At 72.4% G+C, this 113015-nt stretch carries 104 protein-coding genes and 1 pseudogene (1 of these 105 running past the window's edge); 74 read left to right on the top strand and 31 right to left on the bottom strand.

Features of this window, described 5'->3' with window-relative positions; all coding sequences use genetic code 11:
- The first annotated feature begins 202 nt into the window (after positions 1 to 202).
- The 3 genes from AB0O11_RS13775 to AB0O11_RS13765 all read left to right on the top strand — a co-directional run bounded on the left by AB0O11_RS13775 (position 203) and on the right by AB0O11_RS13765 (position 3182).
- On the top strand, positions 203 to 1534 hold the full coding sequence (locus AB0O11_RS13775) for a M20/M25/M40 family metallo-hydrolase (protein ID WP_363385472.1): 1332 nt from the start codon (positions 203 to 205) through the stop codon (positions 1532 to 1534).
- A 258-nt stretch (positions 1535 to 1792) separates the two neighbouring features.
- The gene (locus AB0O11_RS13770; protein ID WP_363385523.1) at positions 1793 to 2029 is read left to right on the top strand and encodes a chaplin; all 237 of its coding nucleotides are present in this window, start codon (positions 1793 to 1795) and stop codon (positions 2027 to 2029) included.
- A 328-nt stretch (positions 2030 to 2357) separates the two neighbouring features.
- Entirely contained in the window at positions 2358 to 3182 is an 825-nt protein-coding gene (locus AB0O11_RS13765) for a chaplin (RefSeq protein WP_363385470.1), read from the top strand.
- A gap of 151 nt (positions 3183 to 3333) precedes the next feature.
- Here the strand turns inward: AB0O11_RS13765 and AB0O11_RS13760 are convergent, their stop codons facing one another.
- Entirely contained in the window at positions 3334 to 3543 is a 210-nt protein-coding gene (locus tag AB0O11_RS13760) for a DUF5703 family protein (RefSeq protein WP_224285495.1), read from the bottom strand.
- Positions 3544 to 3905: 362 nt separating this feature from the next.
- Between AB0O11_RS13760 and AB0O11_RS13755 the strand changes: the two genes are divergently transcribed.
- Entirely contained in the window at positions 3906 to 4511 is a 606-nt protein-coding gene (locus tag AB0O11_RS13755) for a hypothetical protein (RefSeq protein ID WP_363385467.1), read from the top strand.
- Positions 4512 to 4613: 102 nt separating this feature from the next.
- Here the strand turns inward: AB0O11_RS13755 and AB0O11_RS13750 are convergent, their stop codons facing one another.
- The gene (locus tag AB0O11_RS13750; RefSeq protein WP_363385464.1) at positions 4614 to 6707 is read right to left on the bottom strand and encodes a helix-hairpin-helix domain-containing protein; all 2094 of its coding nucleotides are present in this window, start codon (positions 6705 to 6707) and stop codon (positions 4614 to 4616) included.
- 59 nt (positions 6708 to 6766) lie between these two features.
- Positions 6767 to 7747 carry an aldo/keto reductase gene (locus tag AB0O11_RS13745; protein ID WP_363385461.1) on the bottom strand — a complete coding sequence of 327 codons (981 nt, stop codon included), beginning with the start codon at positions 7745 to 7747 and terminating at the stop codon, positions 6767 to 6769.
- A 252-nt stretch (positions 7748 to 7999) separates the two neighbouring features.
- On the opposite strand from AB0O11_RS13745, the gene AB0O11_RS13740 reads away from it, so the two are divergent.
- Positions 8000 to 9046, top strand: coding sequence for an LLM class F420-dependent oxidoreductase (locus AB0O11_RS13740; RefSeq protein WP_363385459.1), 1047 nt, complete (start codon positions 8000 to 8002; stop codon positions 9044 to 9046).
- A gap of 25 nt (positions 9047 to 9071) precedes the next feature.
- Here the strand turns inward: AB0O11_RS13740 and AB0O11_RS13735 are convergent, their stop codons facing one another.
- Complete coding sequence (locus AB0O11_RS13735; protein ID WP_363385456.1) at positions 9072 to 10052, bottom strand: magnesium and cobalt transport protein CorA; 981 nt, start codon at positions 10050 to 10052, stop codon at positions 9072 to 9074.
- Positions 10053 to 10199: 147 nt separating this feature from the next.
- Here AB0O11_RS13735 and AB0O11_RS13730 point away from each other — a divergent pair, with 147 nt between their 5' ends.
- From AB0O11_RS13730 to mshC, 6 genes are all read left to right on the top strand, one after another.
- Entirely contained in the window at positions 10200 to 10892 is a 693-nt protein-coding gene (locus AB0O11_RS13730; protein ID WP_363385453.1) for a histidine phosphatase family protein, read from the top strand.
- A 184-nt stretch (positions 10893 to 11076) separates the two neighbouring features.
- Complete coding sequence (locus tag AB0O11_RS13725) at positions 11077 to 11643, top strand: DUF3090 domain-containing protein (RefSeq protein ID WP_363385521.1); 567 nt, start codon at positions 11077 to 11079, stop codon at positions 11641 to 11643.
- Positions 11644 to 11687: 44 nt separating this feature from the next.
- Positions 11688 to 12485, top strand: coding sequence for an SCO1664 family protein (locus AB0O11_RS13720; protein WP_363385518.1), 798 nt, complete (start codon positions 11688 to 11690; stop codon positions 12483 to 12485).
- Between the two features lie 147 nt (positions 12486 to 12632).
- On the top strand, positions 12633 to 13562 hold the full coding sequence (locus AB0O11_RS13715; RefSeq protein ID WP_363385450.1) for an AraC family transcriptional regulator: 930 nt from the start codon (positions 12633 to 12635) through the stop codon (positions 13560 to 13562).
- A 124-nt stretch (positions 13563 to 13686) separates the two neighbouring features.
- Positions 13687 to 14517: a carbohydrate-binding protein gene (locus AB0O11_RS13710; protein ID WP_363385448.1), complete on the top strand. Its 831-nt coding sequence runs from the start codon at positions 13687 to 13689 to the stop codon at positions 14515 to 14517.
- Between the two features lie 230 nt (positions 14518 to 14747).
- Complete coding sequence (gene mshC / locus AB0O11_RS13705; RefSeq protein ID WP_363385445.1) at positions 14748 to 15977, top strand: cysteine--1-D-myo-inosityl 2-amino-2-deoxy-alpha-D-glucopyranoside ligase; 1230 nt, start codon at positions 14748 to 14750, stop codon at positions 15975 to 15977.
- A gap of 65 nt (positions 15978 to 16042) precedes the next feature.
- Here the strand turns inward: mshC and AB0O11_RS13700 are convergent, their stop codons facing one another.
- Together AB0O11_RS13700 and AB0O11_RS13695 are read right to left on the bottom strand one after the other, a co-directional pair.
- Positions 16043 to 16996 (bottom strand): PAC2 family protein, encoded by a 954-nt coding sequence (locus AB0O11_RS13700; RefSeq protein ID WP_363385442.1) that lies wholly within the window; start codon positions 16994 to 16996, stop codon positions 16043 to 16045.
- Between the two features lie 393 nt (positions 16997 to 17389).
- Positions 17390 to 18484, bottom strand: a complete 1095-nt coding sequence (locus AB0O11_RS13695) for a hypothetical protein (protein ID WP_363385439.1) — start codon at positions 18482 to 18484, stop codon at positions 17390 to 17392.
- Between the two features lie 143 nt (positions 18485 to 18627).
- Here AB0O11_RS13695 and metH point away from each other — a divergent pair, with 143 nt between their 5' ends.
- The 3 genes from metH (at position 18628) to AB0O11_RS13680 (ending at position 24810) form a co-directional block, all read left to right on the top strand.
- The gene (metH, locus tag AB0O11_RS13690) at positions 18628 to 22140 is read left to right on the top strand and encodes a methionine synthase (protein ID WP_363385436.1); all 3513 of its coding nucleotides are present in this window, start codon (positions 18628 to 18630) and stop codon (positions 22138 to 22140) included.
- Between the two features lie 139 nt (positions 22141 to 22279).
- Entirely contained in the window at positions 22280 to 22984 is a 705-nt protein-coding gene (locus AB0O11_RS13685; RefSeq protein ID WP_363385434.1) for an HAD family phosphatase, read from the top strand.
- A 221-nt stretch (positions 22985 to 23205) separates the two neighbouring features.
- A complete protein-coding gene (locus tag AB0O11_RS13680) occupies positions 23206 to 24810 on the top strand; it encodes an ABC transporter substrate-binding protein (protein ID WP_363385432.1) in 1605 nt (534 codons plus the stop codon).
- A gap of 99 nt (positions 24811 to 24909) precedes the next feature.
- Here AB0O11_RS13680 and AB0O11_RS13675 read toward each other — a convergent pair whose 3' ends face one another.
- Together AB0O11_RS13675 and AB0O11_RS13670 are read right to left on the bottom strand one after the other, a co-directional pair.
- The gene (locus AB0O11_RS13675) at positions 24910 to 25581 is read right to left on the bottom strand and encodes a response regulator transcription factor (RefSeq protein ID WP_188299078.1); all 672 of its coding nucleotides are present in this window, start codon (positions 25579 to 25581) and stop codon (positions 24910 to 24912) included.
- The gene (locus AB0O11_RS13670) at positions 25582 to 26481 is read right to left on the bottom strand and encodes a RecB family exonuclease (protein WP_363385429.1); all 900 of its coding nucleotides are present in this window, start codon (positions 26479 to 26481) and stop codon (positions 25582 to 25584) included.
- Between the two features lie 167 nt (positions 26482 to 26648).
- On the opposite strand from AB0O11_RS13670, the gene AB0O11_RS13665 reads away from it, so the two are divergent.
- The 3 genes from AB0O11_RS13665 (at position 26649) to AB0O11_RS13655 (ending at position 29606) form a co-directional block, all read left to right on the top strand.
- The gene (locus AB0O11_RS13665; protein WP_363385426.1) at positions 26649 to 27860 is read left to right on the top strand and encodes a site-2 protease family protein; all 1212 of its coding nucleotides are present in this window, start codon (positions 26649 to 26651) and stop codon (positions 27858 to 27860) included.
- 46 nt (positions 27861 to 27906) lie between these two features.
- Positions 27907 to 28866, top strand: coding sequence for a tRNA (adenine-N1)-methyltransferase (locus AB0O11_RS13660; protein ID WP_363385423.1), 960 nt, complete (start codon positions 27907 to 27909; stop codon positions 28864 to 28866).
- A gap of 83 nt (positions 28867 to 28949) precedes the next feature.
- Positions 28950 to 29606: a hypothetical protein gene (locus AB0O11_RS13655; RefSeq protein ID WP_363385421.1), complete on the top strand. Its 657-nt coding sequence runs from the start codon at positions 28950 to 28952 to the stop codon at positions 29604 to 29606.
- 8 nt (positions 29607 to 29614) lie between these two features.
- Here the strand turns inward: AB0O11_RS13655 and AB0O11_RS13650 are convergent, their stop codons facing one another.
- Positions 29615 to 29917, bottom strand: a complete 303-nt coding sequence (locus AB0O11_RS13650; RefSeq protein WP_363385418.1) for a ferredoxin — start codon at positions 29915 to 29917, stop codon at positions 29615 to 29617.
- Between the two features lie 286 nt (positions 29918 to 30203).
- Between AB0O11_RS13650 and arc the strand changes: the two genes are divergently transcribed.
- From arc to AB0O11_RS13535, 23 genes are all read left to right on the top strand, one after another.
- Positions 30204 to 31970, top strand: a complete 1767-nt coding sequence (arc, locus tag AB0O11_RS13645) for a proteasome ATPase (RefSeq protein WP_363385416.1) — start codon at positions 30204 to 30206, stop codon at positions 31968 to 31970.
- A 228-nt stretch (positions 31971 to 32198) separates the two neighbouring features.
- Positions 32199 to 33710, top strand: a complete 1512-nt coding sequence (dop, locus tag AB0O11_RS13640; protein ID WP_363385413.1) for a depupylase/deamidase Dop — start codon at positions 32199 to 32201, stop codon at positions 33708 to 33710.
- A 174-nt stretch (positions 33711 to 33884) separates the two neighbouring features.
- Positions 33885 to 34103, top strand: a complete 219-nt coding sequence (locus AB0O11_RS13635; protein ID WP_188299085.1) for a ubiquitin-like protein Pup — start codon at positions 33885 to 33887, stop codon at positions 34101 to 34103.
- A 160-nt stretch (positions 34104 to 34263) separates the two neighbouring features.
- Positions 34264 to 35106, top strand: coding sequence for a proteasome subunit beta (prcB, locus tag AB0O11_RS13630; protein ID WP_363385410.1), 843 nt, complete (start codon positions 34264 to 34266; stop codon positions 35104 to 35106).
- Positions 35107 to 35137: 31 nt separating this feature from the next.
- Positions 35138 to 35893 (top strand): proteasome subunit alpha, encoded by a 756-nt coding sequence (gene prcA, locus AB0O11_RS13625; RefSeq protein WP_363385407.1) that lies wholly within the window; start codon positions 35138 to 35140, stop codon positions 35891 to 35893.
- Between the two features lie 118 nt (positions 35894 to 36011).
- On the top strand, positions 36012 to 37373 hold the full coding sequence (gene pafA / locus AB0O11_RS13620; RefSeq protein ID WP_363385404.1) for a Pup--protein ligase: 1362 nt from the start codon (positions 36012 to 36014) through the stop codon (positions 37371 to 37373).
- Between the two features lie 141 nt (positions 37374 to 37514).
- Complete coding sequence (locus AB0O11_RS13615) at positions 37515 to 38504, top strand: FKBP-type peptidyl-prolyl cis-trans isomerase (RefSeq protein ID WP_363385401.1); 990 nt, start codon at positions 37515 to 37517, stop codon at positions 38502 to 38504.
- A gap of 203 nt (positions 38505 to 38707) precedes the next feature.
- Positions 38708 to 40024, top strand: coding sequence for an FKBP-type peptidyl-prolyl cis-trans isomerase (locus AB0O11_RS13610; protein ID WP_363385398.1), 1317 nt, complete (start codon positions 38708 to 38710; stop codon positions 40022 to 40024).
- Between the two features lie 159 nt (positions 40025 to 40183).
- Positions 40184 to 40567 (top strand): FKBP-type peptidyl-prolyl cis-trans isomerase, encoded by a 384-nt coding sequence (locus AB0O11_RS13605; RefSeq protein WP_363385395.1) that lies wholly within the window; start codon positions 40184 to 40186, stop codon positions 40565 to 40567.
- A 198-nt stretch (positions 40568 to 40765) separates the two neighbouring features.
- A complete protein-coding gene (locus AB0O11_RS13600) occupies positions 40766 to 41746 on the top strand; it encodes a WYL domain-containing protein (RefSeq protein WP_363385392.1) in 981 nt (326 codons plus the stop codon).
- Entirely contained in the window at positions 41743 to 42699 is a 957-nt protein-coding gene (locus AB0O11_RS13595) for a WYL domain-containing protein (RefSeq protein WP_363385389.1), read from the top strand. The genes AB0O11_RS13600 and AB0O11_RS13595 overlap by 4 nt, the downstream gene beginning before the upstream one ends.
- A gap of 3 nt (positions 42700 to 42702) precedes the next feature.
- Positions 42703 to 42933 (top strand): hypothetical protein, encoded by a 231-nt coding sequence (locus AB0O11_RS13590; protein ID WP_363385387.1) that lies wholly within the window; start codon positions 42703 to 42705, stop codon positions 42931 to 42933.
- 21 nt (positions 42934 to 42954) lie between these two features.
- Positions 42955 to 43167, top strand: a complete 213-nt coding sequence (locus AB0O11_RS13585; protein ID WP_363385384.1) for a hypothetical protein — start codon at positions 42955 to 42957, stop codon at positions 43165 to 43167.
- A 189-nt stretch (positions 43168 to 43356) separates the two neighbouring features.
- Positions 43357 to 43662: a Sec-independent protein translocase subunit TatA gene (gene tatA, locus AB0O11_RS13580; RefSeq protein WP_363385382.1), complete on the top strand. Its 306-nt coding sequence runs from the start codon at positions 43357 to 43359 to the stop codon at positions 43660 to 43662.
- Positions 43663 to 43774: 112 nt separating this feature from the next.
- The gene (gene tatC, locus AB0O11_RS13575) at positions 43775 to 44716 is read left to right on the top strand and encodes a twin-arginine translocase subunit TatC (RefSeq protein ID WP_363385380.1); all 942 of its coding nucleotides are present in this window, start codon (positions 43775 to 43777) and stop codon (positions 44714 to 44716) included.
- Positions 44717 to 44876: 160 nt separating this feature from the next.
- The gene (locus AB0O11_RS13570) at positions 44877 to 46037 is read left to right on the top strand and encodes an FAD-dependent oxidoreductase (RefSeq protein WP_363385377.1); all 1161 of its coding nucleotides are present in this window, start codon (positions 44877 to 44879) and stop codon (positions 46035 to 46037) included.
- Between the two features lie 61 nt (positions 46038 to 46098).
- Positions 46099 to 46416 (top strand): (2Fe-2S)-binding protein, encoded by a 318-nt coding sequence (locus AB0O11_RS13565; RefSeq protein ID WP_224284890.1) that lies wholly within the window; start codon positions 46099 to 46101, stop codon positions 46414 to 46416.
- A complete protein-coding gene (locus tag AB0O11_RS13560) occupies positions 46397 to 47812 on the top strand; it encodes an NAD(P)/FAD-dependent oxidoreductase (protein ID WP_363385374.1) in 1416 nt (471 codons plus the stop codon). The genes AB0O11_RS13565 and AB0O11_RS13560 overlap by 20 nt, the downstream gene beginning before the upstream one ends.
- 86 nt (positions 47813 to 47898) lie before the next feature.
- Positions 47899 to 48807 (top strand): dihydrodipicolinate synthase family protein, encoded by a 909-nt coding sequence (locus AB0O11_RS13555; protein WP_363385372.1) that lies wholly within the window; start codon positions 47899 to 47901, stop codon positions 48805 to 48807.
- A gap of 93 nt (positions 48808 to 48900) precedes the next feature.
- Positions 48901 to 49905 (top strand): proline racemase family protein, encoded by a 1005-nt coding sequence (locus AB0O11_RS13550; RefSeq protein ID WP_363385369.1) that lies wholly within the window; start codon positions 48901 to 48903, stop codon positions 49903 to 49905.
- Positions 49906 to 49954: 49 nt separating this feature from the next.
- Complete coding sequence (locus tag AB0O11_RS13545; protein WP_363385367.1) at positions 49955 to 51310, top strand: aldehyde dehydrogenase family protein; 1356 nt, start codon at positions 49955 to 49957, stop codon at positions 51308 to 51310.
- Positions 51310 to 52338: a proline racemase family protein gene (locus tag AB0O11_RS13540; protein ID WP_363385364.1), complete on the top strand. Its 1029-nt coding sequence runs from the start codon at positions 51310 to 51312 to the stop codon at positions 52336 to 52338. The genes AB0O11_RS13545 and AB0O11_RS13540 overlap by 1 nt, the downstream gene beginning before the upstream one ends.
- Positions 52335 to 53267, top strand: coding sequence for an ornithine cyclodeaminase family protein (locus AB0O11_RS13535; protein WP_363385362.1), 933 nt, complete (start codon positions 52335 to 52337; stop codon positions 53265 to 53267). Before AB0O11_RS13540 ends, AB0O11_RS13535 begins: the two co-directional genes overlap by 4 nt.
- A 59-nt stretch (positions 53268 to 53326) precedes the next feature.
- On the opposite strand, the gene AB0O11_RS13530 is transcribed toward AB0O11_RS13535, so the two are convergent.
- Together AB0O11_RS13530 and AB0O11_RS13525 are read right to left on the bottom strand one after the other, a co-directional pair.
- Positions 53327 to 53656, bottom strand: a complete 330-nt coding sequence (locus AB0O11_RS13530; protein ID WP_363385360.1) for a hypothetical protein — start codon at positions 53654 to 53656, stop codon at positions 53327 to 53329.
- 114 nt (positions 53657 to 53770) lie between these two features.
- A complete protein-coding gene (locus AB0O11_RS13525; RefSeq protein WP_363385358.1) occupies positions 53771 to 54388 on the bottom strand; it encodes a TetR/AcrR family transcriptional regulator in 618 nt (205 codons plus the stop codon).
- A 106-nt stretch (positions 54389 to 54494) separates the two neighbouring features.
- Between AB0O11_RS13525 and AB0O11_RS13520 the strand changes: the two genes are divergently transcribed.
- The 3 genes from AB0O11_RS13520 to AB0O11_RS13510 all read left to right on the top strand — a co-directional run bounded on the left by AB0O11_RS13520 (position 54495) and on the right by AB0O11_RS13510 (position 56972).
- Positions 54495 to 55376 carry an NAD(P)-binding domain-containing protein gene (locus tag AB0O11_RS13520; RefSeq protein ID WP_363385356.1) on the top strand — a complete coding sequence of 294 codons (882 nt, stop codon included), beginning with the start codon at positions 54495 to 54497 and terminating at the stop codon, positions 55374 to 55376.
- A 178-nt stretch (positions 55377 to 55554) separates the two neighbouring features.
- Positions 55555 to 56265 (top strand): GntR family transcriptional regulator, encoded by a 711-nt coding sequence (locus tag AB0O11_RS13515; RefSeq protein WP_224282146.1) that lies wholly within the window; start codon positions 55555 to 55557, stop codon positions 56263 to 56265.
- A 110-nt stretch (positions 56266 to 56375) separates the two neighbouring features.
- The gene (locus tag AB0O11_RS13510) at positions 56376 to 56972 is read left to right on the top strand and encodes a Uma2 family endonuclease (protein ID WP_363385354.1); all 597 of its coding nucleotides are present in this window, start codon (positions 56376 to 56378) and stop codon (positions 56970 to 56972) included.
- 1 nt (position 56973) lies between these two features.
- Here the strand turns inward: AB0O11_RS13510 and AB0O11_RS13505 are convergent, their stop codons facing one another.
- Together AB0O11_RS13505 and AB0O11_RS13500 are read right to left on the bottom strand one after the other, a co-directional pair.
- Positions 56974 to 57657: an ABC transporter ATP-binding protein gene (locus AB0O11_RS13505; protein ID WP_363385351.1), complete on the bottom strand. Its 684-nt coding sequence runs from the start codon at positions 57655 to 57657 to the stop codon at positions 56974 to 56976.
- Positions 57654 to 58727 carry an ABC transporter permease gene (locus tag AB0O11_RS13500; RefSeq protein ID WP_363385349.1) on the bottom strand — a complete coding sequence of 358 codons (1074 nt, stop codon included), beginning with the start codon at positions 58725 to 58727 and terminating at the stop codon, positions 57654 to 57656. Before AB0O11_RS13500 ends, AB0O11_RS13505 begins: the two co-directional genes overlap by 4 nt.
- 164 nt (positions 58728 to 58891) lie before the next feature.
- On the opposite strand from AB0O11_RS13500, the gene AB0O11_RS13495 reads away from it, so the two are divergent.
- The 4 genes from AB0O11_RS13495 to AB0O11_RS13480 all read left to right on the top strand — a co-directional run bounded on the left by AB0O11_RS13495 (position 58892) and on the right by AB0O11_RS13480 (position 62190).
- The gene (locus tag AB0O11_RS13495; protein ID WP_363385346.1) at positions 58892 to 60097 is read left to right on the top strand and encodes a sensor histidine kinase; all 1206 of its coding nucleotides are present in this window, start codon (positions 58892 to 58894) and stop codon (positions 60095 to 60097) included.
- Complete coding sequence (locus AB0O11_RS13490; RefSeq protein WP_363385343.1) at positions 60094 to 60720, top strand: response regulator transcription factor; 627 nt, start codon at positions 60094 to 60096, stop codon at positions 60718 to 60720. Before AB0O11_RS13495 ends, AB0O11_RS13490 begins: the two co-directional genes overlap by 4 nt.
- A 66-nt stretch (positions 60721 to 60786) precedes the next feature.
- A complete protein-coding gene (locus tag AB0O11_RS13485; protein ID WP_363385340.1) occupies positions 60787 to 61809 on the top strand; it encodes a nitronate monooxygenase in 1023 nt (340 codons plus the stop codon).
- Positions 61810 to 61860: 51 nt separating this feature from the next.
- Entirely contained in the window at positions 61861 to 62190 is a 330-nt protein-coding gene (locus AB0O11_RS13480) for an XRE family transcriptional regulator (RefSeq protein WP_363385337.1), read from the top strand.
- A gap of 16 nt (positions 62191 to 62206) precedes the next feature.
- Here the strand turns inward: AB0O11_RS13480 and AB0O11_RS13475 are convergent, their stop codons facing one another.
- Complete coding sequence (locus AB0O11_RS13475; protein WP_363385334.1) at positions 62207 to 63658, bottom strand: aminopeptidase P family protein; 1452 nt, start codon at positions 63656 to 63658, stop codon at positions 62207 to 62209.
- A gap of 161 nt (positions 63659 to 63819) precedes the next feature.
- Between AB0O11_RS13475 and AB0O11_RS13470 the strand changes: the two genes are divergently transcribed.
- Genes AB0O11_RS13470 through AB0O11_RS13450 form a run of 5 tightly spaced genes read left to right on the top strand, consistent with a single transcriptional unit; the run spans position 63820 to position 69535 of the window.
- Positions 63820 to 65568 carry an ABC transporter substrate-binding protein gene (locus tag AB0O11_RS13470; RefSeq protein ID WP_363385332.1) on the top strand — a complete coding sequence of 583 codons (1749 nt, stop codon included), beginning with the start codon at positions 63820 to 63822 and terminating at the stop codon, positions 65566 to 65568.
- Between the two features lie 13 nt (positions 65569 to 65581).
- Entirely contained in the window at positions 65582 to 66544 is a 963-nt protein-coding gene (locus AB0O11_RS13465) for an ABC transporter permease (protein ID WP_363385329.1), read from the top strand.
- A complete protein-coding gene (locus AB0O11_RS13460) occupies positions 66541 to 67527 on the top strand; it encodes an ABC transporter permease (RefSeq protein WP_363385326.1) in 987 nt (328 codons plus the stop codon). Before AB0O11_RS13465 ends, AB0O11_RS13460 begins: the two co-directional genes overlap by 4 nt.
- Positions 67527 to 68525, top strand: coding sequence for an ABC transporter ATP-binding protein (locus AB0O11_RS13455; RefSeq protein ID WP_363385323.1), 999 nt, complete (start codon positions 67527 to 67529; stop codon positions 68523 to 68525). The genes AB0O11_RS13460 and AB0O11_RS13455 overlap by 1 nt, the downstream gene beginning before the upstream one ends.
- Positions 68525 to 69535: an oligopeptide/dipeptide ABC transporter ATP-binding protein gene (locus AB0O11_RS13450; RefSeq protein WP_363385321.1), complete on the top strand. Its 1011-nt coding sequence runs from the start codon at positions 68525 to 68527 to the stop codon at positions 69533 to 69535. The genes AB0O11_RS13455 and AB0O11_RS13450 overlap by 1 nt, the downstream gene beginning before the upstream one ends.
- A gap of 87 nt (positions 69536 to 69622) precedes the next feature.
- Here the strand turns inward: AB0O11_RS13450 and soxR are convergent, their stop codons facing one another.
- Positions 69623 to 70096 (bottom strand): redox-sensitive transcriptional activator SoxR, encoded by a 474-nt coding sequence (gene soxR / locus AB0O11_RS13445; RefSeq protein WP_224280950.1) that lies wholly within the window; start codon positions 70094 to 70096, stop codon positions 69623 to 69625.
- Between the two features lie 47 nt (positions 70097 to 70143).
- Between soxR and AB0O11_RS13440 the strand changes: the two genes are divergently transcribed.
- Positions 70144 to 71601: an MFS transporter gene (locus tag AB0O11_RS13440; RefSeq protein WP_363385318.1), complete on the top strand. Its 1458-nt coding sequence runs from the start codon at positions 70144 to 70146 to the stop codon at positions 71599 to 71601.
- Positions 71602 to 71693: 92 nt separating this feature from the next.
- Here AB0O11_RS13440 and AB0O11_RS13435 read toward each other — a convergent pair whose 3' ends face one another.
- From AB0O11_RS13435 to AB0O11_RS13425, 3 genes are all read right to left on the bottom strand, one after another.
- On the bottom strand, positions 71694 to 74057 hold the full coding sequence (locus AB0O11_RS13435; RefSeq protein ID WP_363385315.1) for an immune inhibitor A domain-containing protein: 2364 nt from the start codon (positions 74055 to 74057) through the stop codon (positions 71694 to 71696).
- 154 nt (positions 74058 to 74211) lie between these two features.
- Positions 74212 to 74589: a YrdB family protein gene (locus AB0O11_RS13430; protein ID WP_363385312.1), complete on the bottom strand. Its 378-nt coding sequence runs from the start codon at positions 74587 to 74589 to the stop codon at positions 74212 to 74214.
- Positions 74590 to 74677: 88 nt separating this feature from the next.
- Positions 74678 to 76744 (bottom strand): prolyl oligopeptidase family serine peptidase, encoded by a 2067-nt coding sequence (locus AB0O11_RS13425; RefSeq protein ID WP_363385309.1) that lies wholly within the window; start codon positions 76742 to 76744, stop codon positions 74678 to 74680.
- 121 nt (positions 76745 to 76865) lie between these two features.
- On the opposite strand from AB0O11_RS13425, the gene AB0O11_RS13420 reads away from it, so the two are divergent.
- Positions 76866 to 78038: an aminotransferase class V-fold PLP-dependent enzyme gene (locus AB0O11_RS13420; protein ID WP_363385306.1), complete on the top strand. Its 1173-nt coding sequence runs from the start codon at positions 76866 to 76868 to the stop codon at positions 78036 to 78038.
- A 331-nt stretch (positions 78039 to 78369) separates the two neighbouring features.
- Entirely contained in the window at positions 78370 to 81225 is a 2856-nt protein-coding gene (locus AB0O11_RS13415) for a DEAD/DEAH box helicase (RefSeq protein ID WP_363385515.1), read from the top strand.
- A gap of 242 nt (positions 81226 to 81467) precedes the next feature.
- On the opposite strand, the gene AB0O11_RS13410 is transcribed toward AB0O11_RS13415, so the two are convergent.
- From AB0O11_RS13410 to AB0O11_RS13390, 5 genes and pseudogenes are all read right to left on the bottom strand, one after another.
- Positions 81468 to 81740, bottom strand: coding sequence for a transposase (locus AB0O11_RS13410; protein WP_363385303.1), 273 nt, complete (start codon positions 81738 to 81740; stop codon positions 81468 to 81470).
- Positions 81741 to 82777: 1037 nt separating this feature from the next.
- Positions 82778 to 82996 (bottom strand): annotated as a pseudogene (locus tag AB0O11_RS13405) (transposase); the annotation flags it as partial.
- A gap of 440 nt (positions 82997 to 83436) precedes the next feature.
- A complete protein-coding gene (locus tag AB0O11_RS13400; RefSeq protein ID WP_363385512.1) occupies positions 83437 to 84123 on the bottom strand; it encodes a WbqC family protein in 687 nt (228 codons plus the stop codon).
- A gap of 22 nt (positions 84124 to 84145) precedes the next feature.
- Positions 84146 to 84814, bottom strand: coding sequence for a YdcF family protein (locus AB0O11_RS13395; protein WP_363385300.1), 669 nt, complete (start codon positions 84812 to 84814; stop codon positions 84146 to 84148).
- A gap of 13 nt (positions 84815 to 84827) precedes the next feature.
- On the bottom strand, positions 84828 to 85913 hold the full coding sequence (locus AB0O11_RS13390) for a hypothetical protein (RefSeq protein WP_363385297.1): 1086 nt from the start codon (positions 85911 to 85913) through the stop codon (positions 84828 to 84830).
- A gap of 157 nt (positions 85914 to 86070) precedes the next feature.
- Here AB0O11_RS13390 and AB0O11_RS13385 point away from each other — a divergent pair, with 157 nt between their 5' ends.
- The 6 genes from AB0O11_RS13385 (at position 86071) to AB0O11_RS13360 (ending at position 90465) form a co-directional block, all read left to right on the top strand.
- A complete protein-coding gene (locus tag AB0O11_RS13385; RefSeq protein WP_363385294.1) occupies positions 86071 to 86391 on the top strand; it encodes a hypothetical protein in 321 nt (106 codons plus the stop codon).
- A gap of 178 nt (positions 86392 to 86569) precedes the next feature.
- Complete coding sequence (locus AB0O11_RS13380; RefSeq protein WP_363385292.1) at positions 86570 to 87253, top strand: ATP-binding protein; 684 nt, start codon at positions 86570 to 86572, stop codon at positions 87251 to 87253.
- Positions 87250 to 88200, top strand: a complete 951-nt coding sequence (locus tag AB0O11_RS13375; protein ID WP_363385289.1) for a hypothetical protein — start codon at positions 87250 to 87252, stop codon at positions 88198 to 88200. Before AB0O11_RS13380 ends, AB0O11_RS13375 begins: the two co-directional genes overlap by 4 nt.
- A gap of 28 nt (positions 88201 to 88228) precedes the next feature.
- Entirely contained in the window at positions 88229 to 88837 is a 609-nt protein-coding gene (locus tag AB0O11_RS13370) for a hypothetical protein (protein WP_363385286.1), read from the top strand.
- Entirely contained in the window at positions 88824 to 89357 is a 534-nt protein-coding gene (locus tag AB0O11_RS13365; RefSeq protein WP_363385283.1) for a class IV adenylate cyclase, read from the top strand. Before AB0O11_RS13370 ends, AB0O11_RS13365 begins: the two co-directional genes overlap by 14 nt.
- Positions 89358 to 89370: 13 nt before the next feature.
- Positions 89371 to 90465 carry a radical SAM protein gene (locus tag AB0O11_RS13360; RefSeq protein ID WP_363385281.1) on the top strand — a complete coding sequence of 365 codons (1095 nt, stop codon included), beginning with the start codon at positions 89371 to 89373 and terminating at the stop codon, positions 90463 to 90465.
- 146 nt (positions 90466 to 90611) lie between these two features.
- Here AB0O11_RS13360 and AB0O11_RS13355 read toward each other — a convergent pair whose 3' ends face one another.
- The 4 genes from AB0O11_RS13355 to AB0O11_RS13340 all read right to left on the bottom strand — a co-directional run bounded on the left by AB0O11_RS13355 (position 90612) and on the right by AB0O11_RS13340 (position 95324).
- Entirely contained in the window at positions 90612 to 92075 is a 1464-nt protein-coding gene (locus tag AB0O11_RS13355; protein ID WP_363385278.1) for a multicopper oxidase family protein, read from the bottom strand.
- A 300-nt stretch (positions 92076 to 92375) separates the two neighbouring features.
- Positions 92376 to 93278 carry a 5'-3' exonuclease gene (locus tag AB0O11_RS13350; RefSeq protein WP_363385510.1) on the bottom strand — a complete coding sequence of 301 codons (903 nt, stop codon included), beginning with the start codon at positions 93276 to 93278 and terminating at the stop codon, positions 92376 to 92378.
- A 58-nt stretch (positions 93279 to 93336) separates the two neighbouring features.
- Positions 93337 to 94401 carry a cation diffusion facilitator family transporter gene (locus AB0O11_RS13345; RefSeq protein WP_363385275.1) on the bottom strand — a complete coding sequence of 355 codons (1065 nt, stop codon included), beginning with the start codon at positions 94399 to 94401 and terminating at the stop codon, positions 93337 to 93339.
- Positions 94402 to 94595: 194 nt separating this feature from the next.
- Positions 94596 to 95324 carry a gamma-glutamyl-gamma-aminobutyrate hydrolase family protein gene (locus AB0O11_RS13340; RefSeq protein WP_363385273.1) on the bottom strand — a complete coding sequence of 243 codons (729 nt, stop codon included), beginning with the start codon at positions 95322 to 95324 and terminating at the stop codon, positions 94596 to 94598.
- Between the two features lie 166 nt (positions 95325 to 95490).
- Here AB0O11_RS13340 and AB0O11_RS13335 point away from each other — a divergent pair, with 166 nt between their 5' ends.
- The 4 genes from AB0O11_RS13335 to AB0O11_RS13320 all read left to right on the top strand — a co-directional run bounded on the left by AB0O11_RS13335 (position 95491) and on the right by AB0O11_RS13320 (position 100405).
- Positions 95491 to 96876 (top strand): glutamine synthetase family protein, encoded by a 1386-nt coding sequence (locus tag AB0O11_RS13335; RefSeq protein ID WP_363385271.1) that lies wholly within the window; start codon positions 95491 to 95493, stop codon positions 96874 to 96876.
- Between the two features lie 43 nt (positions 96877 to 96919).
- Positions 96920 to 98332: an aldehyde dehydrogenase family protein gene (locus AB0O11_RS13330; protein WP_363385269.1), complete on the top strand. Its 1413-nt coding sequence runs from the start codon at positions 96920 to 96922 to the stop codon at positions 98330 to 98332.
- Between the two features lie 6 nt (positions 98333 to 98338).
- Complete coding sequence (locus AB0O11_RS13325) at positions 98339 to 99139, top strand: 3-oxoacyl-ACP reductase (protein WP_363385267.1); 801 nt, start codon at positions 98339 to 98341, stop codon at positions 99137 to 99139.
- 111 nt (positions 99140 to 99250) lie between these two features.
- Complete coding sequence (locus tag AB0O11_RS13320; protein WP_363385265.1) at positions 99251 to 100405, top strand: DUF2510 domain-containing protein; 1155 nt, start codon at positions 99251 to 99253, stop codon at positions 100403 to 100405.
- A gap of 138 nt (positions 100406 to 100543) precedes the next feature.
- Here the strand turns inward: AB0O11_RS13320 and AB0O11_RS13315 are convergent, their stop codons facing one another.
- The 3 genes from AB0O11_RS13315 to AB0O11_RS13305 form a co-directional block, all read right to left on the bottom strand.
- Complete coding sequence (locus AB0O11_RS13315) at positions 100544 to 101458, bottom strand: lytic polysaccharide monooxygenase (protein ID WP_363385263.1); 915 nt, start codon at positions 101456 to 101458, stop codon at positions 100544 to 100546.
- A gap of 242 nt (positions 101459 to 101700) precedes the next feature.
- Entirely contained in the window at positions 101701 to 102132 is a 432-nt protein-coding gene (locus AB0O11_RS13310) for a hypothetical protein (RefSeq protein WP_363385260.1), read from the bottom strand.
- A 59-nt stretch (positions 102133 to 102191) separates the two neighbouring features.
- Positions 102192 to 103415 carry an amino acid deaminase/aldolase gene (locus AB0O11_RS13305; RefSeq protein ID WP_363385258.1) on the bottom strand — a complete coding sequence of 408 codons (1224 nt, stop codon included), beginning with the start codon at positions 103413 to 103415 and terminating at the stop codon, positions 102192 to 102194.
- Between the two features lie 91 nt (positions 103416 to 103506).
- Here AB0O11_RS13305 and AB0O11_RS13300 point away from each other — a divergent pair, with 91 nt between their 5' ends.
- A complete protein-coding gene (locus AB0O11_RS13300) occupies positions 103507 to 104280 on the top strand; it encodes an SseB family protein (protein ID WP_363385255.1) in 774 nt (257 codons plus the stop codon).
- A gap of 55 nt (positions 104281 to 104335) precedes the next feature.
- Here AB0O11_RS13300 and AB0O11_RS13295 read toward each other — a convergent pair whose 3' ends face one another.
- Positions 104336 to 104713: a DUF1844 domain-containing protein gene (locus AB0O11_RS13295; protein ID WP_224281591.1), complete on the bottom strand. Its 378-nt coding sequence runs from the start codon at positions 104711 to 104713 to the stop codon at positions 104336 to 104338.
- Positions 104714 to 105201: 488 nt separating this feature from the next.
- Between AB0O11_RS13295 and infC the strand changes: the two genes are divergently transcribed.
- From infC to AB0O11_RS13255, 8 genes are all read left to right on the top strand, one after another.
- Entirely contained in the window at positions 105202 to 105912 is a 711-nt protein-coding gene (infC, locus tag AB0O11_RS13290) for a translation initiation factor IF-3 (RefSeq protein ID WP_363385507.1), read from the top strand.
- Between the two features lie 142 nt (positions 105913 to 106054).
- Positions 106055 to 106249, top strand: coding sequence for a 50S ribosomal protein L35 (gene rpmI / locus AB0O11_RS13285; protein WP_045701618.1), 195 nt, complete (start codon positions 106055 to 106057; stop codon positions 106247 to 106249).
- A 109-nt stretch (positions 106250 to 106358) separates the two neighbouring features.
- Positions 106359 to 106754 (top strand): 50S ribosomal protein L20, encoded by a 396-nt coding sequence (gene rplT / locus AB0O11_RS13280; RefSeq protein ID WP_030055649.1) that lies wholly within the window; start codon positions 106359 to 106361, stop codon positions 106752 to 106754.
- A 98-nt stretch (positions 106755 to 106852) separates the two neighbouring features.
- Positions 106853 to 107719 (top strand): RNA methyltransferase, encoded by an 867-nt coding sequence (locus AB0O11_RS13275; protein ID WP_363385251.1) that lies wholly within the window; start codon positions 106853 to 106855, stop codon positions 107717 to 107719.
- A gap of 117 nt (positions 107720 to 107836) precedes the next feature.
- On the top strand, positions 107837 to 108940 hold the full coding sequence (locus AB0O11_RS13270) for an ATP-binding protein (protein ID WP_363385249.1): 1104 nt from the start codon (positions 107837 to 107839) through the stop codon (positions 108938 to 108940).
- Positions 108941 to 109248: 308 nt separating this feature from the next.
- Positions 109249 to 110370 carry a phenylalanine--tRNA ligase subunit alpha gene (pheS, locus tag AB0O11_RS13265; RefSeq protein ID WP_363385247.1) on the top strand — a complete coding sequence of 374 codons (1122 nt, stop codon included), beginning with the start codon at positions 109249 to 109251 and terminating at the stop codon, positions 110368 to 110370.
- Entirely contained in the window at positions 110370 to 112871 is a 2502-nt protein-coding gene (gene pheT / locus AB0O11_RS13260; RefSeq protein ID WP_363385244.1) for a phenylalanine--tRNA ligase subunit beta, read from the top strand. The genes pheS and pheT overlap by 1 nt, the downstream gene beginning before the upstream one ends.
- Before the next feature lie 117 nt (positions 112872 to 112988).
- Positions 112989 to 113015, top strand: partial view of a GntR family transcriptional regulator gene (locus tag AB0O11_RS13255; protein WP_363385241.1) — the start only. The gene runs 411 nt beyond the window's last position; 27 of the gene's 438 nt are visible here — the first part of the coding sequence; it begins with the start codon at positions 112989 to 112991; its stop codon lies beyond the right edge, outside the window.

Raw genomic sequence — 113015 nt, 5'->3', positions numbered from 1 at the left:
TCCCGGCGGGCGGGCACGGCCGGTGGCGGGGGCAAGAGGCGGCGTGTGGCGGTGGCGTGACCAGGGGGTTTCGGGGGTGTGCGGGGGGTGGATCGGGATCCGGGGCTGGGGGAGGATGGGTGGACGTGCTCGTACGGCCCGGGTGCAGGTCCCGGGGGTGGCGCGCTGGTGCGTCGGTGCGGGCCCAAGACGAGGAGTGACCGTGAGCGAGCGGAGCGAGTCGGCGGCGCCGAAGGTGACGGCTGAGTCGGAGGTCGCCGAGATCTGTCGCGATCTGATCCGGATCGACACCAGCAACTACGGGGACGGCTCCGGCCCGGGGGAGCGGAAGGCGGCCGAGTACGTGGCCGAGCAGCTCGCCGAGTTCGGGCTCGAACCGAAGATCTTCGAGTCGGCCAAGGGCCGGGCCTCGACCGTGGTCCGGATCGAGGGCGAGGACCGCTCCCGTCCGGGCCTGCTGATCCACGGCCACACCGACGTGGTGCCGGCCAACGCCGCGGACTGGACCCACGACCCGTTCGGCGGCGAGATCGCGGACGGCTGCGTCTGGGGGCGCGGCGCGGTCGACATGAAGGACATGGACGCGATGACCCTGGCCGTCATCCGCGACCGGCTGCGCACCGGGCGCAAGCCCCCGCGCGACATCGTGCTGGCCTTCCTCGCCGACGAGGAGGCCGGCGGCACCTACGGTGCGCGCTTCCTGGTCGACAAGCACCCGGGGCTGTTCGAGGGCGTGACCGAGGCGATCGGCGAGGTCGGCGGCTTCTCCTTCACGGTCAACGACCAGGTCCGCCTCTACCTGGTGGAGACGGCCGAGAAGGGCATGCACTGGATGCGCCTGACGGTCGAGGGCCGGGCGGGCCACGGCTCGATGGAGAACGACGACAACGCGATCACCGAGCTGTGCGAGGCGGTCGCCCGGCTCGGCCGGCACCAGTTCCCGCTGCGGATCACCAAGACCGTCCGGGCCTTCCTGGACGAGCTGTCGGACGCGCTCGGGGTCGAGCTGGACCCGGAGAACATGGACGAGACGCTGCGCGTGCTCGGCGGCATCGCCAAGATGATCGGCACGACGCTGCGCAACACCGCCCAGCCGACCATGCTCGGCGCCGGCTACAAGGTGAACGTGATCCCCGGTCAGGCCACCGCACATGTGGACGGGCGCTTCCTGCCCGGCTACGAGGAGGAGTTCCTGGCCGAGTTGGACAGCGTGCTCGGTCCGCGCGTGAAGCGCGAGAGCCTGCACTCGGACAAGGCGATCGAGACCGGCTTCGACGGCGCCCTGGTCGAGGCGATGCAGACCGCGCTGCGCGCCGAGGACCCGATCGCCCGCGCGGTGCCGTACTGCCTGTCGGGCGGGACGGACGCCAAGTCGTTCCAGGACCTGGGCATCCGCTGCTTCGGCTTCGCGCCGCTCCAGCTGCCGCCGGAGCTGGACTTCGCCGGGATGTTCCACGGCGTGGACGAGCGGGTGCCGGTGGACGGTCTGAAGTTCGGCGTCCGGGTGCTGGACCGTTTCATCGACGCCTGCTGAACTCCTGATCAGGCGACTGGGTCGGCCCGTTCCCGCAGTGCCGGGGGCGGGCCGACCGCATTGTCCGAGCTGATGATTGTGGGACAGGAAGAAGGAGATCGACAGAATCGATTCTTCATGAAATCCCAAGCTGATCATTTGTGCGAGGCCTCACCGTTGCGGGTGAATGCGAGATCCGCTCCGTACCCCGTTTGCCGCAGCGTCGTTCATCCCTGTGCAGCCCGCCGAACGGGTTGCGTTGTCCATACAGGAGGAATGATGAAGGTCAAGAAGATCGCCGCTGTCGCCGCCGCCACCGGTGGCCTGGTGCTCGCCGCCGCCGGTGTCGCGTCCGCTCACGCCGGTGCCGAGGGCGTGGCCGCGGGCTCCCCGGGCGTCCTCTCGGGCAACCAGATCCAGGTTCCGGTGCACGTCCCGGTCAACCTCTGCGGCAACACCGTGAGCGTCGTCGGCGTGCTGAACCCGGCGTTCGGCAACCACTGCGTCAACGCCTGAGTCAACCTCCGGGCCATCGAGGCCTGTTGAGCGGACTCGACCCGGCCCCCGGGCGGCGGAAGCGCCGCACCGGGGGCGTTCGCGTTCCCCGGTGATCCGGTGCGGGCCGGACCACTCCGGCCGGCCCCGGCGGTCGCCGGATACGCGGGATCCGACGCGATCGCTCGATCGGGTGAAGCCGATTCGTTCGGCTCAACCTCCCCGTTGGATCCTCGTTAACCCGTGTGCAGCCGAAGCCCTTGCGTGATTTACGGATATACCGAAATTCCGACTTGCTCGAAGGTTCATGTCAAGGTCAACACGTCGTCTCGAAATGTCAGGGGAAAACATGAGGAATGTAGCCAAGAAGGGGATCCTCACGGCCGTGGCCACCGGCAGTGTGCTGGCCTCGGCCGCCGGCTACGCCTATGCGGGGGGAGCCGAGGCACAGGGGGGTACCACCGGTTCGCCCGGCGTCGTCTCGGGCAACTCGGTGCAGGTGCCGATCGAGGTGCCGATCAATGCCTGCGGCAACACGATCGACGTGATCGGTTTGCTGAACCCGTCGTTCGGCAACCACTGCGCCAACGTCAACCACGGCGGGAGCCACTCGGCACCCAAGCCCGCCCACAGCGGCCGGCCCGACGGCGCCACCGGCGGTGGCCACACCGGCAGTGGCGGCGGTGCCGACAGCTCCAGCACCTGGGGCGCCACCGCCGTCCCGGGCGCCACCGCTGTCCCGGGCGCCGGCGCCTCCGGCGTCGCCACCGGCTCGGCAGGTGTGATCTCCGGCAACAGCGTCCAGGCGCCCGTGGACGTCCCGGTCAACGCCTGCGGCAACTCGGTGAACGTGGTCGGCGTCGGCAACCCGGCCTTCGGCAACCACTGCGCCAATGTGGAGAAGGCCCCGCCGAAGCCGGTTGAGGGCTGCGCCGAGGCCTGCCCGACCCCGCCGAAGACCTCCGCCGAGGAGGTCCCGGGCGTCCCGCGCACCGGCGGCCCGTCCACTGCGGCCGCCGTGGCGCCCGCCGTCGCCGGTCGGAGCGTCCAGGCTCCGGCCGCCCAGCTGGCCTCCACCGGTGCCGGTGACGTCGAGCTGCTCGGTGCCGCCGGTCTCGCGCTGCTGCTCGGTGGCGGCGTGCTCTACCGTCGGGCCCGGGCCGGCGCCCGCTGACGCAGCCGACCGGGGACCGGGGTGCGCGCTGAGCCGGACGCGCGCGCACCCACCGCAGGAACGACGCATCCGCGGCCGCCGAGTGAACGGGCGGCCGCGGATGCGCGAAAGCTCGGTGCGGTTCCTGCCCGGGGCCGCGGTGCCCCGCCCGTCACCAGCTCCGGACCTGCCGGATGATCCGCCGCTTCAGCCGGACCGTCCGGCTGCCATCGGGGAACAACCTGAGCCGGTCGAGCTCCCAGTGCCCGTACTCGGCGTGCTCGGTGAGCAGTTGGCGCGCCGCGTTGCGCGTGGTGCCGCGCGGCATGCGCAGGGACTGGTACTCGTACTCCGGCTGCCGGACCGGCTTCCGTGGGGTCAAAACGCTCCTCCTGGGGATCACCTTCGGGCAAGCCTACGGCCTGCCCCGGACAGTCGGCCCGGGTATTTCCGGCCGTCCTCCCGTGCGGAGGCGGCGGCCCGGAGGGGGCGACCCAAGACGGTCGACTGACAGTGCATCAGTTCTGTTGTCGCTGTGGAGGAGATACCCCGATCCCGGCGCGCGAAGCGGCACCCGGACGGCCCCGTCGGGTCCGGTGCGCGCCCTCCGCGCCCGCTTCGCGCCGGCGCCACGGGGGATGAAAGGGTACGGATCGGACATCAGGGGGGAAGTTGCGGTGAAATCGAGGGTGTAGGTGACAACCGCTGTGCGTACCGACACCGCGGGGAGATAGCGTCTGCACCATGTCTGATGCCGCGCAGCCCACCATTGCCGAGGTACGCGCCGCCGCTGAGGCGGTCAAGGCCGCCATCGACCGTCATCTGGAAGCGGTGTCAAGCCCCAACGCAGCCGATGATCCCGCCGTTTCCGCCGCCTACGAGCAGCTGGCGACGGCGGCCATCGCCTACGACCAGCTCCTGTACGAGGCCTACGACGAGGTGACGCCCTTCGAGATCCCCGGGGACGAGGGCCCCGGCGGGTATCACGGCCCCGAACAGCCCGAGGCGATCAGCGTGTTGATCCGCCGCGACTACCACGTCGTCGACTCCGAGCGGCTGCGTGCCCAGGCCGAGCGGCTCGACGAGTCGCTGACCCCGGGTGGTGCCGGTGCGGGCGGGGTGAACGCCGCGATCGGCGTGCTGTTCGGCGAGTACGAGCCCGATGAGATCGCCGCCCGCAGCGAGGAGTTCGGCCTGGAGGAGGCCGACTCGACGCTCTGGGTCGCGGCCACCGAGCCGACCGAGCCGGGCGAGTGGCTGCCCGAACCCTTCGAGCACGCCGATCCGCAGATGCTGATCTGCCGGTTCGACGTGAGCGAGGTCTACGACGACGAGGACCCGGACGACTGAAGCCGTCCAGGACGCACGACGGGCGGGCCCGGGAGCACCGGGGCCCGCCCGCCGTGCGTTCCGCCCGGCAGACCGCCGCAGCGGGGCCGGCCGGAGCGGCCGTCAGTACGCCGAGGCGGCGGCGTTCTCGGCGAGGACCGCCCTCAGCCGGGTGGTGCGCGGCTGCGCCGGGCGCCCGGCGACGGCCTGGGCGAGCGCCGGGCCCGCCGCGTGCACCACGGACAGGTGCCGCTCGCCGCGGCCGAAGGCGGTGTAGACCCACTGCCGGGTGAGCGCCGGGGCGGCGTCCTCCGGGAGCACCACCACTGCGCCCGGCCAGCGCCGGCCGAGCGCCTGGTGGACGGTCAGCGCCCAGCCGTGCCGCAGCCGGGCGGCCTCGGCCGGCGGAACGGTCCGGCGCGAGCCGTCCGGGTACTCCAGGTGCAGACCGGTGGCGTCGCCGTCCAGCACCCGGGCCGGGCGGGTGACGCCGGGGGCGGGGGAGTCGACCACCCGGTCGCCCGGGTCGAAGCCGCCGAACCGGCCGGGGCCGGGGTTGAGCCGGGCCTTGGCGGCGGCGTTCAGCGCGCGGGTGCCGGCCGGGCCGCCGTGGCCCGGGGTGAGCAGCACCACCTGCTCGACCGGGATGCCGAGCGCGCGCGGGATGGAGTCGCTGAGCAGCTGGATGGCACGGTGGACGGCCTCGCCGGCGTCCTTGGCGGTCAGGATGACCACCTCCTTGTCCGGCGCCTCGACCGGCTGGAGCTCGCCGATTCCGACGCCGGAGACCAACTCGCCGATCGGGCCGAAGTCCGGGGTGCGGGAGGCGACCGCCGGGCAGACCTTGGCGGCCAGCAGGTCGGCGAAGAACCGGCCGGGGCCGGCCGACCAGAGCTGGCCCGGGTCACCGCTGAGCACCAGGCGGGTGCCGTCGGCCAGCGACTCCAGGACGGTGGCGGCCAGTTCGACGTCCAGCAGCGGGGCGTCCAGCACGACCAGCAGGTCCAGGGCGAGTGAGCCGTCCGGGGCGCGGCCGGGGCCGGCGGTGCCGGAGAGCAGCTCGGCGAGGGTGACCACGGCGGCCCCGGCCCCGGTGCCGGTCCCGGCAAGTGCGGCGAGGGAGTTCCGGCCCTGGTCGGTCCAGGTGGCGGCCCAGGCCCGCAGCCCGAGGCCCCGGGCGGCGGTGACCAGCGCGGCCGGCTCGGCACGGGCCGCCTCGCCTCCGGTGTGCAGCACCAGGGCGTGCTCGGCGACGGCCTTGATCAGGGCGGTCGCGGAGGAGGACGGCGCTGACTCGGCGGCGGCCGCCCAGGCGGCCGGGCCGGGGGCGACGGGGGTCTGCTCCGCGTCGGCCGCGTCGGCCCCGGTCGCGTCGGCGTCGGTGGCCTCGTCCGCGTCCTCGGTCCCGTCGGCGTCCTCGCCCGGCACGAAAGTGGCCATCAGCTGGAGCAGCTTCTCGGCGAGGCTGTCCTCCGCCATCGCCAGCCCCTCCAGCGCGAGCAGCGTCCGGGTCGGGGCCTCGTCCTCCTCGTCGCCCGCCGCGTGCGCCTCGGCTCCGGTCAGCTCCTCCTGGAAGGGCAGCACCCGCCCGTCCTGGACGGCGGCCTGGATCGCGGCGGCCGGATCGGGCATCCGGAGCCGGTCGAGCCCGGCCGCCACCTCGGCCAGTTCCAGCGCGGAGTGCCCGCGCAGCGCCGCCTGCTCCAGCAGCCACGGCACCAGCGCCCGGGCGCGGCGCTCGTCGCCCGGGCCGGCCTCGGGGCCGAGCAGCTCACGGGCGAAGCCGTCCGCGTGCTCGGGCCGGACGCCGGGCAGGCCCAGCACCGCCCACGGGTCCTCGCGCAGCCGCTGGGGGGCCTCCTCGCCGAACTCGGCCACCGCGGCGGCCGCCAGCTCGGGCGGGGCGCCGCCGGCGGTCAGCACCTCGGCGGTGGCGCGCAGCGCGTCGCCGTGCGGCCGGTGAGGCACCGCCGCAGCAGCCGCGGCCGGGGCGGCGGGAGCGGCCGGACCGCCTCCGCCCGTGGCGTCCGCCACGGGAGCCTGCGGCCCCGACGGCTGCCGCACCGGTTCCCGCGGCGCCGAAGCGCCGGGCTCCGGCCCCTGCCCGCCCATGCTCCGCACCCGCTGCGCCAGCTCCGCGAACTTCGCCGCCTTCTCCTCAGGGGTCAGCTGGGCCCCGTCGGTCACCTCCGGAGCGCCGTTCCCCGTGTCAGTCATCGTCGTCCGCTCCAAAGGTCACTCCACTGCACGTTCTGCTCGACGACCCGGGCCCGGGGTCACAGCTCGGTCCACCCCTGGTCCGGGTAGCGGTGCACCGGCGACGAGATGTCGTCCAGCGCACCACGGATCTCATCCGGAAGCGTAAGCGCCTCCACCGACAGCGCCGCCTGCAGCTGCGCCACCGTCCGGGCCCCGACCAGCGCACTCGCCACCCCGGGCCGGTCCCGGACCCAGGCCAGCGCGACCGCCAGCGGGCTGCTGGCGAGCCCGTCGGCGGCCGTGGCGAGGGCGTCCACGATCCTCCGCGAGCGCTCCCCGAGGTACGGCTGGACGAACCCGGCCAGGTACGGCGACGCGCCGCGCGAGTCCTGCGGGACCCCGTGCCGGTACTTGCCGGTGAGCACCCCGCGCCCGAGCGGCGAGCCGGCCAGCACCCCGACCCCGGCGTCCAGCGCGGCGGGCAGCACCTCCCGCTCGATGCCGCGCTGGAGCAGCGAGTACTCCAGCTGCGCCCCGGCCAGCGGCACCCGCGCGTGGTGGGCGCGCTGCCAGGTGGCGGCCTTGGCGAGCTGCCAGCCGCTGAAGTCGCAGACCCCGGCGTAGCGGGCGCGCCCGGAGGAGACGGCGATGTCAAGGGCGCTGAGCGTCTCCTCGACCGGGGTCGCCGGGTCGAAGGAGTGCACCTGCAACAGGTCGACGTGGTCGGTGCCGAGCCGGCGCAGCGAGGCGTCCAGGGCGGCGAGCAGGTGGCCGCGCGAGCCGTCGAAGCGGCGGGCGGACTCGGGGACGCTGCCGGCCTTGGTGGCGATGACGAGCTCGGAGCGCGGGATCAGGTTGTCGGTGAGCCGGGAGAGCAGGTACTCGGCGCCGCCGTCCGCGTACACGTCGGCGGTGTCGATCAGGTTGCCGCCGGCGTCGACGAACTCCTTGAGCTGCTCGGCGGCCTCGTGCTCGTCGGTGTCGCGGCCCCAGGTCATGGTGCCGAGGCCGAGCCGGGAGACCTGTAGGCCGGTACGGCCGAGGTGACGCTTTTCCATCGGGCGGGCCCTCCACGCTGGCCGGTGGCCCCGGGAGGCCCGGCAGCCCTGTAAACGCGCAGGTGGGGAGAGTGCTCCCCGCCTGGGCTGAGCGTAGCGGCCGGTGTGCGGACAGGGGTGCAGACCCGCAGAACGATCACTGCGGCGGAAACGCGGGGAGTGTGACCCAGACCACCCCTACCGGTCAGTAGCATGACCGGCGCAGGCGTGGTTACCCTCGCCACAACCCCAACCCACTGGAAGGTGCGGCAGATGCGACTCGGGATCAACCTCGGCTACTGGGGACTCGGCATGGACGCCGACAACATCGCCGTGGCCCAGGAGGCGGACCGGCTCGGCTACTCGGTCTGCTGGGCGGCGGAGGCATACGGCTCGGACGCCGCGACGGTGCTCAGCTTCGTCGCCGCGAAGACCGAGCGGATCGACGTCGGCTCGGCCATCTTCCAGATCCCGGCCCGCACCCCGGCCATGACCGCGATGACCGCCGCGACCCTGGACACCCTGTCCGGCGGCCGGTTCCGGCTCGGCCTCGGCGTCTCCGGCCCGCAGGTGTCCGAGGGCTGGTACGGCGTGAAGTTCGACAAGCCGCTCGCCCGCACCCGCGAGTACGTGGAGATCATCCGCAAGGCGATGTCCCGCGAGCGCCTGGTGCACGAGGGCGCGCACTGGACGCTGCCGCTGCCCGGCGGCCCCGGCAAGCCGATCAAGCTCACCGTGCACCCGGTGCGCGAACACATCCCGCTGTACATCGCCGCGATCGGCCCGAAGAACCTGGAGCTGACCGGTGAGATCGCCGACGGCTGGCTCGGCATCTTCTTCTCGCCCGAGCACGCCGCGCTCTCCCTCGACCCGCTGACGGCCGGCCGCGCCAAGGCGGGGAAGACGCTGGAGGGCTTCGACCTCTGCCCGACCGTGAACCTCGCGGTCGGCGAGGACATCAAGGCCGGCGTCGACGCCCTGCGCCCGTACGCCGCGCTGTACATCGGCGGCATGGGCAGCAAGGAGAAGAACTTCTACAACCAGCTCGCCCGGCGGATGGGCTACGAGCAGGCCGCCGACGAGGTCCAGGAGAAGTACCTGGCCAGGGACTACGCGGGCGCCGCGGCCGCCGTCCCGCACGACCTGATCGACGCCACCTCGCTGATCGGCGACACCGCCCGGATCTCCGACCGGATGCAGGCCTACGCGGAGGCGGGCGTCAGCACGCTGACCCTGGCGCCGGCGGGGTTCACCCTGGACGAGCGGATCCAGGCGCTGCGCACCGGCGTCGAGGCGCTGGAGCGCGCCGGACTGGCCTGACCGGACGGCGGACGGGCGAGCGGCACTACAGCCAGTCGTGCCGCTTGAACACCCGGTGCAGCACCAGGCAGACCACCAGCATCAGCACCAGTACGGCCGGGTACCCCCAGGGCTGGTGCAGCTCGGGCATGTCGTCGAAGTTCATGCCGTAGATGCCCGCGATCATGGTCGGTACGGCGGCCAGCGCCGCCCAGGCCGAGATCTTCCGCATGTCGTTGTTCTGCTGCACGCTGACCTGCGCCAGGTTGGCGTTCAGGATGTCGGACAGCAGCCGGTCCATGCCGTCGACCTGGTCGTTCACCCGGGCCACGTGGTCGGCGACGTCCCGCAGGTAGGGCGCGGTCTCGGTGCGGACGAGGCGGGCGCCGCGCTCCAGGGACAGCATCGGCTCCAGCAGCGGGCCGGTGGCCCGGCGCACGGACATCACCTGGCGCTTGTAGCCGTAGATCCGTCCGGCGGTGTCGCGGCCGACCCGGCCCGGGGAGAAGATGTCCGCCTCCAGCTCGTCCAGCTCGCTCTGGAGCGTGGTGGCCACGTCCATGTAGCCGTCCACGACGGTGTCGCAGACCGAGTGCAGCACCGAGCTGGGCCCGTAGCGCAGCAGTTCGGGCTCCTGCTCCAGGGTGGCCCGCAGTCCGCCGAGCGGGCTGTCCTCGCCGTGCCGGACGGTCATGACGAAGTCCGGGCCGAGGAAGACCATCACCTCGCCGACCGTGACGACGTGCCCGGCGGGGTCGTAGCCGAGGGTCTTCAGGGCGACGAACAGCGAGCCCTGGTAGGCCTCCACCTTGGGGCGCTGGTGGGCGCTGACGGCGTCCTCGACGGCCAGCGGGTGCAGCGCGAACTCCTTGCCGACGTGGTCGAGTTCCTCGGCGGTGGGCTCGAACAGGCCTATCCAGACGAAGCCGTCCGGACCGGCCGCGCGGGCGGCGGTGAGCGCGCCGGCCAGGTCCTCGGGGGCCTCGATCCGGCGGCCGTCGTGGTAGGCGGCGCAGTGGACGATCATGCGGGCCATTGTCACCCGAGCGGGGCCGTCCGGCACGGATGCGGGTGGTACCGGTCCGCGGGCCCGCAGCGGCCGGGCCGGCCGCCGGGTAGGGCCGGGCGGAGGACCGGGGCCCACGGCCGGGCCCGGAGGCCGTAGGCTGACCCCATGCCCACCCTGCTGCTCGTCCGCCACGGCCGCTCCACCGCGAACACCGCCGGAATCCTGGCCGGTTGGACGCCCGGCGTGGACCTCGACGACACCGGGCGCGCGCAGGCCGCCGGGCTGGCCGGCCGACTGGCCGGCATCCCGCTGGTGCAGGCGGTCAGCAGCCCGCTGGAGCGCTGCCGGCAGACGCTGGAGCCGCTGCTGGCGGCCCGGCCCGAGCTGGGCCCGCCCGCCGAGGACGAGCGGCTGGGGGAGTGCCACTACGGCGAGTGGACCGGCCGCCCGCTGGCCGAGCTGGCCAAGGAGCCGCTCTGGCGCACCGTGCAGGACCACGCCGCTGCGGCCGCCTTCCCCGGCGGGGAGTCGTTGCGCGAGCTGAGCCACCGTACGGTGGACGCGGTGCGCGAGTGGAACCAGAAGATCGCCGCCGAGCACGGCGAGGACGCGGTCTGGATCGCCTGTTCGCACGGGGACGTGATCAAGGCCGTGGTGGCCGACGCGCTCGGACTGCACCTGGACCACTTCCAGCGCATCAGTGTCGAACCCTGTTCCGTCACCGCGATCCGCTACACCCCGCAGCGGCCCTTCGTCCTGAGGATGGGCGACACCGGCGACCTCGCCCCGCTCGCCCCCAGGTTCGGCCCGAGCGCGACCACCCCGGCCGGCGACGCGGTGGTCGGCGGCACCGCCTGAGGCCCGCCGCCGACGGGCCGCCCGGGAGCGGCACCGTCCGGTTCCCCGGGTGCCACCCCCGCCCGCGGCCGTCGGCTCGGCTCCCCGGCCGGACCCCGAAGGTCGTAGGGTGACTAACGAGTCCATCCGGCCGCGGTCCGCCCCCGGCGGAACCGCGCCGACCGACATGATCCGGAGCGAGAGCGTGCCCCGTCAGGTCTTCTTCTACGACCAGCCCGAACGGTTCGTGGCCGGCACCGTCGGCCAGCCCGGCGCCCGGGCGTTCTACCTTCAGGCCAGCGCCCGGGGCCGGATCACCAGCGTGCTGCTGGAGAAGACCCAGGTCGCGGCGCTCGCCGAGCGCATCGAGGAGGTCCTGGACGAGGCGCTGCGGCGCAGCGGCGGCGATGCCGCCATCCCGGCCGCCGCCCCGAAGGACCTGCTCGACACCGCTCCGCTGGACCTCCCGCTGGAGCAGGAGTTCCGGGTCGGCACCATGGCCCTGGCCTGGGACAGCGTCGAAAGCTGCCTGGTGGTCGAGGCGCAGGCGCTGATCGAGGACGAGGAGGAGGACGGCGCCGAGGCGGTCTTCACCGACGACGACAACGGCCCGGACATGCTGCGGGTGCGGATGACCGGCGCGATGGCCCGGGTCTTCGCCAAGCGCGCGCTCGACCTGGTCGCGGCCGGCCGCAAGCCCTGCCCGTTCTGCAACCTGCCGCTCGACCCGGAGGGCCACCTGTGCCCGCGCGCGAACGGCTACCGGCGCTGAACACCGACACCCCACCGCAGGCCGACCCGACGGCCGCCGCTGCGCTGGCCGCCGACGTGCCCACCGCGCTCGCGCTGCTGCGCCAGGGCGAGCTCACGGTGCACGGCCGGCTCACCGAGGCCTCCAACGCCGCGCTGTACTGCACGGTGGCGCACGGCTCGCTGAGCGCCCAGGCCGTCTACAAGCCGGTGGCCGGCGAGCGCCCGCTGTGGGACTTCCCGGACGGCACGCTGGCCGGCCGGGAGGTCGCCGCGTACGAGCTGTCCGCCGCGACCGGCTGGGCGCTGATCCCGCCCACCGTGCTGCGCGAGGGCCCGCACGGGCCCGGGATGGTGCAGCTGTGGGTCGAGCCGGACCCGGGGGCCGAGCCGCTGCTCGCGCTCCAGGACCCTCGCGGCCCGGAGTCGGGCTGGCTGCCGATCGTGCGGGCCGAGGTCGAGGGCGGGCGGACGGCCCTGCTGGTGCACCACGACGACCGGCGGCTGCGCCGGCTCGCCGTACTGGACGCGGTGCTCAACAACGCCGACCGCAAGGGCGGCCACCTGATCCCGGCAGCCGACGGCCGGGTGTACGGCATCGACCACGGCGTCACCTTCAACACCGAGGACAAGCTGCGCACCCTGCTCTGGGGCTGGGCCGGCGATCCGCTGCCCACCGAGGCGCTGGAGGTGCTGGCCCGGCTGGCCGAGCAGCTGGACGGCGAGCTCGCCGAGCGCCTCGCCCCGCACCTGACGGCGGCCGAACTGGACGCGACCCGGGCCCGGGTGGCCGGGCTGCGCGACTCCGGCCGGCACCCGCTGCCGCCAGAGGACTGGCCCGCGATTCCCTGGCCGCCGGTGTAGCCGGGGCGTCGGAGGCCGGACCGTCCCGGAGACCGGTTCCGACGGGGCCGGGCCGCCGCCCCTGGTACGCCGGTGGTCCGGACCGGTCCTCGAAAACGGCGGCAGATGGTCTGGACCTGTCCCCGGAACAGGTCGCACACTGCTCCGATGGATGTGCGACGGACCACCCCCACCCCCCGAACCACGCCGGACCTGCCGTTGCACCGGTTACAGGTCCCGCTGCCCCATCTGCTCCCCTTCGCCGTCGGCAGCTTCGACGCGATCGGCCCGCTCTCCCGGGCCGGCTTCCCCCACCGGCACTCGTTCTACGAGATCGTCCACGTCACCGGCGGTCACGGCGCCCACGTCCTGGACCTCGTCCACCGGCCGCTGGCGCCGCCGCAGCTGTGCGTGATCACTCCTGGCCAGGTGCACTACTGGGCGGACGCCGAGGAACTGGCCGGCCGGGTCGTCCTGTTCAACGAGGACTTCCTGCTCGGCCACCCCCAGGACCTCGCCGCCCTGCGGGCCCTGGCCACCCGCCCGGCCCTCGCGCTCGGCGGCCAGGCCGACGCGATCGCCGCGCTGCTCGCCGACATGGAGTACGAGTACCGGACCAGGGCGCCCGGCTACCAGGGTGTGCTGCGGGCCAGCCTGCACATCCTGATCGTCCGGGCGCTGCGCGCCTGTGCCCCGGCCGACCGGCCGGCGGCGCCCGGTCGTTCGGCCGAAGTGGCCGCCGCCTTCACCCGGTTGATCGCCCGGCCGGGCGGGGTACGGCACTCGGTGGCCTCCACCGCGCAGGAACTCGGCGTCTCTCCGGGGCACTTGCAGGCCCTGGTGAAGCAGGCCACCGGCCGGACCCCCGGCGGGCTGATCCGCCGCCAGCAGACCCTGGAGGCCAAACGCCTGCTCGCCTGCACGGATTTGACGATACGTCAGGTGTCCAAGGAGGCGGGCTTCGCCGACCCGGCGTACTTCTGCCGGTTCTTCCGCCGGGAGACCGGGATGACCCCGGGGGAGTTCCGGGCCAGGGTCGACGGAAATCACCACGATCCCCGGATCATGTCCATCGCGGTGGCGCCGGACGGCCCGTAACTTTGCTGCTGGCCACCGGTGGCCGGTCCGGCGCGCGCGGACGGGTCGACCGGTCCGGTCCTTGTCATGCCCCCACCATGACAAGGGCCGCCCCCACCCCCGCCTCACGAGAAGGAGACGGCGCATGCCCACGCCCGACGGCATGATCAGCCGCAAGACCGTCCTGAAGGCCGCCGCCGCGCTAGGGGCAGCCCCACTGCTGGTCGGCGGCGGAGTCGCACTGGCCCGGGACCGGATCGGCAACGGCGAACCGCTCGGCTTCACCCCCGAGTGCCACGACGGGGACGCCCCCACCATCGAACAGACCGAGGGGCCGTACTTCAAGCCCAACTCCCCGCTGCGCAGCTCGATGGTCAACGACGGCCCCGGCACCCACCTGGTCGTCAGCGGTTACGTCTTCGGCCGCGCCTGCCGGCCCATCTCCGGCGTGCTGCTGGACTTCTGGCAGGCCGACGACGGCGGCAACTACGACAACAGCGGCTACACCTTCCGCGGCCACCAGTTCACCGACGCCAACGGCGCCTTCAAGCTGGACACCATCGTGCCCGGCCTCTACCCGGGCCGTACCCGGCACATCCACGTCAAGCTCCAGGCCCCCGGCCGCCCGGTCGTCACCACCCAGTTGTACTTCCCGGGCGAGCCGCGCAACAGCACGGACGCCATCTACGACGCCCGGCTGCTGATGAACGTCCGCCAGAACGGCCAGACCCGCGAAGGCAGTTTCGACTTCGTGCTGAACGTTCCGCAGACCACGCCGAGCCCGACGCCCACGCCCACCGCCACCTCCACCGGCGGTCCCACCACGCCGCCGGGCGGCACCTGGGCCCCGGGAACCTCGTACAACGCGGGCGACCGCGTGACCTACTCCGGCGTCTCCTACACCTGCCTCCAGGCGCACACCGCCATGGTGGGCTGGGAGCCGCCGAACGTGCCGGCCCTCTGGCAGCGGTCGTAGCGGCTCCGGCCGCGTCCCCCGAGGGGCCGGGCGCCCGGTCGGCGGCAGGGCCGGCCGGGCGCTCAACCACGTCCGGATCCGGGCCGGCCGGGCGCTCGACCACGTCCGGATCCGGGCCGGGTTCCGCGCGATACCAGTCGGGAAACCGTCGGGCAATGGCAGGAAGCGAATCCAGTCGATCTTTCGTACTGGTTAGGCTTTCAAATGTTCGCAAGGTTAAAGTTGTTTCCATGCATGCCTGGCCCGCCTCCGAGGTTCCCGCCCTGCCTGGTCAGGGGCTCCCCCTCCGTATCCACGACACTGCAGCGGGCACAGTCCGGGAGGTCGTGCCGCAGGACGGCACCGCCCGGATCTACGTCTGCGGCATCACCCCCTACGACGCGACCCACATGGGCCACGCCGCCACCTACAACGCGTTCGACCTGGTGCAGCGCGTCTGGAAGGACGCCGGCCACGACGTCCTGTACATCCAGAACGTGACCGACGTCGACGACCCGCTGCTCGCCCGTGCGGTCGAGACCGGCCAGGACTGGACCGCCCTGGCCGAGCGCGAGACGGCCCTGTTCCGCGAGGACATGACCGCACTGCGCATGCTCCCGCCGGCCCACTACATCGGTGCCGTCGAGTCGATCCCGTGGATCGTCCCGATCGTCCAGAAGCTGCTGGCCTCCGGCGCCGCCTACCAGGTGGACGGCGACATCTACTTCTCGGTCGACGCCGACCCGCATTTCGGCGAGGTCTCCGGCCTCACCCGCGAGGCCATGCGCCCGGTCTTCGCCGAGCGCGGCGGCGACCCGGACCGCCCCGGCAAGCGCAACCCGCTGGACGCCCTGCTCTGGCTGGCCGCCCGCCCGGGCGAGCCAGCCTGGGACACCGAGCTCGGCCACGGCCGCCCGGGCTGGCACATCGAGTGCGTCGCCATCGCGCTGCAGTACCTCGGCATGTCCTTCGACATCCAGGGCGGCGGCAGCGACCTCTCCTTCCCGCACCACGAGATGGGCGCCGCGCACGCCCAGGTCGCCACCGGCACCCACCCGTACGCCAAGGCGTACGTGCACGCCGGCATGGTCGCCCTGGACGGCCACAAGATGTCCAAGTCCCGCGGCAACCTGGTCTTCGTCTCGGTGCTGCGCCGCGAGGGCGTCGACCCGGCGGCGATCCGCCTGGCGCTGCTCTCGCACCACTACCGTGCGGACTGGGAGTGGACCAAGAGCACCCTGGACGAGGCCGTCGAGCGCCTCGCCCGCTGGCGCGCCGCGGTCTCCCGCCCGGACGGCCCGGCGGCCGAGCAGCTGCTCGCCGAGGTGCGCGAGGCGCTCGCGAACGACCTGGACGCGCCCGCCGCGCTGGCCGCGGTCGACCGCTGGGCGGACCGGCAGGAGGCCGAGGGCGGCGCCGACACCGGCGCGCCCGGCCTGGTGACCCGCACCGTGGACGCCCTGCTCGGCGTCGCCCTGTAGCCCCGCACCACACGCCGAAGGGGCGTCAGGACCAGGTGTCCTGACGCCCCTTCGGCGTGTGGTGGTCACTCCTCCTCGGTGCCGTCCTGGCTCTCCCGGGCGCCGCCGGGCGCCTCCGGATCGGCCGGCCGCTCCGCCGTGGCGTGCCCCGCCACCGGTTTCTCGCCGGTCGGCCCGACGTTCTCCCGGCGGCGCAGGTAGCGCTCGAACTCGCGGGCGATGGCGTCGCCGGAGGCCTCCGGCAGCTCCGCGGTGTCCTGAGCCTCCTCCAGCTGCTGGACGTACTCGGCCACCTCGCTGTCCTCGGAGGCCAGCTGGTCCACGCCGAGCTGCCAGGCCCGGGCATCCTCGGCGAGCTCGCCCGGCGGGATGCGCAGGTCCAGCAGGTCCTCCAGCTTGTTGATCAGGGCCAGCGCGGCCTTGGGGTTCGGCGGCTGCGAGACGTAGTGCGGCACCGCGGCCCAGAGCGTCACGGCCGGCACCCCGGCGTGGGTGCAGGCCTCCTGGAGCACCCCGACGATGCCGGTGGGGCCCTCGTAGCGGCTCTCCTCCAGGTCCAGCCGGCGGGCCAGCTCCGGGTCGGAGGTGACCCCGCTGACCGGCACCGGGCGGCTGTGCGGGGTGTCGCCGAGCAGCGCGCCCAGGATCACCACCAGCTCGACGCCCAGCTCGTGCGCGAAGCCCAGCAGCTCGTTGCAGAACGAGCGCCAGCGCATGCTCGGCTCGATGCCGCGGACCAGCACGACGTCCCTGGTCGTCGGTTCCGTCACCCGGATCACCGAGAGCCGGGTGGTCGGCCAGGTGATCCGGCGGATGCCGCCGTCCAGCCAGACCGTGGGCCGGTTGACCTGGAAGTCGTAGTAGTCCTCCGCGTCCAGGGCGGCGAACACCTTGCCGCCCCAGGTCTCGTCCAGATGCGCCAGAGCCGCGGAGGCGGCGTCGCCCGCGTCGTTCCAGCCCTCGAAGGCGCAGACCATCACCGGGTCGATCAACTCGGGAACATCTTCCAGCTCGATCACCCAGCGTCTCCCTCCGGTCGGCGGTCGGACCTGCGCCGCCCCGGCTGGCCTGCCGGGGCGCCGACGGGCCGGCTGCCGACTGTCGAACCTCTCGTCTCCCATGGAACGCCTCGCCCCATGGTCCCTACCTGCCCAGCCTACGGGCTTTGATGCGCACCGCGGCCGGGCACCGGGACAGTCTGGGGGAGCGGACCGCCGCGATCCACCGGATATCGCGAGGCCGCGGGCTGACGGTCCGTCAGTCGTTCGTCCGGGTGCGGACCGTGCCCGGATGGTGGCGCAGCGCGACGCAGGCGCCGTCCGGCACGGCGACGGGGCGGAGGGCGGGCGGGGCCGGTGAGGGAGCGGCCGGGTGCCGCCACCTCGCCGCCCCGGCCGCCGGCTGGCCGGGCCCTACCGCGCGGCCACCCAGCCGCTCCGGTAGGCCGCCCAGTGCTCGGGCAGCGAGGCGAAGTCCACGTACAGCGCGACGCCGAAGTTCGCCCGCTGCCGGTCCTCCCGGCCCAGGCCCAGCCGGACGCCGCGGACGGCGGCCCGGACGGTCTCGGCGTCGCCCCAGTGGCCCCACTTGTCGTCCCAGTAGAAGGGCAGGCCCATCAGCAGGTCCACGTCGGCCGGGGTGGCCCGCAGGGCGAGTTCGGTCTGCCGGGCGACGTAGCCGCCGTACAGCGGCTCGGTGGGCATCGAGGTGTCGTAGCTCATCACCGCGATCTGGTCGACCCGGCGGGCGGTCTCAGTGAAGTACGCCTGGTCCCACCACTTGCCGTGGCCGGTGAGCAGGATGCCGGCCGTGTGCAGGCCCGGGACCGGGTCGATCTGCGGGGCGGCCGCCGAGAGCTTGGCGCCGCGCGCCGCGGTGACCGGGCGGACCTGGTCGAGCAGGGCCAGCCAGCCCGCCGAACCGGGGCGGATCGGCTCCATGTCGAAGTGCACGCCGTCGAAGCCGAGGTCCAGCACCTGCCGGGCGGAGGCGGTGACGCGGTCCCGGGTGGGGCCGTCCTCCAGGTCCAGGGCGTCCTTCTCCGGCTTGACCTCGTCACCCAGCCAGCTCTGCAGCCGCACGCCCGGCAGCGCCCGGTGCACGGTGTCGGTGAACCAGCGCCCCCGGGGGTGGACGGCGGGCGGCAGTGAGCCGTCGTGCTCCAGCGGGCCGGTGTGCACGTACAGGTCCCGGATGCCGGCGCCGGCCAGCTGCTGGGCCAGCGCGGCCACGTCGGCCTCGGTCTTGCGGCCGTCCACCCAGGCGTGGCCGAGCCACAGGGCGTCCCGGCTCCGGGTGCGCGCCTCGGCGGCGGGCTCGCCGGTGTAGTGCAGCCGGAACATCACGAACACCGAGCCCAGCGCGGTGGCCGGTACGGCCACCACCAGTGCCAGGACCAGCAGTGCCCTGCGCCACCGGGACCATGCCCGCCAGCGGTTGCGCAGCACCCGGAACGGGGCCGTGAAGGCCCGGCCGACCCGCTGCGCCGAGGTCCGGAACCGGGCCATGCGCTTGCTCCCCCCTTGCGGTCGAGCGCTCAGGATACGGAATGGAACGGCGGGCCGACCCGTCGGCCGGATACCCTGGCCGCGTGCGTGCCCGAGCAAGCGGGTCCGCAAAGCCGACAGCCGTCGCACCAGGGAGAAGCTCCATGGCCACAGCAGCCACCCCGTCCATCACTCAGCAGAGCCGCGCGAACGCGCTGCGTGAAGCGCTTGCCACCCGGGTGGTGGTCGCCGACGGTGCCATGGGCACCATGCTCCAGGCGCAGGATCCGACCCTGGAGGACTTCCAGAACCTCGAAGGCTGCAACGAGGTCCTCAACATCACCCGCCCGGACATCGTCCGGTCCGTCCACGAGGCCTACTTCGGGGCGGGCGTGGACTGCGTGGAGACCAACACCTTCGGCGCCAACTTCAGCGCGCTCGGCGAGTACGAGATCTCCGACCGGATCTTCGAGCTGTCCGAGTCCGGCGCCCGGATCGCCCGCGAGGCGGCCGACGCCCACGCCGCCGCCGACGGCCGCACCCGCTGGGTGCTCGGCTCGATCGGCCCCGGCACCAAGCTGCCGACCCTCGGCCACGCCCCGTACGAGACGCTGCGCGACGGCTTCCAGCAGAACGCGGCCGGCCTGATCGCCGGCGGAGCGGACGCGCTGCTGGTCGAGACCAGCCAGGACCTGCTGCAGACCAAGGCCGCCATCCTGGGCTCCAAGCGGGCCCTGGCCGAGGCCGGGCTGGACCTGCCGGTGCTGGTGCAGGTGACGGTGGAGACCACCGGCACCATGCTGCTCGGCTCGGAGATCGGCGCCGCGCTCACCGCGCTGGAGCCGCTGGGCGTGGACTACATCGGCCTCAACTGCGCCACCGGCCCGGCCGAGATGAGCGAGCACCTGCGCTACCTGGCCAAGAACGCCCGGGTCGGCCTGTCCTGCATGCCGAACGCGGGCCTGCCGGTGCTCGGCAAGGACGGCGCCCACTACCCGCTCTCCCCGGCGGAACTGGCCGACGCCCACGACGTGTTCACCCGCGAGTACGGCCTCTCGCTGGTCGGCGGCTGCTGCGGCACGACCCCCGAGCACCTGCGCCAGGTGGTCGAGCGGGTCCAGGGCCGCCCGATCGCCCCGCGCGACCCTCGGCCCGAGCCCTCGGCGGCCTCGCTGTACCAGGCGGTGCCGTTCCGCCAGGACACCTCGTACCTGGCGATCGGCGAGCGCACCAACGCCAACGGTTCGAAGAAGTTCCGCGAGTCGATGCTGGCCGGCGACTGGCAGGCCTGCGTGGAGATCGCCCGGGACCAGATCCGAGACGGCTCCCACCTGCTGGACCTCTGCGTGGACTACGTCGGCCGCGACGGCGTCGCCGACATGAAGGAGATCGCCGGCCGGCTGGCCACCGCCTCCACCCTGCCGATCGTGCTGGACTCCACCGAGCCGCCGGTGCTGCAGGCCGGCCTGGAGGCGCTCGGCGGCCGCGCGGTGCTCAACTCGGTCAACTACGAGGACGGCAACGCCCCCGACTCGCGCTTCGGCAGGATCGCCTCGCTGGCCCGCGAGCACGGTGCCGGCCTGATCGCGCTGACCATCGACGAGCAGGGCCAGGCCCGCACCGCCGACAAGAAGGTCGAGATCGCCGAGCGGCTGATCGCCGAACTCACCGCCGACTACGGCATCGACGAGGGCTCGATCCTGGTCGACTGCCTCACCTTCACCCTGGCCACCGGCCAGGAGGAGTCCCGCCGGGACGGCATCGAGACCATCGAGGCGATCCGCGAGCTCAAGCGCCGCCACCCCAAGGTGCAGACCACCCTCGGCCTGTCCAACATCTCCTTCGGCCTCAACCCGGCCGCCCGGGTGGTGCTCAACTCGGTCTTCCTGCACGAGTGCGTGGAGGCCGGCCTGGACTCGGCGATCGTGCACGCCTCCAAGATCCTGCCGATCTCCCGCATCCCCGAGGAGCAGCGCGAGGCCGCGCTCGACCTGGTCCACGACCGCCGCCGGGACGGCTACGACCCGCTCCAGCGCCTGCTGGAGCTGTTCGCCAACGTCTCCGTCGCGTCGGCCAAGGCCTCCAAGGCCGAGGAGCTGGCCGCGCTCCCGCTGGAGGAGCGGCTGCAGCGCCGGATCATCGACGGCGAGCGGAACGGCCTGGAGGCCGACCTGGACGAGGCGCTGACCGGGCGCCCGGCGCTGGAGATCATCAACGACACCCTGCTGGCCGGCATGAAGGTGGTCGGCGAGCTCTTCGGCTCCGGCCAGATGCAGCTGCCGTTCGTGCTCCAGTCCGCCGAGGTGATGAAGACCGCGGTGGCCCACCTGGAGCCGTACATGGAGAAGTCCGACAGCGAGGGCAAGGGCACCATCGTGCTGGCCACCGTCAAGGGCGACGTCCACGACATCGGCAAGAACCTGGTCGACATCATCCTGTCCAACAACGGCTACAACGTGGTCAACCTGGGCATCAAGCAGCCGGTCTCGGCGATCCTGGACGCCGCGCAGGAGTACAACGCGGACGTGATCGGGATGTCCGGCCTGCTGGTGAAGTCCACCGTGATCATGAAGGAGAACCTGGAGGAGCTGAACCAGCGCAAGCTGGCCTCCAGCTACCCGGTGATCCTCGGCGGCGCCGCGCTCACCCGGGCCTACGTCGAGCAGGACCTGCACGAGATCTACGAGGGCGAGGTCCGCTACGCCCGGGACGCCTTCGAGGGCCTGCGGCTGATGGACACGCTGATCGCGGTCAAGCGCGGCGTGCCCGGCGCGACCCTGCCGGAGCTCAAGCAGCGCCGGCACGCGCGGGTCGAGGTGGAGGAGCCGGAGCCCGAGGTCAACCTCGGCCAGATCCGCTCCGACGTCGCCGTCGACAACACCGTGCCGACCCCGCCGTTCTGGGGCGACCGGATCGTCAAGGGCATCCCGTTCGCGGACTACGCCTCCTGGCTGGACGAGGACGCGCTGTTCAAGGGGCAGTGGGGCCTGAAGGCCGCCCGCACCGGCGAGGGCCCATCGTACGAGGAGCTGGTGGAGACCGAGGGCCGGCCGCGGCTGCGGGCCTGGCTGGACCGCCTGCAGACCGAGGGCTGGCTGGAGGCGGCCGTCGTCTACGGCTACTACCCGGCCAACTCCAAGGGCGACGACCTGGTCGTCTTCCACGAGGACGGCACCGAGCGCACCCGCTTCACCTTCCCCCGCCAGCGGCGTGGGCGCCGGCTCTGCCTGGCCGACTTCTTCCGCCCGGAGGAGTCCGGGGTGCGGGACGTCGTGGGCCTCCAGGTGGTCACCATGGGCAACCGGATCTCGGAGGCGGCCAACGAGCTGTTCGCTGGCAACTCCTACCGGGACTACCTGGAGCTGCACGGCCTCTCGGTGCAGCTGGCCGAGGCGCTGGCCGAGTTCTGGCACGCGCGGGTCCGCTACGAGCTGGGCTTCTCCGGCGAGGACCCGCAGGACGTCAAGGACATGTTCGCGCTCAAGTACCGCGGCGCCCGCTTCTCGCTCGGCTACGGGGCCTGCCCCGAGCTGGAGGACCGGGCCAAGATCGCCGAGCTGCTGAAGCCGGAGCGGATCGGCGTGGTGCTCTCCGAGGAGTTCCAGCTCCACCCGGAGCAGTCGACGGACGCGATCGTGATCCACCACCCGGAGGCGAAGTACTTCAACGCGCGGTAACGCGTGGTTCGCCCTCCGTTCGCTCTTTTCGGACGAAGCGGGCGTATCCTGGATGATCCTGAACGGGCCGGTCCGCTCACCAGCGGGTCGGCCCGCGCCTTCCCCGGGTCGCCCGGGGCCTGCCGGAAGGACCCCTGCCATGACGACCAGCTCCACCGCCACGCGCATCCTCGACCACGGGGACGACCGCGGGCTCCAGGCGGTGCTGCTGGACATGGACGGGACGCTGGTGGACACCGAGGACTTCTGGTGGCAGGCCGAGGCCTCGCTCTTCGCCGAGCTGGGCCACGAGCTGGACGAGGCGGACCGCGCCCACGTGGTCGGCGGCCCGATGAGCAGGGTGATGGACTACCTGGTCGCCCGGACCGGGGCGGACATCGCGCCGGCCGACCTGGGCGTGCTGGTCAACCAGCGCTTCGTCGACCTGCTGGCCGGTGGCGTGCCGCTCATGCCGGGCGCCGAGCGGCTGCTCAACACCCTTGCCGCGCACGGCATCCCGGCAGCCATGGTGTCCGCCTCGCACCGGCACGTGATCGACATCGTGCTGCGCTCGCTGGGGGCCCACCACTTCGCCTTCACCATCGGCGGGGACGAGGTGCCGCGCACCAAGCCGTTCCCGGACCCGTACCTGGAGGCGGCCCGGCGGCTGGGCGCGGAGCCGGCCCGCTGCGTGGTGATCGAGGACACCCCGACCGGGGTGCAGGCGGGCGAGACGGCCGGCTGCCCGGTGGTCGCGGTGCCTTCGGTGGCGGCGATCGAGCCGGCTCCGGGGCGGCTGGTGCTGCCCTCGCTGGAGCAGGTCGACCTCGATCTGTTGCGCTCCCTGGTCGCCTCGCGAGTGTGATTGTCATCTCATTGCAGCCCGGCCTTACCCGCCGGTAATTGGCCCGGAGGGGCTCCGAGCCGGAGTCACCGGGGGAGAAAACGGGCATTGGCTGACAACTCGTCGGGCGCGTCGTGATGCCCTGAACTACCGTGTCCCAAACGTCATCTGCGCGGGTACCGGTCGTGCGTGTTCGATATGGCACGCTACTCCAGTTCATGCCACCCAGAAGGACGCGCCTCGTGAAGACTTCAGCTGAACGCCTGGCAGTACTCGGATGCGCCGGCCTGGTCGCCGTGTCGGTGGCGGGCTGCGGATCGGTGACCGACGTGGTCAAGGGAGACGGCGGCAAGTCGATCACCATGGGCACCAGTCAGCTGACCAGTGCTCTGGACCCGGCGGTCGCCTACGACTCCGGATCCTGGCTGGTGCTGCGCAACACCTACCAGTCGCTGCTCACCTTCCAGGCCGCCGCCAGCGCGCCGTCCCCGGACGCCGCGCAGTCGTGCGAGTTCACCGGCAGTGAGGCCACCGAGTACCACTGCACCCTGAAGCCCGGCCTGAAGTTCTCCAACGGTCACCCGCTGACCGCCCAGGACGTCGTCTTCTCGATCGAGCGCACCAAGAAGATCAACGACCCGAACGGCCCGGTCGAACTGCTCGACTCGATCAAGTCCGTCGAGGCCAAGGGCGACAACGAGGTGCTCTTCCACCTCTCCACGCCCGACGCCACCCTGCCGGCCAAGCTGGCGAGCCCGGCCGGCGCCATCGTGGACCACCAGGTCTACCCCGCCGACAAGGCGCTCCCCAACGACAAGCTGATCGGCTCCGGCCCGTACCGCTTCGACTCGGTCGAGACCCCGAGCGGCGGCAAGCAGCTGGCCAAGGTCGTGCTCTCGGCCAACGACAAGTACAGCGGCGAGGCCAAGCTGCGGAACAACAAGTTCACCGTGCGGTACTTCGACAAGTCCGAGGACCTGAAGGCCGCGCTGGACAAGAGCGAGGTCGACCTCACCGACAACAGCCTGGAGCCGAACACCGCAGCCCAGGTCCGCTCCGACCAGCAGGGCGGCAAGACCGACCTCCAGGTGACCGAGGGCGACAGCAACGACACCCGCACGCTGGTGTTCAACACCAAGGACGCGCTGATGAGCAACGTCGCCGTCCGCCAGGCCGCCGCCCAGATGATGGACCGCAAGGCGCTGGCCCGCGACGTCTTCGCCCGCACCGTCCAGGCGCTCTACTCCCTGGTCCCGGCCGGCCTGCCCGGCCACACCACGGCCTTCTTCGACCGCTACGGCGACCAGGACGTGGCCAAGGCGAAGAAGATCCTGACCGACGCCAAGATCCAGACCCCGGTCAAGTTCACCCTCACCTGGTCCCGTTCGCGGGCCGGCAGCAACGAGGCCGAGACGCTGAAGAAGCAGCTGGAGACCGGCGGCCTCTTCCAGGTGACGCTCGCCCAGGAGTCGGACTGGGACTCGTACCGCAAGGGCTGGACCGAGGGCAAGTACCAGGCGTACGTCATCGGCTGGTTCGCCGACTACCCGGACCCGGACAACTACCTCGCCCCGCTGCTGGTCAACGGCGGTGCCTACCACCACGGTTGGGACGACCCGCGGATCAGCCAGCGACTGGTGCCGGAGGGCCTCAAGCAGACCGACCGCAGCGCCGCGGCCGCCACCTACGCGCAGATCCAGCAGATCGAGGCCGAGAACGTGCCGATGATCCCGCTGTACCAGAACAAGTCCTTCTACGCGTCGCGCTCGTACGTCACCGGCGTCGAGGCCACCGTCGACACCACCGGCTACTTCCGCTTCTGGGAGATCGGCCGGACCAGCAAGTAACGCCCGCAGGACGGCGGCCCGCCTGCTTCCCCCGTCGGTACGGGGGAGCGGACGGGCCGCCGTGACGTTTCCGCGGCCCCGCCGGGCCGCTGCGGCCGCCTACAGGGCGCCCGGGCGCACCAGCCCGCTCTCGTAGGCGTACACCGCTGCCTGCACCCGGTCGCGCAGCTGGAGCTTGGTCAGCACATGGCCCACGTGGGTCTTCACGGTGGTCTCGCTGACGAACAGCTCGGCCGCGATCTCCGCGTTCGACAGCCCGCGCGCCACCAGCTTCAGCACCTCCAGCTCGCGCTCGGTCAGCGCGCTCAGCGCCTGCGGCGGCGCCTCGTCGCCCGAGGGCAGCTTGGTGGCGTACATGTCCAGCAGCCGGCGGGTGATGCTCGGTGCCAGCATCGCCGCGCCGTCCGCGACCACCCGGATCGCCTGCACCAGCTCCTCGGCCGGGACGTCCTTCAGCAGGAAGCCGCTGGCGCCCGCGCGCAGCGCCTCCACGACGTACTCGTCCAGGTCGAAGGTGGTCAGCACCAGCACCTTGGCCGGACCGTCCCGCCCGGGGCCGGCGATCCGGCGGGTCGCCTCGACGCCGTCCATCCTGGGCATCCGGATGTCCATCAGCACCACGTCGGGCTGCAGCGCCCGCACCTGGTCCAGCGCCTGCTGGCCGTCGCCGGCCTCGCCGACCACCACGAGGTCGGACTCGGCTTCCAGGATCATCCGGAAACCGGTGCGCAGCAGCGGCTGGTCGTCGACCAGCAGCACTCGGATCGTCACCTAGGACTCCTTGCTCATCGGATCCCCCGTGGGATCGTTCTCATCCGACGTACGGGTCAGCGGCAGCGGGTACGGCGGCGGGGTGCCGCCGAACTCCGGGCAGCTGGCCTGGTGGTCGCACCAGTCGCAGAGGCGGTTGCGGGTGGCCGGGAAGTCCCCGGTGGCCACCGCCCGGCTGATCCGCTCCCACAGCGCCTGGAGCTTGCGCTCCACCGCGAGCAGGTCCGCCTGGTCCGGGTCGTAACTGACCACGTCCCCGCCACCGCCGAGGTAGACCAGCTGGAGGCGCTTGGGGATCACGCCCTTCCAGCGCCACACCACCAAAGCGTAGAACTTCATCTGGAACATCGCCTTGCCCTCGAAGTCCCGCGAGGGCGCCCGGCCGGTCTTGTAGTCCACCAGCCGGACCTCGCCGGTCGGGGCGACGTCCACCCGGTCGATGTAGCCGCGCAGCAGCAGCCCCGACTCCAGGGCCGTCTCCACGTAGAGCTCCCGCTCCACCGGGTGCAGCCGGGTCGGGTCCTCCAGCCGGAACCACTGGCCGACCAGCTTCTCGGCGTCCGCCAGCCAGCGGGTGAGCGCCGCACCGTCCGGGTCGTCCGGGAACAGCGAGCCCAGCTCCGGGCGCTCGCCCAGCAGCCGCTCCCACTGCGGGCGCAGCAGGCCCAGCGCCCGCTCCGGCGTCCGCTCGGCCGCCGGGCTGTCGAACAGCCGCTCCAGCACCGCGTGGACCAGCGTGCCCCGGGTCGCCGCCGAGCTCGGCGGCTCGGGCAGCCGGTCGATCACCCGCAGTCGGTACAGCAGGGGACAGGTGAGGAAGTCCCCCGCTCGGGACGGGGAGAGCCCGGTCGGGGGTGCCGCCGGACGTCCGGTGGCACTGCTGGTCTCGGTGTGCTGCATGGCTACGACCCTATTGCCCTTCGCTGTCATCCCGCTGCCACGGTGCTTCCACAGCGGCGTACGAGCGGGTATGAAGCCAGAAAGAGGGCCGCGCAGCGCCGGAGGGCCGCGATCACGTAGCGTGGGCACACCGGGGCACGACGGGGGAGACGACCGAAGGGATCACGGTGAGCGACAGTAGGGGGCAGCGACCCTCCGACCAGCCACCGCAGGACGACGGCGGGCGTCCGGCCGGGCCGCCGCCCGAGCACCGCGGCGGCCTCCTGATGGGCCGGCCCTTCGGGGTGCCCGTCTACGTCACCCCCTCCTGGTTCGTCATCGCCGCGCTGATCACCTGGGTGTTCGGCGGACAGCTGGGCGAGGTGCTGCCCGACCTCGGCGGCGCCCGCTACCTGGTCGCGTTCTCCTTCGCGGTCGCCTTCTACGCCTCCGTCCTGGTGCACGAGCTCGCCCACACCCTGGTCGCGCTGCGCTACAAGCTCGGGGTACGGCGGATCCAGCTCCAGTTCTTCGGCGGCGTCTCGGAGATCGAGAACGAGGCGGAGAGCCCCTGGCGGGAGTTCTGGCTGGCCTTCGTCGGCCCGCTGCTCTCGCTGCTGCTCGGCGGCGTGTTCTACCTCGCGGTGCGGGCGGTGGAGCTGTCCACCGTGCCCGGAGTGCTGCTCACCGGCCTGATGGTCTCCAACCTGGTGGTCGCCGCCTTCAACCTGCTGCCGGGCCTGCCGCTGGACGGCGGCCGGATGCTGCGCGCGGTCGTCTGGGCGATCAGCGGAAAGCCGATGACCGGCACGGTGGCCGCCGCCTGGGTCGGCCGAGGGCTGGCCGTCGCCGTGCTGATCGGCCTGCCGCTGCTGAGCGCCGCCCGCGGGGTCGAGCGCACCACCACCGACACCCTGGTGGACGCGGTGCTGGCCGCGGTGCTCGCCGCGATCATCTGGAACGGCGCCACCGGCAGCGTGCGCAACGCCCGGCTCAAGGAGGCGCTGCCCGGTCTGCTGCTGCGCGAGCTGGCCCGGCGGGCCGTCGAGGTCACCGCCGACACCCCGCTCGGCGAGGCGCTGCGCCGCGCCCGCGAGGCCCAGGCCGGCGCGGTGATCGTGGTGGACGGCCGGGGCGAGCCGATCGCCCTCGTGCGCGAGTCCGCGGTCCGGTCGGTGCCCGAGCACCGCCGTCCCTGGGTGGCCGTCGGCCCGCTCGCCCGTGACCTGGAGCCCGGGCTGCGGCTGAGCGCCGACCTCGGCGGCGAGGACCTGCTGCGGGCCGTCCAGGCCACCCCGGCGGGGGAGTACCTGGTGGTCGAGCCGGACGGCCGGGTGTACGGCGTCGCCTCGCTCAGCGACATCGAACAGCGGCTGACCGCCGCCGTCACCGGCCGCTGATCACCCGCGTCCTGCGAGCCGGTCCGCTTCCCTTAGGATTGGCCGCATGTCCGAACCGACCGGTGCCGCCCGCCGACGCGGGCCCTTCCAGGTCGGGGACCAGGTCCAGCTGACCGACCCCAAGGGTCGCCACTACACGTTCACGCTCCAGGCCGGGAACCAGTTCCACACCCACAAGGGTGCGTTCCCGCACGACGAGCTGATCGGCGCTCCCGAGGGCACGGTCGTGCGCACCACGGGGAACGTTCCGTACCTCGCGCTGCGCCCCCTGCTCCCCGACTACGTCCTGTCCATGCCTCGCGGTGCCGCCGTGATCTACCCCAAGGACGCGGGGCAGATCCTGGCCATGGCCGACATCTTCGCCGGCGCCCGCGTGATCGAGGCCGGCGTCGGATCGGGCGCGCTCAGCATGTACCTGCTGCGCGCCGTCGGCGAGCACGGCATGCTGGCTTCCTACGAGCGTCGGCAGGACTTCGCCGACATCGCCCAGGGGAACGTCGAGCGCTACTTCGGCGGCCCGCACCCGGCGTGGAAGCTCACCGTGGGCGACCTCCAGGACAACCTGGTCGAGACCGACGTCGACCGCGTCATCCTCGACATGCTGGCCCCCTGGGAGTGCCTGGACGTCGCCTCCAAGGCGCTCGTCCCCGGCGGCCTCATCTGCTGCTACGTGGCCACCACCACGCAGATGTCCAAGACCGTCGAGGCGCTGCGCGACCACGGCACCTTCACCGAGCCGCAGGCCTGGGAGACCATGGTCCGCACCTGGCACCTGGAGGGCCTCGCCGTCCGCCCGGACCACCGGATGATCGGCCACACCGGCTTCCTGCTCACCGCCCGCCGCCTGGCGGACGGCGTGGAGCCGCCGCTGCGCCGCCGCCGCCCGGCCAAGGGCGCGTACGGCGAGGACTACGACAGCGGGGCGCCCGAGTCCACCCTCCAGGAGCGCGCCGCCGCCCGCAAGGCCGCCCGCGCCGCGGAGGCGGAGCAGCCCGACCTGGGCTGAGCCCCGAACCCACCGAGAAGGGGTGGTACGAGCACATCGCTCGTGCCACCCCTTTCCCATCCCGCCGGCCACGGTGTGGGACGATGCTCGACACGCCTTGGCTTCTGGAGCTCTGGAGGGGACGCCTGGTGGAGACCGCGGTCGGGACGACGGCGACGGCTGGACAGCAGACACCGCGGGGCCGCTCCGGGCCCGGGCACGCGCGCACCGCCCCCTGGCACTGGGTCGTCGCCCTGGCCGGCTGCGGCGCGGTGGTGGCGGCCGCGCTCGCCGCCTCCCCGGCGACCGGCACCCCGGTGCCCGCGCACGCCACCCCCGAGGCCCTCGCCGCGAGTGCCGCCCCCGATCCGTCCCGGGCCCAACTCCCGCTGGACTGCGGACCGTTCCCGGTCAAGACGGCGCTCAGCGTGCCCGCGCGGCTCGGCGACGGGCGCCCCGGCACGGTGGTCGCCGTGCACTGCGCCACCGAGACCGGCACCCCGCCGGACGCCGTCTTCCTGCTCGGCTTCGGCCCGGGCGAGCGCCCGGAGGTGGTGGCCACCCTGCTCACCGAGCGCGAGAACCTCACCGTGAGTCGGATCGCGGTGCGTTCGGACGGTGCCGTCACCGGACATGCGCAGGGGTATTCGAGCGAGGACGTGCCGCGGTTCCGGCCCGACATCTCACTCGACCTCACCTGGACGCACAAGGGCGGCGGCTGGGAACGCTCCCAGACCGCCGCCCCGGTCTCCGCCGTGTGACGGACCGGCTACTCCGCGTCCGGGCCGTACACCTCGACCCGGTCGGCGACCCGGCGCACGTGGATGCAGTCGCCGGGGCACTCCTTCGCGGAGTCCACCACGTCCTGAAGGAGCGTCAGCGGCACCGGGGCCGTCTCCCCGGGCTGCTGGCGCAGCTCGTCGTCCGGCCCCTTCACGTAGGCCAGCCCGTCGATGTCGAGCTCGAAGACCTCGGGTGCGTACTGCGCGCAGATGCCGTCGCCGGTGCACAGATCCTGGTCGATCCACACCTCCAGCTCCTCGGCCGCGGTGGTCTGCTCGGTCACCGACATGGTCCCCTGCCGTTTCTGTCCCGGGTCGCCCCTATTCCTGGAGCAATCCCGCCATTCGTACAACGATCGGACCTCGACTTGTGGTCGCGATCGGATATCACTTCGCTCGACGATACATCCGGTCCGCTTTGGGCCGTGCGCGGTGGGTATCCCCCTTAGCAGAGGGGAAGCACGCTGGGGCGAAGATCGGACACGCCCGTTCCATCTTTCTTGATCTAGGGGTTTACGGACCCCTGGTCCCAGGTAGGGTCTGGAAGCGTCCAGCTCCCCGGAGGAGGTGAGGACCGTGGCAGCCCACGATGACGACTACAACCGCAGCACCGGCAGGCCCGCTCGTGGTTCCGACGAGGCCGCTCAGGTCTCGTACCTTGAGCAGGAAATCGCCGTGTTGCGCCGCAAGCTCGCCGACTCGCCGCGCTCTTCGAGGATCCTCGAAGAGCGGATCGTCGAGCTCCAGACCAACCTGGCGGGCGTGACCGCCCAGAACGAACGGCTCGCCTCCACCCTGCGCGAGGCCCGCGACCAGATCGTGGCCCTCAAGGAGGAAGTGGACCGGCTGGCACAGCCCCCGGCCGGCTTCGGCACCTTCCTCGACGCGAACGAGGACGGCACCGCCGACATCTTCACCGGCGGGCGCAAGCTCCGCGTGAACGTCAGCCCCAACGTCGCCCTCGACGAGGTGCGGCGCGGCCAGGAAGTGATGCTCAACGAGGCCCTCAACATCGTGGACGCGATGGCCTTCGAGAGCATCGGCGAGATCGTCACCCTCAAGGAGATCCTGGAGGACGGCGAGCGCGCCCTGGTCCTGGGGCACACCGACGAGGAGCGCGTGGTGCGCCTCGCCGAGCCGCTGCGCGGGCTGACCATCCGGGCCGGGGACGCCCTGCTGCTGGAGCCCCGCTCCGGCTACGTGTTCGAGGTCGTGCCGAAGGCCGAGGTCGAGGAGCTGGTCCTCGAGGAGGTCCCGGACATCGACTACCGTCAGATCGGCGGTCTGAGCAACCAGATCGAGCAGATCCGCGACGCGGTCGAGCTGCCCTACCTGCACGCCGACCTGTTCAAGGAGTACGAGCTGCGCCCGCCCAAGGGCGTGCTGCTCTACGGCCCGCCCGGCTGCGGCAAGACGCTGATCGCCAAGGCGGTCGCCAACTCGCTGGCGAAGAAGGTCGCCGAGGTCACCGGCCGCCCCCAGGGGAAGAGCTACTTCCTCAACATCAAGGGCCCCGAGCTGCTCAACAAGTACGTGGGCGAGACCGAGCGGCAGATCCGCCTGGTCTTCCAGCGGGCCCGGGAGAAGGCGGGCGAGGGCACGCCCGTCATCGTCTTCTTCGACGAGATGGAGTCGCTGTTCCGCACCCGCGGCTCCGGCGTCAGCTCGGACGTGGAGAACACCATCGTCCCGCAGCTGCTCGCCGAGATCGACGGCGTGGAGGGCCTGGAGAACGTCATCGTCATCGGCGCCTCGAACCGCGAGGACATGATCGACCCGGCGATCCTGCGGCCCGGCCGCCTGGACGTCAAGATCAAGATCGAGCGCCCGGACGCCGAGGCCGCGAAGGACATCTTCTCCAAGTACCTCAGGGACTCGCTGCCGTTCCACCCGGACGACCTCAAGGAGCACGACGGCTCCATCGAGGCCACGGTGGCCGCGATGATCCAGTCGGTGGTGGAGCGGATGTACTCCGAGACCGAGGAGAACCGCTTCCTGGAGGTCACCTACGCCAACGGTGACAAGGAGGTCCTGTACTTCAAGGACTTCAACTCCGGTGCGATGATCCAGAACATCGTCGACCGCGCGAAGAAGATGGCCATCAAGGACTTCCTCGACCACGGTCAGCGCGGTCTGCGCGTCTCCCACCTGCTCGCCGCGTGCGTCGACGAGTTCAAGGAGAACGAGGACCTCCCGAACACCACCAACCCGGACGACTGGGCCCGCATCTCCGGCAAGAAGGGCGAGCGGATCGTCTTCATCCGCACGCTGGTCACCGGCAAGCAGGGCGCCGAGTCCGGCCGCTCCATCGACACTGTCGCCAACACGGGGCAGTACCTGTAAGCACGCGGTTGTCCGGGCCGGCAGCGGTCCCCGGAGCTGTACGCACACCGTCCGGCTGTGGCGCCTCGCGGCCCCGCAGCCGGACGGCGCGTCTCCGGGCCCGCCGGTCGGCGCCGGGTTCTAGGCTCGACCCACCGTCCGCGGGCAGATGGCCGGCGTCGGTGTTGTTCGGCGGTACGTCAGCGTGCTCCGCCCGTCGGGGGTGGGGCACCGGGCAAGGAGGGCCGCATGACCGTACGGCGCGTGATGGGCATCGAGACCGAGTACGGGATCTCCGTGCCCGGGCACCCCAACGCCAACGCCATGCTCACCTCGTCCCAGATCGTCAACGCGTACGCGGCGGCGATGCACCGGGCACGGCGGGCCCGTTGGGACTTCGAGGAGGAGAATCCGCTGCGCGACGCACGGGGGTTCGACCTGGCCCGCGAGGTCGCGGACGCCAGCCAGCTGACCGACGAGGACATCGGCCTCGCCAACGTCATCCTCACCAACGGGGCCCGGTTCTACGTGGACCACGCGCACCCCGAGTACAGCTCGCCCGAGGTGACCAACCCGCGCGACGCCGTGCTCTGGGACAAGGCCGGCGAGCGGATCATGGCGGCCGCCGCGCAACGCGCGCTGGAGCTGCCCAACGGGCAGAACATCCACCTGTACAAGAACAACACCGACAACAAGGGCGCCTCCTACGGCACCCACGAGAACTACCTGATGAAGCGGGCGACACCGTTCGCCGACATCGTCCGCCACCTCACCCCGTTCTTCGTCTCCCGCCAGGTGGTCACCGGCGCCGGCCGGGTCGGCATCGGCCAGGACGGCTCGGCGCACGGCTTCCAGATCAGCCAGCGGGCGGACTACTTCGAGGTCGAGGTGGGCCTGGAGACGACGCTCAAGCGCCCGATCATCAACACCCGGGACGAGCCGCACGCGGACGCCGAGAAGTACCGCCGGCTGCACGTGATCATCGGGGACGCCAACCTCTCCGAGATCTCCACCTACCTGAAGCTGGGCACCACCGCGCTGGTCCTGTCGATGATCGAGGACTCGTTCATCGCCGCCGACCTCGCCGTCGACCAACCGGTGCGCACCCTGCACCGGGTCTCCCACGACCCGACGCTCAAGCATCTGATCACCCTGCGCAACGGGCGCCGGCTCACCGCCGTCCAGCTCCAGCTGGAGTACTTCGAACTGGCCCGCAAGTACGTCGAGGACCGCTTCGGGACCGACGCGGACGAGCAGACGGTGGACGTGCTGGCGCGCTGGGAGGACGTCCTGGGCCGGCTGGAGCGCGACCCGATGTCGCTGTCCCGGCAGCTGGACTGGATCGCCAAGCGGGAGATCCTGGAGGGCTACCGCAGCCGGGACGCCCTGGAGTGGGAGAACCCGCGGCTGCACCTGGTCGACCTCCAGTACAGCGACGTACGGCCCGAGAAGGGCCTCTACAACCGTCTGGTGGCCCGGGGGCGGTTCGATCGGCTGCTCACCGAGGACGAGGTCGAGCGGGCCGTCACCAAGCCCCCGGAGGACACCCGGGCGTACTTCCGGGGGCGCTGCCTGGAACAGTACGCGGACCACGTCGCGGCGGCCTCCTGGGACTCGGTGATCTTCGACCTGCCCGGCCGGGACTCGTTGCAGCGCGTGCCCACCCTGGAGCCGCTGCGCGGCACCCGCAACCACGTCAAGGAGCTGCTGGACCGCTGCCGCACGGCCGAGGACCTGCTCCGGGTGCTGTCCGGCGGGTAACTTTTCGATCACCACGGGTGAACGTCCGCCGAATGGGAATCATCCGGGGTGGCAGCGGGTGTTGGACAGGAAGCGCCACCGGCAAACCGGGAGCGGCAGTCGCACCTTGTGTATAGGGTCGGTGCAGCAAGCAGCGACCGAACCGTGCCAGACGAACCGAGCGGGGTGAGGGAAATGGCGAGCAAGGACACCGGCGGCGGCCAGCAGCGGGCAAACCGTTCCTCCGAGGAGGTCGAGGAACAGGCCGCGGAAAGCCAGAATTCCGACGACCTCAAGGAGCGCCAGGAAAAGCTGAGCGACGACGTCGACGCGGTGCTGGACGAAATCGACGAGGTCCTCGAATCCAACGCCGAGGATTTCGTCCGCGGATTCGTCCAGAAGGGCGGGCAATAGCCCGGCCCGGCATTCCGAATTCACGGTCGCGACCATCCGGAGCGGCCGGGCGGCGAGCGCCGTCCGGCCGCCCGGCACCGGCCCCTCCACCCATGGACGGCGATCGTCGGGCGGGTAGGGTGCGGGCAGCGCGCGCTTCAAGCTACCTGGAAGGAATCGTGTGGAAGCCAACACTCGTGGCACCGGGCGTCTACCGGCTGCCTTCCTGACCCCGGGGTCGTCCTCGTTCATCGACTTCCTCGCCGAGCACAAGCCGGAGCTGGTCCCCGGCCGCCGGGGGCTGCCCGAGGGGGCCGTGATCGAGGCCCCGCACGGGACCACGATCGTGGCCGCGGTCTTCGACGGCGGCGTGGTGATCGCGGGTGACCGCCGGGCGACGATGGGCAACGTGATCGCCCAGCGTGACATGGAGAAGGTCTTCCCGGCCGACGAGTTCAGCGCGGTCGGCATCGCCGGCACCGCGGGCCTCGCGATCGAGATGGTCCGGCTGTTCCAGTTGGAGCTGGAGCACTACGAGAAGATCGAGGGCACCACGCTCTCCCTGGAGGGCAAGGCCAACCGGCTCACCACCATGATCCGGGGCAACCTGGGCATGGCGATGCAGGGCCTCGCGGTGGTGCCGCTGTTCGCCGGCTACGACCTGGACCTCGGCCGCGGCCGGATCTTCAACTACGACGTCACCGGCGGGCGCTCCGAGGAGCGCGGCTTCACCGCGACCGGTTCGGGCTCGGTCTTCGCCCGCGGCTCGATGAAGAAGCTCTACCGCGAGGACCTGACGGCCGACCAGGCCGTCACCATGGTCGTCCAGGCGCTGTACGACGCGGCGGACGACGACTCCGCCACCGGCGGCCCGGACCTCGCCCGCAAGATCTTCCCGATCGTCTCGCTGATCACCGAGGACGGCTTCCGCCGGCTCACCGAGGCGGAGGTCACGGAGGTCGCCGTCGCCGTCACCGACGAGCGCCGGGCCCGGCCCAACGGCCCGCAGGCCCCGCTGATCTAGCCACCACCTCACAGGAAAGGGACGACCGCCGGTGTCGACACCGTTCTACGTCTCACCCCAGCAGGCCATGGCGGACCGCGCGGAGTACGCCCGCAAGGGCATCGCGCGCGGCCGCAGCGTGGTCGTGCTCACCTACGCCGACGGCATCGTCTTCGTCGCGGAGAACACCTCCAGGGCGCTCCACAAGGTCTCCGAGATCTACGACAAGATCGCCTTCGCGGCGGTCGGTCGCTACAACGAGTTCGAGAACCTGCGCATCGGCGGCGTCCGCTACGCCGACCTGCGCGGCTACTCCTACGACCGGGCCGACGTCACGGCCCGGGGCCTGGCCAACGTGTACGCCCAGACCCTGGGCACCATCTTCTCCTCGGTCGGCGAGAAGCCGTACGAGGTCGAGCTGATCGTGGCCGAGGTCGGCCGCTCCGGCGACAACGACCAGATCTACCGGCTCACGCCGGACGGCTCGGTCGTGGACGAGAAGAACTACGTGGTGGTCGGCGGCAACGCCGACTCGATCGGCAACTACCTGGGCCAGCGCCACCGGGTCGGCATGAGCCTCACCGAGGCGGTGAAGCTCGCCGTGGACTCGCTCGCCCGCGACCCCAACGGCGGCAGCCCGCGCAGCCTCACGCCGGAACAACTGGAGGTCGCGGTCCTCGACCGCCAGCGGTTCCAGCAGCGCAAGTTCAAGCGGATCCTGGGCAACCAGCTGGGCCGGCTGCTCGACGGGGACCAGTCCGCCGAGGCGGACGACGAGGAGAACCCGGCGGACGGCACGCCGGTGTAGCAGTGCCTGCGGAGTCCCGTACGGCGGTCCTTCCGCCGTACGGGACTCCGGTGCCCCTGCGGCGGCCCAGTCGTCGTGGAGGCGGTTTCGGACAGCTCCGACACGGAATGGAGTGCTCATGGACCGCCGGATTTTCGGGCTGGAGAACGAGTACGGCGTGACCTGCACGTTCCGCGGGCAGCGACGGCTGTCGCCGGACGAGGTGGCGCGGTACCTGTTCCGCCGGGTCGTCTCCTGGGGGCGCAGCAGCAACGTCTTCCTGCGCAACGGCGCCCGCCTCTACCTCGACGTCGGCTCCCACCCCGAGTACGCCACCCCCGAGTGCGACGACGTCGTCGAACTGGTGACGCACGACAAGGCCGGCGAGCGCATCCTCGAAGGACTCCTGGTGGACGCCGAGCGGCGGCTGCACGAGGAGGGCATCGCGGGGGACGTCTACCTCTTCAAGAACAACACCGACTCGGCCGGCAACTCCTACGGCTGCCACGAGAACTACCTGGTGGCCCGGCACGGCGAGTTCTCCCGGCTGGCCGACGTGCTGATCCCGTTCCTGGTCACCCGGCAGCTGATCTGCGGTGCGGGCAAGGTGCTCCAGACCCCGCGCGGCGCGGTGTACTGCGTCAGCCAGCGGGCCGAGCACATCTGGGAGGGCGTCAGCTCCGCCACCACCCGCTCGCGCCCGATCATCAACACCCGGGACGAGCCGCACGCGGACGCCGAGCGCTACCGCCGGCTGCACGTGATCGTCGGCGACTCCAACATGTCCGAGACCACGACACTGCTCAAGGTCGGTTCCACCGACCTGGTGCTGCGGTTGATCGAGGCCGGCGTGGTGATGCGCGACCTCACCCTGGAGAACCCGATCAGGGCGATCCGCGAGGTCAGCCACGACCTCACCGGCACCCACCAGGTGCGGCTCGCCAACGGCCGGGAGGCCAGCGCGCTGGACATCCAGGAGGAGTACTACACCAAGGCCCTGGAGTTCGCCGACCGCAAGGGGATCAACACCGGAACCGTCGCCCGGGTGCTCGACCTGTGGGGCCGCACCCTGGAGGCCGTCCGCACCGAGCGGCTGGACGGAGTGGCCCAGGAGATCGACTGGATCATGAAGTACAAGCTCCTGGAGCGCTACCGCGAGAAGCACCAGATGACCATGTCCAACCCGCGGGTGGCCCAGATCGACCTCGCGTACCACGACATCCACCGCCGCCGCGGCCTGTTCTACCTGCTCCAGGGCAAGGGCCAGGCGCAGCGGGTGACCACCGACCTCAAGACCTTCGAGGCCAAGTCGATCCCGCCGCAGACCACCCGGGCCCGGCTGCGCGGGGACTTCATCCGCCGGGCGCAGGAGCAGCGCCGGGACTTCACGGTGGACTGGGTGCACCTGAAGCTGAACGACCAGGCGCAGCGCACGGTGCTGTGCAAGGACCCGTTCCGTTCGGTGGACGAGCGGGTGGAGAAGCTGATCGCGGGGATGTAGTCCCTGACGCGGTGTGATCGAGGCGTCAAGATCAAGACGCTGGAGCCGGCCCCGGTGGTGTCTACCGGGGCCGGACGCGTGCCGGGCATACGCTGTCCGTCGAGTCAGGAGAGCCGACTTCGACCGACAGTTAGGACCACCGTGCGCCGCACCGCCGGTTTGCTTCTCACCCTGCCGCTGCTGCTCGCGGTCGCCTGCAGCAGCTCCCCCAAGGCGGCCGGCCCGGCGACGCCATCCCCGGCGAGCGCCGCCCCGACGGTGCCCGCGCCGGTCGGCGAGGCGTCACCGATGCCCGCTCTTTCGGGGGGCGGATTCGGCAGCAAGGCCACCATCACCATCCCCGAGGGCCAGCAGCCCAGCGGCCAGTTCGTGGTGAACACGGTCAGCGAAGGCGACGGCGCGACCGTCAACAAGGGCGACTGGGCGACGGTCAACTACACCGCCAAGGACTGGACCACCGGCAAGGACCTGCCCAGCTCGTACGACGCCAACGGCAAGCCGCAGCTCTACCAGGCCGGCAGCGGGCAGCTGGTGCCGGCGCTGGACCAGAGCGTGATCGGCAAGAAGGTGGGCACCCGGCTGCTGGTGGTGGCCCCGCCGGCGGCGGCCTTCGGCGAGCAGGGCTCCGGCCAGCTGGGCGTCAACAAGGGCGACACCGTGGTGTTCGTGCTGGACATCGTGGGAAGCCTGCCGCCCGACTCCACCCTGACCGGGACCATGACCGAGCCGCCCGCGACGATGCCGCAGGTCAAGGACAACGGCAAGGCGCCGGCGACGATCACGATCCCGGCCGGGCAGGCCCCTCCCACAGACCTCCAGCAGGCGGTGCTGATCAAGGGCGAGGGCAAGCAGGTCAAGAGCGGGCAGACCCTGGTGGTGCAGTACACCGGGGTGCTGTGGGCCAACGGCCAGCAGTTCGACTCCTCCTGGACGCACGGCGGCGCGCAGGCGGTGCAGATCGGCACCGGCAGCGTGATCGAGGGCTGGGACAAGGGCCTGGTCGGGCAGAACGTCGGCAGCCGTGTCCTGTTGGTGGTGCCGCCGGCGCTCGGTTACCAGGACAAGGCGCAGGGCTCGGTGCCGCCGAACTCGACCCTGGTCTTCGTGATCGACATTCTCGAAGCGGTCTAGGAAGTCACCCCCGGGATTCCGTACGCTTGGGCGGACGCTCGTACAACGAAGCGTCCGCCCTCATCCTGAGCTGTCATACTGCCCACGCACTGTGGCAGGCGCCGCCCGGTGCCGAGGTCCGGGGCGGGCGGTGCGACCGCAGGCCGGCGTGCCCACGCCGGGCGCAGACCTGGAAGACCTCGTGGCGAGATGGATGGGGAGTCATGACTGAGAAGACGCCGAGCCCGGGCGGGGCCGGCACCGCGGCGAACGACAGCTCTGCGGGTGACCCGGCCGCCTCTCGCCCCGGCGGCCCGGTCGGCGGCGACCGCGAGTCGATCGTCGTCCCCCCGGCGATCCTGGCGCAGCAGGCCGGCTGGGCGCAGCCCGGCGACGCGCCGCCCGCCGCGGCCGGGACCAAGACGGACGACGCCCCGCAGATCTTCGCCTCCAACGTGCGCAAGGCCGACACCTCGGAGGCCGGGTACGACGAGAACCCGCCCGGCGTCGGCAAGCTGGGCGTGATCCTCGGCACGGTGCTGGCCGTGCTGCTGGTCGGCAGCGGCATCACGCTCTACATGGTGAACAAGGACGGTTCCAAGGACAGCGCCTCGGCCGCCAAGCCGGACGCGGCCAAGACCGCGGCGCCCACGCCGACCGCCGACCCGGTGCCGCCGATCAAGGACAGCGCCAAGGTGTTGCCGACGGTCGCCGGCGACTTCGGCAAGAAGGCCGAGATCCAGGTGCCGGGCGAGGCCTCCGACGGCTCCTTCGTGGTCAAGGTGCTCACCGAGGGCACCGGCGCCAAGGTGGAGAAGAACTCCTGGACCTCGGTGGACTACACCGCCAAGGACTGGAACACCGGCAAGGACATCCCGAGCTCGTACGACGCCAACGGGAAGCCGCAGATCTTCCAGGCCGGCACCGACGCGCTGATCCCGGCCCTGGACCAGGCCGTGATCGGCAAGAAGGCCGGCAGCCGGCTGCTGGTGGTGGCCCCGCCGGCCGCCGCGTTCGGAGCCCAGGGCAAGGCTGACATGTCGATCGGCCCCAAGGACGACCTGATCTTCGTGATCGACATCCGCAACGCCAACGCGCCCGACGCCGTGGTGAGCGGTACCGTCACCCCGCCGCCGGCGGACTTCCCGCAGGTCAAGGACAACGGCAAGAAGCCGGCCGAGATCACCCCGGTGGCCGGGGCCAAGGACCCGACCGAGCTGAAGTCGCACGTCCTGATCAAGGGCAACGGGCCGAAGGTGGAGAAGGGCGAGAAGGTCGTCGTCCAGTACACCGGCGCGCTGTTCTCGAACGGCAAGGTCTTCGACTCCTCGCTCAGCAAGGGCCAGGCGTTCACCTTCCCGGTCGGCGGCGGCCAGGTCATCCAGGGCTGGGACCAGGGGCTGGAGGGCCAGACCGTCGGCAGCCGGGTCGAGCTGGTGATCCCTGCCGCGCTGGGTTACGGCGACAAGGGCCAGGGCGACATCCCGGCCAACGCGACGCTGGTCTTCGTGGTGGACATTCTGGACGCCGGTCAGGGCTGATCCACTTTCGGGTGACAATGGTGGACGTGTGACCTTCGGGTCCGGCCGCGTGGCCGGACCCGGACGGGCGGCGGGCGCCCGTACCGTGGTCCGGGATCGGACCAGGTGCGGGCGCCCGCCGCTTGGTCGTGAATGCAAGCGAATGTGAGAAGAGGGACTGTGAGCGTCAACCTCAACGAGAAGCCCGAGATCGACTTCCCGATCGGCGACGCCCCGTCGGAGCTGCAGATCCGCGACATCGTCGTGGGTGACGGCGAGGAGGCCAAGCCGGGCCAGACGGTCAGCGTCCGCTACGTCGGCGTGACCTTCGAGACCGGCGAGGAGTTCGACGCGAGCTGGAACCGGGGCACCGCTCCGTTCCAGTTCCCGCTGGGCAAGGGCCGCGTCATCAAGGGCTGGGACCAGGGCGTCGCGGGCATGAAGGTCGGTGGCCGCCGCGAGCTGACCATCCCGTCGCACCTGGCGTACGGCGCCCAGTCGCCGACCCCGGCGATCCCGCCGCACTCGACCCTGATCTTCGTGGTCGACCTGCTGGGCGTCTGAGCCCTTCGCACCGTGGGCCGGACCCCTCCGGGGGCCCGGCCCACGGGCACGTCCGGGCCCGAACGGCACGGCGCGGGGGTGGGGTGCGGGACGCGGCTTTTGCAGTGCGTACCGCTACCGGTACGGTCGGTCCCGCCGGGTGGTGATCGCCCGGTTGGCGCACCCCGCGCGCGGCGCGGCACACCGGAAGGGTCAGCGATGGCGATCGCCAAGGCAGAGCGGCTGATGAATCTCGCCCTGTGCCTGATGAACACCAGACGTCCGCTCTCCAAGAAGGAGCTGCGGGAATCCATCGAGGCGTACCGCGAGGCCTGGCAGAACAGCAGCGAGGACGCCTTCAACCGGATGTTCGAGCGGGACAAGGACGACCTGCGCGAGCTCGGCCTGGTGATCGACGTCGACGAGAGCACCCTGGACGGCGAGCTCGGCTACCTGGCCCGTGCCGACCGCAACCGGCTGCCCGAGATCGCCCTGGACGCCGAGGAGGCGGCCGCGCTGACCCTGGCCGCCCGGGTCTGGCAGCAGGCCAAGATGTCCGGCGCGGCCAGCGGCGCCCTGCAGAAGCTGCGCGCGGCCGGGGTGCCGTTCGCCGAGGCCGAGGGCCGGACCGCACTGGAGCCGCGCATCCCCGCCCGGGAGGCCGCGTTCGAGCCGCTGCTCACCGCCGCCCGGGACCGCCGTCCGGTCACCTTCGAGTACCGCAAGGCCGGCGCCGCCGCCGTCGAGCAGCGCAGTGTCGAGCCGTGGGCGCTGGAGTGCTGGCGCGGGCACTGGTACCTGGCCGGGTACGACCGCGACCGGGGCGACGCCCGGGTGTTCCGGCTCAGCCGGATCACCGGCAGGGTGAAGGCGAGGTCCGGGGCCTTCCTCGGCACCGTGCCCGAGCACGTGGACGTCCGGGCCACCGTGGCGAAGTTCGCCGGGGAGGGGGCCACCGCCACCGCGACCGTCCGGGTCCGCCGGGGCGCCGGCTTCCCGCTGCGCACCAAGGCGCTGGGCAGCACCCGGGTGGACGAGGCCTGGGACGAACTGGAGATCCCGTACGGCAACGGGCTGGGCGCGGACCTGGCCGAGTTCGGGCCGGACGTGCTGGTGCTCGGGCCGGAGGAGCTGCGGGCGGATGTGGTCGACCGGCTGCGGGCGGTCGCGGGGCTGGACTCGGAGGACGAGCGGGCATGAGTAACGCGATTGACCAGACGCGACGGATGCTGTCGCTGGTCACCTACCTGCGCGAGCGGCCCGGGGCCGAGGTCGCCGAGGTGGCCCGGGCGTTCGGGATCAGCGAGCGCGAGCTGATCGCGGACCTCAACGTGCTGCCGATGTGCGGCACCAGCTTCCGCGGCGGCGACCTGCTCGACATCGACACCGACGGCGAGCGGATCTGGTGGCACAACGTCGACGACGTGGCCCAGCCGCTGCGGCTGGCCGCCGACGAGGCGACCGCGCTGCTGGTGGCCGCCCGCGCGGTGGCCGGGCTGCCGGGCCTGCGGGCCGGGGACCGGGAGGCGCTGACCCGGGCCGTCGCCAAGATCGAGAACGCGGCGGGGGAGAGTGCCGAGGGCAGCGCCCGGGTCGGCGTGACCTTCGAGGCGGAGAGCCACGTGTTCGCCGACATCGACCGCGCGCTCAGCGAGGGCCGCCGGCTCTGGCTGCGCTACTACTCGCACGGGCGCGGCGGGATGACCGAGCGCGAGGTCGACCCGATCCGGCTGCTCACCGAGGGCCACACCTACCTCGAAGCCTGGTGCCGCACCTCCGAGGACCACCGGATGTTCCGGCTCGACCGGGTCGCCGAGATCCGCGTCCTGGACGTCCCGGCCGACCCGCCCCGGCGCGAGCCGCGCGACCTGAGCGGCGGGCTGGTCAACCCGGCGGCGGACGACCCCGAAGTGGTCGTCGAGGTCTCCTCCGGAGGGCGCTGGGTGGCCGAGTACTACACCCACGACCGGGCCGAGGAGCTGCCTGACGGCGGGCTGCGGATCACCCTGCGCAGCGCCGACCCCTCCCAGCTGCGCCCGCTGGCGCTGCGGCTGGGCCGGGACGGCCGGATCGTCTCGCCGCCCGAGCTGGCCGAGCAGGCACGCTCGGCCGCGCGGGAGGCGCTGGTCGCCTACGGGGAGGGGCGGGCCTGAGCGGTGGAACCCGGGACCAGATTCAAGGTGTACTGCTCCGAGTGCCGGGAGAAGGTGGAGCTCCCGGCCGAGGACTTCCGCCTGACCCTCGGTCGCACCCCGGCCCAGGCGTACTACAGCTTCGGCTGCCCGCGGTGCGGGTCGGCGGTGCGCAAGCCGGCCGGGGAGAAGATCGTCGAGGCGCTCACCGGGGCCGGGGTGCGCACCATGCGGCTCGTCCCGGTGGAGGGGTAGTGCCCGTATAGGGTGGGGCGCATGTCCTGGATGCTCGTCGCCGCCGTCCTGCTCGCCACCGCGGGCCTGCTGGTCCTCGGGGTCCTCGCGATCCGGCTCTGGCTCGATGTGCGGGCGCTGGCCAAGGGCGTGGACCGGGCCTCGCGGGCGCTGGCCGCGGCGGCCGGCGACCTGGCGGACGCGATACCCGGATCGGGCGCCCCGGCCGCGGAGCGCAGCGTCCCGGCCGCCTAGCACGACCGGGCCCGAGGTGGTACGGGGCTGCTGCGGCGGGTGGGGGCGGGTTACGCTCTCAGAAGGCTCCTGAACCGCGTACCGGGGGCCGCTGTCCTGTTCGGGCGGCCGTCGTCGTGGCGTCATCCGCAGCGGTTACCATCCGCAGCGGACGGCCCGTCGGGCCGCCATGACTGAAGGTGGTCGCGCATGCGCATCTCGATGACCGCGATCGTGGTGATCGTGGTTCTCGCCATCGTGCTGTTCGGAGCCAAGCGGCTGCCGGACCTGGCGCGCTCGCTGGGCAAGTCGATGCGGATCCTCAAGAGCGAGGCCCAGGCGATGCGTTCGGACGGCGAGCCCGAGCAGCCGGCCCGGCCCGCTCCGGCGCCGGCCCCGGTGGACGGCACCGCGGGCAGGACCATCCAGGCCGCTCCGGGCGCTTCGGCCACGGCCCGTCCGGTGAACGAGCCCGCCGCCGGGGCCTCCGCGCCCGACGGCGACCGTCCGCACTGAGCGCGGCGCACGTGACGCACCTGACGCGCGCCGCGCACACGACGTGCGCGACGCACGCGACCACGGAGGCCCGTCGACCGGCGGGCCCCGACGCACGAGTTGAGGACCGGGGTTGAGCAAGCTCTCCAAGGCGTCGAAGGCGCCAAAGGATCCTGAGGGGCGGATGGCCCTCGCCGACCACCTGCGGGAACTGCGCAACCGCGTGGTCAAGTCGGTCCTGGCGATCGTGCTGATCACCATCGTGGCGCTGGTGTACCACAAGCAGCTCGAAACCCTCCTGCTGAAGCCGCTGCCGCAGTGCACCACGGAGACCGCGGCCCAGTACCACGGCAAGTGCGCGCAGGTCTCCACGATCGGTCTGACCTCGGGTTTCACCTGGATGCTCAAGGTGGCGCTGACGGCCGGCGTGGTCGGCGCGGTGCCGATCTGGCTGTGGCAGGTGTGGGCGTTCGTGGCGCCCGGTCTGCACCGGCACGAGAAGAAGTACACCGTCATCTTCATGGCGTGCGGGGCGCCGCTGTTCCTGGCCGGTGTCGGCTGCGCCTTCCTGGTGCTGCCGACCACGATCGAGGTGTTGATCTCGTTCACCCCGAACGACACCACGCCGATCCTGCCGCCGGACGACTACTTCGACATCGCCACCCGGATGGTGCTGGTCTTCGGCCTCGCCTTCGAGTTCCCGCTGCTGCTCGTGATGATGAACCTGGTCGGCATGGTCAGCGGCAAGCGGCTGCTCGGCTGGTGGCGCGGCATGATCATGGCCATCACGGTGTTCGCGGCCTTCGCCACGCCGAGCGCCGACCCGTTGAGCATGCTCGCGCTGGCCGCGCCGATCTGGGCGCTGTACTTCATCGCCGTGGCCATCGCGCTGATCAGCGACAAGCGCAAGGCGCGCCGCAACCCGGACGCCGGGCTGGACGACGAGGAGGCCTCGCAGCTGGACCTCTCGGTGCAGCCGGTGGCCGGTGCGGAGACCGTCCAGGCCTCGGCGGCCCCGGCGGCCGGTGCGGCGGTGCCGGCGTCCCACCGCGAGGAGATGGACGACATCACCTGAGCCGGTAGGCCCTGAGGAGCCCCGGTCCGCCGCTGCCGAGCGGTGGGCCGGGGCTTTTCGCTGCCGGCGTTCCGTCCTGTGACCCGCTCGTCGGCCGGTTTTCCACCGGTTTCGACGGGTCGGTCTTGGCAGGGTAGATGGCATGTGACATATTACTGGCGTGCTGAAGACCGAGAGACCTCCCCTGGACGTCGTCGTGGTCGGCGCCGGAGTGGTCGGCGCCGCCTGCGCCTACTACGCCGCCCGCGCCGGGCTCGCCGTCGCCGTCGTCGACCGCGGGCCGGTGGCCGGCGGCACCACCGGCGCGGGCGAGGGCAACCTGCTGGTCTCCGACAAGGAGCCCGGCCCCGAACTCGACCTCGCCCTGCTCAGCACCCGGCTCTGGCGCGAACTCGCCGACCGGCTCGGCGCAGCGATCGAGTACGAGCCCAAGGGCGGCGTGGTGGTCGCCTCCACCCCCGCCGGGCAGGAGGCGCTGCGCGCCTTCGCCGCCGAACAGCGCTCCGTCGGGGTCGAGGCCGAGGAGGTGCCCGGCGACCGGTTGCGCGAGCTGGAGCCGCACCTCGCCGAGGGACTGGCCGGAGGCTTCCACTACCCGCAGGACGCCCAGGTCCAGCCCGCCCTCGCCGCCGCCCACCTGCTGCGCGAGGCGCGCCGGATGGGTGCCGAGCTGATCACCGGGGAGAGCGTCACCGCCATCGACCGGGGGCCGGACGGCGCCGTGCGCGGCGTGCGGACCGACCGGCGGAGCCTGGCCGCCCCCGCCGTGGTGAACGCGGCCGGCACCTGGGGCGGCGAGATCGCCGCACTGGCCGGAGTCCACCTGCCGGTGCTGCCCCGGCGTGGCTTCGTGCTGGTCACCGAGCCGCTGCCGCGGGTCGTGCGGCACAAGGTCTACGCCGCCGACTACGTGGCCAACGTGGCCAGCGGCTCGGCCGGGCTGGAGACCTCCGCGGTGATCGAGGGCACCCCGGGCGGGCCGGTGCTGATCGGCGCCAGCCGGGAGCGGGTCGGCTTCGACCGCACCCTCTCCCAGGAGGTGCTGAGCCGGCTGGCGAGCCAGGCCGCGGCGCTGTTCCCGGTGCTCGCCGGCGTCACCGTGATGCGCACCTACCGGGGCTTCCGCCCGTACCTGCCGGACCACCTGCCGGCCATCGGCGCGGACCCCCGGGTGCCCGGGCTGTACCACGCCTGCGGGCACGAGGGGGCCGGCATCGGGCTGGCCCCGGCGACCGGACTGCTGATCAGCGAGCAGCTCACCGGCAAGCAGCCGGAGCAGGACCTCGCGCCGTTCCGCGCGGACCGCTTCCCGGCTGCGTGAGCGCCCGTACCGGAACGCCTTCCGGACACTTCCTGGACCCGTGAGATTGGAGAGGCCGCCGATGAGCCGCCGCACCCCCGCCGGGCTGGTCGAGGCCGAGCCCGGGCCCGCCCACCACATCGAGTTCGACGGGCGGCCCGTCCCCGCGCTGCCCGGTCAGTCGATCGCCGCCGCGCTCTGGGCCGACGGCGTGCTCGCCTGGCGCACCACCCGGGTCGGCGGCAAGCCGCGCGGCGCGTTCTGTGGCATCGGCGCCTGCTTCGACTGCCTGGCGACCGTGGACGGCCGCCCCAACCAGCGCACCTGCCTGCTCCCCGCCGAGCCCGGCACCACCGTCACCACCCAGGAGGGCCACGGCCGTGCCGACCTCGCCGTCTGAACCCCTCGACACCTTTCCGTACGACCTCGTGGTGGTCGGCGCGGGCCCGGCCGGGCTCGCCGCCGCCGTGACCGCCGCGGACCTCGGGCTGCGCTGCGCCCTGCTGGACGGCGGGCAGAGCACCGGCGGGCAGTACTACCGCCACCCGGCGCCCGGCCTCGGCGCGGCCCGGCCGGACCGGCTGCATCACCACTGGTCCGCCTACACCGGGGCGGCCGACCGGCTCGCCGCGCACGAGCGCGCCGGGCGGGCCGTCTTCCGGGCCGGGCACCAGGTCTGGGCGCTGGAGCGCACCGAGGACGGTTACGCGGTGCACGTCACCCGTGGGCCGGAGAGCACCGACCGGGCCACCGTCCGGTCCCGGTCGGTGCTGCTCGCCACCGGCGCGTACGAGCGGCAGCTGCCGTTCCCCGGCTGGACCCTGCCCGGGGTGGTCACCGCGGGCGGTGCCCAGGCGATGCTCAAGGCCGGGCTGGTGCTGCCCGGCAAGCGGATCGTGGTGGCCGGCAGCGGCCCGCTGCTGCTCGCGGCAGCCTCCTCGCTGGTCACCGCCGGGGCCGAGGTGCCTGCGGTGGTCGAGGCCACCGCCTACCTCGGGTACGTCCGGCGCCCCGGCGTGCTGGCGGGCGTCCCCGGCAAGCTGGTCGAGGGCGCGGGGCACGGCAGCGCGCTGCTGCGGCACGGGGTGCGGCTGCGCCCGCGCAGCGCGGTGGTCGAGGCGCACGGGACGGACCGGGTCACCGGCGTCACCGTGGCCCGGCTGGACGCCGACTGGCGACCGGTGGCCGGCACCGAGCGGCGGATCGACTGCGACGCGCTCGCGGTCGGCCACGGCCTGCTGCCGCAGATCGACCTGGCCACCGAGCTGGGCGCGCGGACCCTCACCGGGCCGGACGGCGCGGTCGCGCTGGAGGTCGACGCCCGGCTGCGCACCAGCGTGCCCGGCCTCTGGTCGGCGGGCGAGACCAACGGCGTCGGCGGCGCGGACCTGGCGCTCGCCGAGGGCGAGCTGGCCGCGCACGCGGTGGCCGGGGCGCGGCCGCGCGCCGCGCTGCTGCGCCGCCGCGCGCGGCTGCGGGCCTTCGCCGACCTGATGGCCGCCGCCCACCGGCCCGGCCCCGGCTGGACCGGCTGGCTGCGCCCGGACACCGACGTCTGCCGGTGCGAGGAGGTGCCGGTCGCGGCGATCCGGGAGGCCGTCGACGAGCTGGGCGCGGGCGATCCGCGCACCGTCAAGCTGCTCACCCGGGCCGGCATGGGCTGGTGTCAGGGCCGGATGTGCGGTCCGGCCGTGGCCTGCCTGGCCGGGTCGGGTGAGCCCGGGCCGGACCGGCGGCCGCTGGGCTGCCCGGTGCCGCTCTCCCAGCTGGCGGCGGGGCCGACCCCGGAGGCGTAACGAGCCCGTCGTCGAACGGCGGGCCGGGGACCTTGTCTCCGGCCCGCCCCCTCTAATAAAATGTCACACCTCATCAAGGAGCTCACGTGTCCATCACCCAGCACGACACCACCCGCCCCTGGCGCGGCATCATGGTCGCCACCACGCTGCCGCTGCGCCCGGACCACTCCGTCGACTACGACGCCTACGCCGAGCACGTCCGCTGGCTGATCGACTCCGGCTGCGAGGGCGTCGTCCCCAACGGCTCGCTGGGCGAGTACCAGACGCTCACCGCCGAGGAGCGCGCCAAGGTCGTCGAGGTCGCCATCGAGGCGGCCGGCGACGGCTCCCGGGTCATGCCGGGCGTGGCCGCCTACGGCAGCGCCGAGTCCCGCCGCTGGGCCGAGCAGGCCGCCGAGGCCGGCGCCGGCTCCGTCCTGCTGCTGCCGCCGAACGCCTACCGGGCCGACCATGCCTCGGTGCGCGCCCACTACGCCGAGGTCGCCAAGGCGGGACTGCCGATCGTGGCGTACAACAACCCGATCGACACCAAGGTCGACCTCGTCCCCGCGCTGCTCGCCCAGCTGCACGCCGAGGGCTCGATCGTCGCGGTCAAGGAGTTCAGCGGCGACGTCCGCCGGGCGTACGAGATCGCCGAGCTGGCCCCCGGGCTGGACCTGCTGATCGGCGCCGACGACGTGCTGCTGGAGCTGGCGCTCGCGGGCGCGGTGGGCTGGATCGCCGGCTACCCGAACGCCCTGCCGGCCGCCTCGGTGGCGCTCTACGACGCCGCCGTCTCCAAGGACCTGGAGAACGCGCTGCCGCTCTACAAGTCGCTGCACTCGCTGCTGCGCTGGGACTCCAAGACCGAGTTCGTCCAGGCCATCAAGCTGTCCATGGACATCGCCGGCCGCCCCGGCGGCCCGGTGCGGGCCCCGCGCCTGCCGCTCACCCCGGAGATCGAGGCGGCCGTGCGTGCGGCCACCGAGAAGGCGCTGGCCGACGGCCTCGTCTGAATTCCTGTCCGATTTCGGGTCTCCCGGCCGGCTGCGGCGGCAGCCGGCCCGGCCCACACCCAACCATCCGAACCTGTACGGGAGTTGTGACCCATGCGCAGCCGCCACGTGTTTCACGCCGTCGACTCGCACACCGAGGGCATGCCGACCCGGGTGATCACCGGCGGCTTCGGCGTCATCCCCGGCGCCACCATGGCCGAGCGCCGGGTGCACTTCCAGCAGCACCTGGACCAGTTCCGCACCCTGCTGATGTACGAGCCGCGCGGCCACGCGGCGATGAGCGGTGCCATCCTCCAGCCGCCGACCCGGCCGGACGCCGACTTCGGCGTGCTCTACATCGAGGTCACCGGACTGCTGCCGATGTGCGGGCACGGAACCATCGGGGTCGCCACCGTGCTGGTCGAGACCGGGATGGTGCCGGTGGTCGAGCCCGTCACCACCGTACGGCTGGACACCCCGGCCGGGCTGGTGGTCGCCGAGGTGCAGGTCGAGGACGGCGCCGCCAAGGCGGTGACCATCCGCAACGTGCCCTCCTACTCGGTCGCCCTGGACCGCAAGATCGAGGTGCCCGGCTACGGCACGGTCAGCTACGACCTCGCGTACGGCGGCAACTTCTACGCCATCCTGCCGCTCGCCGAGTTCGGGCTGCCCTTCGAGCGCGAGCGCAAGCAGGAGATCCTGGACGCCGGCCTGGCCATGATGGACGCGATCAACGCGAGCCCGGACCGGCCGGTGCACCCGGAGAACCCGTCCATCCACAGCTGCCACCACGTCCAGCTGCTCGCCCCCGGCTCCACCGCCGAGCACTCCCGGCACGCGATGGCCATCCACCCCGGCTGGTTCGACCGCTCGCCCTGCGGCACCGGCACCTCGGCGCGGATGGCCCAGCTGCACGCGCGCGGCGAACTGCCCCTCGGGCGGGACTTCCGCAACGACTCCTTCATCGGGACCACCTTCATCGGGCGCCTGGTCGAGGAGACCGAGGTGGCCGGGCGGCCCGCCGTGGTGCCCACCGTCACCGGGCGGGCCTGGATCACCGGCACCGCCCAGTACTTCCTCGACCCGAGCGACCCGTTCCCGGCGGGCTTCCTGCTCTGACCTTCCGTACCTCCTTCGTTCTCGTACCTCCCTCGAAGGGCTGCTGGCTGTGACCATCACCTCGTACAACCCCGCCGACCCGGACGACCTCGTGGTCGCCGTCGAGGAGCCCGGCGCCGAGACCGTGCGGGCCGCCGTCGGGCGGGCCCGGGCGGCGCAGCGCGACTGGCTCGCCGCCGGGGCGGGCGCCCGGTCGGCGGCGCTCGGCCGGATCGCGGACGCCGTCGAGGCACACGCCCACGAGCTGGCCGCGCTGATCGTGCGCGAGGTCGGCAAGCCGCTGGCCGAGGCGCTCGGCGAGGTCGCCCGCACGGCGGCGATCTGGCGCTACTACGCGCAGGCGCCGTACGCGCCCTCCGGGGCGGTGCACGAGACCGCCGCCGGGCCCGGCCTGCTGCTCACCCGGCGCCGCCCGTACGGGGTGGCCGGGCTGATCGCGCCGTGGAACTTCCCGCTGGCGATCCCGACCTGGAAGGCCGCGCCGGCCCTCGCCGTCGGCAACGCGGTGGTGCTCAAGCCGGCGCCCGAGGCGACGGCCTGCGCGCTGCGGCTGGCGGAGCTGGCCGGGCTGCCCGAGGACGTGTTCACGGTGCTGCCCGGTGGGGCGGAGGAGGGTGAGGCGCTGGTCGGCGCGGTGGACGTGGTCTCCTTCACCGGCTCGACCGGCGTCGGCCGGGCCGTGGTGCGGGCCGCGACCGAGCGCGGAGTGCCGGTGCAGGCCGAACTCGGCGGGCTGAACGCCGCGCTGGTGCTGCCGGACGCCGACATCGCGCAGGCCGCCGGGCACATCGCCGCGGCCATCGCCGGGTACGCCGGGCAGAAGTGCACCGCCACCAGCCGGGTGATCGCGGTCGGCGCCGCGTACGAGCCGCTGCGCGAGGCGCTGGTCAAGGCGCTGGCGGCGGTCGACGACGCGGTCTGCGGGCCGGTGATCAACGCCGCCGCCCGGGAGCGGCTGACCGGCGCCGTCTCCTCGGCCGTCGAGTCCGGGGCCGTCGTCCTGGCGGGCGGCGGGGTCCCCGAGCGGGCCGGCTGGTACGTCGAGCCGACCCTGCTCGCCGAGGTGCCGGCCGAACACCCTCTGGCACGCGAGGAGTTCTTCGGCCCGATCGCGGTGCTGCACGCCGCGGCCGACCTGGACGAGGCCATCGCGCTCGCCAACGACACCCCGCACAGCCTCTCCACCTCGGTGCACACCCGCAGCCTGGACGTGGCGCTGGCCGCCGCCGACCGGCTGGACGCGGGCATGATCCGGGTCAACGCCCCGTCCAGCGGCGTCGACTTCCACCTGCCCTTCGGCGGGGCCAAGGGCGCCAGCCACGGCGACCGCGAACAGGGCCAGGCGGCCCTGGACTTCTACACCGTCAGCCGGACGGTCAGCGTGCTGCCGGTCGGAGGTGCCTGATGCACGTGCGTACCGTCGACTACCACACGGCCGGTGAGCCGTTCCGGATCGTGCTGGACGGCGTGCCCGCGATCCCCGGCGACAGCGTCGCCGAGCGCCGGGCGATCGTGATCGGCGCGGGCGGCACGGCCACCGCGCCCCGCCCGTCCGAGCTGGACACCGTCCGGCAGCTGCTCACCCGCGAGCCGCGCGGCCACGCCGGCATGTACGGCGGCTTCCTGGTGCCGCCGGACGACGACGAGGCGCACCTCGGCGTGCTGTTCTGGCACAAGGACGGCTACTCGACGGCCTGCGGGCACGGCACCATCGCGCTCGGTGCCTGGGCGGTCGACTCCGGGCTGGTGGCGGCCCCCGAGGACGGCGTGGCCCGGGTGCGGATCGACGTGCCCTCCGGCCGGGTCACCGCGCTGGTGCACCGCTCCGGCGGCCGGACCACCGGGGTCACCTTCCGCAACGTGCCCAGCCGGGTGACCGCCCTGAAGCTGCCGGTGGAGACCTCGCGCGGCACCGTGGAGGTCGCGGTGGCGCACTCCGGCGCCTGCTACGCCTCGGTGCCGGCGGCGGCCCTCGGGCTCGCCGTGGAACCGGGACAGCTGGCCGAACTCACCGCCGTGGGGCGTGAGATCAGGGCGGCGCTGGCCGGTGAGCCGGCCGTCGCGCACCCGACGGACGCCCGGCTGTCCGGGGTGTACGGGGTCATCCTGTACGACGAGCTGCCCTCGGCCGACGGGGTGCTGAACCAGCGGAACGTCACCGTCTTCGCGGACGGCCAGATCGACCGCTCGCCCTGCGGCTCCGGCACCTCCGCCCGGCTCGCCGTGCTCGCCGCCGAGGGCCGGCTGGCCCCGGGCGAGCCGCTGCGCCACGAGTCGATCATCGGCACGGTCTTCACCGGCCGGGTCCTCGCGGGCGGCGACGCGCTGGGGGAGGGCGTGGTCACCGAGGTGACCGGCACCGCACACCGCACCGGCGAGCACGGCTTCGTGCTGGAGCCGGGCGACGAGCTGGGAACGGGGTTCCTGCTGTGAGTCCAACCGCAACGCCCGGCGCGGCTGTTGTGCCGCTCCAGTACGCCGTGGCGGGCACCGGCGGGGTCGGGCCCGCCGGTGCGGTGGGGGCGATCGAGCGGGTGCTGCTGGACGGGTTCGACCCGGAAGCGGCACCCGCCCGGTCGGCTGTGCCGGTACCTGCCGGCGAGCTGCTGATGATGCCGGCCGCCGCCGGGCCGTACGCCGGCGTGAAGATCGCCGGGGTCGCGCCCGCCAACCCGGAGCGAGGCCTGCCCCGGATCACCGGCAGCTACCTGCTGCTGGACGGGCCCACCCTGCAACCGCTCGCCGTACTGGACGGCGCCGCGCTCACCGCGCTGCGCACGCCCGCCGTCACCGCGGCCGCGCTGCGGCGGCTGGCGGTGCCGGAGGCCGAGCACCTGGTGCTGTTCGGCTCGGGGCCGCAGGCGTACGGGCACCTGGACGCCCTGCTCGCCGTCCGGCCGCTGCGCCGGCTCACCGTGGTGGCGCGCAACGCCGAACGGGCGGAGGCGCTGGCGGCGTACGGGCGGGAGCTCGGGCTGACGGCCGAGGTCGGCGGGCCGAAGGCGGTCCGCGAGGCGGACCTGGTGGTCTGCTGCACCACCGCGCGCACGCCGCTGTTCGACGGTGCGCTGGTGCCCGCGCACGCCGCGGTGGCGGCGGTCGGCTCGCACGAGCCGGATGCGCGGGAGGTGGACGAGCTGCTGGTCCAGCGGGCCGAGCTGTACGTGGAGGCGCGCACGGTCGCGGCCCGGGAGGCCGGGGACCTGCTGATGGCGGGCGTGGCCGGGCGGCAGCTGTGGAACCTCGCCGAGCTGGTGCGCGGCGACGCGCTGGTGCCGGACGGGCGGCCGCGGTTCTTCAAGAGCGTCGGGATGGCCTGGCAGGACCTGGCCGTCGCGGCGGAGGTGTACCGGCAGCAGTAGCCGCCCGGTCGCCGTCCCGGCGCCGTCCTGGGGCCGTCCCGGTGCTGCCCGGTCGTCGTTCAGTCGCCGAGGAAGGCGAGCCAACTGCCCGGGGTGGCGGCGCAGTTGGCGAGCAGGTTGCGCAGGTCGCGGACGGCCGCCCGCTGCTCCTCGGTGGTGCAGCGGGCGAGCAGGGCGGTGGCCTCCTCGAAGGCGGCGCCCGCGTCCTGCTGGTTGAACAGGGTGTCGCCGTACGGGTCGATCCGGCCGAGCCGATGGCGCGCCGGATCGGTGTGCAGGGCCAGGGCGGTGGTGAGGGCCTCGCCGTGGCTCGAAAGGTGCAGCATCCTGGGGCTGGTGCGGCGGCCGCTGTTCGGGCGGCCGTCGTACAGCGCCATGTCGATGGACAAGTCCGTTACTCCTGGCCGTGGTTGGGAGTTGTGAAACCGGAGCCGGCGCAGCGGGAAGGGATCCCCCGCTGCGCCGGCTCCTCACGTTGTCCGGCGGCGGTCGGGCTCCGCGGGTCAGGCCTGGTCGCCGGCGTAGCCGGTGAGCAGGCGGGACAGGTGATTGCCGGCGACCAGCAGTGGCTGTTCGCTGCGGGCGATCTGGGCGGCGAGCTCGGCGCCCTCCAGGGCGCTGATCACGGTGCCGGCCAGCTCGAGGGCGTCCTCCTCGCCGATGCCGGCGGCGAGCAGCCGCTCCGTCACGATGGCCCGCCAGTGGGCGAAGGCCTCGGCCACCGCCTCCTCGATCACCGGCACCCGGCCGACCGTCTCCAGGGCGGTGCTGGTGATCGGACAGCCGTCCTGCCAGTCGGACGCGCGCAGTTCCTCGGCGAGCAGCCGGGTGCAGGCGGTCATCGCGTCGCCCAGGTCCGGTGAGGAGCCGAGCGAGGTGCGCAGCATGACGGCGAACTCCTCGTCCCCGTGCCGGATCGCCTCGGCGGCCAGCTCCTGCTTGCCGCCCGGGAAGAAGTGGTAGACGGAGCCGAGGGTGGCCTCGGCCTCGCGGGAGATCTGCTTGATCCCGGTGCCCTCGTACCCCTGGCGTTGCAGCAGCCGGGAGGTGGCCCGGACGATCCGCTCGCGGGTACCGGGCTTCGCCTCGGCCTTTGCGGAGGTCTTCTCGGGCGTCTTCACGTCGCGATCCTAGCCGAATTTCTGAGTAGAGCGTTCGTTCCAATCCTGTGCTAGCGTCGGCTCGGCGCTCTAGTTAGAGCGTTCGTTCCAGAGGAGGGGAAGACGCATGTCCGTTGAGCAGCAGTCGAAGCGATCCGTGACGGTGATCGGGCTCGGCCCGATGGGGCAGGCCATGGCCGGGGCGTACCTGGACGCCGGGTACGCCGTCACGGTGTGGAACCGCACGGCCGCGCGGGCCGGCGGGCTCGTCGCCCGGGGAGCGCAGGCCGCGCCCAGCGCGGAGGCGGCGGTGGCGGCGAACGAGCTCGTGGTGCTCAGCCTCACCGACTACGACGCGGTGTTCGAGGTGCTGGAATCGGTCGCGCCGGCGCTGAAGGGGAAGGTGATCGTGAACCTCAGCTCGGACACCCCCGAGCGGGCCCGCGAAGCCGCGCGTCGGCTGGCCGGCCACGGCGCCGGGCACCTCACCGGTGGGGTGCAGGTGCCGCCCTCGGGCATCGGCAGCCCCGAGTCGTCCACCTTCTACAGCGGCCCGGTCGAGCTGTTCCGGCGGCACCGGGCGGCCCTGGAGGTTCTCACCGGGGTCGACTACCGGGGTGACGACCCCGGGCTGGCGCAGCTGTACTACCAGATCCAGATGGACCTGTTCTGGTCCTCGATGGTCGGCTACCTGCACGCCACGGCGATCGCCGAGGCCAACGGCATCTCGGCGGAGGAGTTCCTGCCGTACCTGAGCTCGACCGCCGCCTCGATGTCCGGCTTCCAGGCGTTCTACGCACCGCGGATCGCGGCCGGGAACCACCGCGGGGACGTCGACCGGATGGTGATGGCGCTGGCGAGCATCGAGCACGTCCGGCACACCGCGGAGGACTCCGGGGTGGACGGCGCCCTGCCGGCCGTCCTGGCGGAGGCGGTCCGGCGGGGCGTGGACGCCGGTCACGGCGCTGACAGTCTGAGCGCGCTGGTGGGCCGGTTCCGGCAGGCGTAGCCCTCTGTGGGAACCGGAAGATCGTGTGCCGTCGGCCGTTGTCACGGCCGACGGCCGCTGTCACCATGGCTTTCGCAGCCCCGGGGTGGCGTGGCGGGTGCGGGAATCAGCGGCTGTTGCATACGCAACGTAACGTGACATTGTACGCTGGTGTTCTGCATCCACCCGGAGGAACACCATGGCCGACCTCAAATCCCGCACCCTGATCTCCGTACAGGAGCGGCTTCGCGACCAGGTCGCCCACGCTCTCCGGGCGGCCCTGATCTCCGGCGAACTGCGTCCCGGCGTGGTCTACTCCGCGCCCGCGCTCGCCGCCGACTTCGGCGTCTCCGCGACCCCGGTCCGCGAGGCCATGCTCGACCTCGCCCGCGAGGGCCTGGTCGAGGCCGTCCGCAACAAGGGGTTCCGGGTCACCGAGCTCACCGACCGCGACCTCGACGACTACACCGAGATCCGCGCCCTGATCGAGGTCCCGACCGTCGGCCGGGTGGCCCGCACCGCCACCAAGGAGCAACTGGAGCGGCTGCGCCCGCAGGCCGAGGCGATCGTCGCGGCGGCCCGCAAGCACGACCTGATCGGCTACCTGGAGGCCGACCGCCAGTTCCACCTGGACCTGCTGGGTCTGGCCGGCAACGCGCGGCTGGTCGAGGTGGTCGGCGACCTGCGCAAGCGCTCGCGGCTGTACGGCCTCAACCGGCTCGACGAGCGCGGCGAGCTGGTCTCCTCCGCGCAGGAGCACCTGGAGCTGCTGGACCTGCTGCTCGCCGGCGACGCGGCGGCGGCCGAGGCCTGCATGACCCGCCACCTCAGCCACGTCCGCTCCCTCTGGGCCGACGACGAGAAGCCCGCCGAGCCGGAGCCCTCGGCCCTGCGTCTGCGGTCCCGGTAGGGGCTGGCGGGAGCCAAACCGCTCGTTCGGGTGAAGAGTGATGATCGGACGACGGAGGGTGCCCGAGCTCTACGATGATGGTCTCGACATCGGCAGTCAGGAGGAATTCCATGTCCGCCGCAGCAGTGGAAGAGCCCATGGAGCAGCCGACGCTGCTCGAAGCCGCTGAGCTGATCTCCGAACAGTTCCCTGGCTACCGGGTCGAGATCATCGGGAGCCAGATCACCGTGACGCCGCCGCCTAATCTCAAGCACGGTCGATCGATCAAGAGGTTTGACCGCCTGTTCGAAGCGGCGGGTCTGGATGGCGGAGAAACCGAAGTCTTTCAGGGCATCGGCATCTGGTTGCCGAACGGTCCGTGCGACTTTGCCGTGCCAGACCTGGTGGTCGTCGACGCCGAAAGTGATGACCGGATTCTTGAACACGGTTGCTACGACCCGGCGGTCTTCCGTCTTGTGCTGGAAGTGACGTCGTCGAACCACTTGGTCGACCTGAAGATCAAGCCGACGCTGTACGCGGAGGCAGGGGTGCCCGTCTACGTCATCGTGGACCGGACGAACCAGCGCGTGATGGTGCTGACCGACCCCAAGGACGGCGAGTACCGGGTGCACGCCGTCCACCACCCCGGGCAGTCCTTCACACTGCCGGAGTCGATCGGTGCGTCGGTGACGCTCTCGGTGGACGACGTGCTGACGGCCAAGAAGTAGGTCAGACCGCCGACGCGGGCAGCGTCAGCTTCCCGTCGTGGACCTCGGCGATCTGGTCGACCGCCGTCAGGTGGGTGCGGTCGTGGGTGACCAGGACGGTGGCGGTCGCCCGGCGGTGGGTGAGGTCGGTGATCAGGTCGAGGACGGCGGCGCCGCGCTCGTGGTCGAGGGCGCTGGTGGGCTCGTCCACCAGCAGGACGGTGGGGTCGTTCATCAGGGCGCGGGCGATGTTGACCCGCTGGCGCTGGCCGCCGGAGAGCTGGTGCGGGCGGCGGGCGGCCTGGTCGCGCAGGCCGACGGCGTCCAGGAGCTCCAGGGCACGGGGGAGGGCGGTGCGCGGGGAGCGGCCGTCGAGGTGGGCCATCACCTGCAACTGCTCCACGGCGGTGAGCGAGGGCAGCAGGTTGGCCTGCTGGAAGACGATGCCGATCCTGGTACGGCGCAGTTCCGTGAGTTCCGCCCGGCCGAGGCCCGTGGTGTCGGTGCCGTCGATGATCACCTGCCCGGAGTCCGGGGTGATCAGGGTGGCGGCCACCGCCAGCAGACTGGACTTGCCGGAGCCGGAGGGGCCGACGACGGCGGTGAGCGAGCCCTTGGGGACGGTCAGCGAGACCTCGTCCAGGGCGGTGAGCCGGCTGTCGCCGTCCGGGTAGGTGAGGGTGATGCGGTCGAGGGTCAAACTCATCGGGCGCTCCCCAGAGCGGTCAGCGGGTCGACGGAGGTGATCCGGCGGATGGACAGGGCCGCGCCGATCGCGCCGAGGGCGATCATGACGGCGGCGGGCAGGAGGACGGTCGGGGCGTCCAGGACGAAGGGCACGGCGGAGCCGATCAGCGAGCCGAAGCCGGCCGCGATCGCGGTCCCGACGAGGGTGCCGAGCAGCAGCAGCAGGACGGCCTGGCCGAGGGCGTCGCGCAGCAGGTAGCGGGTGGAGGCGCCGAGGGCCTTGAGGACGGCGATGTCGCCGCTGCGCTGGATCGTCCAGACCGTGAAGAACGCGCCGATCACCAGGGCCGAGATGGCGAACAGGAAGCCGCGCATCAGCTGGAGGGAGCCGTTCTCCGAGGTGTAGGAGCCGATCGCGGCGAGCGCGTCGTCGCGGGTCCGGGTCTCGGTGCCGTGGCGGGCGTCGGCGGCGGCCAGGTCGGCGCCCTTCGCGGTGAGGGCGATGACGGTGGCGTGGCCGGCGCCGCCGGGGGCGAACTGCTGCCAGTCGCCGAGGCTGGTCCAGATCACCGGGGTGTGGCTGTACGCGGCGTCGCCCTCGACGGCCGCGACCCGCAGCGGGTGCCCGGCCAGGGTGAACTCGGCGCCCGGGGCGAGGCCGCCCAGGTTCTCGGCGGCGGTCTTGGACAGCACCGCCTGGCCGGGGGCGATCCGGCTGCCCTGCGGGGCGAGCCCGGAGCCCTCGGGGACGCCGAAGGCGGAGAGCGCGGCGGTGCGCTGGCCGGCGGCGGCCTTGGTGGTGGTGATGCCCAGCGGCTGGGCGGAGGTGACGCCGGGCTCGCGGGCCCAGGCCTGCCACTGCTCCGGGGTGACCTGGGAGTCGGTGAAGGAGAGCTTCTGCCCGTCCGCCGGCTTGCCGAAGACCAGGTGGTCGGCGGGCAGGCCGGTGATCGCGGAGATGTTCTGCCGGCCGAGCCCGGCGGTCAGCCCGGACAGCAGGCCGACCAGTACGGTGATCAGCACGATGACGGTTCCCATCAGGGCGAACCGCCCCTTGGCGAACCTCAGGTCCCTCCAGGCGACGAACACGGTGGGCCTCTCTCTGCACAGGTGTTTTCCGACGCTTCCACCGTCGTTGATCCGGGGGCCCGGAGGCATCGAGCCGGGGATTGCATCCTGGGCATCAAAGGGAAGACGCCGAGTTCAACCTTTTGATTGATGCCGGACCGACGGTGCGGACTTAGGCTGGACGGATGGCGACCGAACGATCCAGAACCACCCCCGTCGCCCGCGTCCTCCAGGTCTGCCTGCACCTGCTCGTGGCGGGCCTGCTCGCGCTCGCCGTCGCCCGGGCCGTCTTCGTCGACCACGGGGGCGATCCGGCCGCCGTGGCCGCCGCGGCCACCGCGATGGCCGCCGTCTACACCGTCGGGCCGCAGCTGGCCGCGGTGCGCCGCTCGCGCCGGGCGGCCGGGCTCTGGCTGGCGCTGCTCGGCGTCACCTGGGCGGGCGTGCTGATCGCCACCCAGGACGGGGTCTGGCTGGCGTTCCCGCTGTACTTCCTGGAGCTGCACCTGCTGGGGCGGCGCGCCGGGCTGGTTGCCGTCGGGCTGACCGCCGCCGCGTCGATCGCCGCGTGGTCCTGGCACCAGCACAGCTTCAGCTTCGCCGCCTCGATCGGGCCCGCGCTCGGCGCGGCCGTCGCCACCGCCACCGTGCTCGGATACCAGGCGCTGTACCGGGAGAGCGAGGAGCGCCGCCGGCTGATCGACGAGCTGACCGCCGCCCGCGCCGACCTCGCCGCCGCGCACCACGCGGCCGGGGTGCTGGCCGAGCGCGAGCGGCTCGCCCGGGAGATCCACGACACCCTCGCGCAGAGCCTCAGCTCCATCCAGCTGCTGCTGCGGGCGGCCCAGCGGGCCCTGCCGGAGCGCACCGAGGCCGCCGCAGGGTACGTCGAGCAGGCGCGGCAGGCCGCCCAGGACAACCTGGACGAGGCCCGGAGGTTCGTCCGGGCGCTCACGCCGCCCGCGCTGGACGGCGATCCGCTGCCGGTCGCGCTGGAGCGGCTGTGCGCGACGACGACGGCGCACGGCACGCTGCCCGTCCACCTGCACGTCTCCGGCGACCCGGTCCGGCTGCCGGCCGCGCAGGAGGTCGCGCTGCTGCGGATCGCGCAGTCGGCGCTCGGCAACACCGTCCGGCACGCGGGGGCCTCGCGGGCCGAGGTGACACTCAGCTACATGGAGGGTGAGGTGGCACTGGACGTGTACGACGACGGGGCCGGGTTCGACCCGGCGGCGGTCGCCGGCCGCACCAGCGGGGACGGCGGGTTCGGGCTGCCCTCGATGCGGGCCCGGGCCCGGGCGCTCGGCGGCAGCTTCACGGTGGAGTCGGCGCCGGGGGAGGGGACGACGGTGGCGGTGCAGCTGCCGGTCACCCCGGAGGCCGGCTCGTGATCCGGCTGCTCATCGCGGACGACCACCCGGTGGTGCGGGCCGGGCTGCGGGCGGTGCTGGAGTGCGAGCCGGACTTCGCCATCGTGGCGGAGGCGGCCACCGCCGAGCGGGCCGTCGAGCTGGCCGCGGAGCCGGGCGTGGACGTGGTGCTGATGGACCTCCAGTTCGGGCCGGGGTCGGCGATGAACGGGGCGCAGGCCACCGCGGAGATCACCGCCCGGGCGGGCGCGCCGCGGGTGCTGGTGGTCACCACGTACGACACCGACGCGGACACCCTGCCGGCCCTGGAGGCGGGCGCCACCGGCTACCTGCTGAAGGACGCGCCGCCGGAGGAGCTGGCGCAGGCCGTACGGGCGGCCGCGGCCGGGCGCAGCGCGCTGGCGCCCAGCGTGGCGGACCGGCTGCTGGAGCGGATGCGGACGCCGGCGGTGGCGCTCAGCGCCCGGGAGACCGAGGTGCTGGGGCTGGTCGCGGACGGGCTGACCAACCAGCAGATCAGCCAGCGGCTGCACCTGAGCCAGGCCACGGTGAAGTCCCATCTGGTGCACATCTACACCAAGTTGGAGGTGGACTCGCGCACGGCGGCGGTGCGCGAGGCGCGGCGGCGGGGGCTGATCCGCTGAGCGTAGGGTGGGGAGCGGTCCGTACCCGCAGCAGTGTCCCCGTGCCCGCAGTGTGAGGAGACCCCGATGGCCGTCCGACTCGACGAACTCGCCGTACCGGTGATCGGCGCCCCGATGGCGGGCGGGCCCTCGACGCCCGGGCTGGCGGTGGCGGTGAGCCGGGCCGGCGGGCTGGGGTTCCTGGCCGCCGGGATGAAGACCGCCTCCGGGATGTCCGACCAGATCGCCGCCGTACGGAAGGCGACCGACCGGCCGTACGGGGTGAACCTCTTCGTGCCGGGCCCGCCCGGGGACGGTGCGGCCGTCGCGGCGTACCGGGAGCGGCTGCGGCCCGAGGCCGAGCAGTGGGGCGTGACGCTGCCGGAGGTGATCGGGCCGGACCGGGACGACTGGGAGGCCAAGCTCGCGGCCCTGCTCGCGGACCCGGTGCCGGTGGTGTCGTACACCTTCGGGCTGCCGACGGCCGAGGAGGCGGCGGCGCTGCGGGCGGTCGGCACGACGCAGGTCGGCACCGTCACCACGCCGGAGGAGGCACTGGCCGCGGAGGCCGTCGGGATGGACGCGCTGTGCGTGCAGGGCCCGGAGGCGGGCGGCCACCGGGGCACCCACCGGGTGGCGGACGAACCGGGGGAGCTGCCGCTGCTCGAACTGCTGCCCGCCGTGCGGCAGGTGACGGCATTGCCGCTGGTCGCCGCAGGCGGGCTCGGTGACGGTGCGGCCGTCGCGGCGGCGCTGCGGGCGGGGGCGGTGGCGGTGCAGCTGGGCACGGCGCTGCTGCGGTCGGACGAGTCCGGCGCCCCGGCCGCGCACCGGGCGGCGCTCACCGAACTCCCGGAGACGGTCGTCACCCGCGCCTTCACCGGCCGCCCGGCCCGTGGCCTGCGCAACGCCTTCATCGACCGCCACGGCCCGTACGCCCCGCCCGTCTACCCCGAGGTCAACCACCTCACCGCGCCGCTGCGCGCCGCCGCCGCCCGCCGCGGCGACACCGGCGCCATGCACCTCTGGGCCGGCACCGCCCACCACCTGGCCCGTACGGGCCCGGCGGAGACGATCGTCACCGAGCTGTGGCGGGCGGCGCGGGGGTAGTGCGCCGGGGCAGGCAGATTACGTCGAGGAGCAACGGAACGGAGCACGCCGATGAAGGGACGTAGCTGGACCGAGGTGCGAGCCGAGGTCATGAAGCGCTTTCCCGAGCTGGTCACACCGGAGGCGGAAGCGAGGCGGGCACAGACCCGCCAGGAGATGCTCGCTCAGATTCGGGGGCATGAGCTTGCCGAGCTGAGGCGCAAGGCCGGGCTCACGCAGAAGCACGTGGCCGAGTTGCTGGGGGTGAGCCAGGCCCGGGTGTCGCAGATCGAGCACGGGCAGGTGGACAGCCTGGACAACCTCCGGGCGTACGCGGCCGCCATCGGCGGCGAGGTCGAGGTCACCGTCCGGCAGGGGGAGCGGACGATCAAGGTGGCTTGATCGTCCGCTCCCGTTCTCAGGCCAGCAGGTCGGCCATCCACGACTCGATGTCGGGGGCCGTCCTGGGCAGGGCGCCGGACATCAGGTGGGCGCCGTCGGCGGTGATGACCAGGTCGTCCTCGATGCGGATGCCGAGGCCGCGGAGTTCGGCGGGGAGGGTCTCGTCGTCGGGCTGGAGGTAGAGGCCGGGTTCGACGGTGAGGACCATGCCCTCCTCCAGGGTGCCGTCGAGGTAGCGGTCGGCGCGGGACTTGGCGCAGTCGTGGTAGTCGAGGCCGAGCATGTGGCCGCTGCCGCAGAGGGTGTAGCGGCGGTAGAGGCCGTTGTCCTCGGCGAGGGCCTCTTCGGCGGAGACGGGCAGGACGCCCCAGTCGGCGAGGCCCTCGGCGATGACCCGCATGGCGGCGCGGTGGAAGTCGCGGAACTGCGCGCCCGGGCGCAGGGCGGCGATGCCGGCGCTCTGGGCGGCGAGCACGAGGTCGTAGGCCTGGCGCTGGACCGGGGTGAAGGTGCCGCTGAGCGGGAGGGTGCGGGTGATGTCGGCGGCGTAGAGGGTGTCGGTCTCGACGCCGGCGTCCAGCAGCAGCAGGGAGTTCGGGTCGAGCGCGCCGTCGTTGCGGATCCAGTGCAGCACGCAGGCGTGGGCGCCGGAGGCGGCGATGGTGGTGTAGGAGGTGCCGTTGCCCTCGGCACGGGCACGCAGGTCGAAGACGCCCTCGATCCAGCGCTCGCCGCGGTGGTGGCGCAGTGCGGTGGGCAGGGCGCGGACGACGTCCTCGAAGCCGGTGACGGTGTGGTCGACGGCCAGCTGGAGCTGCCCGATCTCCCACTGGTCCTTCACCAGGCGCAACTCGGCGAGTACGGCGGCCAGTTCGCCGTCCCGGTGGTCCTCGGACGGCCGCCCGGCGGCCTCGTCGACCAGCGGGTCGGTGCCGGCCAGCACCCGGGTGGGCGGCTGCGGGCCGGTGAGCAGCTTGCCGAGGTCGTCGAGGTGCTCGGTGCGCACTCCGGTGAGCCGGGCCGCCTCGCCGAGGTCGGGCCGGGAGCCGACCCAGAACTCGCCGTAGCGGCGGTCGCGGTAGAACTCGCCGCCGTCGCGCGGGGAGCGCGGGCGCAGGTAGAGGATCGGCTCGTGGCCCTCGGGGCCGGCCGGTTCGAGGACCAGGACGTGGTCGGCCTGGTCCTCGCCGGTGAGGCCGGTGAGCCAGACGTACGCGCTGTGCGGGCGGAAGCGGTAGTCGAGGTCGTTGCAGCGGACCTTGAGCCGGCCGGCCGGGACGATCAGCCGCTCGCCGGGGAAGGCGGCGGAGAGCCGGGCGCGGCGGCCGGGGAAGCGGTCGTGGCCGGGGACGCGCCGGTCGGCGGGGAGCGGGGTCGCGGCCCAGCTGGTGGCCATGAACGAGGCGAGGGCGGGGGAGACCGGGAGGTCGTGGCTCCCGGTGTTGAGGCCGGTCGGGGGAAGGGTCACCGGTGAACTCCTTGGCGGGGCTGGGGAGATGCTGGCACGGACACAGCTCGGTAACGGGAGCCGTCACCTCTTGTGCAGTGCAATTTCACATTACTATGTTACGGGTCACACAGCGCAGCGGCCGGATCAGGCGGATCAGGCCCCCCACAGCGGAGTTGCACATGACCAGGCGCACCCACGCCGCCCTTGCGGCGGCCCTCGCGGCGACCCTCACCCTCGGCCTCGGGGCCTGCTCGAACGACAAGAGCGACAGCGGCAGCGACGCCGCTCCCTCCGACGGCAAGGGCCCGGGCGCGGCGTCCGGCTCGATCATCGGCGGCACCCCGGCCAAGGGCGGCACCCTCACCGTCCTGACCAACCAGGACTTCGCGCACCTCGACCCCGCCCGCAACTGGGTGGTGCCGCACATGGACTTCGGCACCCGGTTGATCTACCGGACCCTGACCACCTTCAAGTCCGAGCCGGGCGCGGCCGGCAGCGAGATCGTCCCGGACCTCGCCACCGACCTCGGCAAGTCCTCCGAGGGCGGCAAGGTGTGGACCTTCACCCTCAAGGACGGCCTCAAGTACGAGGACGGCACGCCGATCAAGTCCGCCGACATCAAGTACAACGTCGAGCGCTCCTTCTCCCCGGACCTCACCGGCGGCCCCGACTACGCGGCCCAGTACCTGGCGGGCGGCGAGAACTACAAGGGCCCGCTGGGCGGCGAGCACCTGGCGAGCATCGAGACCCCGGACGACAAGACCATCGTCTTCCACCTGAAGCGCCCGGTCGCCGAGTTCTCCGACACCGTCTCGCTGCCGACCTTCTCCCCGGTGCCGCAGTCCCAGGAGAAGGGCACCCAGTACGACTCCCGGCCGTTCTCCTCCGGCCCGTACAAGATCGAGACCTACGACCGCGGCAAGCAGCTGGTGCTGGTCCGCAACACCAACTGGGACCCGGCCACCGACACCGTCCGCAAGGCGTACCCGGACAGGGTCGTGGTCACCCAGGGCATCAAGGGCGGCCAGGCCGACGACCGGATCATCGCCAGCGACGGCGCCGACGCCAACGCCATCAACATGCCCTGGATGCAGCACGAGACCGTCGCCAAGGTGCTGCCCAAGCCCGACGTCAAGTCCCGCATGGTCGCCGAGGTGACCGGCTGTACCGACATGCTCTACCTGAACACCGCCAAGGCCCCCTTCGACGACCCGAAGGTGCGCGAGGCGATGATGTGGGCGGTCGACCGCGAGGCCCAGGTGACGGCCTTCGGCGGCCCCGCGGTGACCGACGCGGCGACCTCCTACCTGCCGCCCTCGCTGACCGGCGGCGTCAAGTCCGACCCGCTGAAGATCCCGGCCGCCGGTGACCCGGAGAAGGCCAAGGCGATGCTCAAGGACGCCGGCAAGAGCGACCTCAAGGTCGGGCTCACCGTCTCGACCGGCGACAAGACCCGTGCCGAGGCGATCCAGCAGTCGCTCTCCAAGGCCGGGGTTCAGGTCACCGTGAACACGGTCGACGCGTCCGCCTTCGCCGACACCGTCGGCGACATCAAGAACGCCCCCGAGCTGACCCTCAACGGCTGGTGCCCCGACTACCCCTCCGGTGCGACCTTCCTGCCGTTCGTCTTCGACGGCCGCACCATCAAGGAGAAGGGCAACCAGGGCAACTACAGCCAGTTCAAGGACCAGGCCACGATGGACCGGATGGACCAGATCGCGGCCATGCCGGACGTCAACGAGGCCAACAAGGCCTGGCAGCAGCTGGACGAGGACCTGATGAAGAAGGCCCCGGCCGTCCCGCTGCTGTGGGAGCGCCGTCCGCTGCTGGTCGGCACCAACGTGGCCGGCGCGTTCGGCAACGCGGGCTTCGCCGGCATGATCGACCTGGCCACCGTCGGCCTCAAGGACCCCGCCAAGGGCAAGTGAGGGACCGGCAGCGATGAGTACCACCACTGAGCCCGCTGCCGTGGCCGAGTCCACGGCGGCGGGCGCCAAGAAGAGTGCCGGGCGCGGGCCCTGGCGGCTGGTCTGGGACCAGCTGTGGGCCAAGGGCTCGGCCCGGTTCGGACTGATCACCGTCGGCGTGCTGCTCCTGGTCACCGCGCTGGCCGGCCCGCTGAGCGCGCTCGGCGGCTGGACCCCCGAGGAGTTCGACAAGCGCGCCATCGACCCGTACCTGGGCGGCCTGCCCCGGGGCGACTTCGGCGGCATCAGCACCCGGCACTGGCTCGGCGTCGAGCCGATCACCGGCCGCGACCTGTTCGCCCGGGTGCTGCACGGCGGGCAGGTCTCCCTGCTGATCGCCTTCACCGCGACCGCCGTCGTCGTGGTGGTCGGCACCCTGGCCGGCATCGCGGCCGGATACTTCGGCGGACGCGTCGACACGGTGCTGTCCCGGCTGATGGACCTCACGATGTCCTTCCCCTCGCTGATCTTCATGATCGCGATGATGTCGGTGGCCAAGGACGTCAACCGGATCCTGCTGATCACCCTGGTGATCGGGCTGTTCACCTGGCCGGGCATCGCCCGCGTGGTGCGCGGCCAGACCCTCTCGCTCAAGCACCGCGAGTACGTCGAGGCCGCCAAGGTCGGCGGGGCGCGCTCCTGGCGCATCCTCACCCGGGAGATCCTGCCGAACGTCTCCGGTCCGATCATCGCCTACACCACCCTGCTCATCCCCGGCATGATCGCCACCGAGGCCGCGCTCAGCTACCTCGGCGTGGGCGTCCGCCCGCCGACCGCGTCCTGGGGCCAGATGATCGCCGAGAGCATCGTGCACTACGAGACCGACCCGACCTACTTCCTGATCCCGACCGCCTTCCTGTTCGTGGCCGTGCTCGCCTTCACCCTGCTCGGGGACGCGCTGCGCGACATCCTCGACCCCCGGGGAGGCCGGTCGTGATCCTCTACCTCGGCCGCCGACTGCTCGGCGTGGCGGGCATCCTGCTCGCCATCTGCGCCATCACCTTCACCATCTTCTACCTGCTGCCCAACGACCCGGCCGCGGCCGCCTGCGGAAAGACCTGCAGCCCCGAGCGGCTCGCCGACGTCAAGGCGGCCATGGGCCTGGACAAGCCGGTCTGGGACCAGTTCCTCGCCTACCTCGGCGGCATCTTCGCCGGCCGCGACTACGGCTCCGGCCCCAGCGCGGTGCACTGCGGCTTCCCCTGCCTCGGCTACTCCTACGAGTACGGGCTGCCGGTCTGGGACCTGCTCACCGACCGCCTGCCGGTCTCCATCTCGCTGGCCCTCGGTGCGGGCGTGCTCTGGCTGCTCCTCGGCCTCAGCGCCGGTGTCACCTCGGCGCTGCGCAAGGGCAGGCCGATCGACAGGACGCTGATGGTGCTGTCCGTCGGCACCGCCTCGCTGCCGGTCTACTTCACCTCGATCATGCTGATCTGGGGCGTCGTCAGGACGGCCGGCGTGCTGCCCTACCCCTCGTACCACAAGTTCACCGAGAACCCCCTGGAGTGGGGCTCCAACCTGCTGCTGCCGTGGATCGCGCTGGCACTGCTGTACGCGGCCATGTACGCCCGGCAGAGCCGGAACTCGATGATCGAGGCGATGGCCGAGCCGTACATCCGCACCGCCCGGGCCAAGGGCCTGCCGCCGCGGACGGTCACGGTCAAGCACGGGCTGCGCTCCGGGATGACGCCGATCCTGACCATCTTCGGGATGGACCTCGGCGGCCTGCTGGCCGGCGCGGTCATCACCGAGTCGATCTTCGGCCTGCCCGGTGTCGGCCGGCTGTTCTACGACGGTCTGGCCCGTTCCGACCAGCCCGTCATCCTCGGCGTCACCCTGCTCGCGGCCTTCTTCATCGTCGCGGCGAACCTGCTGGTCGACCTGCTCTACGCGTTCGTCGACCCGAGAGTGAGGTACTGATGACCAGGCTGTTGGAGGTCGAGGACCTCAAGGTCGCCTTCGACACCCCGCGCGGCACCGTCCGGGCGGTGGACGGGATCTCCTTCACCGTCGAGGCCGGGCAGACCCTGGGGCTGGTCGGTGAGTCGGGCAGCGGAAAGTCCGTCACCTCGCTCGCCGTCATGGGCCTGCACCGCGGCGCCACCGTCACCGGCTCGATCCGGCTGAACGGCCAGGAGCTGAACGGGCTCGGGGAACGGGAGCTGGGCACCGTCCGGGGCCGCCGGATCGCGATGATCTTCCAGGACCCGCTGTCCAGCCTGCACCCCTTCTACACCGTCGGGGAGCAGATCGCCGAGCACTACCGGGTGCACTTCAAGGCGAACCGCAAGGCGGGGAAGGCCAAGGCGGTCGAGATGCTGGCCGAGGTCGGCATCCCGGAGCCGGCCCGCCGGGTCGACGAGTACCCGCACCAGTTCTCCGGAGGCATGCGCCAGCGCGTCATGATCGCCATGGCGCTCGCCTGCGAGCCCGAGCTGCTGATCGCCGACGAGCCCACCACGGCGCTCGACGTCACCGTCCAGGCACAGATCCTCGACCTGATCGTGCGGATCCAGCAGGAGCGCGGCCTCGGCGTCGTGATGATCACCCACGACCTCGGCGTGGTCGCCCGGGTCGCCCACGACGTGCTGGTCATGTACGGCGGCCGGTCCGCCGAACAGGCCCCGGCGGACCGGCTGTTCGGGCAGCCCGGGCACCCGTACACGCGTGGCCTGCTGGACTCGCTGCCACGCCTGGACGACACCGACGACGCCCCGCTGCGGGCCATCCCCGGCAGCCCGCCGTCGCTGATCGCCCCCGCCCCCGGCTGCTCCTTCGCCCCGCGCTGCGCCCGCACCACCGCCGCGTCCGCCGAGGAGCACGCCCGCTGCCTGTCCGAGCGCCCCGTGCTCGGCCCGCTCGCCCCCGGCCACCAGGCCGCCTGTCACTTGCCGCTGGTGCCGGAAGGGGTGCTGTGATGACCACGCCTTCGACGACGGCCACGCCGCCGACGTCCACGCCGTTGCTCTCGGTACGGGACCTGGTGAAGACCTTCCCCGGCCGGCGCAGCCGCACCGGGCGGCCCGGTGCGCCGATCCGGGCGGTGGACGGGGTGAGCTTCGACGTCGGTGCGGGCGAGACGCTCGGCCTGGTCGGCGAGTCCGGCTGCGGCAAGTCCACCACCGGGCGGATGATCGTCCGGCTGCTCGACCCGACCTCGGGCACCGTCACCTTCGACGGCACCGAGATCGGCGGGCTCTCCCAGGCCCGGCTGCGCCCGCACCGGCGCGACCTCCAGATGGTCTTCCAGGACCCGTACTCCTCGCTCAACCCCCGGCAGACGGTGGCCCGGATCATCTCCGAGCCGCTGCTGGTCCAGGGCGAGAGCGCGGCGGACGCGCGCAAGCGGGCCGCCGAGCTGATGGAGCTGGTCGGGCTGATCCCCGAGCACCTGGACCGCTACCCGCACGAGTTCTCCGGCGGCCAGGCCCAGCGCATCGGCATCGCCCGCTCGCTGGCCACCTCGCCGCGGCTGGTGATCGCCGACGAGCCGGTCTCCGCGCTGGACGTCTCCATCCAGGCCCAGGTGGTCAACCTGATGGAGCGGCTCCAGCAGGAGCTGGGGCTGGCGTACGTGTTCATCGCGCACGACCTCTCGGTGGTCAAACGGGTCTGCGACCGGGTCGCGGTGATGTACCTGGGCAGGATCGTGGAGATCGGCGACAAGGCCGAGGTGTACGGCAACCCCGCGCACCCGTACACCGAGGCGCTGCTGTCCGCCGTCCCGCTGCCGGACCCGGAGGCGGAGCGCAACCGGGAGCGGATCGTGCTGCTCGGCGACCCGCCGAGCCCGGCCGCCCCGCCGCCCGGGTGCACCTTCCACCCGCGCTGCCCGAAGGCCCAGGACCTCTGCCGGACCGAGCGGCCGCTGCTGAAGATCGCCGGACCCGGCGAGCGGCAGGCGGCCTGCCACTTCCCGGACGCCTGAGCCGGGCACACGAGACCCCCGGTCGGACGCGGCGGGGAACCCTGCGAGGGCCGCGTCCGGCCGGGCTTCGGCCTTTCCCCCGCCCGCTCACTCCTCGACGGGCAGCAGGCCCTCCTCCGGCAGCAGCCGGCGCGGGCCCGGGCCCTGTGCGGCCAGCTCGTCCCCCGGGTTGAGCACCCGGCAGCGGCGCAGCGACACGCAGCCGCAGCCGATGCAGCCGGTCAGCTCACCCTCCAGCCGCTCCAGCTCGGCCCGGCGGGCGCGCAGCTGCTCGGCCCAGCGCCGGGAGATCCGCTCCCAGTCGTGCTTGCCGGGCATCCGGTCCTCGGGCAGGCCGGTGAACACCTCGGCGACCTCGGCGAGCGGGATGCCGAGCCGCTTGGCGACCAGGATGAGTGAGATCCGGCGCAGCACGTGTCGCCGGTAGCGCCGCTGGTTGCCCGTGGTGCGTTCGGAGGAGATCAGCCCCTGGTCCTCGTAGAAGCGCACCGCGGAGGTGGCGATCCCGGCCCGCCGGGCCACCTCGCCGACGCTCAGCAGATCGACCGGCGCGGTGGTCATGGCGGCTCCTTGACTTCAAGTTTTGTTGAAGTCCTAGCGTACCGGACGTGACCGAATCAGCTGCTGTCGAGAACGACACCACCATTGCCGAGCTGGATAGTTACCCGTCGGAGTCGCCGCCTGCGGGGGCCTCCGGCGGGTGGCGCGAACTTTTCTCCCGCCAGTACGCCGCCTCCGCGTCGATCCTGGCCGGCGGCGTCGCGCTGTACGCGATGAACCTCTACTTCACCGCCGCCCTGATGCCCTCGATCGTCGCCGGCATCGGCGGCGGGCGGTACTACGCGTGGGTGGCCACCGGCTTCCTGACGGCCGCCGTCATCGCCTCGATGCTGGTCAGCCGGCTGCTGGACCGCCTCGGTGCCGCCCGCGCCTACGTGCTGGGCTTCCTGGTCTTCGGAGCCGGCGCGGTGGTCAACGCGCTCAGCCCGTCGATGGCGGCGCTGATCCTCGGCCGGGTGGTGCAGGGCCTCGGCGGCGGACTGGTGGCCGGACTCGGCTACGCCGTGATCCGCAGCGCCCTGCCGGAGCGGCTGTGGACCCGCGCGGCCGGACTGGTCTCCGCGATGTGGGGCGTCGGCACCCTGGTCGGACCGTCGCTGGGCGGGCTCTTCGCCCAGTTCGGCGCCTGGCGCTGGGCGTACGTCCTGCTGCTGGTCGCCGCGCTGGTGCTGGCGGCGCTGGCCCGCCGGGTGCTGCCCGGGCGCTCCGGCGCGGGGCACGGCAGCGGCCCGGTGCCGCTGACCTCGTTGCTGCTGCTCACCCTGGCGGCGGCCGCCTTCAGCGTCAGCTCGACCGTGCCGAGCGGCTGGCCGACGGCGGTCTGCCTGCTCGCCGGACTGGCGCTGCTGGCGGGCTTCGTGGCGGCCGAGCGGCGCGCGGCGGCGACGGTGCTGCCGCAGCAGACCTACCGGGCCGGAAACCCGCTGAAGTGGCTCTACCTGACCGTCGCGGTGCTCTGCGCGGGCGTGGTGGCGGAGAACTTCATCCCGCTGTTCGGCCAGCAGCTGGGGGGCCTCGGCCCGCTGGTGGCCGGGTTCCTGGGCGCCGCGATCTCGGCGGGCTGGACCACCGCCCAGCTGTTCAGCGTCGGGATCGAGTCGGCCCGCGGCCGGGCCCTGGCGATCCGCACCGCCCCGCTGGTCCTGGTCGGCGGCCTGCTGGTCTACGGGCTGTCGCAGACCGGACACGCCTCCGGGCTGCGGGTGGTGCTCTGGGCGGTGGCGCTGTTCGGCGCCGGCACCGGGATCGGACTGGCCTTCCCGCACCTGAGCGTGGCGGCGATGCGCAGCAGCGGCGACCCGGCCGAGGGCGGCAAGGCGGCCGCGGCGATCAACACCACCCAGCTGATCGCCTTCTCGGTGACCTCGGCGCTCGCCGGGACCCTGGTCAACCTGGGTGCGGACAGTCCGGTCTACTCGGCCCGGTACATGACCTTCGGGATCGCCGCGATCACCGTCCTCGGGGTGGCCACCGCCACGCGCACCGCGCGCGCCCTGGGGAAGTGAGCCGGGCACACACATGAGCAGGCCCCGGATCCCTTTTCGTCGGGGGGATCCGGGGCCTTTCCCACGCGTTCGTCGGACGCGCGCTCTTCGGGTCAGGAGGCCGGGCCCACCCGGACGGTGGTGATCTTCCCGCCCTGGGACTCCCGGACGACCTCGATCCTGGTGTTGGTGTCCGGGACCTTCACCGTCAGCTGCGGCGTGGCCGCGTCGCCGTACACCCCGGTGTGGTCGTTGAACACCGGGACGGCCGGCTTCGACGGGACGCGCACCGCGACGCCGCCCTTGTGCAGGGTGAACGGCGTGGTCGGCTTGAGCGAGAAGGCCGCGTCGTAGGTCTGCGCCCGCCCGTTGACCAGCGCCCCGTCGGCGAAGCGGATCGGCGCCGGGTGGGCGTCGATCGGCAGGATCAGCCCGCCGCCGGGGTGGTCCTTGGTGTTGTTGTCGCCGTACGAGGTGTCCCACAGCCAGATCAGGACGCCCTCCTGGTACGGGTAGTTGTCCACCACGTTGGTCTTGCCCGCGACGCCGCTGTAGCCGAAGTTGTACGGGCCGGTCTTCAGGAATTCGCCGTAGCCGGTGTAGCGGCGGTTCTCGGCGATGTACGCGCGCGGGTGCTGCTTGACGGCGGTGCGGCCGGTGACGACCGTGAAGCCGGTGGCGGTCCAGCCGTTCGCACCGTTCTCGGCGCCGTCGGCGAACAGCTCGACGCCGCCGGCGGTGGCCTTGACGGCGTCCACCAGCACGCCCCTGCCGTGGGTGTTGCTGTCCGAGGTGACGTGGAAGCGCAGCCGGACCTGCTGGCCGAGGTAGCCGTCCAGCGGGATGTGCAGCTGCTTGTAGCTTCCGGAACTACCGCTCAGGCCCGGCGTGTTGGCGTTGGTGTTGCCGATCGGGGCGCCGTCCACGGTGCCGCCGAGGGCGGTCCAGTGCTTGCCCTGGTCGGTGGAGGCCTCGACGGTCAGGAAGTCGTAGTCCTGCTCGGTGTCGTACCAGACCGCCGCGTCCAGGGCGGCCGGGCCGGCGGCGGTGCGCAGGTCGACCTCCCGGGCGAGGGAGTTGTCGAGGTTGTCGCCGGTGTCGCTCCACCACTGCCGGCCGCCCTCGTACGGGTCGGCGAGGTCGGTCCTGGTGGTGCCGTCCGGCAGGTGCACCAGGACGGCCTGGGCCTGGTCGGTGTTGTAGCTGCTCACCCCGAGGGCGTGGGTGGAGCGGGTGGCGGCCTGTGCCTCGTCGTAGTCGAGCCAGCCGAACTGCAGCTTGCTCCAGGCGTCGAGGTCGCCGGGGTAGCCGCCGGTGGTGTTCGGGCCCTTGCCGAGGTACGAGCCGGAGGACATCAGCGACCAGAAGTTGACGCTGTTGTCGCCGCCGGTGGCGGGATAGAGGTCGGGCAGGCCGAGGTTGTGGCCGAACTCGTGGGCGAACAGGCCGACGCCGCTGTTCTCGCCCGCCTGGACGTAGTCGTAGACGTACAGGCCGGTGTCGCCGACCGGGGCGCCGCCGATCTTGTTGCCCTCCGGGCCGGTCTGCCCGGTCGCGTCCGGGAAGGTCCAGCTGCGGTGCGCCCACAGCGCGTCGGCGCCCTGGGCGCCGCCGCCCCAGGTCTCGTCCACGCCGGCGTGCACCACGACGACGTTGTCCAGGTAGCCGTCCGGCTCGTTGAAGTCGCCGGTCTTGTTGTGGTCGTAGCGGTCGTAGACGTCGTACTGGGCCAGCTGCGCCTTGATGTCGGCGACGCTGCGGCCCTTGGCGATCTCGCCGTCGTACCAGGCCTTGACGGCGTCCCGGATGAACTCCTGGCCCTGGGTCCAGGCACCGGAGCCCTGCGGGCCCTTGTTGCTGCCGTAGCGGGCCTCGTTGTACGGCACGGTGACCCAGTCGCTGACGGTGCCCTCGATGTCGTACCGGCCGGAGGACTGGGTGCGGTAGTAGTTGCGCATCGACACGGCGCCGGGTGTGTCGTCGAAGAACATCTTCTGGTAGTAGTCGCGGTTGAAGTCCGGCGACCACAGGGTGTGGTTGTCGTCCTTGCCGGGCTTGGGAATCCGGTTGTGGGCCGGGCCAGGGGTGCCGCCGTAGCGCGGCTGGCCGTTCCACTGGGTGGTGTTGTCCACCTCGTCGCCGAACTGGGCGAGGATCACGAAGACCTTGTCCGTGCGCTGGTGCGCGAGCTGGACGTAGTCGTTGCCGACCTTCACCTTCGCCGGGGCCCGCTTGCCCGCGGTCTTGGCGACGGTGCCCTTGTTGAGTTGCTCCAGGGCCTTGCTGCGCAGGGCCTGGCGCTCGCGCTCCTGGGGCACGAGCGGTGCCGGCGGGGCCTCGGCGCCCTGTTCGGCGTCGGCCGACGCGGCGGCGGTGAGGGGGACGGGGGGAGCGGCCTGGGCGGGGGTGCCCAGCAGGGTGGCCGCTATTGCGCCCGTGGTGAGCGCGGCGGCGAGGGCCGCGGACAGTCTGCGCAACTGACCGGTCCTTTCCGGGGGATGGGGGTGGTTCAGGTCATCAGTCAGTGAAGCGCAGGTAATATTTCACATGTGACCGGTCACGTGGAAGAGGCGTGAAGCAAGCGAAAGGGCGCCGCACCCGGAGGCGCGACGCCCTTCAACTGCCGGACCGTCAGCCGGTGGTGTACTCCAGGGTCACACTGATCACCACCAGTGCGCCGTACACCACCGCGACGGTGGTCCGTCCGGCGGCGTGCAGCGCGAGCGCCCCCGTGCCCAGGACCACCAGCTTGGTCACGATCTCGGCGGCCGGCGGCAGCCGGAACGTCGGTCCGCCGGCGGCCAGGAACAGAGCCCAGACCGCGGCCGCCAGGGCCGGTGCGCCGAGCCCGAGCAGCAGCCGCAGGCCCAGGTTGGGGCCGGTCTTGAAGCCCCAGTAGCAGAGCGACGCCAGCAGGGCGAGCTCCAGCCCGAAAGCGAGTCCGGCGTTGCCGGCGGTCAGTGGCGTCCACTGCCGCTGCCCGACCGGGCCGGGTCGGTCGATCCTCATCCGTCTGCTCTCCCCCGTTGCGCTGTTCCACCCGGGCCGGGCGGCGATCGTGCGGAGTGTGGCACTCCGGCCCGGGCGGCGCAATGGATCACCCCAAGGAGGTCCGCAGGAAGGCGAGTTCGGACTGGGCCAGCTGTTCGAGCAGCCCGCCCGGGGTCATGTGGGTGGCGCCGGGCAGCGGCAGCACGTTGTGCGGTCGGCCGGCCCGGGTGAGCGCCTGGGAGAGCAGCAGGGTGTGCGAGGGGTGGACGTTGTCGTCCGCCAGCCCGTGGATCAGCAGCAGCGGCCTGCTCAGGCCGGGCGCGTCGGTGAGCAGGCAGTCGTCGGCGTAGCCCTCGGGGTTGTCCTGCGGCAGGCCCAGGTAGCGCTCGGTGTACGCGGTGTCATAGAGCCGGAAGTCGGTGGGCGGGGCGCCGGCGCAGGCGGCGTGGAAGACGTCCGGGCGGCGCAGCACGGCGAGCGCCGCGAAGTAGCCGCCGTACGACCAGCCGCGCACGCCGACCCGGCCGAGGTCGAGGTCCGGGTGCTGCTCGGCGAGCGCGTGCAGGGCGTCGACCTGGTCGTCCAGCGCCACCTGGGACATGCGGCGGAAGATGGTGCGGGTGAAGTCGGGGGAGACGAACGGGGTGCCGCCGTTGTCGACGGTGACCACCGCGAAGCCCTGGTCGGCCCACCACTGCTTGAGCTGCCAGCGGCGCGGCTCGTTGGCCACCGCCTGGTAGCCGGGCCCGCCGTAGACGTCCAGCAGGACGGGCAGCCGCCGGCCCGGAACGTGGTCGCGCGGGTACACCACGGCGCTGGGCAGGGCGCGCTCGGTGACCCGGGCGAGCTGCGGGCGCACCTGGTACGGCAGGGCGGCGCTGCGGTCGGTGAGCGGCAGTTCGCGGCCGTCGCGGCTGATGACGCGTCGGACGCCCTCGGCGGTGGCCGAGGTGAGCAGCAGGGTGTCGGCGGTGGCGAGGGCGGAGTGCATGCCGGGGCCGGAGGTGAGCAGCTCGGGTGCGCCGCCGTCCGGGTCGACCAGGTGGACGTACTGGTCGAAGGGGTCGCCCTCGCCGGTCTCGCAGAGCAGCCGGCCGTGCAGCCGGCCGACCACCCGGCGGATCTGCAGGCCGGTGGTGTCCAGCGGCTTGCCGTCCAGCGCGAGGCCGCGGGCCTGCGGGGTGTCGTGGACGGTGAGCAGCCGGCCGTCGGCCAGCCGGGCGGGGGTGCCGGGCAGGTCGTCCACCCAGAACTCGTCGGTGGTGCGGGAGAGTTCGTCGGTCCTGCCGGTGGCCGGGTCGGCGCTCAGCAGCAGCACGTTCTGCTGCAGGCGGTCGGCGACGGTGAGCAGCACCTCCTCGGTGGAGGCCCAGGAGACGGCGCAGACGTACGGGAACTCCTCGCTGTCCCACTGCAGTCGGACCCGGGTGCCGTCGAGGCCCAGCACCCAGAGCTGGACGTCCGCGTTGGGACCGCCGGCCTGCGGGTAGGCGAAGTCCTCGGGCGCCTCGCCGGGGTGGGCCGGGTCGGCGAAGTACCGCCGGGGGACGGCGGATTCGTCGACCCGGGCGGCCAGCAGCGCACCGCCGTCCGGGCGCCACCAGTGGCCCCGGGGGCGACCGAGCTCCTCGGCGGCCGCGAACTCGGCGACGCCCCAGCGGGCGCCGTCGGCGGGGGAGAGCGGGTCGAGGCCGGGGGTGACGTACAGGGCGTCCTCGGCGACGTAGGCGACGCGCTGTCCGGTGGCGTCCGGGCGGGGGTCGAACGCGGGCCCGGCGACCGGGAGTTCGTCGCTGGTACCGGCTGTGGTGTCGGTGCGGAACAGCCGGCCGTCCAGGGTGAAGACGGCGGTGGCGAGGTCGGTGGTGGCGGCGTACGTGCCGATCCCGGCGGCGACCAGCCGGGTGCGCTCGCGCAGCCGCCGCTCGACGGCGGGCAGGTCGTCGCGCCGGCCGGTGCGGCCGGGCAGCAGTGCGGCCGGGTCGGCGACCAGCCGCTCCTCGCCGGTGGCGGTGTCGAGCAGGTGGAGGCGGTCGACCGGATCCTCCGGACCGGTCGAGCGGAGCAGCAGCAGCCGGGTACCGTCCTCGGCGAGGGTGTACGCACGCGGCGCACCGAAGGCGAACCGGCCGGTACGGGCGCTGAGGGCAAGGAAGGGGTCGGTGATGGTCACGGCCCGATGGTGGTCGCGAGGTGCGTGCCCCGACCAGTAGTCTGTCATGTGAAATGTCACACATCAGTCTGCGTGCCGGCCGGAGCGTCAGCCACCGGCACGTCAGCCAGCGGAGGAAACCGTGAACGAGGACCTGCGGACCGCCGAACCCCCGGCCCCGCTGCCCGCCGCCGACGGGCTGTTCAGCGTGTCGGCGCAGACCGCGCACCTGAACCACGGCTCGTTCGGAGCCGTGCCCGTCCCGGTGCAGCGGGCGCAGGACCGGCTGCGCACCGAGCACGAGCAGGACCCGGACGGCTTCTTCGCCGACCTCCCGGTGCGGATCGCCGCCGCCCGCGTCCTGATCGCCGCCGAGCTGGACACCGACCCGGAACGGCTCGCGCTGGTCTCCAACGTCACCGAGGCGGTCGCGATCGCCCTGGACAGCATCCCGTTCGCGCCCGGCGACCGGATCCTGGTCACCGACCACGGCTACGGCGCGGTGACGCAGGCCGCGGCCCGCAAGGCCGCCGAGACCGGCGCCGAGCTCGTGGTGGCCCCCGTCCCCCTGGAGGCCCCGGACGAGCAGGCCGTCCGGGAGGCGGTGCTCGCCGCCGTGGACGGGCGCACCACCGTCGCGATCCTGGACCAGCTGACCTCGCCCACCGCCCGCCTGGTGGCCGGCCCGGCCCTGCTCGCCGACCTGCGCGCCCGCGGCGTGACCACCGTGGTGGACGGCGCCCACGCGCCCGGCATGCTGCCCGCCCCGATCGACCCGAACGCCGACTTCTGGTTCGGCAACCTGCACAAGTGGGCCTTCGCCCCGCGTGCCACCGGGGTACTCTCCGTCCGACCCGAGTGGACCGGCCGGGTGCGCCCGCTGTCGCTGTCCTGGGAGCACGACAAGGGCTTCCCCGGCAACGTCGAGTGGCGCGGCACCTGCGACTACACGCCCTGGCTGGCCGCCCCGGCCGGCTTCGAGCTGCTGCGCGGACTCGGCCACGCGGCGGTGGCCGCCCACAACACCGCCCTCGCCGCGTACGCCCGCCGGGTGCTGGCCGAGCGGGCCGGTCTGGCCCCGCTGCCCGCGACGCCCGGGGTGTGGATGAGCACCGTCCGGCTGCCGGCCGGGTACGGCGAGACCGAGCCGCAGGTGAAGGCGCTGATGGCCGAGGTGTGGCACCGGCTGGGCACCCGGATCGCCGTCCGCCCGTGGGCCGGCGGCGGGGTGCTGCGGGTCAGCGCGCAGCTGTACAACCGGCCGGAGGAGTACGAGCGGCTGGCGGAGGGGCTGACCGAGCTGCTGAAGGGCTAGTCGCCGGAGGCCGGCGGCTCCGCCGGCAGCAGGTCGGGCGACGTCGCCGCCGGCCGGCGCGTGGACCACCGTGCTGCCGCCCCGGGAGGAACAGCCCGCGCCCGCCGGGCGTCGTGATCGGCCGGACCATGTGGGAGCAGTCACCGGGCCTCACCAGGAATGACCGGAGACGTTCGAACCTGACTCCGTACCGATCACTTGAAGACATTTGCAACTATGGATCTGAGAGAGGAGTGACCTCGTCGCACGGAAAAACGGTGCTATCGATGTCAGTCCTCCCGGGTAACCTCTCGCTGAGATGCGAGATCACACCAACCACATCCGGACGGCGATGAACACCCCCGATCCAGAGCTCCAGGACGACCGGGAGCTCAGCCCCGCCGAGGCGTACGCGGCCAGCCGTCGCCGGGCCCAGGAGCAGGCCACCGCCCTGTACGGCTTCCAGCAGCTGTACGACTTCCCGCTGGACGACTTCCAGCTGGAGGCCTGCGAGACGCTGGAGGCCGGATCCGGCGTGCTGGTCGCCGCCCCCACCGGCTCCGGGAAGACCATCGTCGGCGAGTTCGCCGTGCACCTGGCCTTGGCCGCGGGCCGCAAATGCTTCTACACCACGCCGATCAAGGCACTCTCCAACCAGAAGTACGGGGACCTGGTCAAGCGCTACGGCGCCGCCAAGGTCGGCCTGCTCACCGGTGACAACACCGTCAACGGCGACGCACCCGTGGTGGTCATGACCACCGAGGTGCTGCGCAACATGCTCTACGCGGGCTCCAGCACCCTCGACGGCCTCGGCTACGTCGTGATGGACGAGGTGCACTACCTCGCCGACCGCTTCCGCGGCGCGGTCTGGGAGGAGGTCATCATCCACCTCCCCGAGTCGGTCACCCTCGTCTCGCTCTCCGCGACCGTCTCCAACGCCGAGGAGTTCGGCGACTGGCTGGACACCGTGCGCGGCGGCACCAAGGTGATCGTCTCCGAGACCCGCCCCGTGCCGCTGTGGCAGCACGTGATGGCCGGCAACCGGATGTACGACCTGTTCGCCAACCCCGACCGGGACGGCCGCCCCAAGAACAACCTGAAGAACCCCGGCAAGGCCGTCAACCCCGAGCTGGTCCGGCTCGCCCGCTCCGAGCTCGACCGCAACCCGCGCGACCGCTTCGGCCGCGGCCGGGGCCGCTCGATGCCCAACGGCCGTCCCGGCCGGGTCTGGACGCCGGGCCGGGTGGACGTCATCGACCGGCTCGACGCCGAGGGGCTGCTGCCCGCGATCACCTTCATCTTCAGCCGGGCCGGCTGCGAGGCCGCCGTCCAGCAGTGCCTCAGCTCCGGCCTGCGGCTCAACAAGGACTCCGAGCGCGCCCAGGTCCGGGCGATCGTCGAGGAGCGCTGCGCCGACATCCCGGACGAGGACCTGCACGTCCTCGGCTACTTCGAGTGGCTGGACGGGCTGGAGCGCGGAATCGCCGCCCACCACGCCGGGATGCTGCCCCGGTTCAAGGAGGTGGTCGAGGAGCTCTTCGTGAAGGGCCTGGTCAAGGCCGTCTTCGCGACCGAGACCCTGGCGCTCGGCATCAACATGCCCGCCCGCTCGGTGGTCATGGAGAAGCTGGTCAAGTGGAACGGCGAGACCCACGCCGACATCACCCCCGGCGAGTACACCCAGCTCACCGGCCGGGCCGGGCGGCGCGGCATCGACGTCGAGGGCCACGCCGTGGTGCTCTGGCAGCGAGGCCTCGACCCGGAGGCGCTGGCCGGCCTGGCCGGCACCCGCACCTACCCGCTCAAGTCCAGCTTCCGGCCCTCCTACAACATGGCCGTCAACCTGGTCTCCCAGTTCGGCCGGCACCGCTCGCGCGAGCTGCTGGAGACCTCCTTCGCCCAGTTCCAGGCGGACCGCTCGGTGGTCGGCATCGCCCGCCAGGTGCAGCGCAACGAGGAGGGGCTGGAGGGCTACCGCGAGTCGATGACCTGCCACCTCGGGGACTTCGACGAGTACATGGGGCTGCGCCGCAAGCTCAAGGACCGCGAGAACGAGCTCGCCCGCGAGGGCACCAGCCAGCGCCGCGCGGCCGCCGTCGAGTCCATCGAGCAGCTCAAGCCGGGCGACGTCATCCACGTCCCCACCGGGAAGTTCGCCGGCCTCGCCCTGGTCCTCGACCCGGGCCTGCCGCCGGTCAACCGCTCCGGCCGGGGCGGCCCGCGCCACCCCGACTTCCAGGACGGCCCGCGCCCGGTGGTGCTCACCGCCGAGCGGCAGGTCAAGCGGCTCGCCATGATCGACTTCCCGCACCCGGTCGCCGCGATCGAGCGGGTGCGCATCCCCAAGTCCTTCAACCCGCGCAGCCCGCAGTCCCGGCGTGACCTCGCCTCGGCACTGCGCACCAAGGCCGGCCACCTGGAGCCCGAGCGCTTCCGGCGCGGCCGCGCGGCCGCCGCCGACGACCCGGAGATCACCCGGCTGCGCACCGAGCTGCGCCAGCACCCCTGCCACGGCTGCTCCGACCGCGAGGACCACGCCCGCTGGGCCGAGCGCTACCACCGGCTGCACCGCGACACCGAGCTGCTGGAACGCCGGATGCGCTCGCGCACCCACACCATCGCCCGCACCTTCGACCGGGTCTGCGCGCTGCTCACCGACCTCGGCTACCTGAGCGGGGACACCGTCACCGACGGCGGTAAGCGGCTCGGCCGGCTCTACGGCGAGCTCGACCTGCTGGCCTCCGAGTGCATCCGCGAGGGCGTCTGGAACGGCCTGGCCGCCGCCGAACTCGCCGCCTGCGCCTCGGCGCTGGTGTACGAGGCCCGCCAGTCCGACGACGCCGGCGCCCCCCGGGTGCCGGAGGGTGCGGCCAAGGAGGCGCTCGGCAAGATGGTCCGGATCTGGGGCCACCTGGACGCCCTGGAGGAGCAGCACCGGATCAACACCGCCGAGGGCGTCGGCCAGCGCGAGCCCGACCTGGGCTTCGCCTGGGTCGCCTACCGCTGGGCGCTCGGCCACAGCCTCGACCAGGTGCTGCGCGACGCCGACATGCCGGCCGGCGACTTCGTCCGCTGGACCAAGCAGCTGATCGACGTCCTCGGCCAGATCCAGGACGCCGCCGGCGAGGACGCCGAGCTCCGCAGGACCGCCCGCAAGGCCGTCGACGGCCTCCGCCGCGGCATCATCGCCTACTCCTCGGTGGGCTAGCCACCCCCCATCTCAGGGGCCCGCCGCTCACCCGAGCGCGCGGGCCCCTTCGTTTCCCAACGATGAAGCGGGCCCCTTCGTTTCCCAACGATGAAGGGGTGGGGAAGCGCCAGTCCTCCGGCCAAGGCGCTTCCCCACCCCCCACCCCCGTGCGGCTTCGGCTTCGCCTCGCCGCTTTGGCCTTCACGGTGTTGCGCAGGAAGTCGGGCCGGCGACTCTGCTGGCGAAGTATTTGATCTAGGTCAGGCCGCTGTGGCGATGCCGTGTTGGGTGCAGAGTGTGTGGATGCGGGTGGGGCGGCGGTTGGGTCTGGTCGTGGTGTCGAAGTGGGTGCCGAGTCGGCGGATGTTGATCGCTATGCCGGTGAGGACGTTCTGGAGGTGGGTTTTGGCGAGGCCTCGGTAGCGTGAGCGTCGCAGGCCGGGGCCTCGGACTGCTTGTGAGACGGTGCCCTCGACGCCGGCGCGGGCCCGGTAGGCCTCGCGCCATTGAGGGGTGTCCTGTTCGGCCTGCATCCGCATCCGGGCCGTGTGGATCGGTTCGGGATGGATCTCCAGGCTCCGGCCGAGGTGGGGGCGGCGGTGGTGCACTGGGCGCGGATGGGGCAGGGCCGGCAGTCCGCGCGGGAGAAGGCGACCCGGATCAGGCCGTTCTTCTTCGGCCGTATGGAGATGCTGGTGGCCCCGGCAGGGCAGCGGGCGGTGCCGGCCTGCCAGTCGACGTGGAAGTCCTTGGGGGTGAACGTGCCGCCCCGGGCGCCTCGGCCGGTCTGAACGGTGACAGGTGCGATGAGAGTGATGCCGCGTTCCAGGGAGACGCCGATGTTCGGCCCGCTGGGGTAGCCGGAGTCCGTCAGGTGCTCGCCGGGTTTCAGGTCCCGGGCGATGAGTTTGTCCTGGATGGGGGTGGTGGCGCTGACGTCGGGTTCGGTGGCGCAGGTGGTGTGGACGTCGGTGACCAGGTCCGGTAAGTCCTCGTCGCAGGACTCGGTCAGGTGGACCTTGGAACCGGTCCATTCCACGGTGGCGGCGCCAGTGCCTTTGGTGCTGAAACGGGCATCGGGGTCGTGAGGCGAGCGCACGCGCTGCGCGGAGGGCGGCAGTTCCTTGGTGTCCCGGTAGCGCAGTCGGCCGGTGGCGGTGGCCTCGAAGTGCTGCTCCCACAGCTGGCGCAGGATCCTGACCTGCGGGAGGTCGTTCATCCACCCGGCGGTGGCGTCCGTGTCGATGGCAGTCATCAGGCTCCGGCCGTCGGCGCCGATCTGCTCGGCGAGTTTGACGGCGGAGGCGTTCTTGCGGCGCAGGAGCCTGCTGGTCTCGACCTTGCGGCCGTAGCGCTCGTCCCAGCCCGGTTCGAGCAGCGGCACGATGAACGCGGGGCTGGTGCGGGCGATCTCCTCCAGGGCCATGCGCAGGGCCTCGCCCAGGCACTCGATGCGGTTCAGCCTGCGCACGCAGGCCAGGACGTGGGTGGAGTCGGTGCGCTGACGGCCGCCGGAGCGCACCAGGCCGGCGGCCTTCAGGCGCTCCAGCATCAAGGTCAGCAGGGCATCCGCCCGGTCCCCGGCCGCCAGACGGGCGCGGAACTCGCACAACACGCTGGCATCGAAGCCCGTGTATCCCAGCTCCAGCCCCAGCGTGTACTTCCAGGAGATCCGGTCGGCCACCGCCACCGCGGCGTCCCGGTCGGAGAGGTTGTGCAGGAACTGCAGAATCGTGACCATCACCAGCAGGGCCGGCGAGATGCCAGGCCGCCCCAGGTCCGCGTACATCTCCTCGAACTCACCCACGGCGAAGTCCTCGTCGCTGAACAACGGACCCAGCACATCCCGCACCCGCATCTCATCCGTCCCACCCGGATGAACCCTGCGAGCCAACGCCACGGTCTCCGACGGAATCCCCGACACACCACCAGGACGCAACACGACCCACCCCCACAGACAGCCAACCCGCCCAAACCGGACGGCACTTACTGTCCCGCACCCACCCCGAGCGACTTCGCCAGCAGAGTCGCCCAGCCGACTTCCTGCGCAGAAGAAATGCCTCTGCCCCCGCCGTCGGAGGGGGCAGAGGCATTTTGACGACGAAGGGAGTGGCCGTTGCCGCTTCGGCGGGGCCGAAGCGGCAACGGAATGGTGAGAGGCTGCGTAGGAAGTCGATATGGTCGACTTCTCATGGAGAAGGAGAACTCGACTACCGCGCCAGACACATCTCATGTCATTTCGAGGACCGCCTTCACGATGTGGGGCCCGTGCACCATCAGGTTGTGCAGTGCGCTGACCTGCCGGGCACTGGCCCACACTCCCGTGGTCGGTACGCTGAACTGCCGCAGTTCGACCCGTCCGGCCGTGAACAGGTCCGGCTCGATGTACCTGCTGCCGCCCGTGCCGCACAGGTACGTATCCGCGCCGACTGTCCGACACAGGTCCACGAGGCGCTGCGTCCGCCCGGATCCGGCGGACAGGGTACTGCTGCGCACCGCTGCTCCTGACCAGCCAAGGACACGGAGCAGTAGCAGGGTGGAGGCTTCGGCGATCTCCGCCGTCCGGTCGGTACGCCTGAAGAGCGTCAGGAGCCCCAGCAGGTCCGCCGCCAGTCGAGGCCAGAAGGGACTGTCCCCGTAATGCCGGCGAAGGACGTGTTCCACCCGGCGTACGCTGCGCGGGATTTCGACGAGGCGGGCGTCGCGGATCAGTGTTGCCCTTCCGGCCGGAAGGTGCGTGGGGACGGACAACCACCGGGTGGGGCCGCTACCGTCGACCGGCCCCAGCCGGGCCCGGTGCTGGTAGTCACGACGGTTGAACTGGACATCATCGAGGACCACCCAGACGTCCGCGGCGGCCAGCTTCGCCACGGTGGACAGTCGGGGGAGGAAGTTGGGTTGGTGGACAGCGCACACCAGCCCGGAGGGCGGCGCCGCGTCAGCTGAGGATCTTGCTGTCGAATCCGTCGGCCAGAAGCCGCTGGTACGCATCATGAACCGTCTCCGGAACATCCTGGGCGACGGCGAACCCGCGCCTCGGGTACTCGATCACCCGCTGGAGGTCGCCCACGAGGCTGTCAATCACGAGCTTGTCGTCGCCGATGCTTTTCACGTAGTCGTTCAGGTTCATCGGGGCCGAGGCGCACACCACCTCGACCTCCGGCCACACCTTGCGGCACGTCGCGTACGCCCGGCGCTCCATGTACGGCATGCTCACGAGCAGTACCGACCGTGCCTCTACCCCGGCGGCCTCCAGGACCTCACGGGAGAACTGGATGTTCTGCCCGGTGTTGCGGGCGTGAGGCTCCTGGTGGATCGCATGCTCGGGGACCCCGAGGGCGGTGGCGTGCTCGGTGAAGTGCACGGCCTCACCTCGGGGGAAGATCTCCGGCCGGGACGGGTTCGGCCCGCCCGTGAACACGATCTTCTGCGCCAGGCCGTCCAAGTACAGGGCTGCCGCCTCGGCCGCCACTCCGAGGTCATGGCAGCCCAGACCGATCGCCACATCGCACGGCCGCCGCTCGTGCCCCATCTGGTGGTATTCCCAGATCAGTGTGGCGTCCGCCCACTGCCGGTCGGTGATCTCGCACTGCTGCGTGTCCGCCACGTTCTTCTCCCACTCACTGAAGGCACCGTGCCCGCTGGAATCCAGACCGGATGCCTCGGATGCTCCTTCGCTGGTGGGTCATACCGTACTTGTCCGCCATCACCTCGGCCCTGTCCAGCAGAGCGAGCCCCTCCCCGGCAGTCGCGTGGTCGGTCAGCAGGATGTGGCCGTGCGCAGTGGTCAGCCGTACCTCCTGCATGGGCGCCGAACCGTTGGTGTTCGTCCTCGCCACCTCGATCAACCGGACCGCCTCCCCAAGATTCCCCGCACCGCGGTACGCGAGCGCGAGCTTTTGGTTGCCTGTCGCCCAGTCCTCCACCTCACCGAGGTTCTCGAACACCTGGATCGCCGACTCGGCGATGCTGATGGCCTGTTCGTGCTCGCCCTGCTTGTCGAGCGAGGTTCCCACCCACAGGGCCGCCCGAGTCCGGTCCCGTGCGCTGAGGCGAACGTCACCGGAAAGATCCGAGTATCGATCCGCCGCAGCCGAGAGCTGTCCGGACATCTCCGTCACCACGGCCATCGCCAGGTCCAACTGGGCCGTTCGCCGGGGGATGTCGAGCTGGGTGTACAACAATCGGGCCTTGGCGTACGAGGCCGACGCCGACAGTGGGCCGAGCAGTGCGCCCTGATCACGGCGGAGGTCACCCACCAGGACCGTCGAGCGGGCCAACAGGTAGAGGCCGCGGTCGTCGAGTTCGGCTGTCGGCCAACGTGACCGCCAACGTTCCAGCAGGGCTCCCGCTAACGCGAATTCCTGCCGGGATGCCGCCAGTACCGCCCTCTCGATGTCCTCCGCCCACGACTCGTACTCCCACGTCCGCGGCCCGGCCTGGATCTCCGCGAGCACCGGAGTGCCGACCTGTTGCGCCACCAGCGCCTCGAATCGCATGCGAGCATCGGGATCGCACTGGCGCAGCACCGTGTCGAAGATCGCCTGGGTGTCCGGCCTCGGCCTGGTGCACAGCCCCAGCTTCTCCCAGTTCGACACCGCGCGGACCGACATGCCCAACTGTGCCGCCCAGTCCCGAACGGACTTGCGGCACGCCAGCCGCAGAGCCCTCGCTTCGAGCCCGGTCCACACGATCACTGCCGCCATCGCCATACCTCCCGCTCCGGGGTGCCATCGAAGCACCGCAGGTCGTGGTGGTGCGGCGAAACTGCCACGGAACTGCCACGGCACGCGATTCCGCGACGACGGCGCCTCCCGCAGTCTGGAAGCCGACAACCCCGCTGACCGGGAGGAATCGCCCAGCATGCTCACCGAGCAACTATCGGTCCCACCGCCCGTCGTCATTGGGCTGCTCCGCACAGCGGTCGCTGCGGGGCTACCTCGTCGGCGAGCTCTGACCGGGGTCCTCGACGCCTTCTGCGAGCGGCAGGAACTCCACCTCGTCGGTGTGATCACCGATGAGGGTGCCGAGCCGGACGCCCTCATCGCCGGCATCGATGAGCAGCGCGATGTGTACGCCGTCGTGCTGCCCACGATCGCGCACCTCGGCGACCAGGCTGCCGCCAACAGACGACGCAAGCACCTTGAGGACGTCGGCATACGCCTCTTGGTCACTCGTACCTAGAAGACTGCGATCATGCCGAACTCTTTTGTCAGATCGGCGAGTTTGGCTCGTGCAGCAGCAGTTTTCCTGTTTGCCTCCCGGCTCCTGGCGCGGCGATTCCCTGCGAACACGCGATGAGCATCACTCGCCCGCCAGCGGCCCGGGACCACCTCCCCACGTCCAGCCCGGAGGAACATCCATGATCCGCGTCCTGGAGTTCAGTGCCACGGTCACAACCGCGTCTCTCGGCGCGATGCGCAACCGGTTGTCCGAGGAGGTCATGAGAGCCGGCATCGTCCTCGACGAGTCCCGGGAGTACGCGCTCCGCGTGTGCTCGTCGGAGTTCATCGACAACGCGATCAAGCACTCCGCAGGTCAAGCGCCCTACAGGGAAGCCGAGTTGTCGATCGAGGTCGGCGTTGATCGGGAGCGCAGCCGTTTGCGGATCACCGTGACGGACCCGAGCGTGGTTGAACCGGCGATGAACAGCAGCATCGACGACCTCGACGCGACCAGCGGCCGCGGACTGGTGGTCGCCGACGGCTACGCGGACGCCATCGGATGGCACCAGCGGCTCGACCTACAGGGTCGGCCCACCGGCTGGTCCGTCTGGTTCGAACTCGACGTGGAACCGCAGACCTTCGACCAGGCCACCGCCACCGAGGCGGAAGTGCAGCCGAAGACCGCCGTGCGGTCCCCTGAGCGGTGCCTGAAGGTCGGCTCCTGGTACGCACCCGGGAACGCGCCGAGGTCGAACCGGCCGGCTCAACGGCCCGGGGAACGCACCGTCGTGCCGACGGCCGCGAGCCGACGTCTCCACGGGCCGGGCCGGGCGGCCACTCCCGTCCACCCGTCCACTCCGTACCCGAGGACTGCGCCGTGAGCGTCGGAACGCGTACCAAGACACTGCTCAAGACCATCAGCCCCGCCCGCAGACTGGACATCGCGGCCTCCTACGAGGCCCTGACCCAGGCCTGCGTGGCCACCGGCGACGACCCCGCGAAGGCCGAACTGGTCAGCGACAGCCCGAACCACCTGTGGTCGCTGCCCGACTCCCGGGCACTCGCCATCGTCCACCCCGACCTGGACGAGGCCTGGGCCCTGATCAGAGGCGCGCAGTTCCTCCGGCAGCACCGGCTGCCCGTCGTCTGCCCGTACTACACCGATGTCCGCGCGTCCGCCGACGGCCGGGCCGTGACCTTCTGGCAGGACCCCGGTAGGCCCAGCACGGACACCTCCCTGTCCGCCTGGGTGACCGCCCTCGCTCACCGCGTCGACCCCGGAACGGCCCCGTGGCTGCGGGAGCACGACCCGTTCACCGGCCTGTTGGACGGCCTGGACGATTCCCTGCTGGACGAAACCGCCCGCCGCTTCCTGCGCGGGCATGCGGCTCTGCTGCACGAGGAATGGGACTACCTGGACTGGCCGACCCCGGAAGCCGTCGTCCTCGGCGCCCTCGGCATGGTCCCCTGCCACGACGACGGCGTCCACGTCGGCCTCCTGCTGCGCCGCCCGCTGACGCGCGGCCACCGCGAGTGGGACCTGGTCGCCGCCCGCTGGCGCTCCGAACTGCTCACCGGCCCGCGCGAGGACCACCGGACCTACGCCGACACCTACCTCTCCTACGAGCGGGAGGGCCGGCTCCCGGATCACCCCTACATCGGCGCCTGGTCCGGCTACCAGGTCGTGCGCGACGTCGTCGTCCTCACCGCGGTGATGGACACCGTGCGCCGCGCCCACCTCGACGCCGCCGCCCGCCGCCAGGCCGCCCACCGCGTCGCGTGCCTGCGCGGCGCGCAACCCGCCCCGTGGAACTGGGGGCCGCGATGACAAGCCTGAACGAGGAAACGGAGTTCACATGGACGTGACCCGAGGGTTCTTCATCACCATTGACGGTCTCAGTGCGAGCGGTAAGACCACCGTCGCCCCGCTGGTCGCCGCCTTGGTCAACGGCGTTCACCTCACCGACGGGACATTGCCGACGTTCCCCCGCCTGCGTGCGGAGGTGGACGCCGTCGGCATCCTGCCGGCGCGGTTCCACTGGTGGATGATGGCCAACCACATCAAGTCCGAGACCGCTCGGGCACTCATCGAGTCCGGTCGGACGGTGGTGGTCGAGTCCTACTTCCCGCGCACGATCGCCACGCACAGGGCGATGGGGCACGACTGCCTGCCGGAGTATCCGGACGGGGCCCTCGTGCCGCACGTGCCGATTCTATTGGAGGTGAACGAACGCGTTCGCCGGGAGCGACTTCGTCGGCGGGCCGAGTTGGGAACGCTGAGCTCCTGGCATCGGCGGGAGGAACAGAACGTGGCCGAAAGCTCCTGTGTGTACCGGGCGTTCGGACTGCTGCCGGTGGACGGCACCGACTGTGCGCCTGATGAGGTGGCTCGCAGCATCGCCGATACCGTGCGCTCGCATGCTCGTACCGCATCGAGGAAGGCAACTTTCCATGACCGCAATTGAGTTCGAGGTGAAGGTCCTCAACATCGAGCCGGAGGCCATGCGCGCGCTCCTGGCCGAGGCCGGGGCGGAGCACCTGTGCGATCGGTTCCAGCGCCGCTACGTCTACGACATCCCCGGCCGGCCGGGTGCGTGGGTCCGGCTGCGTGACACGGGCACCGGCGTCACCCTGTGCGTCAAGGAGATCCACTCCGACACGATCGACGGCGTGACCGAAACGGAGACGACGGTCGGTGACTTCGACGCGACGAACGCGCTCCTCGGCAAGCTCGGCTATCTGCCGAAGGCGTACCAGGAGAACCGCCGGTCCTCCTGGAGGCTGGGCGGCGCGGCCGTCGAGATCGACCACTGGCCGCTGATTCCCCCCTACCTGGAGATCGAGGGCGACAGCGCCGAACACGTCCACGAGACCGCTCTCGCGCTCAAGCTCCCTCCGGAGGAGCTGACGAGCGAGAACACGACCAAGGTCTACCGCCGGTACGGGATCGACATCGAGGCGATCCCCCGGCTCACGTTCGAGTGACAGGAGACGAGCCTTGTCAGCTACCCATCGTCCCGCGGTCAGGGTCGTCCGGGACCGGACCATCCGCGTCAAGGTGATCGACGACTGCGGATTGGCCTGCACGTTCTGCCACAACGAGGGAACGCCGGTCACCGCCGACAACCGGGGCCGCACCGTACTGCCCTTCGTCGCGGGCCCGGGCAGGACCGGGCGCGTGTCGATCTACAGCGAGATGAACGGAGTCGGCTTCCTCGCTGCCAGGATGGCCCCGGACATGGCCTTCCGACGGGCGGTGCGAACCGTGGCGAGGGCGTTCGACGCCGACGAGGTCCACCTCACGGGAGGGGAGCCCACGCTCCACACGGAGGTGCCCGCGCTGGTCGCGGCGCTCTCCGGTATGGGGCTGAGCGTCGGGATGACCAGCAACGGGGAGCGCGGCCGACAGGTCATGCCGGAGTGTTCGGGGGCCGGCCTCAACCGGGTCAACGTCTCGGTCTTCGGCACGACCGCCGAAGAACTCCAGGCCGTCCAGTCCGAGCGCTTCAGGTCGGCGGGTCTGGCCGAGGCGAAGATCCGCGCGGCGGAGCAGACCATCCGTGCCGCTGTCTCCCATGGCGTGAAGGTCTCCGTGAACATCGTCGTTCCCGGCATGGCCCACGTCGGCCGGGTCGTCAACCTGGTCGAGTCGTACGGCCAGTTCGCGGACGTGCGGATGCTCACCAGCATCCAGGACGGACCGGAGTCGGTCGCGGCGATCTCCGAAGTACTGGCCCGGGTCGGTGCGGAGCCGGTGCTCCGGACGTTCACGGCCGGCACCTCCGATGAGCGCACCCTCTACCGGGCGCTCGGCAGCCGGGCCGTGTACGTGAAGCGGCTGCTGCCCGTAAGGCTCCCGGACACGTGTGCGTCGTGCCGGTTCAACAACGACACGGACTGCGAGGAGGGCTACTACGGCATCCGCCTGTACCTCACTGATCAGGGGGAGTACATGGTCGGCGTCTGCATTCAGCGCATGGACCTCTGCGTTCCGGTGGCCGATCTGCCGAAGAGCGGGATCGTGGAAGAGGTACAGGCCTTCAAGGAGGCCGAAGTACGGCGGCTGACAAGCCGGTACGGTACCGCCGCCTGAGTAGCGGGCCCTGTTGACAGGGTTTTCGTGGCCTCGCCCGATCCGAGCGAGGCCACCACCCGCAGCTCTCCCTGTCGCGACGGCGGATGGCGGGTGACGCCGGCGACGCGCAACAATCGGCTGCCTCCACGACCGCTGGAGGTCATTCACCTGCTCCGCGGTGACGCCGGGCCGTCGGGAACGATGTCCAGGACGGCCATCATCCCCTTGTCCTCGTGGTTGAGGATGTGGCAGTGCAGGACGGTCCTGCCCGTGAAGTCGTCGAAGCGGACGCGCAGCACGGCGTTGCCTCTGGCCGGGACGTTGATGGTGTCGTACCAGCGGTGGTCGGGCGGGGTGGGTGCGCCGTTGACGCTCATCAGCTGGAAGTGGTCGGTGTGGAGGTGGAAGGAGTGCTCCTCCTCGGTGTTGTTGACGACGCGCCACTCCTCGACGGTGTTCAGCTTCGAGGTGATGTCGACCCGGTTGGGGTCGAACTGCTCGCCGTTGATGTAGAACTCGGTGCCGGCCGTGTTCTCCGTGTAGACGATGTCGTGCCGGGCCGCGACGGGGGCGCCTGCGAGGTCGTCGTTGGGTGCGAAGCGGACGGGCAGTTGCGCCGGCTTCACCGGTGTGCCCGCGGAGATCACGGTGGCCAGGTCCACCTGGGGGAACTGGTTCCCGCTCGGTCCGGTGTCGTAGGCGAGCGTCTGGAGCCGGGTGGTGCCGGGCGGGCCGCCTTGCACCAGCACGTCGAAGCGGGAGCCTGCCGGAATGACCAGGGAGTCGGCGGAGTAGACGCGTCCGACCGGATAGCCGTCCTGTGCGATCACGTGGAACGTCCGGCCCGGCAGGTGGAGTTTGTAGTAGATGTTGGCGCCGATGTTGGCCAGCCGCCACAGCTGGGTCTCGCCCGGCCGGATGCTGATGACCGGGTGCTGCTGGCCGTTGACGGTGCGGTTGGTCGGTGCGCCGATGCTCAGGTTGTCGGTCTTGACGGAGTCGCCCTCGACCTGGTCGTCCTTGAGCGCGACGACGTGCTCGGTGATGTGCCGCAGTGGGCGGGGCAGGTACTGCTGCAGCCCGTCGACGATGATGATGCCCGATTCGCCGCCCGCCACCTGGGCGGCCGAGCGCATGTGCTGGTGGGAGTGGTACCAGTAGGTGCCCGGCGTGACATTGCTCGGGAAGCGATAGCTGTAGTGGAAGGTCTCACCGGGTTTGATGGCGATGAAGATGTCGTCGGAGGGGTTCTCGGGCGACACGTGCAGGCCGTGGACGTGGAGGTTGGTGTCCTCGGATCCGGCGTTCGTCATGGCCAGTTCCACCCGGTCACCCGGGCGGATCCTCAGGGTGGGCGGCATGTAGCGGCCGTCGTACGTCAGCGCGTACAGCCGGCGGTCGCCCACCACGACCTTTTGTCTGGCAACGAAGATCCGTGCCCTGAGCACGCCGTCGTGGCTCACCAGCTCCGGGGGATCCTGGAGGTGTGGTCCGGATTCGGCCGCTGGTGACTGGGCGGACGGACGGGCCGGCTGTACGGCCCAGGACACCGGTGCGTTGCCGACGGCGAACGCCAGGGCGAACGCCAGCCCGGCGGTGAGCCAGGCTGGGGAGAATCGAGGCCGCATGAGGTACGTCTCCATCAGGGAGGCCGCGGAGCGGGGATGGCGATGGGCAGGACACGGCGGCTGCGGTGTCTCCTGCGGTGGGCCGCGAACGGGAAGCCGGCGCGTTCTGGCCGGGCACGGTCGGGCGGCGCCTCCATCCAACCCCGGCCGTCCTCGGGCCGCCCGCCCGAATCGGCCATCCGGCGGGTTCGCTCGGCCCGAGCGGGGCCGCCGACCACCGCGGACGCCCGGCCATGGGGCGGAACACGCCGGGGCCCGCACGTTCGACGCGAACGTGCGGGCCCCTCGGCGTGCGGCGGCTCAGCGGGTGGCGAGGGCCTCCAGGAGGCGGTCGAGGGAGGTACCGAGGCCCCAGCGGGCGGAGAGTTCCTCCAGGGTCATCGGGTAGAGGGGTTCGCGCGGGAGGGCCGGGTCGAAGGCGGGGAGGGGGGCGTCCTCGGCGACGCGGACGACCGTGGGGGCGACGTCGAGGTAGGCGGAGCCCTCGACGATGTTGCGGCGGCGGGCCGGGGTGAGCTTGGAGCCGACGTCGAGGGCGGCGGCGCGGATGGCCGCGAGGTCGCCGTACTCGTTGATCAGCTGGGCGGCGGTCTTCTCGCCGATGCCCTTGACGCCGGGCAGGCCGTCCGACGGGTCCCCGCGCAGGGCGGCCATGTCGGCGTACCGGGCGCCGCGCACGCCGTACTTCTCCAGCAGCAGCGCGTCGTCGGTGACCTGGAGGTTGCCCATGCCCTTGACCGGGTAGAGCACGGTGATCCCGCGGGCGTCGTCCACCAGCTGGAAGAGGTCGCGGTCGCCGGTGACGATCTGCACCGGCCCGGCGGCGCGGGCGGTGAGGGTGCCGATCACGTCGTCCGCCTCGTAGCCGGGGGAGCCGACCCGGGCGATGCCGAGCGCGTCCAGCACCTGCTCGATCACCGGGACCTGCGGGGCCAGCGTGTCGGGCACCTCCTCCTCGCCGTCCTCGGCCGCCTCGGCGACCCGGTGGGTCTTGTAGGAGGGGACGAGGTCCACCCGCCACTGCGGGCGCCAGTCGGCGTCCATACAGGCGACGAGTTCGTCGGGGCGGTGGTCGTGGACCAGCCTGGCGATGAAGTCCAGCAGGCCGCGGACGGCATTGACCGGCTCGCCCTGCGGCGAGCGCAGGGTGTCCGGTACGCCGAAGTAGGCCCGGAAGTACAGGCTGGCGGAGTCGAGCAGCATCAGTCGCGGTGCGGTCACGATCAGCATCATGCCGCACCGCGGTGACGGACGGGGGGTGTCAGTGCTCGTGCGGTCCGGCGCGGTGGACCGGGCCGTGCGCGTCGGCGCAGTGCTCGGCGGCGGAGTCGTCCGGGGTAGTGATCTGCAGCAGCGCGCCGGCCTCGTCCTCGCCGACGTGGTCGACCTGGAGGGTGGAGTGGGTGATGCCGTACTCGTCCGAGAGCCGGCGCTGCAACGAACGGCGCACGGCGTGGCAGTCGCCGCCGGGGGTGACCAGGATGTGCGCGGACAGGGCGGGCTGGCCGGAGGTGATCTCCCAGATGTGCAGGTCGTGGATCTCCTCGACCAGTGGCTCGGTGACCATCCGGTCGGCCACCGCGTCCGGGTCGATCCCGGCGGGGGCGGCCTCCAGGAAGATCCGCCCGGAGTCCCGGACCAGCGCGATGCCGGCCTTGAGCATCAGCGCGACGACGATCAGCGAGGCGATCGCGTCGGCCCGGGCGAAGCCGGTGGTCAGCACGACCGCACCGGCGACGGCGGTGGCGATGAAGGCGTAGAGGTCGGTCAGCACGTGCTGGAAGGCGCCCTCGACGTTCAGCGAGCTGCGGTTGGCCTTGGACATGCACCAGGTGGCGGCGAGGTTGACCACGATCCCGGCCAGCGCGGTGATCAGCACCAGTGAGCCGGTGACCTCCGGCGGTTCGAGCAGCCGGGTGATCGCCTCGTAGCCCAGCCAGGCCGACAGCACCAGCAGGGTGACCCCGTTGGCCTGCGCGGAGAGGATCTCGGCGCGCTTGAGGCCGTAGGTGTAGCCGCCCCGGGCCGGGCGGGCGGCGAGCCGCATGGCGATCAGCGCGAGCACGATCGAGGCGGCGTCGGTGAGCATGTGGGCCGCGTCCGAGATCAGCGCCAGGGACTGGGCGGCGAAGCCGACCACGACCTCGCCGGCCATGAAGACGACGATCAGGGAGAGGGCGCCGAGCAGCCAGCGGCGGTCCGCGTCGGCGGCGACGCCGTGCGAGTGGCCGCCGTGCCCGCCGGACCCGTGTCCGTGGCCGCCGTTCCCGTGCGAGTGCTTGTGGTCATGCGCATGATCATCGTGCGAATGCTCGTGCCCGGCCATGGAAGTCCTCTCTGGGCGCACGGGTGTGAAGGGGGGCGCGGCGCGACCGGCCCGCAACCGAAGTGAACCGCAGAATCGACAAAGATCCAAAGGTTGTACTGGTGACCGTTGTCGTTCCCGTTCGGGCGGCCGGACCCGGCGCACACCACAGCCGGCCGGCGGCCCGAACTCACCTTCCCCCGCGCCCAGTTGCGCTACCCCAGCGCCAGCGCGTCGAGAGTCGCCGCAGTGGCCGCCCGGGCCAGGGCCCGCATCAGCCGCAGATCGTCCCCCTGCTCCGGGTGCCACTGCACCCCGAGCGTGAACCCCGGGCCCTCCACCGCCTCCACCGTCCCGTCCGGCGCATGGGCGCTCACCCGCAGGCCCGCCCCCACCCGGCCGACGGCCTGGTGGTGGAAGGTCGGCACCTCCAGCTCGCTCTCCGGCAGCAGCCCGCCCAACAGCGTCCCCGGCACCGGCCGCACCGGGTGCGAGCCGTAGCGCCCCGGCGATCCGGCGTGCACGTCCACCGGCACCACGTCCGGCAGGTGCTGCACCAGCGTCCCGCCGCACACCACGTTCAGGATCTGCATCCCCCGGCAGACCGCCAGCAGCGGCATCCCCGCCGCCAGCGCCGCCCGCAGCAGCGCAACCTCCCAGGCGTCCCGCTCGGGCGAGTCCACCTCGGTGGCCGGATGGGCCGGCTCCCCGTAGTACGCCGGGTCGATGTCCGGCCCGCCCGCGATCACCAGGCCGTCCAGCCGGGCCAGCACCTCCGGCGCGCGCTCCGGGGCGTCGGGCGGCAGCAGGACCGCGATCCCGCCGGAGTCCCGGACCTGCGCGGTGTACCGCTCGGGCAGCAGGGCCACCCGGCGGTCCCGCCAATCGCCCCAACTCGCGTCCACCAGGTAGGTGCTGACGCCGATCAAAGGCCTGCGATCCATGGCGCGCATTCTCCCCCCGAACCGCCCGATCCACCGTCAGCCACGCGCGTCGGCGCGCCACGGGCCGCCGACACCAGCCCGCCCTCTTCCGCCCCGCGAGCGGCAGGCCGTACGGTTCGCTGTGACCGCTTGATCTCGAAGAGTGATCGAGGAGGAGGGTTCGGCCATGTCCGAACAGACCGCCGCGGGCTCGCCGCCCCGGCCCCCGCTGACCCTGGCCGGGCTGCGCACCCTGGTGGACGCCGGCGAGGTGCACACCGTCGCCCTCGCCTTCACCGACATGCAGGGCCGCCTCCAGGGCAAGCGCTTCGCCGCCCGGTTCTTCCTCGACGAGGTCGCCGAGCACGGCGCCGAGGCCTGCGACTACCTGCTGGCCGTCGACGTCGACCTGAACACCGTGGACGGCTACGCCTTCTCCTCCTGGGCCACCGGCTACGGCGACTTCGCGATGCGCCCCGACCTCGGCACCCTGCGGCTGACCCCCTGGCAGCCCGGCACGGCCCAGGTCACCGCCGACCTCGCCCGGCACGGCGGCCACCCGGTGGACGCCGCCCCGCGCCAGCTGCTGCGCCGCCAGATCGCCCGGCTCGCCGAGCACGGCCTGACCGCCGACATCGGCACCGAGCTGGAGTTCCTGGTCTTCCGCGACACCTACGAGCAGGCCTGGCTGGGCGGCTACCGCGGCCTGACCCCGGCGAACCTCTACAACGTGGACTACTCGATGCTGGGCACCGCCCGGGTCGAGCCGCTGCTGTCCCGGATCCGCACCGAGATGGCCGGCGCCGGCCTGGTGGTGGAGTCCGCCAAGGGCGAGTGCAACCTCGGCCAGCACGAGATCGCCTTCCGCTACGCCGACGCCCTCACCACCTGCGACCAGCACAGCGTCTACAAGACCGGCGCGAAGGAGATCGCCGCCCAACTCGGCTGCGCGCTCACCTTCATGGCCAAGTACGACGAGCGCGAGGGCAACAGCTGCCACATCCACCTCTCGCTGCGCGATGCCGTCGGCGCCCCCGCCTTCGCCGACCGGGACGGCCGGATGACCGACACCATGCGGCACTTCCTGGCCGGCCAGCTGACCGCGCTGCGCGAGTTCAGCGTGCTGTACGCGCCGAACATCAACTCCTACAAGCGCTACCGCCCGGGCTCCTTCGCCCCGACCGCCGTCGCCTGGGGCCGGGACAACCGCACCTGCGCCTACCGGGTGGTCGGCCACGGCCCCGGCCTGCGGATGGAGAACCGGGTGCCGGGCGGCGACGTCAACCCGTACCTCGCGGTGGCCGGGATGATCGCGGCCGGCCTGCACGGGCTGCAGCGCAAGCTGGAACTGCCCGCGCCCTGCCTCGGCAACGCCTACGCGGTCGAGGAGTACGCCCGGGTGCCCGGATCGCTGCGCGAGGCGGCCGAGCTGTGGGCGGACAGCATGCTGGCCCGCGAGGCCTTCGGCGACGACGTGGTCGAGCACTACCTGAACATGGCCCGGGTCGAGCAGGCCGCCTACGACGGGGCGGTCACCGACTGGGAGCGCTACCGATCCTTCGAACGGATGTGACGCATGACCGACGGATGTGACGCATGACCGACGGACGTGAGGCATGACCGAGCCGACCGCGAACACCGCCCCCGCCGCGAGCACTGCGAGCACCGCCCCCGACGCGAGCACCGTCCGCAACCCCGCCACCGGCGAGGTGCTCGCCACCGTCCCGGACACCACCCCCGAACAGCTGGACGCGGCCGCCCGGCGGGCGGTGAAGGCCCAGGCCGGCTGGGCCGCGCTCGCCCCCGGCGAACGCGCCCGGCTGCTGCGCCGGTTCGCCGACCAGGTCGAGGTGCACGTCCCCGAGCTGGCCGCCCTGGAGGTGGAGGAGGCCGGCCACCTCCAGGGCAACGCCCGCTGGGAGGCCGGCAACGTCCGCGACCTGCTGGAGTACACGGCCGGGGGAGTGGAGCGGCTGACCGGCCGGCAGATCCCGGTCCCCGGCGGCCTGGACGTGACCTTCCACGAGCCGGTCGGCGTGGTCGGGGTGATCGCGCCGTGGAACTTCCCGATGCCGATCGCCGCCTGGGGCTTCGCCCCCGCCCTGGCGGCCGGCAACGCCGTCCTGCTCAAGCCCGCCGAGGCCACCCCGCTGACGGCCCTGCGGCTGGCCGAACTCGCCCTCGCGGCGGGCCTGCCCGAGGGCCTGTTCCAGGTCGTCCCGGGCGCGGGCGCCGGCACCGGCCGGGCCCTGGTGGACCACCCGGCCGTCCGCAAGATCGTCTTCACCGGTTCGACCGTCGTCGGCAAGGAGGTCGCCGCCCGCTGCGCCGCCCGCGCCAAGCGGGTCACCCTGGAGCTCGGCGGCAAGAGCCCCAACATCGTCTTCGCCGACGCCGACCTGGCCCGCGCCGCCGACCCGATGTCCTTCGCCGACAACAGCGGCCAGGACTGCTGCGCCCGCAGCCGGATCCTGGTCCAGCGCGAGGTGTACGAGGACTTCCTCGCCCTGCTGCTGCCCGCCGTCGAGACCCTGCGCACCGGCGACCCGGCCGACCCGCAGACGCAGCTCGGCCCGCTGATCTCGGCCGCCCAGGTCCGCCGGGTGGCCTCCTACCTCACCCCCGACCTGCCCGTGCTGGCCCGCGGCAAGGTCCCGGACGGAGCCGGCTACTGGTACCCGCCCACGGTGGTCGCCCCCGGGAACCCGGACGTCCCGGCCGTCACCGAGGAGATCTTCGGCCCGGTCGCCGCCGTCCTGCCGTTCACCGACGAGGCAGACGCGCTGCGGCTGGCCAACGCCACCCGCTACGGCCTGTCCGGCTCGATCTGGACCCGGGACGTCGGCCGGGCGCTGCGCCTGGCCCGGGGCGTACGGGCGGGCAACCTGTCGGTCAACTCGCACTCCTCGGTGCGCTACTGGACGCCCTTCGGCGGCTTCGGCGAGTCCGGGGTGGGCCGCGAGCTGGGGCCGGACGCGCTGCGCCACTTCACCGAGACCAAGAACGTCTTCATCCACAGCGAGGAGTGACAGCCCATGAGCGAGAAGCACGCCGCGCCCGACGACGTCGTCTGCCGCCGGCTGGTCGGCCGCACCGCCGTGGTCACCGGCGCGGGCAGCGGGATCGGCCTGGCCGCCGCCCGACGGCTCGCCTCGGAGGGGGCGAAGGTCGTCTGCGCCGACCTCGACGAGGAGACCGGGCGGGCCGCCGCCAAGGAGGTCGGCGGGCTGTTCGTGCACACCGACGTCACCGACCCGTACATGGTCGAGGCGCTGTTCGACGAGGCGTACGAGACCTGCGGCAGCGTGGACGTCGCGTTCAACAACGCGGGCATCTCGCCACCCGAGGACGACTCGATCCTCACCACCGGCCTGGACGCCTGGCGCAAGGTCCAGGAGGTCAACCTGACCTCGGTCTACCTGTGCTGCAAGGCCGCGCTGCCGTACATGCGCCGGCACGGGCGGGGCTCGATCATCAACACCGCCAGCTTCGTGGCCCGGATGGGCGCGGCCACCTCGCAGATCTCCTACACCGCCTCCAAGGGCGGGGTGCTGGCGATGTCCCGCGAGCTGGGCGTGCAGTTCGCCCGGGAGGGCATCCGGGTCAACGCGCTCTCGCCCGGGCCGGTGGACACCCCGCTGCTGCGCGAGCTGTTCGCCGAGGACCCGGAGCGGGCCGCCCGCCGGCTGGTGCACATCCCGCTCGGCCGGTTCGCCCGGGCCGAGGAGATCGCCGCCGCGGTGGCCTTCCTGGCCAGCGACGACTCCTCGTTCATCACGGCGAGCGAGTTCCTGGTGGACGGCGGCATCTCCGGGGCGTACGTGACCCCGCTCTAGGGTCCGTCCTCGCCGCCGCACCGGGGTTCTCACGGGAATCTCATCGAAAACGGCCGGAATTCCCGGCTGCGCTGATTTCGCGTTTATCCGGCTGCCTTTAGATTCTCTACCGTGAGCGAGCAGATCCCCGCCGGGTGGTACCCGGACCCGAAGGACACCACCAGCGACCCGAGGCCGCAGCGATGGTGGGACGGCAAGGGCTGGACGGCCGACACCTGGCCTGCACCCTCGGACACACCGGCACCGGAGGCTCCGCAGGCGGAGCCGACGGCCGCCGCGGCCCCGGGGCCGGGAACGGCCGAGCAGCCCAGGGTGCTGGAGGGCGAGGTGCTGGAGAGCGGCCCGACCGTCCGCTACCCGGAGCCGCCGCCCTTCGGCGCGGCCTACGGCTCGCCCGCCGGGCTGCCCGCCGGGCCGCCGCGCAAGGCCCGGCGCAAGCCCTCCAAGCTGGTGCTGGCGACCACCGCCGCCGCCCTCCTCGGGCTGGGCGCAGGCTCCGGCATCACCTACCTCGCGGTGGACGGCCACGGGGACCGCGCCCCGCGCAGCGCCCGTTCGGCCCCGCAGGGCGGCTACGGCCCGTGGGGCGGCCTCCCGGGCTTCGGCGACCCCGGCAACGGCGGTGGAAACGGCGGTAACGGCGGGAGCGGCAACGGCGGCAGCGGGGACGGCAAGGGCGGCGGCAAGACCCGCCCGAGCGCCGACAAGGCGATCGACCTGGTCAACCGGCTCACCCTGCCGGCCCCGTCCGGCTGGGAGGCCGGCAACACCCGTGAGGGCTACGCCTCGCTCACCGTCGGCTCGTACACCTGCGCCGACGGCACGAGCGAATGCTCCCTCGGCGGTGTGAACACCGGACGGATCGACGGCGGCGGCTCCGACGTCCAGGCGGCGGCCAAGGCCGACATCGCGTCGGCCGCCAAGGCCGCGTACGGCGACATCACCGGGCACCAGGAGCTCAAGTCCGAGGCCGTGAAGGTCAACGGCCAGGACGGCTACCTGGTCCGCTGGAAGGTGGACGCGCCCAAGGGCAACAACGGCTACGTGCAGACCGTGGTCTTCCCGTCCGCCGACGGGAAGTCGCTGGTCTCGGTGCACTTCGGCTTCGACATCGCCGACAAGGCGCCGGACGTCGCGGTGATGGACACCATCGTCAAGGGCATCACCGACTACAAGGGCAAGCTGCCGAGCATCCCGGGGCTGCCCGGGACCGGCTCCGGCGGGTCCGGTGCGGGCTCCGGCGGTGTCGGAGGCACCACCACCTGAGCCCCGCGCTCCTCACACGGCGGCGGCCCATCCGGAGGGAACCCTCCGGATGGGCCGCCGCCGTTCGCTGTCGCACGGGGTGGTGTCACGGGAACCGGGCCGGACGGGGGTGTGGCCGGCCCGGTCCCGCGCCCGGCGTCAGGAGTCGCGTCGAACAGCCTCGACGCGACGGCGCCGGAGTACCGTGCCGGCCCAGCCGACACCGATCGCGGCGGCACCCGCGAGCAGCAGCGGACCGGTGGCCGAGGTGCCGCCCACGGCCGCGGAGGCGGTCGGGATCACCTGACCGGCGGGGGAGTCCGGGTCCCCGCCGTGGCCGTGGTGGGCGACCGTGGACTTGGACGCGTCGGCCGCGATCTGGGCGTCGCTGGGCGCGGCCGGGGCCTGGGCGGCGAGCGCCGACACGGCCGTGGTGGAGGTGCCGAAGTCGACGTCGGAGCAGGCGTAGAAGGCCTCCGGGCTGTCGCTGCGCTGCCACACCGTGTACAGGACCTGGCGGCCGGTGCGCTGCGGCAGGGTGCCGGAGTAGGTGTAGGAGCCGTTGACGGCGTTGCGGTCGACCTGAACCTGGGCCACCGGGGTCGGGTCGAGGTCCGACCACTTCAGCGGCTTGGCGGGGTCGTAGCCCGGCTTGGTGATGTAGACGGTCTGGGTGCCGACGTGCGGCGCGGTGGTGCGGAACTGGAAGGTGAAGGCGCCGGCCTTCACCGCGGTGGCCGGCCAGTCGGTGCGCGGCCAGTCCAGCGCCGCATACTTGTCGCGGTTGGCCGAGCAGAGCTTGCCGTCCGGGATCAGTGCCTGGTGGTTGCCGTTGGCGTTGGCGATGTTGACCTCGTTCCAGTCGTACAGCGGCTGGGTGCCGCTCGCGGCGACGAGGTCCTTGCAGACCTGGGACACCGGGTGCTCGGGGCCCTCGGCGTAGCAGGCGGCGACCCGGCTCACGGGGTTGGTCATCGTGCCGTGGGCGCTGGCGGTGCCGGCGGTGGCACCGGCCACCGCGAGGACCGCGGCGCCGATCACGCCGACGGACAGGGCACTTCGCTTGATGGACATGGGGGTGGGGACTCCTTGACCGTCGTTCCGGGCGAGTGTGGGGGAACGGGCACGCCTGCCCGTTCGGGAGCCGCCGGCCCGGCGTGCGGCCCCCGGCCAGAGCGTAGGATTGGTCTGGACCAGAAGGCAATAGCCGTGCGTGCTGTCCTCGTTGACGGACTGTAGGCTCCCGAGCAGCGCAAAGGCCCGACGGACGGCTGTGGTTAGCCGTTCCATCGGGCCCCGTTAAGGCTCCGGAAAGGTCAGAAGTTCAGGTTGCCGTTGATCGTGTCGGCCTGGACGACCTTGCCTTTGCCGACCTGGATGACGGTGCCGTGGACCGTCATGTCCTTGAGTTCGTTGTGGTATACGGTGAGCGCCTGCTCGGCCGCTTCGGGTGCGAACTCGTCCAGGATGGACTTGAGCTCGGCGGCCATGGCCGGGTCGCTGGCCAGCAGTCGGCGCAGCTTCGGCTGCCACTCGCCCTGGGCGCTCTGGATCGCCGACTCGCGGTCGCCGTCCGGCACTGCGGCCAACTCGGCCTGGGTCTCGTCCAGTTCTTCGGAGACCGACTCCGCCCGCCGGCCGAACATTGCGGCAACGCGCGGCTTCACCCGGTCCCAGGCCGAGGTGACCATGAGGCCGGCCAGAGCGGTCGCACCCCTCGTGGCAATGTCCGTGAGCTCGGGGTCCATGCTGCTCCCTTGTCGTGCCGTCGTGTCGGCACCACGGTAGGGCAAAGGCGGACGAAGCGTCAGAGGAACGTCTTCCCCTCACCCCGGTACGTCGGCACGGTCCGTACGATCCGGTCGCCCTCGATCAGGTGCAGCTCGGCGAAGCGTTCGCACAGCTCGCCCGCCTTGGCGTGCCGGAACCAGACCCGGTCGCCGATCAGCAGGTCGTCCGCGGCCGAGCCGAGCAGCGGGGTCTGCACCTCCCCGGCACCCTCCGTCGGGTCGTAGCGCAGTCCGGCCGGCAGGTAGGGCACCGGCGAGCGGTCCGGGCCGGCCGCCCCCGAGGCCGGGTAGCCGCCGCCGAGCACGGTCACCACGCCGAGGCCGGGGCGGCGCACCACCGGCTGGCCGAACAGCGCGGCCGGACGGCCCCGGAAGGAGCGGTAGTTGTCGAACAGCTGCGGCAGGTACAGCCCGGAGCCGGCGGCGACCTCGGTGACGGCGCGCTCGGCCACGGTGGACTCCACGCTGCCGGTGCCGCCCCCGTTGACGAACTCCAGGTCGGCCACCTGTCGCAGCCGCCGGACCGCCGCCGCACGCCGCTCGGCCAGCTCGGTCCGGGACTTGGCCTGCATCAGTCGGATCAGCTGCGAGCGCACCGGCCGTCCGGGCACCCGGTCGCCCACCCCGGCGACGTGCCCCTCGTACGCCATCAGGCCGACGACCCGGAAGCCCCGGCGGCGCTGGACGAGTTCGGCGAAGGCGCCGAGGTCCTCGGGGGTGCGCAGGGGCGAGCGCCGGGCACCCACCCGGACCCGGCCGCCGAGCAGGTGCAGCGAGGTGTCCAGCTCCAGGCAGACCCGTACCTCGGCGTCGCCTCCGCGGGCCGCGTCGATCAGGTCCAGCTGGGCCGGGTCGTCCAGGACGACGGTGATCTCGCGGGCGGCCTCCGGGTCGGCGGTCAGCTCGGCGAAGCCGGCCCGGTCGGCGGAGGGGTAGGCGAGCAGGACGTCGCGGATGCCGGTGCGGGCCAGCCAGAGCGACTCGTCCAGGGTGAAGCTCATCACCCCGAGGAAGCCGTCCACGGCCAGTGCCCGCTCCAGCAGCGCCCGGCAGCGGACCGACTTGCTGGCCAGCCGGATCGGCTTGCCGCCCGCCCGGCGGACCAGGTCGGCGGCGTTCGCGTCGAACGCGGCGAGGTCCACGACGGCCACCGGCCCGTCCAGGTGGGCGGTGGCGCGGTCGTACCGGAGGCGGTCGGAGACCGGGGCGGGTGCGGTCGCGGGCGCGTCGAGGATCACCATGGGCGCAGAGTGCCACACCGCGCTACCGGTGGGTAGGCCCCGCGTGCAGGGAAATGGGGCCGCTCACGCGCGGTGGCATAGGGTCGGACGGGTGGACCGCAAAGACTTCTCCAACCCGGCGTTCGTCGGCAAGAGCATCCCGAACCCCGGCTTCTCCGACGACGACGGCACCGCCGACCCGGCGCTCACCGATGCCCTCGCCCGCTGGTCGCAGGACCGCGCGGCCGAGCCGGAGGTGCTGGCGGCGCTGACCCCCAGCCGGCTGATGGTTCCGATCGTCGCGATCCTCGGCGAGGTCGAGGTGGACCAGCACGGGCACCGGCACGAGAAGACCAGCGACATGGCCGTCCCGGTGCTGGAGGCCCCGGACGGGCGCCGCGCGCTGCCGGCCTTCACGTCGCTGGAGTCGCTCGCCCGCTGGCGCGCCGATGCCCGCCCGGCGCCGACGGCGGCCCCGCAGGCCGCGATGGTGGCCTTCTCGGAGCGTGCCGACACCCTGCTGATCGACCCGGCCGGGCCGGTGCCGTTCCCGCTGGGCGGTGCCCGGCTGCGGGCGCTCGCGGAGAACCGCCCGTTCCTGCCGCCGGTCCGGGACCCGGAGGTGCGCGAGGCGGTCCGCGGGCTGCTGGCGGCCGAGCCGCAGGTGGTCACCGGGCTGCTGACGGCCTCGGAGGGCTCGGACGGGATGCTCGCGGTGGTGTTCGACCCGGCGCTGGACCAGGCGGGGCTGCAGGCGGCCGCGCAGCGGGTCGGGCAGGCGATGGCCGCCGATCCGGTGCTGCGGGTGCGGCTGGACCGGGGGCTGGACCTCGCGGTGCTGCCGGCGGGCACGGAGCTGCCGGGGGAGCCGCTCTACAAGCGGTAGGAAGCGGTCAGGGGCAGTGAACCACATGGTTCACTGCCCCTGAGGCGCGTCCGGATCAGGAGTAGACCGGCCCGGTGAACTTCTCGCCCGGCCCCGCACCCGGGGCGTCCGGGACGATCGAGGCCTCGCGGAACGCGAGCTGGAGCGAGCGCAGCCCGTCCCGCAGCGGCGCGGCGTGGAAGTTGCTGATCTCCGGGGCGCCGGCGGTGACCAGCCCGGCCAGCGCGGTGATCAGCTTGCGGGCCTCGTCCAGGTCCTTGTCCTTCTCGCCGCCCTCGGCGAGACCGCACTTGACGGCCGCGGCGCTCATCAGGTGCACCGCGACGGTGGTGATCACCTCGACGGCCGGGACCTCGGCGATGTCGCGGGTGAGGTCGTCGAAGCCGATCGCGTCGTCGTCCGCGCCGGGGGTCTGGGTGGGCTCGCTGCTCAAGGGGGGCTCGTTCCATCGGGTCGGGTGTCCGTACCCATGGAGCGTACAAGGGCCCCATCCGCACCAGGACACGGCCGTAGCCGCACCGGACACGGCCGTGCGGAGGGGCGGAATAGCGTTCGACGGCGTGACGCTGTAGGCTTCGAGACTGACCGGCCGGGCTCCCTCACGGGTCCCTGGCCAGCAAGTGGAGGCTCCACCGAGGAGGCCCGAGAGGGCAACCGCGAAAGTCTCCCACCTGATCGGCCTTGCGGTCGACGGGTCCCGGTCCGCGACGGGCGCCCCTGGCGCCGAGTCGCCGCAGCGCCCCTCACCGGGCGCAGCCCCGGTTGTGTGGAGCCCCGCTTGTACCGAGCGGGGCTTTTTTCGTGTGGCGGTGTACGTACCGGACAGCGCAGCACGAATGAAGCCCCGCCCAGTGGTCGAGTCCACTACGTGCGACCGCCGTCCGACGGCCGCATCGCAGAAGGTGCAACCGAGGAGGCCCCATCAGCACCGAGCCCCGCATCAACGACCGGATTCGCGTCCCCGAGGTGCGACTCGTCGGTCCCAGCGGCGAGCAGGTCGGCATCGTGCCGCTTGCCAAGGCGCTGGAGCTCGCGCAGGAGTACGACCTCGACCTGGTCGAGGTCGCGGCGACCGCCCGGCCGCCGGTGTGCAAGCTCATGGACTACGGCAAGTTCAAGTACGAGTCGGCCATGAAGGCCCGTGAGGCGCGCAAGAACCAGGCGCACACGGTCATCAAGGAGATGAAGCTCCGGCCGAAGATCGACCCGCACGACTATGACACCAAGAAGGGTCACGTCGTCCGGTTCCTCAAGCAGGGCGACAAGGTCAAGATCACGATCATGTTCCGCGGTCGTGAGCAGTCCCGCCCCGAGCTGGGCTTCCGTCTGCTCCAGCGGCTCGCCGACGACGTCCAGGAGCTGGGCTTCGTCGAGTCCTCGCCCAAGCAGGACGGCCGGAACATGATCATGGTTCTTGGCCCGCACAAGAAGAAGACCGAGGCGATGGCCGAGGCCCGCGCCCTCGCGGACGCCCGCAAGGCCGAGCGTCAGGGCCGCACCGCCGGCTCCGACGCCCCTGCGGAGACCGCGGAGCAGGACGCCGTGACCGAGGCACAGGACGCCCCGGCCGAGGCGCCGGCCGTCGAGGCCGACGCTCCGGTCGAGCAGCCGGCCGCCTCCCAGGGAGCCTGAGCCCTCACCGGCCAGGAGGCCCGGGAGACCGGCCCACAGGGTGACGGGGCGTCCCGCCCGGTCACCGCAGATCCATCCAGTTCACGCCCGCGTGGCAACCGCCGCGCGGGCGTGGACGGGACCGACGAGGAGATACGGCGAAATGCCGAAGCAGAAGACGCACAGTGGCGCCAGCAAGCGCTTCAAGATCAGTGGCTCTGGCAAGGTGCTGCGCGAGCGCGCCGGTCGCCGCCACCTCCTGGAGCACAAGCCCTCGACGCTGACCCGCAAGCTGGCCGGGACGATCGAGCTGGCCCCCGCTGACGCCAAGAAGATCAAGAAGCTTCTCGGCAAGTGATCGCCCTCCCGCCCGGCGCGAGTCGCGAGCGGGGCAGCTGATCCTTCCCGACCCATTCGAATGACGGACCACGTGAAGTAGTCCGTGGTCCAATCCAAGGAGTAATCAAGTGGCACGCGTCAAGCGGGCAGTCAACGCCCACAAGAAGCGCCGGGTCATCCTGGAGCGCGCCAGCGGCTACCGTGGCCAGCGTTCGCGCCTGTACCGCAAGGCCAAGGAGCAGGTCACCCACTCGCTGGTCTACAACTTCAACGACCGCAAGAAGCGCAAGGGCGACTTCCGTCAGCTGTGGATCCAGCGCATCAACGCTGCGGCCCGTGCCAACGGCATCACCTACAACCGCTTCGTGCAGGGCCTGAAGGCCGCCAGCGTCGAGATCGACCGCAAGATGCTGGCCGACCTGGCCGTCAACGACCCGGGTGCGTTCGCCTCCCTGGTCGAGGTCGCCCAGAAGGCGCTGCCGGCCGACGTGAACGCCCCGAAGGCCGCCGCCGACGCCGCCTGATCTTCCGAGATCGGTTGAGCTCTGACCGGACCCGCAGGCTCGCCTGCGGGTCCGGTCCTGCTTTGCCCCCTCCTTCAGCGCCTCCGGAGAACGAGACCATGCCGAGCACCGACACCCCCCTGCTGACCTCCCTGCGCTCGCCGCGCGTCGTCGCCGCCCGCCGGCTGGCCAAGCGCAACCAGCGCACCAAGGAGCGCCGCTTCCTGGCCGAGGGCCCGCAGGCCGTCCGGGAGGCCGTCGCCTTCGGCAGGCTGCCGGGCACCGGCGAGCACGCCGTGGTCGAGGTCTACGTGGGCCTGGAGGCCGCCGAGCGGCACGCGGACATCGTCGAGGACGCCCTGGCCGCGGGGCTGCCGGTGCTGACCGCCACCGACGAGGTGATCGCCGGGATCTGCGACACGGTGACCCCGCAGGGCATCGTGGCACTCTGCCGCTTCATCGACACCCCGTTCGCCGAGGTGCTCAAGGCCCGGCCGAAGCTGGTGGCGATCCTCGCCCACGTGCGCGACCCCGGGAACGCCGGGACGGTGCTGCGCACCGCCGACGCGGCCGGCGCGGACGCCGTGGTGCTCACCGACGCCTCGGTGGACCTCTACAATCCGAAGGCCGTCCGGGCCTCCGTGGGCAGCCTGTTCCACCTGCCGGTGGCGGTCGGCGTCCCGGTCGAGGAGGCCGTCGGGAAGCTGCGCGAGGCCGGCGTCCGGGTGCTCGCCGCGGACGGCGCGGGGGAGCGCGACCTGGACCAGGAGCTGGACGAGGGCACCCTGGGCGCGCCGGGCGCATGGGTGTTCGGCAACGAGGCGTGGGGGCTTCCGGAGGAGACCCGAGCGCTCACCGACGAGGTCGTGCGCGTCCCGATCCACGGCCACGCCGAGAGCCTCAACCTGGCCACTGCGGCCGCGGTCTGCCTGTACGCCTCGGCCCGCGCCCAGCGTTCGCCCGGCGGCTGCCGCTCGAACGCCTGACGCACCAGGGGGCGCACCGGGATCACCCCGTTGCAAGCCCTACTGCGGGCGCGTGCGAGGCGCTAGGGTCTGCGTCGGTGGGGAGAACGGCACGGTGGGTAATCGGGGAGGCAACCCATGGTCGGCAGCGGGCCCGAGCTCGACCCGGACGACCTGCCGGACGGCCTGGTGGTCGCCGACGCGCTGGGCCGGGTGGTCTGCTTCAACCGGGCCGCGGCCCGGCTCACCGGCGTGCTCCCGCAGGCCGCGCTGGGCAGCGGGCTGGAGGACGTCCTCCCGCTGGAGGACCTGGACGGCCGCCGCTGGTGGCAGCTGACCGACCCGTACGGCGGCCTGGCCATCCGCACCCGCCAGCCGGAGCGCAACCTGCTGCTGCCCGGCGGGCGCGAGGTGCTGGTCTCCGCCCGTTACGTGCGCAGCGCGCCGGGCGGGCCGCTGGAGCGCCTGGTGATCGCCCTGCGCGGCACCGAGGCCCGGCGCCGCACCGAGCGCAGCCACGCCGAGCTGATCGCGACCGTGGCGCACGAGCTGCGCTCCCCGCTGACCAGCGTCAAGGGCTTCACGGCGACCCTGCTGGCCAAGTGGGAGCGGTTCACCGACGGGCAGAAGCGGCTGATGCTGGAGACCGTGGACGCCGACGCCGACCGGGTCACCCGGCTGATCGCCGAACTGCTGGACATCTCCCGGATCGACTCCGGCCGGCTGGAGCTGCGCAAGCAGGTGGTCGACCTGGCCGCGGCGGTGCGTCGGCACGTCGAGCGCAAGGTCGCCACCGGCATCCCCGAGGACCGCTTCGACATCCGGATCGGCGGGCCGCTGACCGTGCTGTGGGCCGACCCGGACAAGGTCGACCAGGTGCTCGCCAACCTGCTGGAAAATGCGGTGCGGCACGGCGAGGGAACTGTCACGATCGAGGTGGCACCGGCCAAGGAGGTCGTCGAGGCGCCCGTCTGGGAGCGCAACGGCACCCCGCCCCGCATCGTGGAAGGCACAGCGGTCACCGTGAGCGACGAAGGAAGCGGCATCCCCGAGGAGTCGATGCCGCGCGTCTTCACCCGCTTCTGGCGCGGCTCCAAACGCGGCGGCACGGGCCTGGGCCTCTATATCGTCAAGGGCATCGTGGAGGCCCACGGCGGCTCGATCCGCGTCGACCGCGCGCCCGGCGGCGGCGCCCGGTTCCGATTTATCCTGCCCGCCGGGGTGCCCGACTTCATGCTCTGAAGGAGCATGAACGACAAGCACGGCATGCTCTGCACGACGACCGGAGCATGCCGTGGCCGGGTCCGGACGGGCTTGACGGCAGTCGCACTACGCGCTGCGACTACACTCGACCTTTGGCGTTGCGCAACGCCCTGCGCGGCTGAGCCGCGGACACCACTCCCGTGAGCCTCCGGTGAACGGAGACCGGCTGCCCGTGCCCCGGCCCCGCCGATCGTGGCGCGTTGGGCCCCTCCTGCCCGATGGCGGGCAAGGAGGGAGAGCCCCCACACACCTGAGCACGGACGAGCAGGAGCACGGGAAAGATAGAGATGTCGGCACCCAACAAGTCGTACGACCCGGTCGAGGTCGAGGCCCTCAAGCCCGAGGTGGTGGAGCAGGCGCGGGACGAGGCGGTCGCCGCCTTCGCCGCCGCCGGCTCCCTGGACGAGCTGAAGCAGGCCAAGGTCGCCCACACCGGCGACCGCTCCGCGCTCTCGCTCGCCAACCGCGAGATCGGCGCCCTGCCCCCGCACGCCAAGGCGGCCGCCGGAAAGCTGATCGGCCAGGCCCGCGGGGCCGTCAACCAGGCCCTCGCCAAGCGGCAGGCCGAGCTGGAGGCGGAGCGCGACGCCCGCGTGCTGGTCGAGGAGGCGGTGGACGTCACGCTGCCGTACGACCGCGCCCCGCGCGGCGCCCGGCACCCGCTGACCACCATGGCCGAGCGCATCGAGGACACCTTCGTCGCGATGGGCTACCAGGTCGCCGAGGGCCCCGAGGTCGAGGCCGAGTGGCTCAACTTCGACGCCCTCAACCTGGGCCCGGACCACCCGGCCCGCTCGATGCAGGACACCTTCTTCGTCCAGGCCCCGGACGGCTCCGCCGACTCCGGCGTGGTGCTGCGCACCCAGACCTCCCCGGTCCAGGCCCGCACGATGCTCGACCGCGAGCCCCCCGTCTACGTGGTCTGCCCGGGCCGGGTCTACCGGACCGACGAGCTGGACGCCACCCACACCCCGGTCTTCCGCCAGGTCGAGGGCCTCGCGGTGGACGAGGGCATCACCTTCGCCGACCTCAAGGGCACCATCGAGGTGCTGGTCGAGAAGCTGATCGGCGGCGGCCTGGAGCTGCGCTGGCGCCCGTCGTACTTCCCGTTCACCGAGCCGAGCGCGGAGATCGACCTCCAGTGCTTCGTGTGCCGCGGTGCGAGCGTCGGCAACCCGGACCGGCCGTGCCGGACCTGCTCCTCCGAGGGCTGGATCGAGCTCGGCGGCTGCGGCGTGGTCAACCCGCGGGTGCTGGTCGCCTGCGGCGTCGACCCCAACCGCTACAGCGGGTTCGCCTTCGGCCTGGGCCTGGAGCGGATCCTGATGAATCGTCACAACGTCGCCGACATGCGCGACATGGTCGAGGGTGACGTCCGCTTCACCCTCCCGTTCGGGATGGAGATCTGATGCGCGTCCCGCTTTCCTGGCTGCGCGAGTACGTCGACCTGCCGGCCGGCGAGACCGGCCGTGACGTCGCGGAGCGCCTGGTCCGGGCCGGCCTGGAGGTCGAGACCGTCGAGCAGCTCGGCGCGGACCTCAAGGGCCCGCTGGTGGTCGGCGAGGTGCTCTCCATCGAGGAGCTGTCCGGCTTCAAGAAGCCGATCCGGCACTGCTTCGTGAACGTCGGCGACGCCAACGGCACCGGCGAGCCGCAGGAGATCGTCTGCGGTGCGACCAACTTCGCCGTCGGCGACAAGGTCGTGGTCGTGCTCCCGGGCGCGGTGCTGCCCGGCCCGTTCCCGATCTCGGCCCGCAAGACCTACGGCCAGACCTCGGCCGGCATGATCTGCTCCGCCCGCGAGCTGGGCATGGGCGACGACCACAACGGCATCATCGTGCTCCCGCCGGAGTTCGAGCCCGGCACCGACGCCATCGAGCTGCTCCAGCTCGTCGACGAGGTGCTCGACATCGCCGTCACCCCGGACCGCGGCTACTGCCTGTCCATGCGCGGCGTGGCCCGCGAGGCCGCCGCCGCGTACGGGCTGCCGCTGGCCGACCCGGCGCTGCTCGACGTGCCGCCGGCGAACTCCTTCGGCTACCTGGTGAAGGTCGGCGACCAGGCCGGCTGCGACCGCTTCGTGGCCCGTACGGTCGTCGGCGTCGACCCGAACGCCAAGTCCCCGATCTGGCTGCAGCGCCGGCTCCAGAAGTCGGGCATCCGCCCGATCTCGCTGACCGTCGACATCACCAACTACGTGATGCTGGAGGTCGGCCAGCCGCTGCACGCCTACGACAAGCAGCGTGTGGACGGTCCGATCACGGTCCGCCGGGCGGAGCAGGGCGAGACCCTCACCACCCTCGACGGGGTCGAGCGCAAGCTCTCCGCCGAGGACCTGTTGATCTGCGACAACAGCGGCCCGATCGGCCTGGCCGGCGTGATGGGCGGCGCCTCCACCGAGATCCTCGACCCGGCCGCCGGCCCGGGCACCACCGAGGTGATCATCGAGGCGGCGCACTTCGACCCGGTCGCCATCGCCCGCAGCGCCAAGCGGCACAAGCTGCCCTCCGAGGCGTCCAAGCGCTTCGAGCGCGGCGTCGACCCGGAGGCCGCCCGCGCTGCCGCGCAGCGCGCCGTCGACCTGCTGGTCCTGATCGCCGGCGGCACCGCCGAGGCCGGGGTCACCGACATCGCGGCCCCGCACCCGGTGCGCACCATCACCATCGCCGCCGACCTGCCCGACCGGGTGGCCGGCACCGCGTACGGCCGCGAGACCGTCACCCGGCGCCTCCAGGAGATCGGCTGCTCGGTCGCCGGCGCCGACGTCCTGGAGGTCACCCCGCCGACCTGGCGCCCCGACCTCACCGACCCGTACGACCTCGCCGAGGAGGTCATCCGGCTGGAGGGCTACGACAACGTCCCCGCCCGGATGCCCGACGTGCCGCCGGGCAAGGGCCTGACCGAGGCCCAGCGGACCCACCGCCGGATCGGCGTGGCGCTGGCCGCGGCCGGCTACGTCGAGGTCAACAACTACCCGTTCCTCGGCGAGGCCGCCTTCGAGGCGCTCGGCCTGGAGACGGACGACCGGCGCCGCCGCACGGTGAAGCTGGTCAACCCGCTGAACGACGAGGAGCCGGCGCTGCGCACCACGCTGCTGCCGGGCCTGCTCGGCGCGCTGCGCCGCAACGTCGGCCGGGGCAACACCGACCTGGCGATCTTCGAGACCGGCACCGTCTTCCTGCCCAAGGACGAGCTCAGCGTGGCCCCGCGTCCGGCGGTCGACCACCGGCCCAGCGACGAGGAGCTGGCCGCGCTGGACGCCGCGCTGCCGGACCAGCCGCGCCGGATCGCCGTCGCCCTCGCGGGCGAGCGGCTGCCGTCGGGCTGGTGGGGCAAGGGCGCCCAGGCCTCCTGGGCGGACGCCGTCGAGGCGGCTCGTACGGTGGCCCGCGCGGCCGGCGTCGAGCTGACCGTCCGCCAGGGCCGGCTGGCGCCGTGGCACCCGGGCCGCTGCGCCGAGCTGCTGGTGGCCGGCACCGACCGGGTGGTCGGCCACGCCGGTGAGCTGCACCCGCGGGTGGTCAAGGCGCTCGGGCTGCCGGCCCGTACCGCCGCGATGGAGATCGACGTCGACCTGCTCACCGCCGACGGCGCCGAGCGGGTCGGCGGCCCGGCCGTCTCCAGCTTCCCGGTGGCGACCCAGGACGTCGCGCTGATCGTCGACACCGCCGTCCCGGCCGCCGACGTCGAGGCCGCGCTGCGGGCCGGCGCGGGCGAGCTGCTGGAGGCCATCCGGCTGTTCGACGTGTTCACCGGCGAGCAGGTCGGCGAGGGCAGGAAGTCGCTGGCGTACGCGCTGCGCTTCCGCGCGGTCGACCGCACCCTGACCGCCGACGAGGCCACCGCCGCCCGTGAGGCGGCCGTCGCCGAGGCCGTCGCCCGCACCGGCGCGGTGCTGCGCGGCGCCTGAGCCGCCGGCACGCCGCAGGGCCTGAAGGGCCCCGCCCGGACCATCCCGGTCCGGGCGGGGCCCTTTGCCCTTTCTTGGGTTGACGACCCGTCATCATGCCTACTTAACTCATTAACTATGGAACTAGATAAAGGTGCGGACCAG

Origin of the sequence: Kitasatospora sp. NPDC093102, from assembly GCF_040683915.1 — a bacterium.
Lineage (GTDB): Bacteria > Actinomycetota > Actinomycetes > Streptomycetales > Streptomycetaceae > Kitasatospora.
Note: the sequence above shows the minus strand (reverse complement) of the source record. Positions and strands in the feature narration are given on the sequence as shown.

Excerpts from the sequence above, each read along its gene's own strand:
- AB0O11_RS13770 (WP_363385523.1), top strand. The coding sequence starts at position 1,793 with ATGAAGGTCAAGAAGATCGCCGCTGTCGCCGCCGCCACCGGTGGCCTG.
- AB0O11_RS13765 (WP_363385470.1), top strand. The coding sequence starts at position 2,358 with ATGAGGAATGTAGCCAAGAAGGGGATCCTCACGGCCGTGGCCACCGGC.
- AB0O11_RS13755 (WP_363385467.1), top strand. The coding sequence starts at position 3,906 with ATGTCTGATGCCGCGCAGCCCACCATTGCCGAGGTACGCGCCGCCGCT.
- AB0O11_RS13750 (WP_363385464.1), bottom strand. The coding sequence starts at position 6,707 with ATGACTGACACGGGGAACGGCGCTCCGGAGGTGACCGACGGGGCCCAG.
- AB0O11_RS13745 (WP_363385461.1), bottom strand. The coding sequence starts at position 7,747 with ATGGAAAAGCGTCACCTCGGCCGTACCGGCCTACAGGTCTCCCGGCTC.
- AB0O11_RS13740 (WP_363385459.1), top strand. The coding sequence starts at position 8,000 with ATGCGACTCGGGATCAACCTCGGCTACTGGGGACTCGGCATGGACGCC.
- AB0O11_RS13735 (WP_363385456.1), bottom strand. The coding sequence starts at position 10,052 with ATGATCGTCCACTGCGCCGCCTACCACGACGGCCGCCGGATCGAGGCC.
- AB0O11_RS13730 (WP_363385453.1), top strand. The coding sequence starts at position 10,200 with ATGCCCACCCTGCTGCTCGTCCGCCACGGCCGCTCCACCGCGAACACC.
- AB0O11_RS13715 (WP_363385450.1), top strand. The coding sequence starts at position 12,633 with ATGGATGTGCGACGGACCACCCCCACCCCCCGAACCACGCCGGACCTG.
- AB0O11_RS13710 (WP_363385448.1), top strand. The coding sequence starts at position 13,687 with ATGCCCACGCCCGACGGCATGATCAGCCGCAAGACCGTCCTGAAGGCC.
- mshC (WP_363385445.1), top strand. The coding sequence starts at position 14,748 with ATGCATGCCTGGCCCGCCTCCGAGGTTCCCGCCCTGCCTGGTCAGGGG.
- AB0O11_RS13695 (WP_363385439.1), bottom strand. The coding sequence starts at position 18,484 with ATGGCCCGGTTCCGGACCTCGGCGCAGCGGGTCGGCCGGGCCTTCACG.
- metH (WP_363385436.1), top strand. The coding sequence starts at position 18,628 with ATGGCCACAGCAGCCACCCCGTCCATCACTCAGCAGAGCCGCGCGAAC.
- AB0O11_RS13685 (WP_363385434.1), top strand. The coding sequence starts at position 22,280 with ATGACGACCAGCTCCACCGCCACGCGCATCCTCGACCACGGGGACGAC.
- AB0O11_RS13670 (WP_363385429.1), bottom strand. The coding sequence starts at position 26,481 with ATGCAGCACACCGAGACCAGCAGTGCCACCGGACGTCCGGCGGCACCC.
- AB0O11_RS13660 (WP_363385423.1), top strand. The coding sequence starts at position 27,907 with ATGTCCGAACCGACCGGTGCCGCCCGCCGACGCGGGCCCTTCCAGGTC.
- AB0O11_RS13655 (WP_363385421.1), top strand. The coding sequence starts at position 28,950 with ATGCTCGACACGCCTTGGCTTCTGGAGCTCTGGAGGGGACGCCTGGTG.
- AB0O11_RS13650 (WP_363385418.1), bottom strand. The coding sequence starts at position 29,917 with ATGTCGGTGACCGAGCAGACCACCGCGGCCGAGGAGCTGGAGGTGTGG.
- dop (WP_363385413.1), top strand. The coding sequence starts at position 32,199 with ATGACCGTACGGCGCGTGATGGGCATCGAGACCGAGTACGGGATCTCC.
- AB0O11_RS13635 (WP_188299085.1), top strand. The coding sequence starts at position 33,885 with ATGGCGAGCAAGGACACCGGCGGCGGCCAGCAGCGGGCAAACCGTTCC.
- pafA (WP_363385404.1), top strand. The coding sequence starts at position 36,012 with ATGGACCGCCGGATTTTCGGGCTGGAGAACGAGTACGGCGTGACCTGC.
- AB0O11_RS13610 (WP_363385398.1), top strand. The coding sequence starts at position 38,708 with ATGACTGAGAAGACGCCGAGCCCGGGCGGGGCCGGCACCGCGGCGAAC.
- AB0O11_RS13600 (WP_363385392.1), top strand. The coding sequence starts at position 40,766 with ATGGCGATCGCCAAGGCAGAGCGGCTGATGAATCTCGCCCTGTGCCTG.
- AB0O11_RS13595 (WP_363385389.1), top strand. The coding sequence starts at position 41,743 with ATGAGTAACGCGATTGACCAGACGCGACGGATGCTGTCGCTGGTCACC.
- AB0O11_RS13585 (WP_363385384.1), top strand. The coding sequence starts at position 42,955 with ATGTCCTGGATGCTCGTCGCCGCCGTCCTGCTCGCCACCGCGGGCCTG.
- tatA (WP_363385382.1), top strand. The coding sequence starts at position 43,357 with ATGCGCATCTCGATGACCGCGATCGTGGTGATCGTGGTTCTCGCCATC.
- AB0O11_RS13565 (WP_224284890.1), top strand. The coding sequence starts at position 46,099 with ATGAGCCGCCGCACCCCCGCCGGGCTGGTCGAGGCCGAGCCCGGGCCC.
- AB0O11_RS13550 (WP_363385369.1), top strand. The coding sequence starts at position 48,901 with ATGCGCAGCCGCCACGTGTTTCACGCCGTCGACTCGCACACCGAGGGC.
- AB0O11_RS13540 (WP_363385364.1), top strand. The coding sequence starts at position 51,310 with ATGCACGTGCGTACCGTCGACTACCACACGGCCGGTGAGCCGTTCCGG.
- AB0O11_RS13520 (WP_363385356.1), top strand. The coding sequence starts at position 54,495 with ATGTCCGTTGAGCAGCAGTCGAAGCGATCCGTGACGGTGATCGGGCTC.
- AB0O11_RS13515 (WP_224282146.1), top strand. The coding sequence starts at position 55,555 with ATGGCCGACCTCAAATCCCGCACCCTGATCTCCGTACAGGAGCGGCTT.
- AB0O11_RS13510 (WP_363385354.1), top strand. The coding sequence starts at position 56,376 with ATGTCCGCCGCAGCAGTGGAAGAGCCCATGGAGCAGCCGACGCTGCTC.
- AB0O11_RS13505 (WP_363385351.1), bottom strand. The coding sequence starts at position 57,657 with ATGAGTTTGACCCTCGACCGCATCACCCTCACCTACCCGGACGGCGAC.
- AB0O11_RS13495 (WP_363385346.1), top strand. The coding sequence starts at position 58,892 with ATGGCGACCGAACGATCCAGAACCACCCCCGTCGCCCGCGTCCTCCAG.
- AB0O11_RS13485 (WP_363385340.1), top strand. The coding sequence starts at position 60,787 with ATGGCCGTCCGACTCGACGAACTCGCCGTACCGGTGATCGGCGCCCCG.
- AB0O11_RS13480 (WP_363385337.1), top strand. The coding sequence starts at position 61,861 with ATGAAGGGACGTAGCTGGACCGAGGTGCGAGCCGAGGTCATGAAGCGC.
- AB0O11_RS13470 (WP_363385332.1), top strand. The coding sequence starts at position 63,820 with ATGACCAGGCGCACCCACGCCGCCCTTGCGGCGGCCCTCGCGGCGACC.
- AB0O11_RS13465 (WP_363385329.1), top strand. The coding sequence starts at position 65,582 with ATGAGTACCACCACTGAGCCCGCTGCCGTGGCCGAGTCCACGGCGGCG.
- AB0O11_RS13455 (WP_363385323.1), top strand. The coding sequence starts at position 67,527 with ATGACCAGGCTGTTGGAGGTCGAGGACCTCAAGGTCGCCTTCGACACC.
- AB0O11_RS13450 (WP_363385321.1), top strand. The coding sequence starts at position 68,525 with ATGACCACGCCTTCGACGACGGCCACGCCGCCGACGTCCACGCCGTTG.
- soxR (WP_224280950.1), bottom strand. The coding sequence starts at position 70,096 with ATGACCACCGCGCCGGTCGATCTGCTGAGCGTCGGCGAGGTGGCCCGG.
- AB0O11_RS13430 (WP_363385312.1), bottom strand. The coding sequence starts at position 74,589 with ATGAGGATCGACCGACCCGGCCCGGTCGGGCAGCGGCAGTGGACGCCA.
- AB0O11_RS13415 (WP_363385515.1), top strand. The coding sequence starts at position 78,370 with ATGAACACCCCCGATCCAGAGCTCCAGGACGACCGGGAGCTCAGCCCC.
- AB0O11_RS13410 (WP_363385303.1), bottom strand. The coding sequence starts at position 81,740 with ATGCAGGCCGAACAGGACACCCCTCAATGGCGCGAGGCCTACCGGGCC.
- AB0O11_RS13390 (WP_363385297.1), bottom strand. The coding sequence starts at position 85,913 with ATGGCGGCAGTGATCGTGTGGACCGGGCTCGAAGCGAGGGCTCTGCGG.
- AB0O11_RS13385 (WP_363385294.1), top strand. The coding sequence starts at position 86,071 with ATGCTCACCGAGCAACTATCGGTCCCACCGCCCGTCGTCATTGGGCTG.
- AB0O11_RS13380 (WP_363385292.1), top strand. The coding sequence starts at position 86,570 with ATGATCCGCGTCCTGGAGTTCAGTGCCACGGTCACAACCGCGTCTCTC.
- AB0O11_RS13370 (WP_363385286.1), top strand. The coding sequence starts at position 88,229 with ATGGACGTGACCCGAGGGTTCTTCATCACCATTGACGGTCTCAGTGCG.
- AB0O11_RS13365 (WP_363385283.1), top strand. The coding sequence starts at position 88,824 with ATGACCGCAATTGAGTTCGAGGTGAAGGTCCTCAACATCGAGCCGGAG.
- AB0O11_RS13355 (WP_363385278.1), bottom strand. The coding sequence starts at position 92,075 with ATGCGGCCTCGATTCTCCCCAGCCTGGCTCACCGCCGGGCTGGCGTTC.
- AB0O11_RS13350 (WP_363385510.1), bottom strand. The coding sequence starts at position 93,278 with ATGCTGCTCGACTCCGCCAGCCTGTACTTCCGGGCCTACTTCGGCGTA.
- AB0O11_RS13345 (WP_363385275.1), bottom strand. The coding sequence starts at position 94,401 with ATGGCCGGGCACGAGCATTCGCACGATGATCATGCGCATGACCACAAG.
- AB0O11_RS13340 (WP_363385273.1), bottom strand. The coding sequence starts at position 95,324 with ATGGATCGCAGGCCTTTGATCGGCGTCAGCACCTACCTGGTGGACGCG.
- AB0O11_RS13335 (WP_363385271.1), top strand. The coding sequence starts at position 95,491 with ATGTCCGAACAGACCGCCGCGGGCTCGCCGCCCCGGCCCCCGCTGACC.
- AB0O11_RS13330 (WP_363385269.1), top strand. The coding sequence starts at position 96,920 with ATGACCGAGCCGACCGCGAACACCGCCCCCGCCGCGAGCACTGCGAGC.
- AB0O11_RS13325 (WP_363385267.1), top strand. The coding sequence starts at position 98,339 with ATGAGCGAGAAGCACGCCGCGCCCGACGACGTCGTCTGCCGCCGGCTG.
- AB0O11_RS13315 (WP_363385263.1), bottom strand. The coding sequence starts at position 101,458 with ATGTCCATCAAGCGAAGTGCCCTGTCCGTCGGCGTGATCGGCGCCGCG.
- AB0O11_RS13310 (WP_363385260.1), bottom strand. The coding sequence starts at position 102,132 with ATGGACCCCGAGCTCACGGACATTGCCACGAGGGGTGCGACCGCTCTG.
- AB0O11_RS13305 (WP_363385258.1), bottom strand. The coding sequence starts at position 103,415 with ATGGTGATCCTCGACGCGCCCGCGACCGCACCCGCCCCGGTCTCCGAC.
- rpmI (WP_045701618.1), top strand. The coding sequence starts at position 106,055 with ATGCCGAAGCAGAAGACGCACAGTGGCGCCAGCAAGCGCTTCAAGATC.
- AB0O11_RS13275 (WP_363385251.1), top strand. The coding sequence starts at position 106,853 with ATGCCGAGCACCGACACCCCCCTGCTGACCTCCCTGCGCTCGCCGCGC.
- AB0O11_RS13270 (WP_363385249.1), top strand. The coding sequence starts at position 107,837 with ATGGTCGGCAGCGGGCCCGAGCTCGACCCGGACGACCTGCCGGACGGC.
- pheS (WP_363385247.1), top strand. The coding sequence starts at position 109,249 with ATGTCGGCACCCAACAAGTCGTACGACCCGGTCGAGGTCGAGGCCCTC.
- pheT (WP_363385244.1), top strand. The coding sequence starts at position 110,370 with ATGCGCGTCCCGCTTTCCTGGCTGCGCGAGTACGTCGACCTGCCGGCC.